General features: G+C 72.2%; 99 protein-coding genes and 2 pseudogenes (2 of these 101 only partly in view). 49 read left to right on the forward strand and 52 right to left on the reverse strand.

What is annotated here, in order from left to right; all coding sequences use genetic code 11:
* The 5 genes from ABZY12_RS03815 to ABZY12_RS03835 form a co-directional block, all read right to left on the reverse strand.
* On the reverse strand, positions 1–897 hold the 5' portion of the coding sequence (locus tag ABZY12_RS03815) for a glycoside hydrolase family 38 C-terminal domain-containing protein (protein WP_356886762.1). It extends 2,160 nt beyond the left edge of the window; 897 of the gene's 3,057 nt are visible here — the first part of the coding sequence; it begins with the start codon at positions 895–897; its stop codon lies off the left edge, out of view.
* 29 nt (positions 898–926) lie between these two features.
* A complete protein-coding gene (locus ABZY12_RS03820; protein WP_356886764.1) occupies positions 927–2,216 on the reverse strand; it encodes a glycosyl hydrolase in 1,290 nt (429 codons plus the stop codon).
* Between the two features lie 28 nt (positions 2,217–2,244).
* Positions 2,245–3,087 (reverse strand): carbohydrate ABC transporter permease, encoded by an 843-nt coding sequence (locus ABZY12_RS03825; RefSeq protein ID WP_356886766.1) that lies wholly within the window; start codon positions 3,085–3,087, stop codon positions 2,245–2,247.
* 2 nt (positions 3,088–3,089) lie between these two features.
* Complete coding sequence (locus ABZY12_RS03830; RefSeq protein ID WP_356886768.1) at positions 3,090–3,962, reverse strand: sugar ABC transporter permease; 873 nt, start codon at positions 3,960–3,962, stop codon at positions 3,090–3,092.
* A 67-nt stretch (positions 3,963–4,029) separates the two neighbouring features.
* Entirely contained in the window at positions 4,030–5,313 is a 1,284-nt protein-coding gene (locus ABZY12_RS03835; protein WP_356886770.1) for a sugar ABC transporter substrate-binding protein, read from the reverse strand.
* A 135-nt stretch (positions 5,314–5,448) separates the two neighbouring features.
* Between ABZY12_RS03835 and ABZY12_RS03840 the strand changes: the two genes are divergently transcribed.
* Positions 5,449–6,468: a LacI family DNA-binding transcriptional regulator gene (locus ABZY12_RS03840; protein WP_356886772.1), complete on the forward strand. Its 1,020-nt coding sequence runs from the start codon at positions 5,449–5,451 to the stop codon at positions 6,466–6,468.
* 615 nt (positions 6,469–7,083) lie between these two features.
* Positions 7,084–9,240 carry a discoidin domain-containing protein gene (locus ABZY12_RS03845; RefSeq protein WP_356886986.1) on the forward strand — a complete coding sequence of 719 codons (2,157 nt, stop codon included), beginning with the start codon at positions 7,084–7,086 and terminating at the stop codon, positions 9,238–9,240.
* 285 nt (positions 9,241–9,525) lie between these two features.
* Here the strand turns inward: ABZY12_RS03845 and ABZY12_RS03850 are convergent, their stop codons facing one another.
* Both ABZY12_RS03850 and ABZY12_RS03855 read right to left on the reverse strand, forming a co-directional pair.
* Positions 9,526–9,978, reverse strand: a complete 453-nt coding sequence (locus ABZY12_RS03850; RefSeq protein ID WP_356886774.1) for an SRPBCC family protein — start codon at positions 9,976–9,978, stop codon at positions 9,526–9,528.
* Between the two features lie 75 nt (positions 9,979–10,053).
* Positions 10,054–10,206, reverse strand: coding sequence for a hypothetical protein (locus ABZY12_RS03855; protein WP_356886776.1), 153 nt, complete (start codon positions 10,204–10,206; stop codon positions 10,054–10,056).
* Positions 10,207–10,939: 733 nt separating this feature from the next.
* On the opposite strand from ABZY12_RS03855, the gene ABZY12_RS03860 reads away from it, so the two are divergent.
* On the forward strand, positions 10,940–15,025 hold the full coding sequence (locus tag ABZY12_RS03860; protein ID WP_356886988.1) for a bifunctional nitrate reductase/sulfite reductase flavoprotein subunit alpha: 4,086 nt from the start codon (positions 10,940–10,942) through the stop codon (positions 15,023–15,025).
* Positions 15,026–15,053: 28 nt separating this feature from the next.
* Here the strand turns inward: ABZY12_RS03860 and ABZY12_RS03865 are convergent, their stop codons facing one another.
* The 5 genes from ABZY12_RS03865 to ABZY12_RS03885 form a co-directional block, all read right to left on the reverse strand.
* Entirely contained in the window at positions 15,054–16,988 is a 1,935-nt protein-coding gene (locus ABZY12_RS03865; RefSeq protein ID WP_356886778.1) for an ABC transporter permease, read from the reverse strand.
* Positions 16,989–17,029: 41 nt separating this feature from the next.
* Complete coding sequence (gene modA, locus ABZY12_RS03870; RefSeq protein ID WP_356886780.1) at positions 17,030–17,842, reverse strand: molybdate ABC transporter substrate-binding protein; 813 nt, start codon at positions 17,840–17,842, stop codon at positions 17,030–17,032.
* Between the two features lie 30 nt (positions 17,843–17,872).
* A complete protein-coding gene (locus ABZY12_RS03875; RefSeq protein ID WP_356886782.1) occupies positions 17,873–18,268 on the reverse strand; it encodes a helix-turn-helix transcriptional regulator in 396 nt (131 codons plus the stop codon).
* Between the two features lie 99 nt (positions 18,269–18,367).
* Positions 18,368–19,198: an SGNH/GDSL hydrolase family protein gene (locus ABZY12_RS03880; RefSeq protein WP_356886784.1), complete on the reverse strand. Its 831-nt coding sequence runs from the start codon at positions 19,196–19,198 to the stop codon at positions 18,368–18,370.
* Positions 19,199–19,265: 67 nt separating this feature from the next.
* Positions 19,266–19,748 carry an Lrp/AsnC family transcriptional regulator gene (locus ABZY12_RS03885; protein ID WP_356886786.1) on the reverse strand — a complete coding sequence of 161 codons (483 nt, stop codon included), beginning with the start codon at positions 19,746–19,748 and terminating at the stop codon, positions 19,266–19,268.
* A 300-nt stretch (positions 19,749–20,048) separates the two neighbouring features.
* Between ABZY12_RS03885 and ABZY12_RS03890 the strand changes: the two genes are divergently transcribed.
* Positions 20,049–21,560, forward strand: coding sequence for an FUSC family protein (locus ABZY12_RS03890; RefSeq protein WP_356886990.1), 1,512 nt, complete (start codon positions 20,049–20,051; stop codon positions 21,558–21,560).
* A gap of 163 nt (positions 21,561–21,723) precedes the next feature.
* Positions 21,724–22,773: a lactonase family protein gene (locus ABZY12_RS03895; RefSeq protein ID WP_356886992.1), complete on the forward strand. Its 1,050-nt coding sequence runs from the start codon at positions 21,724–21,726 to the stop codon at positions 22,771–22,773.
* Between the two features lie 105 nt (positions 22,774–22,878).
* On the opposite strand, the gene ABZY12_RS03900 is transcribed toward ABZY12_RS03895, so the two are convergent.
* The 5 genes from ABZY12_RS03900 to ABZY12_RS03920 form a co-directional block, all read right to left on the reverse strand.
* Complete coding sequence (locus tag ABZY12_RS03900; RefSeq protein ID WP_356886788.1) at positions 22,879–23,802, reverse strand: hypothetical protein; 924 nt, start codon at positions 23,800–23,802, stop codon at positions 22,879–22,881.
* An 87-nt stretch (positions 23,803–23,889) separates the two neighbouring features.
* Positions 23,890–24,864 (reverse strand): BadF/BadG/BcrA/BcrD ATPase family protein, encoded by a 975-nt coding sequence (locus ABZY12_RS03905; protein WP_356886790.1) that lies wholly within the window; start codon positions 24,862–24,864, stop codon positions 23,890–23,892.
* A gap of 16 nt (positions 24,865–24,880) precedes the next feature.
* A complete protein-coding gene (locus tag ABZY12_RS03910) occupies positions 24,881–25,558 on the reverse strand; it encodes a uracil-DNA glycosylase (RefSeq protein ID WP_356886792.1) in 678 nt (225 codons plus the stop codon).
* 49 nt (positions 25,559–25,607) lie between these two features.
* Positions 25,608–26,693: an exo-alpha-sialidase gene (locus tag ABZY12_RS03915; protein WP_356886794.1), complete on the reverse strand. Its 1,086-nt coding sequence runs from the start codon at positions 26,691–26,693 to the stop codon at positions 25,608–25,610.
* Positions 26,694–26,836: 143 nt separating this feature from the next.
* On the reverse strand, positions 26,837–27,919 hold the full coding sequence (locus ABZY12_RS03920) for an NADH:flavin oxidoreductase/NADH oxidase (RefSeq protein WP_356886796.1): 1,083 nt from the start codon (positions 27,917–27,919) through the stop codon (positions 26,837–26,839).
* Positions 27,920–28,041: 122 nt separating this feature from the next.
* Between ABZY12_RS03920 and ABZY12_RS03925 the strand changes: the two genes are divergently transcribed.
* Positions 28,042–28,404 (forward strand): helix-turn-helix transcriptional regulator, encoded by a 363-nt coding sequence (locus ABZY12_RS03925; protein ID WP_356886798.1) that lies wholly within the window; start codon positions 28,042–28,044, stop codon positions 28,402–28,404.
* 20 nt (positions 28,405–28,424) lie between these two features.
* Here ABZY12_RS03925 and ABZY12_RS03930 read toward each other — a convergent pair whose 3' ends face one another.
* A complete protein-coding gene (locus ABZY12_RS03930; RefSeq protein ID WP_356886800.1) occupies positions 28,425–29,783 on the reverse strand; it encodes an FAD-dependent oxidoreductase in 1,359 nt (452 codons plus the stop codon).
* Between the two features lie 116 nt (positions 29,784–29,899).
* The gene (locus tag ABZY12_RS03935; protein WP_356886802.1) at positions 29,900–30,547 is read right to left on the reverse strand and encodes a DUF305 domain-containing protein; all 648 of its coding nucleotides are present in this window, start codon (positions 30,545–30,547) and stop codon (positions 29,900–29,902) included.
* Positions 30,548–30,752: 205 nt separating this feature from the next.
* Between ABZY12_RS03935 and ABZY12_RS03940 the strand changes: the two genes are divergently transcribed.
* A complete protein-coding gene (locus ABZY12_RS03940) occupies positions 30,753–32,276 on the forward strand; it encodes a hypothetical protein (protein ID WP_356886804.1) in 1,524 nt (507 codons plus the stop codon).
* Here ABZY12_RS03940 and ABZY12_RS03945 read toward each other — a convergent pair.
* The 4 genes from ABZY12_RS03945 to ABZY12_RS03960 all read right to left on the reverse strand — a co-directional run bounded on the left by ABZY12_RS03945 (position 32,249) and on the right by ABZY12_RS03960 (position 35,340).
* Entirely contained in the window at positions 32,249–32,926 is a 678-nt protein-coding gene (locus ABZY12_RS03945) for a helix-turn-helix domain-containing protein (protein WP_356886806.1), read from the reverse strand. The genes ABZY12_RS03940 and ABZY12_RS03945 overlap by 28 nt on opposite strands.
* A gap of 129 nt (positions 32,927–33,055) precedes the next feature.
* Complete coding sequence (locus tag ABZY12_RS03950) at positions 33,056–33,733, reverse strand: phosphatase PAP2 family protein (RefSeq protein WP_356886808.1); 678 nt, start codon at positions 33,731–33,733, stop codon at positions 33,056–33,058.
* 42 nt (positions 33,734–33,775) lie between these two features.
* A complete protein-coding gene (locus ABZY12_RS03955) occupies positions 33,776–34,711 on the reverse strand; it encodes a M56 family metallopeptidase (protein ID WP_356886810.1) in 936 nt (311 codons plus the stop codon).
* A gap of 71 nt (positions 34,712–34,782) precedes the next feature.
* On the reverse strand, positions 34,783–35,340 hold the full coding sequence (locus tag ABZY12_RS03960; RefSeq protein ID WP_356886812.1) for a DUF5134 domain-containing protein: 558 nt from the start codon (positions 35,338–35,340) through the stop codon (positions 34,783–34,785).
* A 175-nt stretch (positions 35,341–35,515) separates the two neighbouring features.
* Here ABZY12_RS03960 and ABZY12_RS03965 point away from each other — a divergent pair, with 175 nt between their 5' ends.
* The gene (locus tag ABZY12_RS03965; protein WP_356886814.1) at positions 35,516–36,067 is read left to right on the forward strand and encodes a GNAT family N-acetyltransferase; all 552 of its coding nucleotides are present in this window, start codon (positions 35,516–35,518) and stop codon (positions 36,065–36,067) included.
* Between the two features lie 81 nt (positions 36,068–36,148).
* Here the strand turns inward: ABZY12_RS03965 and ABZY12_RS03970 are convergent, their stop codons facing one another.
* The gene (locus ABZY12_RS03970) at positions 36,149–36,832 is read right to left on the reverse strand and encodes a glycerophosphodiester phosphodiesterase family protein (protein WP_356886816.1); all 684 of its coding nucleotides are present in this window, start codon (positions 36,830–36,832) and stop codon (positions 36,149–36,151) included.
* Between the two features lie 312 nt (positions 36,833–37,144).
* On the opposite strand from ABZY12_RS03970, the gene ABZY12_RS03975 reads away from it, so the two are divergent.
* From ABZY12_RS03975 to ABZY12_RS03995, 5 genes are all read left to right on the forward strand, one after another.
* Positions 37,145–38,551 carry a DUF6421 family protein gene (locus ABZY12_RS03975; protein WP_356886818.1) on the forward strand — a complete coding sequence of 469 codons (1,407 nt, stop codon included), beginning with the start codon at positions 37,145–37,147 and terminating at the stop codon, positions 38,549–38,551.
* Between the two features lie 26 nt (positions 38,552–38,577).
* Positions 38,578–39,330 (forward strand): SDR family NAD(P)-dependent oxidoreductase, encoded by a 753-nt coding sequence (locus tag ABZY12_RS03980; RefSeq protein WP_356886994.1) that lies wholly within the window; start codon positions 38,578–38,580, stop codon positions 39,328–39,330.
* Between the two features lie 8 nt (positions 39,331–39,338).
* Positions 39,339–40,406 carry a low specificity L-threonine aldolase gene (locus ABZY12_RS03985; protein ID WP_356886996.1) on the forward strand — a complete coding sequence of 356 codons (1,068 nt, stop codon included), beginning with the start codon at positions 39,339–39,341 and terminating at the stop codon, positions 40,404–40,406.
* A 77-nt stretch (positions 40,407–40,483) separates the two neighbouring features.
* Positions 40,484–41,083 (forward strand): transglutaminase family protein, encoded by a 600-nt coding sequence (locus tag ABZY12_RS03990; protein ID WP_356886820.1) that lies wholly within the window; start codon positions 40,484–40,486, stop codon positions 41,081–41,083.
* Positions 41,084–41,096: 13 nt separating this feature from the next.
* Complete coding sequence (locus tag ABZY12_RS03995; protein WP_356886822.1) at positions 41,097–41,789, forward strand: phenylalanine--tRNA ligase beta subunit-related protein; 693 nt, start codon at positions 41,097–41,099, stop codon at positions 41,787–41,789.
* Positions 41,790–41,816: 27 nt separating this feature from the next.
* On the opposite strand, the gene ABZY12_RS04000 is transcribed toward ABZY12_RS03995, so the two are convergent.
* Positions 41,817–42,539, reverse strand: a complete 723-nt coding sequence (locus ABZY12_RS04000) for a lysophospholipid acyltransferase family protein (RefSeq protein WP_356886824.1) — start codon at positions 42,537–42,539, stop codon at positions 41,817–41,819.
* 236 nt (positions 42,540–42,775) lie between these two features.
* Between ABZY12_RS04000 and ABZY12_RS04005 the strand changes: the two genes are divergently transcribed.
* The 6 genes from ABZY12_RS04005 to ABZY12_RS04030 all read left to right on the forward strand — a co-directional run bounded on the left by ABZY12_RS04005 (position 42,776) and on the right by ABZY12_RS04030 (position 49,248).
* Positions 42,776–43,096, forward strand: a complete 321-nt coding sequence (locus ABZY12_RS04005; protein ID WP_356886826.1) for a thioredoxin family protein — start codon at positions 42,776–42,778, stop codon at positions 43,094–43,096.
* 197 nt (positions 43,097–43,293) lie between these two features.
* On the forward strand, positions 43,294–43,809 hold the full coding sequence (locus ABZY12_RS04010) for a flavin reductase family protein (protein ID WP_356886829.1): 516 nt from the start codon (positions 43,294–43,296) through the stop codon (positions 43,807–43,809).
* 189 nt (positions 43,810–43,998) lie between these two features.
* Positions 43,999–44,784, forward strand: coding sequence for an electron transfer flavoprotein subunit beta/FixA family protein (locus ABZY12_RS04015; RefSeq protein WP_356886831.1), 786 nt, complete (start codon positions 43,999–44,001; stop codon positions 44,782–44,784).
* Between the two features lie 105 nt (positions 44,785–44,889).
* Positions 44,890–45,852, forward strand: a complete 963-nt coding sequence (locus ABZY12_RS04020; RefSeq protein WP_356886833.1) for an electron transfer flavoprotein subunit alpha/FixB family protein — start codon at positions 44,890–44,892, stop codon at positions 45,850–45,852.
* A 153-nt stretch (positions 45,853–46,005) separates the two neighbouring features.
* Positions 46,006–47,295: an aldolase/citrate lyase family protein gene (locus ABZY12_RS04025; RefSeq protein WP_356886835.1), complete on the forward strand. Its 1,290-nt coding sequence runs from the start codon at positions 46,006–46,008 to the stop codon at positions 47,293–47,295.
* Positions 47,296–47,379: 84 nt separating this feature from the next.
* Positions 47,380–49,248, forward strand: coding sequence for a protein kinase (locus ABZY12_RS04030; protein ID WP_356886837.1), 1,869 nt, complete (start codon positions 47,380–47,382; stop codon positions 49,246–49,248).
* Positions 49,249–49,273: 25 nt separating this feature from the next.
* On the opposite strand, the gene ABZY12_RS04035 is transcribed toward ABZY12_RS04030, so the two are convergent.
* Complete coding sequence (locus ABZY12_RS04035; protein WP_356886998.1) at positions 49,274–50,254, reverse strand: LacI family DNA-binding transcriptional regulator; 981 nt, start codon at positions 50,252–50,254, stop codon at positions 49,274–49,276.
* A 200-nt stretch (positions 50,255–50,454) separates the two neighbouring features.
* On the opposite strand from ABZY12_RS04035, the gene ABZY12_RS04040 reads away from it, so the two are divergent.
* On the forward strand, positions 50,455–51,420 hold the full coding sequence (locus tag ABZY12_RS04040) for an ROK family protein (RefSeq protein ID WP_356886839.1): 966 nt from the start codon (positions 50,455–50,457) through the stop codon (positions 51,418–51,420).
* A gap of 82 nt (positions 51,421–51,502) precedes the next feature.
* Here ABZY12_RS04040 and ABZY12_RS04045 read toward each other — a convergent pair whose 3' ends face one another.
* Complete coding sequence (locus ABZY12_RS04045) at positions 51,503–51,733, reverse strand: hypothetical protein (protein WP_356886841.1); 231 nt, start codon at positions 51,731–51,733, stop codon at positions 51,503–51,505.
* Between the two features lie 215 nt (positions 51,734–51,948).
* Here ABZY12_RS04045 and ABZY12_RS04050 point away from each other — a divergent pair, with 215 nt between their 5' ends.
* A complete protein-coding gene (locus tag ABZY12_RS04050; RefSeq protein ID WP_356887000.1) occupies positions 51,949–52,992 on the forward strand; it encodes an NUDIX domain-containing protein in 1,044 nt (347 codons plus the stop codon).
* A 9-nt stretch (positions 52,993–53,001) separates the two neighbouring features.
* On the opposite strand, the gene ABZY12_RS04055 is transcribed toward ABZY12_RS04050, so the two are convergent.
* Both ABZY12_RS04055 and ABZY12_RS04060 read right to left on the reverse strand, forming a co-directional pair.
* The gene (locus ABZY12_RS04055) at positions 53,002–53,682 is read right to left on the reverse strand and encodes an MBL fold metallo-hydrolase (protein WP_356886843.1); all 681 of its coding nucleotides are present in this window, start codon (positions 53,680–53,682) and stop codon (positions 53,002–53,004) included.
* A 104-nt stretch (positions 53,683–53,786) separates the two neighbouring features.
* Positions 53,787–55,151 carry a dipeptidase gene (locus tag ABZY12_RS04060; RefSeq protein WP_356886845.1) on the reverse strand — a complete coding sequence of 455 codons (1,365 nt, stop codon included), beginning with the start codon at positions 55,149–55,151 and terminating at the stop codon, positions 53,787–53,789.
* 310 nt (positions 55,152–55,461) lie between these two features.
* On the opposite strand from ABZY12_RS04060, the gene ABZY12_RS04065 reads away from it, so the two are divergent.
* The 3 genes from ABZY12_RS04065 to ABZY12_RS04075 all read left to right on the forward strand — a co-directional run bounded on the left by ABZY12_RS04065 (position 55,462) and on the right by ABZY12_RS04075 (position 59,055).
* Complete coding sequence (locus ABZY12_RS04065; protein WP_356887004.1) at positions 55,462–56,814, forward strand: geranylgeranyl reductase family protein; 1,353 nt, start codon at positions 55,462–55,464, stop codon at positions 56,812–56,814.
* 280 nt (positions 56,815–57,094) lie between these two features.
* Positions 57,095–58,393 carry a sensor histidine kinase gene (locus ABZY12_RS04070; RefSeq protein WP_356886847.1) on the forward strand — a complete coding sequence of 433 codons (1,299 nt, stop codon included), beginning with the start codon at positions 57,095–57,097 and terminating at the stop codon, positions 58,391–58,393.
* Positions 58,390–59,055 carry a response regulator transcription factor gene (locus ABZY12_RS04075; RefSeq protein ID WP_356886849.1) on the forward strand — a complete coding sequence of 222 codons (666 nt, stop codon included), beginning with the start codon at positions 58,390–58,392 and terminating at the stop codon, positions 59,053–59,055. The genes ABZY12_RS04070 and ABZY12_RS04075 overlap by 4 nt, the downstream gene beginning before the upstream one ends.
* Before the next feature lie 97 nt (positions 59,056–59,152).
* On the opposite strand, the gene ABZY12_RS04080 is transcribed toward ABZY12_RS04075, so the two are convergent.
* The gene (locus ABZY12_RS04080; protein ID WP_356887006.1) at positions 59,153–59,899 is read right to left on the reverse strand and encodes a maleylpyruvate isomerase family mycothiol-dependent enzyme; all 747 of its coding nucleotides are present in this window, start codon (positions 59,897–59,899) and stop codon (positions 59,153–59,155) included.
* Between the two features lie 159 nt (positions 59,900–60,058).
* Entirely contained in the window at positions 60,059–61,279 is a 1,221-nt protein-coding gene (locus ABZY12_RS04085) for an MFS transporter (protein ID WP_356886851.1), read from the reverse strand.
* A 250-nt stretch (positions 61,280–61,529) separates the two neighbouring features.
* Here ABZY12_RS04085 and ABZY12_RS04090 point away from each other — a divergent pair, with 250 nt between their 5' ends.
* On the forward strand, positions 61,530–62,447 hold the full coding sequence (locus ABZY12_RS04090) for a hypothetical protein (protein ID WP_356886853.1): 918 nt from the start codon (positions 61,530–61,532) through the stop codon (positions 62,445–62,447).
* Positions 62,448–62,595: 148 nt separating this feature from the next.
* Here the strand turns inward: ABZY12_RS04090 and ABZY12_RS04095 are convergent, their stop codons facing one another.
* Positions 62,596–63,489 carry an NAD(P)-binding domain-containing protein gene (locus tag ABZY12_RS04095; RefSeq protein ID WP_356886855.1) on the reverse strand — a complete coding sequence of 298 codons (894 nt, stop codon included), beginning with the start codon at positions 63,487–63,489 and terminating at the stop codon, positions 62,596–62,598.
* Positions 63,490–63,833: 344 nt separating this feature from the next.
* On the opposite strand from ABZY12_RS04095, the pseudogene ABZY12_RS04100 reads away from it, so the two are divergent.
* A pseudogene (locus ABZY12_RS04100) lies at positions 63,834–65,220 on the forward strand (NF041680 family putative transposase).
* Between the two features lie 9 nt (positions 65,221–65,229).
* Here the strand turns inward: ABZY12_RS04100 and ABZY12_RS04105 are convergent.
* Positions 65,230–65,883, reverse strand: coding sequence for an endonuclease (locus ABZY12_RS04105; RefSeq protein WP_356886857.1), 654 nt, complete (start codon positions 65,881–65,883; stop codon positions 65,230–65,232).
* 103 nt (positions 65,884–65,986) lie between these two features.
* Here ABZY12_RS04105 and ABZY12_RS04110 point away from each other — a divergent pair, with 103 nt between their 5' ends.
* Both ABZY12_RS04110 and ABZY12_RS04115 read left to right on the forward strand, forming a co-directional pair.
* Positions 65,987–67,213 carry an ROK family protein gene (locus tag ABZY12_RS04110; RefSeq protein ID WP_356886859.1) on the forward strand — a complete coding sequence of 409 codons (1,227 nt, stop codon included), beginning with the start codon at positions 65,987–65,989 and terminating at the stop codon, positions 67,211–67,213.
* An 83-nt stretch (positions 67,214–67,296) separates the two neighbouring features.
* Positions 67,297–68,061, forward strand: coding sequence for a class I SAM-dependent methyltransferase (locus tag ABZY12_RS04115; RefSeq protein ID WP_356886861.1), 765 nt, complete (start codon positions 67,297–67,299; stop codon positions 68,059–68,061).
* Between the two features lie 69 nt (positions 68,062–68,130).
* Here the strand turns inward: ABZY12_RS04115 and ABZY12_RS04120 are convergent, their stop codons facing one another.
* Positions 68,131–68,721 carry a DUF4865 family protein gene (locus ABZY12_RS04120; protein ID WP_356886863.1) on the reverse strand — a complete coding sequence of 197 codons (591 nt, stop codon included), beginning with the start codon at positions 68,719–68,721 and terminating at the stop codon, positions 68,131–68,133.
* A 20-nt stretch (positions 68,722–68,741) separates the two neighbouring features.
* Positions 68,742–69,320: a TetR/AcrR family transcriptional regulator gene (locus tag ABZY12_RS04125; protein WP_356886865.1), complete on the reverse strand. Its 579-nt coding sequence runs from the start codon at positions 69,318–69,320 to the stop codon at positions 68,742–68,744.
* A 155-nt stretch (positions 69,321–69,475) separates the two neighbouring features.
* On the opposite strand from ABZY12_RS04125, the gene ABZY12_RS04130 reads away from it, so the two are divergent.
* Positions 69,476–69,757 (forward strand): SHOCT domain-containing protein, encoded by a 282-nt coding sequence (locus ABZY12_RS04130; RefSeq protein WP_356886867.1) that lies wholly within the window; start codon positions 69,476–69,478, stop codon positions 69,755–69,757.
* Positions 69,758–69,835: 78 nt separating this feature from the next.
* On the opposite strand, the gene ABZY12_RS04135 is transcribed toward ABZY12_RS04130, so the two are convergent.
* Complete coding sequence (locus ABZY12_RS04135; protein ID WP_356886869.1) at positions 69,836–70,438, reverse strand: ATP-binding protein; 603 nt, start codon at positions 70,436–70,438, stop codon at positions 69,836–69,838.
* A 241-nt stretch (positions 70,439–70,679) separates the two neighbouring features.
* The gene (locus ABZY12_RS04140) at positions 70,680–70,985 is read right to left on the reverse strand and encodes a hypothetical protein (RefSeq protein ID WP_356886871.1); all 306 of its coding nucleotides are present in this window, start codon (positions 70,983–70,985) and stop codon (positions 70,680–70,682) included.
* A gap of 179 nt (positions 70,986–71,164) precedes the next feature.
* On the opposite strand from ABZY12_RS04140, the gene ABZY12_RS04145 reads away from it, so the two are divergent.
* Entirely contained in the window at positions 71,165–72,307 is a 1,143-nt protein-coding gene (locus ABZY12_RS04145; protein ID WP_356886873.1) for a PLP-dependent cysteine synthase family protein, read from the forward strand.
* Here ABZY12_RS04145 and ABZY12_RS04150 read toward each other — a convergent pair.
* Genes ABZY12_RS04150 through ABZY12_RS04160 form a run of 3 tightly spaced genes read right to left on the reverse strand, consistent with a single transcriptional unit; the run spans position 72,267 to position 74,140 of the window.
* Positions 72,267–72,767, reverse strand: coding sequence for an SRPBCC family protein (locus ABZY12_RS04150; RefSeq protein ID WP_356886875.1), 501 nt, complete (start codon positions 72,765–72,767; stop codon positions 72,267–72,269). The genes ABZY12_RS04145 and ABZY12_RS04150 overlap by 41 nt on opposite strands.
* A gap of 56 nt (positions 72,768–72,823) precedes the next feature.
* A complete protein-coding gene (locus ABZY12_RS04155; RefSeq protein ID WP_356886877.1) occupies positions 72,824–73,270 on the reverse strand; it encodes an SRPBCC family protein in 447 nt (148 codons plus the stop codon).
* Positions 73,271–73,312: 42 nt separating this feature from the next.
* On the reverse strand, positions 73,313–74,140 hold the full coding sequence (locus ABZY12_RS04160; protein WP_356886879.1) for a DeoR/GlpR family DNA-binding transcription regulator: 828 nt from the start codon (positions 74,138–74,140) through the stop codon (positions 73,313–73,315).
* 136 nt (positions 74,141–74,276) lie between these two features.
* Between ABZY12_RS04160 and ABZY12_RS04165 the strand changes: the two genes are divergently transcribed.
* A complete protein-coding gene (locus ABZY12_RS04165) occupies positions 74,277–76,760 on the forward strand; it encodes a hypothetical protein (RefSeq protein WP_356886881.1) in 2,484 nt (827 codons plus the stop codon).
* On the opposite strand, the gene ABZY12_RS04170 is transcribed toward ABZY12_RS04165, so the two are convergent.
* The 5 genes from ABZY12_RS04170 to ABZY12_RS04190 form a co-directional block, all read right to left on the reverse strand.
* The gene (locus tag ABZY12_RS04170; protein ID WP_356886883.1) at positions 76,730–79,141 is read right to left on the reverse strand and encodes a right-handed parallel beta-helix repeat-containing protein; all 2,412 of its coding nucleotides are present in this window, start codon (positions 79,139–79,141) and stop codon (positions 76,730–76,732) included. The genes ABZY12_RS04165 and ABZY12_RS04170 overlap by 31 nt on opposite strands.
* Before the next feature lie 82 nt (positions 79,142–79,223).
* Positions 79,224–79,832: a hypothetical protein gene (locus ABZY12_RS04175; RefSeq protein WP_356886885.1), complete on the reverse strand. Its 609-nt coding sequence runs from the start codon at positions 79,830–79,832 to the stop codon at positions 79,224–79,226.
* A 114-nt stretch (positions 79,833–79,946) separates the two neighbouring features.
* Positions 79,947–80,771, reverse strand: coding sequence for an MOSC N-terminal beta barrel domain-containing protein (locus ABZY12_RS04180; RefSeq protein WP_356886887.1), 825 nt, complete (start codon positions 80,769–80,771; stop codon positions 79,947–79,949).
* Between the two features lie 37 nt (positions 80,772–80,808).
* Positions 80,809–81,282, reverse strand: coding sequence for a DUF6643 family protein (locus ABZY12_RS04185; RefSeq protein ID WP_356886889.1), 474 nt, complete (start codon positions 81,280–81,282; stop codon positions 80,809–80,811).
* Between the two features lie 443 nt (positions 81,283–81,725).
* Entirely contained in the window at positions 81,726–82,913 is a 1,188-nt protein-coding gene (locus ABZY12_RS04190; protein WP_356886891.1) for a glycosyltransferase, read from the reverse strand.
* Between the two features lie 58 nt (positions 82,914–82,971).
* Here ABZY12_RS04190 and ABZY12_RS04195 point away from each other — a divergent pair, with 58 nt between their 5' ends.
* Positions 82,972–83,757 (forward strand): aspartate/glutamate racemase family protein, encoded by a 786-nt coding sequence (locus ABZY12_RS04195; protein ID WP_356886893.1) that lies wholly within the window; start codon positions 82,972–82,974, stop codon positions 83,755–83,757.
* Positions 83,758–83,817: 60 nt separating this feature from the next.
* Positions 83,818–84,354, forward strand: a pseudogene (locus tag ABZY12_RS04200) (hypothetical protein); the annotation flags it as partial.
* A 275-nt stretch (positions 84,355–84,629) separates the two neighbouring features.
* Here ABZY12_RS04200 and ABZY12_RS04205 read toward each other — a convergent pair.
* Positions 84,630–85,667, reverse strand: a complete 1,038-nt coding sequence (locus tag ABZY12_RS04205) for an O-antigen ligase family protein (RefSeq protein ID WP_356886895.1) — start codon at positions 85,665–85,667, stop codon at positions 84,630–84,632.
* Between the two features lie 181 nt (positions 85,668–85,848).
* On the opposite strand from ABZY12_RS04205, the gene lnt reads away from it, so the two are divergent.
* From lnt to ABZY12_RS04225, 4 genes are all read left to right on the forward strand, one after another.
* Positions 85,849–87,450: an apolipoprotein N-acyltransferase gene (gene lnt, locus ABZY12_RS04210; RefSeq protein ID WP_356887008.1), complete on the forward strand. Its 1,602-nt coding sequence runs from the start codon at positions 85,849–85,851 to the stop codon at positions 87,448–87,450.
* A 23-nt stretch (positions 87,451–87,473) separates the two neighbouring features.
* Complete coding sequence (locus tag ABZY12_RS04215) at positions 87,474–87,956, forward strand: NUDIX domain-containing protein (protein ID WP_356886897.1); 483 nt, start codon at positions 87,474–87,476, stop codon at positions 87,954–87,956.
* 124 nt (positions 87,957–88,080) lie between these two features.
* Entirely contained in the window at positions 88,081–88,893 is an 813-nt protein-coding gene (locus tag ABZY12_RS04220; protein WP_356887010.1) for a 3-hydroxybutyrate dehydrogenase, read from the forward strand.
* A gap of 66 nt (positions 88,894–88,959) precedes the next feature.
* Positions 88,960–90,849: a GAF domain-containing protein gene (locus ABZY12_RS04225; protein ID WP_356886899.1), complete on the forward strand. Its 1,890-nt coding sequence runs from the start codon at positions 88,960–88,962 to the stop codon at positions 90,847–90,849.
* Between the two features lie 28 nt (positions 90,850–90,877).
* Here ABZY12_RS04225 and ABZY12_RS04230 read toward each other — a convergent pair whose 3' ends face one another.
* The 5 genes from ABZY12_RS04230 to ABZY12_RS04250 all read right to left on the reverse strand — a co-directional run bounded on the left by ABZY12_RS04230 (position 90,878) and on the right by ABZY12_RS04250 (position 96,978).
* Entirely contained in the window at positions 90,878–92,614 is a 1,737-nt protein-coding gene (locus tag ABZY12_RS04230) for a trehalase family glycosidase (RefSeq protein WP_356886901.1), read from the reverse strand.
* 95 nt (positions 92,615–92,709) lie between these two features.
* Positions 92,710–93,534, reverse strand: coding sequence for a carbohydrate ABC transporter permease (locus ABZY12_RS04235; RefSeq protein WP_356886903.1), 825 nt, complete (start codon positions 93,532–93,534; stop codon positions 92,710–92,712).
* The gene (locus tag ABZY12_RS04240; RefSeq protein ID WP_356886905.1) at positions 93,534–94,502 is read right to left on the reverse strand and encodes a sugar ABC transporter permease; all 969 of its coding nucleotides are present in this window, start codon (positions 94,500–94,502) and stop codon (positions 93,534–93,536) included. Before ABZY12_RS04240 ends, ABZY12_RS04235 begins: the two co-directional genes overlap by 1 nt.
* 20 nt (positions 94,503–94,522) lie before the next feature.
* Positions 94,523–95,770: an extracellular solute-binding protein gene (locus ABZY12_RS04245; protein WP_356886907.1), complete on the reverse strand. Its 1,248-nt coding sequence runs from the start codon at positions 95,768–95,770 to the stop codon at positions 94,523–94,525.
* 161 nt (positions 95,771–95,931) lie between these two features.
* Complete coding sequence (locus ABZY12_RS04250; protein ID WP_356886909.1) at positions 95,932–96,978, reverse strand: LacI family DNA-binding transcriptional regulator; 1,047 nt, start codon at positions 96,976–96,978, stop codon at positions 95,932–95,934.
* Positions 96,979–97,474: 496 nt separating this feature from the next.
* Between ABZY12_RS04250 and ABZY12_RS04255 the strand changes: the two genes are divergently transcribed.
* The 10 genes from ABZY12_RS04255 (at position 97,475) to ABZY12_RS04300 (ending at position 113,325) form a co-directional block, all read left to right on the forward strand.
* Complete coding sequence (locus ABZY12_RS04255; protein WP_356886911.1) at positions 97,475–101,131, forward strand: LamG-like jellyroll fold domain-containing protein; 3,657 nt, start codon at positions 97,475–97,477, stop codon at positions 101,129–101,131.
* 392 nt (positions 101,132–101,523) lie between these two features.
* Positions 101,524–103,524, forward strand: a complete 2,001-nt coding sequence (locus ABZY12_RS04260) for a VWA domain-containing protein (protein WP_356886913.1) — start codon at positions 101,524–101,526, stop codon at positions 103,522–103,524.
* A gap of 414 nt (positions 103,525–103,938) precedes the next feature.
* Entirely contained in the window at positions 103,939–105,306 is a 1,368-nt protein-coding gene (locus ABZY12_RS04265) for an MFS transporter (RefSeq protein ID WP_356886915.1), read from the forward strand.
* A gap of 163 nt (positions 105,307–105,469) precedes the next feature.
* On the forward strand, positions 105,470–105,616 hold the full coding sequence (locus tag ABZY12_RS04270) for a hypothetical protein (protein ID WP_356886917.1): 147 nt from the start codon (positions 105,470–105,472) through the stop codon (positions 105,614–105,616).
* 35 nt (positions 105,617–105,651) lie between these two features.
* Positions 105,652–106,059: a DUF3662 domain-containing protein gene (locus ABZY12_RS04275; RefSeq protein WP_356886919.1), complete on the forward strand. Its 408-nt coding sequence runs from the start codon at positions 105,652–105,654 to the stop codon at positions 106,057–106,059.
* A 425-nt stretch (positions 106,060–106,484) separates the two neighbouring features.
* Positions 106,485–107,861: a globin domain-containing protein gene (locus ABZY12_RS04280; protein WP_356887012.1), complete on the forward strand. Its 1,377-nt coding sequence runs from the start codon at positions 106,485–106,487 to the stop codon at positions 107,859–107,861.
* Between the two features lie 35 nt (positions 107,862–107,896).
* Entirely contained in the window at positions 107,897–108,658 is a 762-nt protein-coding gene (locus ABZY12_RS04285) for a pyridoxamine 5'-phosphate oxidase family protein (protein ID WP_356887014.1), read from the forward strand.
* Positions 108,659–108,980: 322 nt separating this feature from the next.
* Positions 108,981–109,184 (forward strand): cold-shock protein, encoded by a 204-nt coding sequence (locus tag ABZY12_RS04290; protein ID WP_030689787.1) that lies wholly within the window; start codon positions 108,981–108,983, stop codon positions 109,182–109,184.
* A gap of 206 nt (positions 109,185–109,390) precedes the next feature.
* Complete coding sequence (locus ABZY12_RS04295) at positions 109,391–110,830, forward strand: DEAD/DEAH box helicase (RefSeq protein WP_356886921.1); 1,440 nt, start codon at positions 109,391–109,393, stop codon at positions 110,828–110,830.
* Between the two features lie 431 nt (positions 110,831–111,261).
* Complete coding sequence (locus tag ABZY12_RS04300; RefSeq protein ID WP_356886923.1) at positions 111,262–113,325, forward strand: phosphocholine-specific phospholipase C; 2,064 nt, start codon at positions 111,262–111,264, stop codon at positions 113,323–113,325.
* 33 nt (positions 113,326–113,358) lie between these two features.
* Here ABZY12_RS04300 and ABZY12_RS04305 read toward each other — a convergent pair whose 3' ends face one another.
* A complete protein-coding gene (locus ABZY12_RS04305) occupies positions 113,359–114,159 on the reverse strand; it encodes a DeoR/GlpR family DNA-binding transcription regulator (RefSeq protein ID WP_356886925.1) in 801 nt (266 codons plus the stop codon).
* 150 nt (positions 114,160–114,309) lie between these two features.
* Between ABZY12_RS04305 and ABZY12_RS04310 the strand changes: the two genes are divergently transcribed.
* Together ABZY12_RS04310 and ABZY12_RS04315 are read left to right on the forward strand one after the other, a co-directional pair.
* Positions 114,310–115,269 (forward strand): sugar isomerase, encoded by a 960-nt coding sequence (locus ABZY12_RS04310; protein ID WP_356886927.1) that lies wholly within the window; start codon positions 114,310–114,312, stop codon positions 115,267–115,269.
* A protein-coding gene (locus ABZY12_RS04315) for a class II fructose-bisphosphate aldolase (protein ID WP_356886929.1) crosses the window boundary here: on the forward strand, positions 115,269–115,343 show its 5' portion. It continues 780 nt past the right edge of the window; the window shows 75 of its 855 coding nt (coding positions 1–75); the start codon lies at positions 115,269–115,271; its stop codon lies beyond the right edge, outside the window. The genes ABZY12_RS04310 and ABZY12_RS04315 overlap by 1 nt, the downstream gene beginning before the upstream one ends.

Consider the following 115,343-nt stretch of genomic DNA (forward strand, 5'->3'; position numbering starts at 1 on the left):
CATCGTGTAGACGAAGTCCGGCTCGTCCTCCAGGAGCGCCGTCATGTTGGCGGTGGTCCGCGCCACCTTCCGTACCGTCTCGCGCAGCGGCCACAGCCAGGCCGAGTCGATGTGGGCATGGCCCACCGCGCTGATCCGGTGCGCCGACGGCTCGGCGGGCGAGGCGAGGACGTCCGCGAGCCGCTCCCTGGCGGCGGCGGCCGTGCCGTTCACGTCCTGGAGGTCGATCGCGTCCAGGGCCCGCTCGACGGCCCGCAGGATGTCCCAGCGGCGGGCCCCCTCCACCGGAAGCTCCGCCATCAGCTCGCCGAGGACCTCCAGATCCATCACGAGCTGCCACACCGTCTCGTCGAAGACCGCCAGATCCATCCGCGCCAGGCGGTACTGCGGGGTGTCGCCGGCCGTCTCCTTGTCACCCAACTCGGTCGGCAGGAAGGGGTGGTAGTCCAGGATCACCGGGTTGGACGCCGCCTCCACATGCAGCAGCACCTCCTCGCCACCGGCCGCCGGTGCGGCGATCCGTACCCACTGGTTGCGGGGGTTGAGCCCCTTCACCGGAGAGCCGTCGGGGCGGTAGACGAGCCCCTCGCACTGGAAGCCGGGCATGTTCGCGTCGAAGCCGAGGTCGATCAGGGCCTCGACGGTCCGGCCCGCCCAGGCCGCCGGCACCGTGCCCGACACGGTGAGCCAGCTCGTACCCCAGGGCGCGCCCCAGACGTCGCCCACGGCGATCGGCGTCCGCGGGGCGGCGAGCCCCTCGGCCACCGGCACCGGTTCGTCGGGCGCGGTCCAGATCCCGACCTGGAGCGGCACCGACTCCGGATGGATCGCCGGCCGGACGCGCTCGTCGAGGACGCGCTTGAGGCGGGACTCGATCAGGCTGCGGTCGTCGTGCATGGCAGTCGCTCCCTCACGTGGAAAGGTGGTCAGGCCCGGACGACGTCGTCGACCGTGACCGTCTCGGTGATGCCGCGTCCGATGAGATGGTCGTGGTCCGCGGCGTGCGAGGCCAGCACGACCGTCGGCCTGGCACCGTCGGCGGCCAGGCGCATGAACGCCTCGAAGAACACCCCGCCCGGCGCGCAGGCCGAACGTTCGGGGGCCTCGTCGGGGAGGTCGAGGACCAGCGCCGTCGTACGCGGCCGGGGCCGGTGGTCGCGTGTCCGCAGCTCGGCCACCATCCGCGCGAGCGCCCGCCCGGCCGGCTTCACCTCACGTCCGGTGGTCAACAGGCCCAGGCTGTACTCGAGTTCGGGGAAGTCGGCGAGCGATCGGTCCACATCGTGGGAACACCACCAGGTGACGCCCCACAGATCCGGACAGTCGAGCGCGGCGGCGACCGTCGTACGGGTGAAGTCCGCGGCCCGCTCGGCGGCGATGTGCGGGGCGGGTGCGCCCACCTCCTGCAGCCAGACCGGCCGGTCCGGGTCCTCGGCCCAGGCCTTGGACAGCTCGATCATGTACGCGGCGTGCTGACCGGTCGCGAAGGAGTCGGGGCCGTAGCGCTGCGCGGTGCCGTTGAAGACCCACGAGTGCACGGCGGTCGCGGCGCCGAGCCGGGCGGCGTGGGCCGGTGTGAAGGGATGGCCGTCGAGATACCAGGCGGCGTCGTAGGCGGCGTGCAGATGCGTGCGGCCCGGGGCGCCCTCCTCGCACGCCGCCAGCATCCGGCGCAGCCAGCTCTCCGCCTGGCCGGGGGTGATCCGGTCCGGATCGGGATGCGGGTCGCCGGAGAACTGGTTGATCTCGTTGCCCAGCGTCATGCCCAGGAAGCCCGGCCGGTCCGCGAGCGCCGAGGCGAGAGCGCGCAGATAGGCGGCCTGTCCGTCGAGCACCTCGGGGTCGGTGAAGATGTTCCGCCGATGCCAGGTGACGGTCCAGGAGGGCTGGAAGTCGAAGCTGGAGAGGTGACCCTGGAGTCCGTCGACGGCGACGTCGAGGCCGCGCTCGGCCGCCGCGTCGACCAGCCGCACCAGCTGCTCGACCGCGCGCGGGCGGATCAGGGTCCGGTTCGGCTGGAAGACGGGCCAGAGCGGGAACGCCCGGATGTGGTCCATGCCGAGAGCGGCGATCGAGTCCAGGTCGGCCCGGACGGCGTCGAGGTCGAAGTCGAGCCAGTGGTGGAACCAGCCTTCGCTGGGCGTGTAGTTGACGCCGAAGCGCGGGACGGCGGCCCGGTGGCCGGGTCCGGCGGGGTTGCCCTGAGGGGTGGTCATGGGTGCGTCGGATCCTTCCTGAGTGGGGTCATCCCTTGACCGCGCCCTCCTCGACGCCCTTGAAGAAGAACCGCTGGAGCGCGGCGAAGACGGCGACGATCGGCAGGAAGGCGATCATGGTGCCGGCGGCGATCAGCCGGGGGTTGGCGGAGAACGTGCCGTTGAGGTACTGCAGTCCCACTGTGAGGGTGTAACGGCCGGGGTCGTTGAGGACGATCAGAGGCCAGAGGAAGTCGTCCCAGGCGCCGATGAACGTGAAGATCACGACGACGCTGAGCATGCCCCGTACGTTCGGCAGCCCCACATGGATCAGCCGCTGCCAGACGGTGGCGCCGTCGACCAGGGCGGCCGCGTCGAGATCGGGCGGGATCGCCTGGAACGCGGTGTACATCAGAAGCACGTTGAGCATCGCGATGGCACCGGGCAGGGCGACGCCGAGCAGTGTGTCGGTCAGACCGAGGCTGCGGATGGTCACGTACTGCGAGACGATCGTGACCTCGCCGGGCAGGACGAGCGTGGCCAGGAAGAGGCCGAGGACCAGCCGCACGCCCCGGAAACGCAGCCGGGACAGCGCGAAACCGGCGAGGGTGGCGCCCACCACGTTGCCGACCACCGCGACGGCCGCCACCACCAGGGAGTTCGCCGCGTAGGTCCACACCGGGATGGTGTCGGCCACCTTGCCGTAGTTGGCGAAGGTCGGGTCCTGGGGGAGGAAGTCGGGCGTACGGGAGAAGACGTCCTCGCCGGGGCCCTTGAGGGAGGTCGACAGCTGCCACAGGAACGGCCCGACGGTGAGCAGCAGGACCAGCGCGAGCAGGGCGTAGCGCACCGCCTTCTCGGCCGGCGAGGGGGTGTTGAAGCTCCGGGCCACGGTCAGACCCCCTTCCGGTTCAGCCGCGCGAGGAGCAGCATCGGGCCGACGGTGATCGCGAAGAGCAGCAGACTGAGGGCGGAGGCGTAGCCGATGTGACCGGTGAAGCCTCGGCTGTACATCTGGATGAGCATGACCACCGACATGTCGCGGCCGCCCGGGCCGCCGGTGCCGTCGGACAGGACGTACAGCTCGGAGAAGACCCGCAGGGCGGACACCGAGATCAGTACGGAGACCAGCATCATGGCGGGGCGTACGCCGGGCAGGGTGACGTGCCAGAAGCGGCGGACGGCCGACGCACCGTCGACGGCGGCCGCCTCGTGCAGCTCGCGGCCGACGTTCCCGAGCGCGGACAGATAGATGACCATGTAGTAGCCCAGGCCCTTCCACACGGTGAGGCCGATCGCGCTGAACAGCAGCAGCCAGCGGTCGGTGAGGAAGGAGACCGGCCGGTCCGCCAGGCCGAGCTGTCCGAGCAGACCGTTGAGCAGGCCGCGCTCGTCGAGGACCCAGCCCCAGATCAGCGCGACCACGACGGCGGAGGCGACGACCGGGGTGTAGAACGCGGTACGGAAGAAGGTGATGCCGGGCAGCTTCTTCGCCACGAGCAGGGCGAGGAGGAGGGGCAGCAGGGTGAGCAGCGGCAGACAGACGAGCAGATAGACGATGCTGTTGATCAGCGCGTCGATCAACTGCTCGTCGTTCAGGGCACGTTCGTAGTTGTCGAGCCCGGTGAAGTGTCCGCCGCCGAGCGGCTTGGCGTTGGTGAACGACAGGATCACCGTGTTGACCGCGGGCCACAGGTTGAAGACGGCGAGCCAGACCACGGCCGGCCCGGCGAGCAGCCACGGGGTGAACCAGCGCCGGTGCGTCATGGGTGCGGGCCTTCCTGGCAGGGAGCGGCCGTGCGGACGGCGGGCCCGTCCGCACGGGGGCCGGTTCTCAGTCCTTCAGCATCTGGTTGCAGCGGGCGACCGCCGTGTCCAGCGCCTCCTTGGAGCCGGCCTGGCCGTTCAGGGCGAGCGCGATCTGCTGGTTGACGACCGTCTTGATCGCGTCGTTGGCCTGCACGGGCTCCAGCATCCGGGCGCCGGCGAGCGAGGTGAAGGCGGTGACCTTGGCGTCACCCGCGTTGGTTCCGTCGCTCCTGCTGAAGAAGGCGTCGCCGGACGAGGCCTTCGTCGAGGGGAAGATGCTGGTGAGGTGGGCGAAGGCGGCCTGGTTCTCGGCGTTGGTCACCCAACGGGCGAGCGCCAGGGCGGTGGCCCGGTTCTTCGTGGTCTTCGCGACCGACAGGCCCTGGACGTACAGCGGGGGGGTGCCCATGGCGGGGGAGGAGACCACCTTCGGGGCGAGGCTCGGGTTGTCGGTCGCCAGGGACGTGATGTAGTTGGCGCCGGCGGTGGTCCAGGCGGCGGTCCCGGAGTTGAACAGCTTGGTGTTCCCGGCGTAGGTCTCGGTCAGCACGTCCTGGGGGAGCAGCCCCTCCTTGAACGCCGCGCGGTACTTGTCGAGCAGCGCGGCGGCCTCGGGGGTGTTGAAGGTGAAGCTCTTGCCGTCGTCGGACATGAGCTTCACCCCGGCGTTGGCGAAGTCCATCAGTCCGGGCTTGCGGCTCATCAGGTACACCGAGCCGTCGGACTTCCGCTTGACGGTCCTGGCCGCGTTGATCAGCTGGTCCAGGTCGGCCGGGGGCTTCTTCGGGTCCAGGCCGTAGCGGGTGAACAGCTCGGAGTTCCAGTAGTTGACGTCGGTGTTGAGGTACCAGGGGTAGCCGTAGACGCCGGTGTGCCCGGCGAAGCGGTAGGCGTCGATGCCGCCTTCGACGTAGTCGGCCGCCAGCTTCGGGTCCGCCGCGGCCACGTCGAGCAGCATGCTCCGCTTCGCCAGCGGCAGGGCGAAGTCCGGCGGCAGATTGACCACGTCGGGGAGGCTCCCGCCGGCCGCCTGGCTGAGCACCTTCTCGGAGTAGCCCTCGCCGGGCTGGTCGAGCCACTCGACCTGGACACCGGGGTGCTTCTTCTCGAAGGCGTCGATCACGCCCTCCATGTACGCGGTGAACTTCGGCTTCAGGGCCCACGTCTGGAGTGAGACCTTGCCCTTCACCTCGCCGCCGCCGGCCGCGTCCCCGCCGTCGGTGCCGCTCGGGTCGCCGAGGCCGCAGCCCGCCAGCGTCGCCGCCGCGACCGCGGCCACGGCCATCCGTATCCAGTGGCTTCTACGCATCTGAAAGGTCTCCCGGTCTGTTCTGACGGAGGGAAGCAGCGCTACTAAACCGGTCTAGCGATGGGGGACTATGCTCCGGCTAGACTCCGCTGTCAAGGGAGTGCGAAGGACGCGCGTGGACGGAAGGGGCGCTGCGTGGGCAGACCGACGATCGCCGACATCGCCCGGCGGGCCGGCGTGTCCAAGGGCGCGGTGTCGTTCGCGCTGAACGGACGGCCGGGGGTCAGCGAGGCGACCAGGGAGCGGATCCTGCGCGTCGCCGAGGAGATGAACTGGCGCCCGCACAGCGCCGCACGCGCGCTGGGCGGGGCGCGGGCCGGAGCGGTCGGGCTGGTCATCGCCAGACCGGCCCGGACCATCGGTCTGGAACCGTTCTTCAGCCAGCTGTTGAGCGGTCTGCAGGCCGGACTCTCGACGCGCGGTACGGCGCTGCAGCTCCTGGTCGTCGAGGACACGGCCGCCGAGATCGACGTGTACCGCCGCTGGACCTCCGAACACCGGGTCGACGGCTTCGTCCTGGTCGATCTCCAGGTGCGCGACCCCCGGATCCCCGTCCTCGAGGAGCTCGGCGTCCCCGCGATGGTGATCGGCGGGCCCGGCCGGCACGGCCGGCTGCCCAGCGTCTGGGCGGACGACCGCGAGGCGATGGTGTCGATCGTCGACTACCTCGCCGCGCTCGGCCACCGCCGGATCGCCCACCTCGCCGGACTCCCGGCCTTCCAGCACACCCAGCGCCGCATCCGCGCCGTCCGGGACAGCGCCCGCCGCCTCGGTCTCACCGAGGCCGTGTCACTGCCGACGGACTTCAGCGACGCCGAGGGCGCGGCCGCCACCCGGGCGCTGCTCGCCCGGCCCCAGCGGCCCACGGCGATCATCTACGACAGCGACGTGATGGCGGTCGCCGGACTCGGGGTGGCCACCGAGATGGGCGTGGCGGTGCCGGGCGAGCTGTCGATCGTGTCCTTCGACGACTCCGCGCTCGCCCGGATCGTCCATCCCTCGCTCACCGCGCTGTCCCGCGACACCTTCGCGCTGGGCGAGCAGGTCGCGCGGGCGCTCCTCGCGGTCGTCGACGACCCGGCGGACGTGGGCGACATCAAGAACCCCACGCCGCGGCTCACGGTCCGCGAGAGCACGGCGCCACCGGCCTCTTGACCCGGTCAACTAAAGCCGTTTAGCCTCCCGGGGCGAGACGGCCGGTTCCACGCGGAGATCGCGCACGCCTCGCCGGGTGCGGAACGGCCGACCGGACCGGCCCAGGCAGGACCGGGCGGCTCGGCCGGTCACGGCCGCGACCGACGGTCGGCCGGGCCGTCTCGGAGTCTCGGGCCGACCGGGCCTCGGCCGAGGCCCGACCGATCAGGGCCCCGGCCGGCCGAGCGCCGACACGGCACAGCCACGCACCACGTGCATCGCGTCATTCGCGTCATCCGCACCACCAGTACCTCCAGCACGCCCAGCACCCCCACCCTCCCGCTGGACCGGAGCATCGGATGAGACGACACCTTCCCCTCCTGCTGTGCGCGGCGCTGATCGCCGCCCTGCTCGGCCTCACCCCCTTGACCCCCTTCACGCCCCAGGCACGCGCCGCGGTGCAGGCCGCGGGCGACCAGCCCTACGCCTCGTACTGGCACCCGAACACCCTCCTGAACTGGGACCCGGCCACCGACCCCGACGCGCGGTTCAACCGCTCCCGCGTCCCCTTGCCGGCCGCGCGTCTCCGACCCCGCCCTGAAGGCCAACGCCAACGCCCGCCCGGGCGAGGGGAAGATCGCCTCCCTCGTCTCCTTCGGCCCCACCTCGAACAACCCCTCCCAGGGCTCGGACAACCCCCACTACTACGCCTTCGGCCACTGGCAGTACATCGACAAGCTGGTCTTCTGGGGCGGCTCCGCCGGTGAGGGCCTGATCCTGGCCCCGAACGCGACCGTCATCGACGCCGCCCACCGCAACGGCGTCAAGGTCTACGGCACCGTGTTCTTCCCGCCCACCGCCTACGGCGGCCAGATCCAGTGGGTCCGGGACTTCGCCCAGAAGTCGGGCGGCAGGTACCCGGTCGCCGACAAGCTCGCGCAGGTCGCCCAGTACTACGGCTTCGACGGCTGGTTCATCAACCAGGAGACCGCGGGCGGTGACGCCGCCCTGGCGACCGAACTGCGCGAGGAGATGCGCTACGCCCGCGGCCTCGGCCCTGTCGAGTTCATGTGGTACGACGCGATGACCGAGTCGGGCGCGGTGAGCTGGCAGGACGCCCTCACCTCCGCCAACGACTCCTTCCTCCAGGAAGGAACGCGGCGCACCTCCGACTCGATGTTCCTCGACTTCGGCTGGAGCGCCTCGGGCCTCGACTCCTCCCGTACCCTCGCCCGGAGCCTCGGCCGCAGTGAGTACGAGCTGTTCTCCGGCATCGACACCGAGGCGAACGGCTACAACACCTCCGTCCCCTGGGGCTCGGTCTTCCCCGCCGGGAAGCCGCACGTCACCTCCCTCGGCATCTACCGCCCCGAGTGGACCCACACCTCCTCCGCCGGCCGGGCCGACTCCCACGCCCGCGAGGCGCGTTACTGGGTCGGAGCCAACGGCGACCCGTCCGACACCACCACGACCTCCGCCTGGAAGGGCCTCGCCCACTACGTCCCCGAGTCGTCCGCCGTCACCGCCAAACCGTTCGTCACCTCCTTCGGCGCCGGGCAGGGCGACTTCTTCCACTCGGCGGGCGTACGGGTCTCGTCGTCCGGGTGGAACAACCTCTCGCTCCAGGACGTGCCGCCCACCTACCGCTGGCTGGTCAGCTCCACGGGGACCCGCCTCACTCCGTCGATCGACTTCACCGACGCCTACGAGGGTGGCTCCTCGCTGCGTCTGACCGGCACCCTCGACGCCGTCAACACCGTCCGGCTGTACCAGACGAGGCTTCCGGTCGCCGCCGACACCAAGCTGTCCATGGTCGTCAAGACCCCCACCGCGGGCCCCACCCGCCTTCAGGCCGCCGTCTCCTTCACCGACGCGCCGACCACCTTCACCACGCTCGACCTCGGCTCCACCGCCACCACCGGCTGGGAGCGCAAGACCCTCGACCTGTCCGCCCACAACGGCCGGACCATCGCCCAGATCGGCCTGCGGGTCTCCGGCTCCGTCCCCTCCTACGACGTGAGGGTGGGCCAGATCGCCGTCTACGACGGGACGGTGGACCGCACGGCGGCCCCGACCGGTGTCACCGTGCTCGGCACCACCGACGTCAGCCCCACCCGGAAGTCACTGCGGCTGTCCTGGACGGCTCCGGCGTCCGCGGCCGGCTCCGTGCACCACTACGAGGTGTTCCGGCGCAACGCCGACGGCACCCGCACCTTCCTCGGCGGCACGCCGAACGACGCCTACTTCGTCTCCCGGCTCGACCGGGTGGGGTCGGAGAGCGCGACCACGCTCGACATCGAGGCCGTCTCCACCGAGTACGGTCGCTCGCCCGCCGCCACGACCACCGTCGCCTGGTCGAGCGCCACCGACGCGAATCTCGCGCTGAACCGCCCCGCCACCGCGTCCGGCCAGTGCAACGCCGCCGAGACCCCGGCCAAGGCGGTCAACGGCAGCGTCTCCGGTGGCAACGCCGACAAGTGGTGCACGACGACGACCGCCAAGTGGCTGGAGGCCGACCTCGGCTCGCCCCGTACCCTCAACCGCTTCGTGGTGCGGCACGCGGGCGCCGGCGGTGAGGACACCGCCTGGAACACCCGCGACTTCACGATCAAGGTCCGGGGTTCCACCGCCGACCCCTGGGTCACCGCCGCCACCGTCACCGGCAACACCGCGGCGACCACCACCCATCCGGTGACCCTCACGGCCCGCCACATCCGTCTGGAGATCACCCGGCCGACCCAGACCGGAGACGCCGCCGCACGAATCTACGAGTTCGAGGCCTGGGGGTCTTGACGTAGGGCGAATACGGAGGAAAATTCCTAATACACCAGAAAACCAGAGCGAGCCGCACTCGACGGTGAAGACGTTCACCGTCCCGCGTGACCCACTCGCTGGCTCTGGCCAGGCCCCCGGTAGAACTCCCGGGCTCCGAGCTTTCGGCGACGGCCGAGAACCCGGAGCGACGGTGACGGACTACCGGGGACTGTCTTGTCCGGGCCTTGTCCGGGCAGCCCTGTCCGGGCGGGGCTCGGTGGCCCTCTCCGGTGGCGGCTCACGGTGGCGTGCGTCGCCCTGACGTCAGGGCGTGACGCCGCGTTCGAGAATGACCTTGAGGGTCTCCTCGTCCTTCGGGATCTCCTTCCGGGCCTGCGGCCGGACCATGAGGGGGACGAGGACCTTCCCGATGCCCTGACCCTCGAAGTCGACGGCGAGCGTCACGCGGGAGCGCTCGCCGGTGCCGAGCGGCTCGATCGTGCCCTGGACATCGCCCCGTACCGGTCCGTCGATGCCGTGCACGTGCCAGTACCGCGGCGGATCGAGCTCGACGACCTGCATCGTGGTGGTGAACTCGCGCCGCCCGAGCCGCCGCGTCACCGCGACCTTCGAACCGACCGCGATGGGCGCCTCGCTGATCCGGCGGACCGAGACCGCGCTCTCCTGCCACTCCGGCAGATGCGTGGGGTCGGTGACGTAGGAGAAGACCTCCGCGGGGCTACGGGAAATGTCGATGGTTTCCTTGATGGCAGACATTTCGCCCTCTTTACGTTGTTCATCGTCACTTCACACGAATCGTCCCACGGGCGGGGACGCCCCGCCAGGGAGCCGTCAGGCCCGCCGCGCCCGGTGGAGATCACGGATCAGCGCGATCTCGGCCCCGTGGTGCGGCAGCTCCCGGTTGACCCACCAGACGCTGTCCACGAACGGATCCTCCGGGTCGCTGCCGTGCGGATACGTGCTGTGCCCCACCGTGTCGAGCACCGTGTCGTCCGTCGCGAGCAGGGCCTCCCGCCAGGCGCGCGCCGGCCTCGAAGGCCGCGATCGCCGTGGTCTGCGTCGCCGCGACTCTCGTAGTCGTCGCGGGTCAGCCGGTGGCTGTCCGCGGTGTGGTCCGCCCGTAGCGCCGGCAGTTCGCTGAGGTGGCACAGCCGCCAGGCGATGGTCGTGAACGGCGGCGGCGCGGGGTGCGGCGCGGGAGCCGTGTCCCGGCCCCACTCACCGACACCGGTCAAGGCCGTCGCGCGCGGCCCCGCCCCCTCCGCACGGCGGCGCACGGACCAGCACCCCGGGACCGGCTCCCAGAGGTACTCCTCGTCCGTCAGCGGAACCACCTCGACGTCCGTGCCGTTGCCGCTGTCCACGAACGGCCCGGCCATCCGCCGCGTCAGCCGCTCCCGCGCGAAGTCGAACTGGTCGAGCAGGGGGGCCGGCCGGGGCGGTACGTCCATGGAGAACCCCAGGTCGCGTGGACGGGGCGGTCCGTACCCTGACACACTCACCCCCACCCACAGCCGAATTTCCCCGCCCTCACGGGGCGGAGCGGGATGCTCACACACGGCCCGGCACTTGTGTGTGACCAGCGTTACCGATCATGATCGGCCCGGTTGACACGGATGTAACGGGCGTTGCCTACCGTCGGGGTCCGACCGGTTCCACAGAGAGGCCCTCGGTGACGAAACACCCCACGCCGACCCCGCGGGCCGACGCCGCCCAGGTGCGGACCGTCTGCTCCTACTGCGGTGTCGGCTGCGGCATGCTCCTCGACATCGCCACGGGCCCCGACGGCCGACGCCGCGTCCTCAAGGCGACCGGCGACAAGGACCACCCCGCCAACGCCGGACGGCTCTGCACCAAGGGCGCCACCACGGCCGACATGCTCGCCGCACCCGGCCGGCTGACCACCGCGCTGGTCCGCGGCAGCCGCGACGCCGCGCCCGTCCCCACCGACACCGACCGCGCCCTGGCCGACACCGCCCGCCGGCTGCGGGCCATCGTCGACGAGCACGGCCCCGACGCCGTCGCGCTCTACGTCTCCGGCCAGATGAGCCTGGAGGCGCAGTACCTCGCCAACAAGCTCGCCAAGGGATTCCTCGGCACGAACCAGATCGAGTCCAACTCCCGGCTGTGCATGGCGAGCGCCGGCACCGGCTACAAACTGTCCCTCGGCGCCGACGGCCCGCCCGGCTCCTACGACGACTTCGACAAGGCCGACGTCTTCCTCGTCATCGGCTCCAACATGGCCGACTGCCACCCCGTCCTCTTCCTGCGGATGATGGAGCGCGTCAAGGCGGGGGCGAAGCTCATCGTCGTCGACCCCCGCCGCACCGCCACCGCCGACAAGGCCGACCTCTTCCTGCGGATCAGGCCGGGCACCGACCTCGCCCTCCTCAACGGCCTGCTGCACCTGCTGTACGAGAACGGGCACACCGACCCCGCCTTCATCGCCGCGCACACCGAGGGCTGGGAGGCGATGCCCGCCTTCCTCGCCGGCTATCCGCCCGCCACCGTCGCCGAGATCACCGGCATACCCGAGCAGGACATCCGCACCGCCGCCGCCTGGATCGGCGCGGCGGGGGAGTGGACCAGCTGCTGGACCATGGGCCTCAACCAGTCCACCCACGGCACGTGGAACACCAACGCCCTGATCAACCTCCATCTGGCCACCGGAGCGATCTGCCGACCCGGCTCGGGCCCCTTCTCCCTGACCGGCCAGCCCAACGCCATGGGCGGCCGCGAGATGGGCTACATGGGCCCCGGCCTCCCCGGCCAGCGCTCGGTGCTCGTCGCCGAGGACCGGGCTTTCGTCGAGGAGCTCTGGGACCTCACCCCCGGAGCGCTCCGCGAGGACGGCTCGGGCCGGGGCACGGTCGACCTCTTCCGACGGATGGCGGACGGTGAGATCAAGGCCTGCTGGATCATCTGCACCAACCCGGTCGCCTCCGTCGCCAACCGGCGTACCGTCGTCGACGGACTGCGCGCCGCCGAACTGGTCATCACCCAGGACGCGTTCGCCGACACCGAGACCAACGCGTACGCCGATGTGATCCTGCCGGCCGCCCTGTGGACCGAGACGGAGGGCGTACTGATCAACAGCGAGCGCACCCTCACCCTCGCCCGGCCGGCCGCCGACCCGCCCGGCGAAGCCCTCGCCGACTGGCGGATCATCGCCCGCATCGCCCAGGCGATGGGGTACGAGAAGGCGTTCGCCCACGACACCGCCGAAGAGGTCTTCGAGGAGATCAAGCTCGCCCGGAATCCGAAGACCGGCTACGACCTCGGCGGGGTGACCTACGAGCGGTTGCGCGCGACCCCCGTGCAGTGGCCCGCCGCGACCACGGACGGCCCCGCCCGCAACCCGATCCGGTACGTCGACGGCGAGGGCGCCGGCCCCGTCTTCCCCACGCCGAGCGGCCGGGCCGTCTTCCACGCCCGGCCGCACATCGACGCGGCCGAGATGCCCGACGACGACTATCCGTTCGTCCTCAACACCGGTCGCCTCCAGCACCAGTGGCACACCCTCACCAAGACCGGCAGGGTCGACAGGCTCAGCAAGCTCAACCCCGCGCCCTTCGTCGAGGTGCACCCCGAGGACGCCGCGCGGCTCGGCATCGCGGAAGGCGACCGGGTCGCGATCGTCTCCCGACGCGGCAGGGCCGTGCTCCCGGCCGTCGTCACGGACCGGGTCGCGCCGGGCTGCTGCTTCGCGCCGTTCCACTGGAACGACCTGTACGGCGAGGAGCTGAGCGTCAACGCGGTCACCAGCGACGCCGTCGACCCCCTGTCCTTCCAGCCCGAGCTGAAGGTCTGCGCCGTCGCCCTGTCGAAGGCCCCCGCCTCCGAGGCGGACCCGGAGGCCGTCGCGTCCGCGACGGATCCGAAAGCCACCGCGTCCGAGGCGGAGCGGGCGATCACCACGACCGTGACACCGAGCGCCGTCCTGCCGGCCGGACCCGCCACCGCCCTCGGCCTCGCTCCCGCCCCGCCGCCCGTCCTGTCCGAACGGGAGCGGCGGTACCTCGTCGGCTTCCTGGCCGGCCTGGAATCGGGTGCACCGGGCGTCCCCGTCCTTCCTCCCGGCGCGCCGTTCAGCGAGGAGCACACCCAGTGGGTGAACGGCGTCCTCGCCGGTCTGTACTCCCGTACGCCGGACAGCGCGGTCACCGGCGCGTCCGCCGCGCCCGAGGCGGCCCGGGAGGTCGTCGTGCTGTGGGCCTCGCAGACCGGCAACGCCGAGGAGTTCGCCGCCGCCACCGCCGAACGGCTCACCGCGGCCGGACACCGTGCCGCTCTCGCCGGCATGGACGAGGCCGACCTCCGCGCCCTGCCGCCCACCGCCGATCTGCTGCTGATCACCAGCACGTTCGGAGACGGGGACGCGCCCGACAACGGCTCCGGGTTCTGGGACGCGCTCGCCGCCCACGACACCCCGCGCCTCGACGGGCGACGGTACGCCGTCCTCGCCTTCGGGGACTCCTCCTACGCCGACTTCTGCGGGCACGGCCGGCGCCTGGACCGGCGCCTGGACGAACTCGGAGCCGTACGCCTGGCACCGCGGACCGACTGTGAACCGGATTACGGACCCTCCGCCCACGCCTGGCTCGACCAGGTCCTCACCGGCCTCACCGGAGAGTCGGCGGTCCCCGCCCCCGCGTCCGCCCCCACCGCGGGCGCCCGCCGCCCCGGGCCGGCCACCGTGCTCGCCCGGCTCACCGGCAACCGGCTGCTGAGCCTGCCCGGCGCGGGCAAGGAGATACGGCGGTTCACCTTCGACACGAGCGAGAGCGAGACCCCGCTCCTCCACGAAGCCGGAGACGCCCTCGGCGTCCAGCCCGTCAACTGCCCTGAGCTGGTGGCCGAATGGCTGGCCGTCACCGGCCTGGACGCCGCCGAGCCCGTCGAACTCCCCGGCCTGGACGCCGTACCGCTCGGCGAGGCCCTGCACCGCCACCTCGACATCACGCGCCTGACCCCCGCTCTCCTCGGCTTCGTCAGCGAGCGGACCGGAGACCGGGACCTGAGACGACTCCTCCGCCCCGACAACAAGGACGGGCTCGCCCAGTGGTCCTGGGGCCGGCAGGCCGTCGACGTGATCGCCGAGCACCCCGTCCGCGCCGGCGCGCAGGAGTGGGCCGACGTGCTGGGGCGCCTCCAGCCCCGGCTGTACTCGATCTCCTCCAGCCCGCTCACCGACCCCCACCGGGTGTCCGTCACCGTCTCCGTCGTCCGGTACGACAACCGTCACGGCCGTCCCCGCAAGGGCGTCTGCTCGCCCTTCCTCGCCGACGCGGAACCCGGCGCCACGGTCCCGGTCTTCGTCCGCGCCGCCCCGCACTTCCGGCCTCCGGCGGACCCCTCGACACCGATGGTGATGGTGGGCCCCGGCACCGGAGTGGCCCCGTTCCTCGGTTTCCTCGAAGAGCGCCGCGCCCTCGGCCACCGGGCTCCCAACTGGCTGTTCTTCGGCGAACAGCACCGCGCCACCGACTTCCTCTACGAGGAGGAGCTCGCCGCCCTGCTCGCCGACGGCACCCTGGACCGCCTGGACACCGCCTTCTCGCGGGACCAGCGCGCCAAGGTCTACGTCCAGGACCGGATGCGGGAGCACGGCGCCCAGCTGTGGTCCTGGCTCCGCTCGGGCGCCCACTTCTACGTCTGCGGCGACGCGGCGCGGATGGCCAAGGACGTCGACCGGGCCCTGCGCGACATCGCCGTCGCGCACGGCGGCCTCGACGAGGAGGCCGCGGCGGTGTACGTCAAGCAGCTGGCCGCCGACAAGCGGTACGTCCGGGACGTCTACTGAGCCGCCGACGTGTCGGCCGGCGCGGGGCTCACAGGGCCACCAGGGTCACTTCGGTCGCCTTGACGCCCGTCCAGACGGACACGCCGTCGGCCAGGCCGAGCTCGGCGACGGCCTGCGGGGTGATCTCCGCGACGAGCGACGGCACCCGCTCGGACGTGATCAGCACCCGCAGCCTGCTGCCGCTCGCCGTGATCTCCCGTACGGTGCCCGGCCAGACGTTACGGGGGCTGCCGCCGGGCTTCTCACGGTGTACGGAGACGGCCTCTGGCGCGATGATCGCGAGGGCGTCTGTCCCGCGGGGCAGCGGCTCGGCGGCGACCAGGCTGCCCCCGTCCGCGAGTGCGAGCCCGTCGGCGGTGGCCGTGCCGGGCCAGGCGTTGCGGCCGAGCAGCCTGGCCACCCACGGGGACCGGGGATGGCGGGAGACCTCGGCGGGGGAGGCGTCCTGCAGGGTGCGGCCGTCCTCGAGGACCAGCACCCGGTCGGCGAGCGAGACCGCCTCCACGGGATCGTGGGTGACGATCAGACAGACACCTCCGAAGCCGGCCAGATGGGTCCGCAGGGTGTGCCGCACATGGGCCCGGGTGGTCTGGTCGAGCGCGGCGAGCGGCTCGTCGAGGAGCAACAGCCGGGGGCGGGCGGCGAGCGCCCGGGCGAGGGCGACCCGCTGCGCCTGACCGCCGGAGAGCTGGGCGGGACGGCGGTGCGCGAGGTGGCCGACGCCGAGGCGGTCGAGCCAGACCTGTGCGTCGCGCCGGGCCGCGGCGCGCGGCACACCATGGGCGCGCAGGCCGTAGGCGGTGTTGGCGAGGGCGGACAGGTGCGGGAAGAGGGCGCCGTCCTGGGGCACCCAGGCCACCTGGCGGCGGTGCGGGGGCAGATCGGTGACGTCGTCCCCGCCGAGGCTGAGTGCGGCACGGGCCCGCGGCGTGAGGCCCAACAGGGCCCGCAGCAGGGTCGTCTTCCCGGCGCCGTTGGGGCCGACGACGGCGATCGTGGTGCCGGGCTCGGCCTCCAGGGCAAGCTGGGTGAACCCGGTGACCTCGGCGTGCAGCGCCCAGCGCTCCGCGGGACGCACGACGGGGGAGGCGCCGACGTCCGGAGCCGGCTCCGCGGCGGCCGGCCCGGGGGCGGCGGGCGCCGGCCGGGCCTCCGGGGCGCCACCGTTCCACCGGCCGCGCAGCGCGATCAGTACCGCCATCGCGATGGCGAGCAGCAGCAGGGAGACCGAGGTCGCCGCCGCCGGCTCCTCCTGGAGCAGCAGATACACCTGGAGCGGCAAGGTCTGGGTGGTGCCGGGCAGGTTCCCCGCGAAGGTGATGGTGGCGCCGAACTCCCCGAGCGCCCGCGCCCAGGTCAGAGCGGCGCCCGCGACCAGACCGGGGGTGACCATCGGCAGCGTCACGGTGAGGAAGACCCGGAGCGGCGAGGCTCCGAGGGAGGCGGCCGTCTCCTCGTACCGCGGCCGCAGCCCGCCCAGCGCCCCCTCCAGGCTGATCACCAGGAACGGCATGGCGACGAAGGTCGCCGCGACGACCGCTCCCGAGGTGTGGAAGGGCAGCGTGACGCCGAAGGTGCTCTCCAGCCAGGGGCCGAGCAGCCCGCGGCGGCCGAAGGCGAGCAGCAGCGCCACCCCGCCGACGGTCGGCGGCAGGACCATCGGGAGCAGGACGAGGGAGCGGACGATCGCCTTGCCGCGGAACGGCACGCGGGCCAGCAGCCAGGCCAGGGGGACGCCGAGCAGCAGCGAGAGGCCCAGGGCCCAGAACGAGACGATCAGCGACAGTCGCAGCGCCTGGACGGTGCCGGGACCGGTCAGATGGCCGGCCAGCTCGCCCCACTCCGTGCGGGCGAGGACGCCGATCAGCGGCAGCAGCAGGAACGCGACGGCCAGCAGCGCGGGCAGGGCGAGGGCGATCGGGGTGCGGGGGCGGCCGGGTGCGCGGCGGCGGAGACGTGTCATCGCTGTTCCGGGGCTTTCGTCGTGCCTTCCTCGGGTTCTTCCTAAGGCTTCTGGAAGCCCGCGTCCTGAAGGATCTTCTGCGCCTCGGGCGTGCTCAGCCAGGCCACGAACGCCGCAGCGGCCGCGGCGTTCCGCGAGCTCTTCAGGGTGGCGGCCGGGTAGGAGGCGATCGCGTTGCGGTCGTCGGGGATCTCGACGGCGTCGACCTCGTCGGCGGCGCTCGCCGCGTCGGTGCGGTAGACGAGACCGGCGTCGGCCTCGCCCAGTGCGACCTTGCTCAGGACGGACCGGACGCTCGGCTCCTGCGAGACGGGCCGGACCGGGATCTTCTGGGCGTCGAGGATCTGCCGGCTGTAGCGGCCCGCCGGGACTTCGGGTGCGGCGAGCACGACCTTCAGCCGCGGGTCACCGAGGTCCTTCAGCTCGTCGACCTTCTTCGGGTTTCCCGCGCCCGTGGCGATGACCAGCCGGTTCCTGGCGATGACGGTCGGCGTGCCGGTGTCCTCTCGCAGCCCGTCCATCGTCCGGGTGTCGGCGGTGACCAGTGCGTCGGCGGGAGCGCCCTGCCGGACCTGGGCGGCCAGCTCCTGCGAACCGGCGAAGGAGAAGGACACCTTCGTGCCCGGGTGGGTCTTCTCATAGGCCGCGCCGGCGGTCTTGAACACATCCGTGAGTGAGGCGGCGGCCAGCACCGTCAGACCGGCCGCGGGCGCGCCCGCGGAGGAGCCCGTGGCCTTCGAGCCACTGTTCGTACCGCTGCCGCCGTCGCCGCAGGCCGTCAAGGAGACGAGCAGTCCGGCCGTCAGGACGGCGGAAGCGGCCCGACGGCCGGGGGAGAGGGGGTTCGAGACCATGGGCAGGGGCTCCTTGGATGCGGGCCGCGTTCAGGCGCGGTCGATGTGCACGCTGGTCGACTTCACGCGGGCGGTGGCCTGCATGCCGACCTCCAGGCCCAGTTCCTCCACGGCCTCGCGTGTGAGGAGTGAGACGAGCCGGTGCGGACCCGCCTGGATCTCGACCTGGGCGGCCACATCGCCGAGCTTGACGGCGGTGACGATGCCGGGGAAGGCGTTGCGCGCCGAGGTGTACGAGTCCTCCTCGTCCCCCTGCGCGCTCTGTGCGATCTCGACGGAGAACGCCGCGAGGTCACGGCCGTCGATCAGGCGGCGGCCGCTCTCGTCGCGATGGGTCGCGACCCGTCCGGCATCCGCCCAGCGGCGCGCGGTGTCGGGACTGACGCCCAGCAGACGCGCCGCCTGCCCGATGGTGTAGGACTGCATGTGCGCCACGTTAGGCGTCTGAGACTCTCATCTGCAATCGAGCCAGCGCCATTTCATAGCATCCGCGGCTCGGCCTGGAGGAAGCACCAAGAGGGCCGGTCAGGGTGTCGCGGAAGCGTCGACCGCCGTCGGCGGGGAGACGGGCAGCAGATGCGGACGCTTCGCGACCCGCCCGTCGCCGGAGGAGCGGCCGCGCAGACGGCGGCCGAGCCAGGGGCCGAGGAAGGCGGCGGCCCAGCGCAGTTCGGCCGCCACGGCGCGCGCGCCGGTCGGGGCGGGGGCGTTCGGCGCGGGCAGCGGCAGGGACCAGGAGGCGTCGGCTCCGGGGAGCGCGAGGGCGTGGGCGATCGCGGCGGCGATCCGCTCATGACCCAAGGGGCTCGCGTGCAGCCGGTCCGGGCTCCAGATCCGGGGGTCGGCGACCACGGTGTGGCCCGCGGTGTCGGCGACGACCACACCGTGGCGGGCGGCCGCGGCGCGGATCAGGCGGTTCAGCTCCTCGATCCGGGGCCTCAAGGGCCGGGCGAGCGGCGTCAGCTCGGCCATGTCCGGGAAGGTCACCGTCGCGACCCGCGCCCCGGCGGCGGTGAGCGCGGCGAACATCGCCTCCAGGTGCCCGGCCGCCTCCGCCGCGTCGAAGCGGGGCCTCAGCAGGTCGTTCACCCCGGCCACGACGGTGGCCAGGTCGGGGCGGAGATCGAGGGCGGGGCCGAGCTGCTCCGCCCTCACCTGTCCGGCGAGCCGTCCACGTACCGCCAGATTGGCGTACCGCACCGCGGGGTCGACGGCCGCGAGCCGCTCGGCCAGCCGGTCGGCGAAACCGCGCGTACCGACCAGGTCGTCCCCGTCGCCCAGCCCCTCCGTCTGGCTGTCGCCCAGGGCGACATAGCGGAGGCAGGACGGACGTGACGGGGCGTCGGCGTGCGGCATGAGCCCACCCTAGGGACAATGGCGCGACTATTCAACAAATTGACTAGCGAAGTGCTCCCGCCGCTGCTCAGTCGTCGCGGGCCGACGCCCGCCCCACCGCCTCCACCAGCGGCAACAGCCGGTGCGGAACCCGCTCGCGCAGCGCCATCTCCGTACGGGTGCGGACCACGCCCGGCAGCCGGATCAGCCGCTGGATCACGTCCTCCAGATGACCGTTGTCCCGAGCCACCACGCGCGTCAGCAGATCCCCGCCGCCCGTGATCGAGAACGCCTCCACGATCTCCGGTACGGCGGCGAGCGCGTCCCCGACCTCGTCGAGATGCCCCTGGGTCACCTCGATGTGGACGAAGGCGAGCACCGGATGGCCGAGCGCCGCGGGGGAGAGGACCGGACCCGTCGCGGTGATCACGCCGTCCCGCTCCAGTCGGTCGATACGGGCCTGCACCGTGCCCCGGGCCACCCCGAGGATCCGCGCGTACTCGCGCACGCTGGTGCGCGGCCGCTCGATCAGCAGCCGCAGGATGCGGGTGTCGAGCTCGTCCACCGCCATGGTCCGTTGGCCTCCTCCTGGCTGGTTTCTACCCGCGATGACTGTACCAATGGCCCACCGTCGACCGGTTGAGTTGAGCCAGCGGCGGCCAGGTGTTTTCCTTCGGAAGAGTACGAACAGACGGCGCCGCGCACGCGCCGGACCGGCGACGCGGCCGGTACCGGACCCGCGGCGCCTTTCCCATGCCCGGCGGCCGCCACAAGCAGGCCGGGGCACGAGAGCATGCGAAGAGGGTGTGTGTACGGCAGCGGGGGCGGAACGACCGTCGTGAAGAAGGGCCGGGCGGCATGCCGCCGGCTGATCCGGCATGTGTTCGTGGCACCGGACCCGGGCCGGGTCCGGCTGCGGGTCTCCTCGCGCGCCGTGCTCGGCGTCGGCCTCGCCGTCGCCGCGGCCGAACTCGCCGGACTCTCCCTCACCGCCTCCATCACCGGCGGTCTCGCCGCGCTGCTCGCGCTCTTCACCGTCGGCGATCCCACCGTCCGCCGCCAGGCCGTCACCACGGCCCTGCTGCCCGCCATCGGCTTCCCCGTCCTCGCGCTGGCCACCGTGCTGCACGGTGCGCCGCTCCTGCGGGACGCCGCCTGGCTGTTCGTCGTCCTCGCCGGTGTCTACGCACGCCGCTGGGGTCCGCGCGGTCACGCACTCGGCATCTTCGCCTTCATGATGTTCTTCGTCACCCAGTTCCTGCACGCGCTGCCCGCGCAACTGCCGGAGCTGTTCGCGGCGGTGGCGCTCGCCCTCGTCGTCTGCGGCGCGGTCCGCTTCGTGGCCTGGTGCATCGAGCGGCGCGTCCCGCCGCCCGCCGCGCCCGCCCCGCTGCCGGGCAGCGGTCTCGCCCGGCCCACCACCCGGCAGGCCGTCCAGGCCACCGTCGCCTGCGCCGTCGCGCTCGCCGCCGGACAGTTCATCTCGCACGAGCGCTGGTACTGGGCCGTCGGCACCGCCTGGTGGATCTTCGTCAACACCGCCTCGCGCGGCGAGACCCTCGTCCGCGGCTTCCGCCGGGTCGTCGGTACGGTCACCGGCATCGCCGCCGGATTCCTCATCGCCGTCCCGCTGGCCGGTGCCCCCGCGCCGACGGCCGCCCTGGTCGCCGTCTGCGTCTTCGGCATTTTCTACACCGCGCCGCTCTCGTACAGCTGGATGATGTTCTTCGTCACCGTCATGGCGGGCCTGCTCTACGGCCTGCTCGGCGTGCTGCACCCCGGGCTGCTGCTGCTCCGCTTCGAGGAGACGGCCGTCGGCGCGCTCGGCGCGGCCGTCGGCGTCGTCCTGCTGCCCGTCACCACCCACGCGGCCACCAACGCCTGGATCGAGCGGGCCGTCACCTGCGTGCACGACTGCACCACCGCCGCGGCCCGGCGCCTGGCCGGCGACCCGGAGGCCGACCCGGCGCCGCTCGTCGCCGAGCTGGAGCTGCTGCTCGGCCGGGTACGGCTCTCGCTCGCGCCGCTCGTCCACCCGCTCAGCCCGCTGCGCGCCCGCAAGGCCCGCGCCCTCCGTGTGCTCGCCCTGCTCGACGACTGCGCCCGGGAGATCAAGGGACTCACGGCGGTCGCCGCCGACCCGGACGCCTCCCACGACGCACGGCTGGCCGCCGCGGCCTGGCGGGTCGAGTCGGCCGTGCACGCGCTGGTCCGGCCGGCCCGCCCCGCCCGACCGGCGGTGGCGGACGCCGGCGCGCTCCCGCTCCACCACCCCGGCGCCGAGGCCGCCCTCGGCCATCTGTACGGCCTGGAGCGGGCCCTCGTCGACCTGGCCGCCCCTCTGCGTACGGCACCGAACGCGCCCCTCGTCCCCGCGGCCTGAATGTCGCTCCTTCCGATGATCCCCGTTGGTCTAGACCGCCTGCTACCGTCGGCCGGGACTACGGCCGCTCAACCGTGACCGGCCGGCGGACAGGGGAGGCGCCGTGCGCGACGCGGAGGCGGGTCGGACCGAAGAGCGGGACGGGGAGCCGGGCGGCGAGCGTGTGACGGTTCGGGGCGGCCCTCAGGGCCGCCCTCGCGCGTTCATCGGGTCCTTCACCTCGGCGGGCGGCCGAGGCGTCCTCGCGGCCGACGTGGACGCCGCCACGGGCGCTCTGACCATCACCGGGGCGAGTGGCACCGTCGCCGACCCGTCCTTCCTCACTCTCGCCGGAACGACCCTCTACGCCGTCTCGGAGACCGAGGAGGGCGCCGCGGCCGCCTTCGACGTCAGCGGAGCCGCGCCCCGCCCGCTCGGCGCTCCCACGGCCGTACACGGCGCGGCGCCCACCCATCTCTGCGTCGCCGACGGGCATCTCCTGACGGCGAACTACACCTCGGGCAGCGTCACCGTCCTGCCCCTCGCCGAGGACGGCTCACTCCGCCCGGCCGCCGGCCTCGCGCGGCACGAAGGCTCCGGACCTGTCACGGGCCGACAGGACGCCCCGCACGCCCACCAGGTGCTGCCCGATCCCAGCGGGCGCTGGGTGACCGCCGTGGACCTCGGCACCGACTCGGTGCGCGTCTACGCCCTCGACGCCGCGACGGGCGCCCTGCGGCCGCACGGGGAGACCGCCCTGCGGCCCGGCACCGGCCCCCGACACCTGGCCTTCCACCCCGCAGGCACGCACGCGTACGTCCTGAACGAGTTGGAGCCGACCCTCACCGTCTGCCGCTGGGACGCCCACGCCGGAGCCCTCCAGCCGCTCGGCGAGACCCCCGTGCTGCCCGAGGGCGCCACCGAGCCCGGCTACCCCTCCGGGGTCGTCGTGGCCCCCGACGGACGCTTCCTCTGGGCCGCGGTGCGCGGCGACGACTCCCTCGCCGTCCTCGCCCTCGACGAGAGCGGCGACAAGGCCGAGCTCGTCACCACCGTGCCCTGCGGCGGCCACTGGCCCCGCGCCCTCACGCTCGACCCGTCCGGGCGGCGTCTCTACGCGGCGAACGAGCGCTCCGGGGACGTCACCTGGTTCGACATCGACGCGGAGACCGGCGTTCCGCGCCGTGCGGGCGCCGTCGAGGCCCCCGCGGCCTCCTGCGTGGTCTTCGGCTGAACCGCCCCACCACGCACGGGAGGGCCCGCACCGGACATCTCCGGTGCGGGCCCTCCCGTACCGCTTGTCGGGCCGCGCGCATCCCACCGGACGCGGCGCGCCGGATCAGAGGGCAGGGGCGCCCTGCGCCTGCTGCGGGGCGATGCCGAGTACGGCCGTGTACTGCGAGAGCACCAGCTTGCCTATGGCCGGGTACGCGCCGAGCGGCTCGGCGGCGGCGCAGCCGGCCTCCTTCGCGGCGGCGTCGAGCAGACCCTCGGCCAGCTCCGGACCGATCAGGTACGGCGCGAGCGCCAGCTGCTCCGAGCCGGAGGCGCGCAGCTGCTCCGCGACCGCGGTGATCGAGCCCTCCTGGTCCAGCGCGGCGGCGATCACGGGGACGGCCAGACGCGCGGCGAGCAGCATGCCGGTGATGCCGGCGGCCTGGACCGCCTCCTCGCCGCCGACCGTGGCGAGCACGATGCCGTCGGCGGCCGTGGCGACCGTGAAGAGCCGGGCGCGGTCGGCACGGGCCAGACCGGCCTCCGACAGACGCACGTGCAGGGCCTCGGCGAGCAGCGGGTGCGGGCCGAGGACGTCGGTCAGCTCGGCCAGGTTGCCGCTGTCCATCACGGCCTGGCGGATCTGGCGCATCAGGGCGCTGTCCGGGCCCGCGAGCAGCGGAACCACGACGGCGGCCGGGCCCTCGGGGGCGCTGACCTCGCGACCGGCGGCCAAGGCCAGCTCGTACCGCTCGGTGCGCAGCGCGGCCGCCCGCGAAAGGACCGTCGCGAGGGTGGGGTACTCGGCGTCGTCACCGTCCAGGTAGCCGATCGCGGCCTCCAGGCCGGGCAGCTCGGAACGGGCGATGCTCACGACCTCTTCGGCCAGCGAGCGTATGGCGGCCGACGGCGCGCCGGGGACGGCGAGAACGAGTGCGGGAGCGCCCTCGGGCGCCGCCGCGGGTTCTGGGCGACGGTGCCGTCCGGTCTGGCGGGGTCGCGGCATTCGTACAGGCAGGCCGGAAGCAGGCCCAGTGGGGGAGCTCATGCGCCCGCATGCTACTGGTTTCGCCCGCCGCGCACTGCGGTGAGGTGCGGTCGAGCGTTATCTGCCCCTGTATGTCCGAACCACGGTTCAGCCGACGAGATGGAGCATCCGGGGCTCGCGGGGCAGCCGCAGCGAACCGGAGGCGAGGGCCGAGGCGAGGGTGACGGCGCCGTCGAGCGGATCCCCGGCGGCGGCCACGGTTCGCGCGTCCGGCAGCCGCTCCGCGAGCTCCTCACCCAGCGGTACGAGGAGGGGGTCGCCCAGCTTGAACAGGCCACCCGTCAAGGCCACATCGCACGGCCCGTCGTCGGGGCGGACCGCCGCCGCCGCCTCGGCGATGTCGGCGGCTGCCCGGGCGAGGATCTCCGCCGCCACCGGGTCGCCGTCCGCGGCACCGCGAGCGACGTCGGGCGCGAAGGAGGCCAGCACGGCGGGCCGGTCGGTACGCGGGTAGAGCGCGCCCGGCAGGCCGGCGGCCGGACCGAACCGCGCCTCGGCACGGGCGAGCAGCGCGCCCGAGCCACCGCGGCGACCGTCGAAGGCGCGCATCGCCGCCTCCAGACCCGCTCGGCCGATCCACGCACCGCTGCCGCAGTCGCCCAGCAGATGACCCCAGCCGTCGGCCCTGCGCCAGGAGGTGAGATCCGTGCCGAGCGCGATCAGGCCCGTGCCGCCCGCGACGACCACCCCCGGGCGCTGGCCGATCGCTCCCGCGTACGCGGTGACGGCATCGGCCGCGAGCGCCAGCTTCCGTACCCCGAGAGCCTGTTCCAGGGCGCCGGGGAGCACGGCCCGCAGTTCGTCGCCGAGCGTCGCCATCCCGGCGGCCCCGATCGCCACGGCGGCCACGGAGCCGGCGGTTCCGGCCCGCCGCAGCATCGCCTCGGCGGCGGGCAGCAGCTGCTCCAGGAGGTGGGCGGCGTCGATCCCGCCCGGCCCGGTCCGGACCGGTTCGCGTGAGGAGACCGTCTCAGCGACGCGGCCGTCCGCGGCGTCCGCCAGGGCGATCCGCAGCCCCGAGCCGCCCGAGTCGACGCCGAGGACCCGGCCGCCGGTCGTCACGGACGTCGCCGGTTCGTCACGGCAGCCGCCAGTCGACCTCCTGCGCCCCCTGGCGCAGAAGGAGTTCGTTGGTGCGGCTGAACGGGCGGGAGCCGAAGAAACCCCGGTCCGCGGACATGGGCGAGGGGTGCGAGGACTCGATGGCCGGCAGGTTGCCGAGCAGCGGACGCAGATTGCGCGCGTCACGTCCCCACAGCACGGAGACGAGCGGCTTGCCCCGGGCGGCCAGCGCCTTGATGGCCTGCTCGGTCACCGCCTCCCACCCCTTGTCCCGGTGCGCCCCCGGCTTGCGCGGGGCCGTGGTGAGCGCCCGGTTGAGCAGCAGCACCCCCTGGCGGGTCCAGGGCGTCAGATCACCGTTCGAGGGGCGCGGAAGTCCCAGGTCGGTGTTCATCTCCCGGAAGATGTTCTCCAGGCTGGGCGGCAGCGGCCGCACGTCCGGCGCCACGGAGAAGCTCAGGCCCACCGCGTGCCCCGGCGTCGGGTAGGGGTCCTGTCCGACGATCAGGACCCTCACCTCGTCGAAGGGCTGTTGGAAGGCCCGGAGGACATTGGCTCCGGACGGCAGGTAGGTGCGCCCAGCGGCGATCTCCTGTCTCAGGAAGTCGCCCATGGAGGCGATGCGTTCGGCCACGGGCGCGAGCGCGTGCGCCCATCCCGGCTCGACGATCTCATTCAACGGTCGTGCTGCCACGACCGTCACTCTACTGGCGCAGTGCCCCGGCCCTCACCGGATCGGCAGCTCAGTCGATCACCGCCGCCCGCACGCACAGCACGTCAGGCAGGTGCTCGGCCAGCAGCCGCCAGCTGTCCCCGTCGTCCGCGCTGCCGTACACCTCGCCGTTGCGGTTGCCGAAATAGACACCGGTCGGGTCCCCGCCGTCCGTGCACATCGCGTCCCGCAGCACGGTGCCGTAGTGGTCGCCCTCGGGAAGTCCGTCGGTGAGCGCCTCCCAGCTGCCGCCGGCATCGCTCGTGCGGTAGACACGGCAGCGGCGTTCGGCGGGCACGCGGTCGCTGTCGGCGTTGATCGGGAAGACATAGGCCACATCGGCCCGATGGGGGTGGGCGGCGACCGTGAAGCCGAAGTCGGACGGCAGCCCGGCCCCGATGTCGATCCACTTCGCGCCCGCGTCGTCGCTGCGGTACACCCCCCAGTGGTTCTGCAGATACAGCCGGTCCAGGTTGCCCGCGTCCTGCGCGATCTTGTGCACGCACTGGCCGAACTCGGGGTTCGGATCGGGCAGGAACACCGCCGACACGCCCTGGTTGGACGGCGCCCAGCCGGCCCCGCCGTCCAGGGAGCGGAACACCCCCGCCGCCGACACGGCGACCGTCACGGCGTCCGGGTCGCGCCGGTCGGTCACGACGGTGTGCACGGCCTCACCGCCGCCGCCCGGCTCCCACCGGGAGCGCGTCGGGTGCTCCCACAGCGGGCGCACCAGCTCGAACGACTCGCCGCCGTCGGTGGACTTGAACAGCGCGGCGGGCTCCGTCCCGGCGTAGACGACGTCCGGGGAGTGGGCGGGCGCCGGGTGCAGCTGCCAGACCCGTTCCAGGGAAACCCCCGTGTCCTGCGGGAACTTGACCGCGGGCCGGGGCGGTTCGGTCCAGGTCGCTCCGAGGTCGTCGGAGTGGAACACCGAGGGACCCCAGTGCTCGCTGACCCCGCCGACCAGCAGGCGGGGAGTGCCGCGGCGGGTGTCGATGCCGATCGAATAGACGGCCTGCGCGTTGAAGCGGGGTTCGTCGAACTCCCACCGCCCCGCGCGCCTGTGGCCGATGAACAGACCCTTGCGGGTGCCTACGGTGAGTACTACGTCGGGCATGGCCGACACCTCCAGGACGCCGTTGTCGCGGATAGGGGCAAGTCTGCACCCGACCACTGACAGTGGCCCCTGGAAAAGGCGTCGTCCCAGGTCGGAGGCGTGTTCCGGGTCGACGCGAGGAGACCCGGCAAGCCCCGACCGGTTCAGATGGCCCAGGCGTACGGCGCCGGCGCGTGCGTCTCGGCGCCGAGCTCGCGCGCGGCCCGCCGGGCCCAGGAGGCGTCGCGCAGCAGCTCGCGCCCGAGCAGCACGGCGTCCGCCTCCCCGTTGGCGACGATCTTCTCGGCCTGCGCGCTCTCCGTGATCATGCCCACGGCGGCGACCGGGAGCCCCGTCTCGGCCCTCACCCGGGCCGCGAACGGCACCTGATAGCCGGGGCCGACGGGGATGTCGGCCGGGCCGCCGTTGCCGCCGCTGGAGACGTCGAGGAGGTCGACACCGTGCTCGCGCAGCAGGGCCGCGAGGCGGACGGTCTCGTCGACGGTCCAGCCCTGCTCCCCGAGCCAGTCCGTGGCGGAGATCCGGAAGAAGACGGGCAGCTCCTCGGGCCACACGGCCCGTACGGCGTCGACCACTTCGAGGGCGAGGCGGGTGCGGTTCTCGAAGGAGCCGCCGTAGGCGTCGGTGCGGCGGTTGCTGTGCGGGGAGAGGAACTCGCCGATGAGATAGCCGTGCGCGCCGTGCACCTCGAGGATCTGGAACCCGGCGGCGAGAGCGCGGCGGGCCGCGTCGGCGAACTGGCCGACGATCTCCTCGATCCCCTCGGTCGTCAGCTCGGTCGGCACGGTGTAGCCCTCGGCGAACGCGACGGGGCTCGGCCCGACCGGCTGCCATCCGTGTTCGCCCTCGCCGACCGGACCGCGTCCCTGCCAGGGGCGCCTGGTGGACGCCTTGCGGCCGGCGTGACCGATCTGGATGCCGGGCACGGTGCCGTGCTCCTTCAGGAAGCCGGCGATCCTGCCCAACGCCTCGGCCTGCGTGTCGTTCCAGATGCCGAGGTCGGCGGGGCTGATCCGGCCCTCGGGGGAGACGGCCGTCGCCTCGACGAGGATCAGGCCCGTACCGCCGGTGGCGCGGGAGGCGTAGTGCGCGAAGTGCCAGTCGTTCGCGACGCCCGCCTTCGGGCCGGCCGCCTCTGCCGAGTACTGGTCCATCGGCGCCATCCAGACGCGGTTGGGGATGGTCAGCGACCGGAGGGTGAGGGGCTCGAAGAGGGCGGCGCTCATGGAGGACTCCGTTTCAGGGGGCCTGACGGGATGCTCGTACGGTACCCATCGTAGTACGGCATCTGTCAAACTACGAGAGCCGTCGTACAATGGTCGCGTACCCCGGATGAAGTGGAGCCGCCGTGACGACCGCGACCAACGCTCGCGTCCTCGAACACCCCGCGCGGGACGAGATCCGCCTGGAGGGGGTGCTGCACGCGCTGTCGGACGCGGTGAGGCTGCGGATCGTCCGCGAGATGGCCCGCGAGGGGACGGCGCTGAGCTGCTCGTACTTCGACCTTCCGGTGACCAAGTCGACGACGACGCACCACTTCCGGGTGCTGCGCGAGAGCGGCGTCATCCAGCAGATCTACCGCGGCACGGCCAAGCTGAACGGCCTGCGCCGCGACGACCTGGACGCCCTCTTCCCCGGCCTCCTCGACAGCGTCCTCGCGGCGGCGGGGAACCAGGAACTCCGCCTGGCAGGTGCGACCCGCACACCCTGAGAGCCAGGTCGTGTCCGCCCCTAGGAGGCGGTGTGGCGGCCCATGGCCGCGTCGCGCAGGCCCGCCCAGTCCGCGATCTTCACCCGGCCCCGGCCGAGCGAGCGGCCCAGGGCGGACTCGGCGCTCTCGATGGCCAGCCAACCGGGCCACGCGACCGGCTCGTGGCCCAGCTCGCGCAGGGCCGCCGGCGGGTCGGCCGCCACCGTCCGCCCGGCGAGCTCCGCCGCGTCGGCCAGCAGTGACGCCACCGTCTCCTTCGCGCAGGGGCGATTGGTGCCGATGACGCCCGTGGGCCCGCGCTTGATCCAGCCCGCGACGTACTCACCCGGGGACGGCGCACCGTCCCGCAGGACCCGGCCCGCCTCGTGCGGAACCGTTCCCCGGGCCTCGTCGAAGGGCAGCCCGGGCAGCGCGACCCCCTTGTAGCCGACGGCCCGCAGCACCAACTGGGCCTCGATCTCCTCGAACCGGCCCGTGCCCCGCACGCCTCCGGCGCCGTCAGGCTCGGTCCGCTCGAAGCGGACCGCCGCCACCCGCCCGCCCTCGCCGAGGAGCTCCACCGGACGCAGGAAGAACCGCAGCGTGATGGAGCGCTCGCCCTCCGGACCGGGCCGCGCCGCCGCCCACCCCCGTACCACCTCCACGTTCCGCCGGTTCACGGCGGCCAGCCCGGACGGGTCCGCGAACGACGGATCCAGCGCCAGGTCCGCGGGCTCCACCCGCACCCGGGCCCCGGGCAGCGCGCCCAGCTCCCGCAGCTCCTTGGTGGTGAACTTGGCCTGCCCGGGGCCCCGGCGGCCCACCATGTGCACCTCGCGCACCCGGCTGGCCTCCAGCGCCGAGAGCGCCCGCTGCGGCACGTCCGTCGGGCGCAGCTCGTCCGGGCCGCGCGCCAGGATCCGGGCGACGTCCACCGCCACGTTCCCGACCCCGATCACCACCGCCGAGCGCCCGCCGAGCCCGAAGCCGTCGGCCACGGCGTCGGGGTGCGCGCTGTACCAGGCGACGAAGTCCGTCGCCGAGAAGCTGCCGGCCAGATCCTCGCCCGGAACCCCGAGCCGCCGGTCCCGGGCCGCGCCGACGCAGTACACGACGGCGTGGTAGAGCTCGAGCAGACGGGCCGGAGTCAGACCGTGCGCGCCGACCTCGACATTGCCGAGGAAGCCGATCCGTTCGTCCTCCAGGACGGCCCGAAGGTTCTGCTGCAGCGATTTGATCTTCTCGTGGTCCGGCGCGACGCCGTAGCGCACCAGGCCGTACGGACAGGGCAGCCGGTCCAGGACGTCGACCCGGACGCCGGGCACCACCGACTGCTGGACCAGCGCCTGGGCGGTGTAGACCCCGCTGGGCCCGGAACCGACGACAGCGACACGAAGCACGGCCGTACTCCTTCCCGCCGCGGGGATTCCCGCCGAGAGGCTTCCAGCATGGCACCGACAGGCCCCCGCGCGGGAGGGCCGTGCGGGGGACGGTGGCCCGCATCGCCGCCGCCCCGCTACATCGACCGCATCCGGTTGATCTCCGCCGTCTGCTGCGCGATCACGTCACTGGCCATCTCCTCGACCAGAACGTTGTTCCCCTCGCCCAGCACCTGTGCCGCCATCGTCACCGCCCCCTCGTGGTGGGTGATCATCAGCTTGAGGAACAGCTCGTCGAACGCCTTGCCCTTGGCGTTCCTCAGCTCCGCCAGTTGCGCCTCGGTCGCCATCCCCGGCATCGAGTGATGGTCGTGGGCACCCTGCGAGCGCGGCCCACCGTTGTTTTTCAGCCAACCTTCCATCGCGCCGATCTCCGGCTGCTGGGCCGCGGCGATACGCTCCGCCACCTTCCTGACCTGAGTCGACTCCGCCCGCTGCGGGGCGAGCGCGGTCATCGTCAGCGCCTGCCGGTGGTGCACGATCATCATCTGCGTATAGGTGAAGTCCGCGGCGTTGGGCTTGTCGTCCGGCAGCAGCCGGGCCGCCTCCTCCGGCGATATCCGCCGCGCCTCCTCGCCCGGCTTGCCTGGCGCCACCACCGCCGGGCCCGAGGAGCCCTTGCTCCGGGGGGTCTCCCCTCCCGACCCCGACTCGCAGCCGGCCAGCGCCCATACGGTCACGGCGCCGAGCGCGACGACGACGACTCCACGGATACGGCGGTTCAACAAAACGACCTCCAGGGGGACTTCCACGGGGTTTCCAGGAAGGGAGCGGCCAAGGGGCGAGGAGCGTTCCTAGGTCGTGTCCTCGGGTCGCTGATCAAAAACCTTGATGACGTCTGTGTTGCCATCTGTTGAGATGTGCACGCTAAGGACGATACTGCCGAGGTCCATCGACCGTTCGACTCGAACGGATACAAGGGAGGACGGAGTGACTTCGTTGCGTACCACGCGTACTCCGCGCACACGGATCAGAGGTCTGGGTGTGGCCACCGCCGCGGCCGGACTGCTGGTCGGCCTGCTCGCGACCGGCCCCGCGGCCGCCACACCCGACCCGGGCGACGCCCCGGTGCGGGGCACCGTCTCCTCGGAGCAGGCCGCCGAGGCGCGGTCCGCCATCCAGAGCGGCGAGATACCCGGTGTGGACGAGATCGTCCACACCGACAACATCAAGCACCTGGTGAACATCCCCAAGGACGCGCTCAAGGGCACCAACTCCGACCTGGCGTTCCAGGGCAAGTACGCCTTCGCCGGCAACTACGACGGCTTCCGGATCTTCGACATCAGCAACCCGGCCGCCCCCAAGACCGTCGCCCAGGTGCTCTGCCCCGGTTCCCAGAACGACATCTCCGTCTCCGGCGACCTGCTCTTCCTCTCCACCGACTCCTCCCGCAGCGACAACTCCTGTGCCAGCACCAGCCAGCCGGCCACGGAGAAGTCCTCGTGGGAGGGCATGAAGATCTTCGACATCAGCGACATCGCCAACCCGAAGTACGTCGCCGCCGTCGAGACCGCCTGCGGCTCGCACACCCACACGCTGGTGCCCGAGCGCAGGAACGTGTACGTCTACGTCTCCTCGTACTCGCCCAACGCCGCGTTCCCGGACTGCCAGCCGCCGCACGACGGCATCACGGTCATCAAGGTGCCCCGCAAGGCGCCCGAGAAGGCCGCGATCACCGGCTTCCCCGTCCTCTTCCCGGGCGAGGGTCCGGACGGCGGTGGCAACCCCGGTGGTCCGACCAACCCGGGAGTCTCCAAGACCACCGGCTGCCACGACATCACCGTGCTGCCTTCGAAGGACCTCGCGGCCGGTGCCTGCATGGGTGACGGCATCCTGTTCGACATCAAGGACCCCGAGCGCCCCAAGGTGATCGACCAGGTCCAGGACAACGTCAACTTCGCGTTCTGGCACTCGGCGACCTTCAACCAGAAGGCGAACAAGGTCGTCTTCACCGACGAGCTCGGCGGCGGCGGCGCCGCCACCTGCAACGCGGCCGTCGGCCCCAACCGGGGCGCCAACGGCATCTACGACATCGTCGGCAAGGGCGGCGAGCGCGACCTCGTCTTCCGCAGCTACTACAAGATCCCGCGCCACCAGGCGGACACCGAGAACTGTGTCGCCCACAACGGCTCGCTGATCCCGGTCAAGGGCAAGGACCTCATGGTCCAGGCGTGGTACCAGGGCGGCGTCTCCGTCTGGGACTTCACCGACTCCCGCAAGCCGAGGGAGATCGCGTACTTCGAGCGCGGTCCCATCTCCGCCACGACGTTCGCCGGCGGCGGCTCCTGGTCGGCGTACTACTACAACGGCCACATCTACTCGAACGACATGGTCAAGGGCTTCGACGTGCTGAAGCTCGACGACCGCCGCACCGACCCCGCGAAGCGGGTCCGGATGGACGAACTCAACGTCCAGACGCAGCCGGACTACTTCGACGACTTCGCCGACGACTGACGCGGCACCCGGGCCGGTAATCCGGACCGGACCGCTCGCATGCCGTCGGGTGGACCCCCGCCCGGCGGCATGCCCATGTCCCAGTCGAGCCCGTACCGCTGGAACAGCTCCGCCCGCAGCCTCGCCACCGGCATCGGCGCACCCGGCAGCAGCACCGCCACGACCGCGCCCATCAACAGGGCCCGCAGCAGCGGATACTCCGTGTCCACGTCCGGGGAGCCGTACCGCGTCACCGTGTCCCGCAGCAGGAACGCGAGCCGCTGCTGCTCCGGGCACTGCACGAACCCCTCGGCCTGGAGGATGCCCGCCATGTGCGTCCGCATCAGGACCGGACGGCTCACGGCCAGGCCCAGGATCGCGTCGATCGCCCGTGCCAGCCTCTCCCGCCCGTCCTCCGTGCGCGGCTCGCGCTCCAGCGCCTCTTCCAGGGTCAGATGCATCAGCCGGTGCACCGCGGACTGCAGCAGCTGCCGCTTTCCCGGGAAGTAGTACGAGATCAGCCCGCGCGCCGAGCCGGCCCGCTCGGCGATGTCGGCCAGCGTCGTGGCTTCGTAACCACGCTCCGAGACCAGTTCGACGGTGGCTTGCAGAAGCCGTTCGCGAGAACGCCTCCGAAGCTCTTCATTGACCGATGCGCTACGCGGGGACATGCTGGACTCCTGCGTTGACTGGCTCGCGGCCAATATACTCAGCGCATCCTGCTGTCGCGCCTTCGTGCCTGGTCAGCGGGTTTGCCGTCTGTTCTGGGCGACGCGGGGGATCGTCCAGGACAGGCGGCTTCAGTGCGTTTCTCCCATTCTCCTCCGATCGCTCCCGAGGCCACCCTCTCCGCCCCGGTTCCCGCCGCTCCGGCGGTACGTGATGATCGCCACAGCGACCAGGCTCCAGCCGAGCAGCCAGCCGGCCACCACGTCCGACGTCCAGTGCACCCCCAGATAGACCCGGGTCCAGCCCACGCCGAGCACCGACACCACGGCCACCACGGTGAGGACGCTCCAGCCCCGCCAGGTCGCGCGCCAGTGCAGCGCGAGCACCCAGAGCAGCAGCCCGCAGCTCACGGTCGCCGTCAGCGCGTGCCCCGAGGGGAACGCCGCGTACTGCGCCGAGTCGACGGGATCCGGCCAACTCGGCCGCTCCCGGCCGAGCGCCGCCTTCACCCCCTGCTGGACCCCCGCCGCCACCAGGCTCGTCCCCGCGAGCCACAGCGCCGGCCGGCGCTCGCGTCGCCACCAGAGCGTCACCACGGCGGCGGCGATCAGCGCGCGCATCGTCCACGGGTCCCACACCCAGTCGGTGAGAATTCGGTTGAGCCGGGTGAAGCCGGGCTCGGCGACGGCGCTTTCGTGCAGCGCCTCCGAGACCGACCGGTCCAGAGAGAGCAACGGCGGCCACCCGGCGGCCACCAGAACGAGCAGCAGCAGGGCCAGGGCACCGGAGACGACGGCGGAGGAGCGCATGAGACGATCTTCCCCGACTTCCCCGGTCTACTCCCGCGCCGGCTAACCGAGTACCTTCAACGCCGGGACGAACGCCACCAGGACGGGCACCACGGGCACGAACGCCGCCGCCGCGGTCAGCCGCAGCCGTCGCCCCGCCGTGAGCCGCGGAGCGGCCGTCAGAAGCCGGTTCACCCGGTGCGGCAGATCGGCGTCCGGCGCCTGGCCGGGCCCGAACACCCCGCGCTCCTCGTTGAGTTCCACCAGCGCGAGCGCGATCGTCAGCCGCCCGAAGCGCCGCGAGGCCACGTCGTCGGCGGCCAGCTCCACCAGCCGGTGCATCTGGTCGCGGAAGGCCGCGAAGACGGGGATCCCCGGGAAGCCGCCGGCCAAAGCGGCCGAGCAGTGCAGCAGCCAGTCGTGGCGGGCCCGGGCGTGTCCCTGCTCGTGCGCGAGGACGGCGTCCAGCTGCCGCCCCTTCAGCCTGCGCAGCGCGGCCGTCGTGATGACCAGCTGAGGCGCGGCCCCCGGCAGCCACCAGGCGTCCGCGCGCTCACCCTCCAGGACCACCAGCCGCTCGCCGCCCGGCTCCTCGCCCGGCAAGAGCGGGGAGCGGACCAGCAGTTCACGGCGGCGCTGCCGACGCCGGGCCCGCGCCCGGCGGATCTCCCGGCCCAGCATCGCCCCCGTCCACAGCCCGCCACAGGCCAGGACCACGGCGAGCACCGCCGACCAGGGCCGGTGGGTGCCCAGTTCGTACGCCTCGAGCACCCCGTGCGGGGCGGGAGCGAAGATCTGTCCCCGTACCACCTGCCAGGCGGCCGCCGCGCTGAACGTCATCGACAGGGCGAAGCTCACCAGGACCGCCGCCACCACGCACTGCCACACCCACAGCGCGACCACGGGCTCGCGTTCCGCCCAGTCGGACCGCGACAGCAGTCGCGGGGCCACGACGGCGGTCAGGAGGCCGAGCGCGAGCAGCGCGAGGGAGACCAACATGGCGTCAGCCTATGAGTGCGGTGCTACCCGGGGGTATGACCTCGCACGGCAAGTGACGTACGCCACGGGTTTCACAGCGCCACGAGCATCGCCAGCATCGCCAGTGCCATCGACAGCCGGCAGACGCGCGTGAACTCGGGCCGTGCGTCCCCTCCGGGCGGCGGACCGGCGCCCGGCACCCCCACCGGGACGAGCCGCGCTCCGGAACGCAGCACGTACACCGCGAAGTACGCGAGGAGCACCCCCGTCAGGAGCGGTATGCCCCCGCCGCCGTGACCCCCGTGCGCTCCCTGCGCCGGGGCCGCCATCGCCACCGCCATGTAGACCATGGCGGAGGAGCCCACCAGGTGGTGCAGATGATGTCCGCCGCGCCGTACCCCGGACAGCGCGCCCAGCGCCGCCGCGCCGAACACCACCGCGTAGACCGCCCAGCTCCAGACCGGCGGCGAGAGCACCGCCGCGGGCAGCGCCATCGCCGCCATCCCGAAGCCCATCACGGCCTCGCCCGCCGCCGCCCTGCGCTCCGCACCGGCGCAGCCGCGCGTCCGCAGCAGGCAGTAGACCCCGCTCGCCCCGCACAACACGACCGACAGCCACGCCGGCCACCCCGAGAACCCCGGTCCGTGCACGGCACACCTCCCCCTCCGACGGTGCCGCTCGGTCCCCACCTGCATGCCCGTCCCCGCGGGGTCACACGCGAGCGCAGAGGCGCGCGAGGGTGTACGAGGGGGGCGCGCCGCCCGCGTTAGGCTCGGGGCGATCGCCTCCACCGATCGTCAGCGCCCCGAGGGGAGACCGAACACCATGGACACCGCCGCGCCCCAGGACACCGGCCGGATCACCTACCGCGACGCGGTCGAGGACGACGTGCCGGCGCTCGTGCCGCTCGTCGAGTCGGCCTACCGGGGCGACTCCAGCCGGGCCGGCTGGACGACGGAGGCGGACATCCTGCGGGGGCAGCGCACCGACGCGGAAGGCGTGCGCGCCGTCATCACCACCCCGGGCAGCCGGCTGATGGTGGTCGAGCGGGACGGTGAGGTCGTCGCCTGCTGCCAGCTCGAACAGCGCGGTGAGGTGGCCTACTTCGGCATGTTCGCCGTCCGCCCCGAGCTCCAGGGAGCAGGTCTCGGCCGCCGGATCATCGCCGAGGCGGAGCGCCGGGTGCGCGAGATCTGGGGCGCGCGGGAGATGCACATGACGGTGATCTCGGTGCGGGAGGAACTCATCGCCTGGTACGAGCGGCGCGGCTACCGCCGTACGGGAGAGATGACGCCGTTCCCGTACGGCGACGAGCGCTTCGGTCTGCCGCAGCGCGACGACCTCCAGTTCGAGCTCCTGGTCAAGCCGTTGGTCTGAGTCAAGCCGTTGGTCTGAGTCAAGCCGTCGGTCCGAGTCGGGCCGTCGGTCCGGGGCGGGCCCCTGGTCCGGGCCGGACCGTCACGCGGTGAAGCGGCCGGTGCGGCGGATCTCGGGATGGTCGGTCGTCGCGCCGTCCAGGTTCAGGGCCCGGGCCAGCCGCAGGTGGTCCTGGGTGTTCACCACCCAGCCGATGACCCGCAGCCCCTCTCGGTGGGCCCGCTCCACGGTCTCCAGGGTGAGGTGCCGGATGTTGAGCACGAGGGCGCCGGCCCCGACCGCCTTCGCCCGGTCCACCACGTCCGCACCCCAGCGGTCCGCGACGAGCGCGGTACGGACCCCGGGGACCAGCCGGGAGATCTCCGCGAGGGCCTCGTCGTGGAAGGAGAGGACCTCCACCCGGCCGGCCAGGTCGCGGCGCAGCATCACCTCGGCGAGGGCCTTGGCCGCCGCCACGTCCTTGATCTCGGCCTGGAGCGGGGAGCTCACCGCGTCCAGGACCTCCTCGAAGACGGGCACACGCTCCCCGTCGCCGGCGTCCAGCTCGCGCAACTCGGCGAGGGTCAGCTCGGCGATCGGCCCGCTGCCGTCCGTGGTCCGGTCGACGTCGGCGTCGTGCATGACGACGAGGGCGCCGTCCTTGCTCAGATGCAGATCCAGCTCGATGGCGTCCATGCCGGCCTGCTCGGCGCGGACGAAGGAGCGCAGGGTGTTCTCGGGTTCGACGCCCATGACTCCGCGATGACCGATGGTGAGGAAACTCAAGATCTTCTCGCTTCCGTCGATGTCCGGGCCCGGGTCCCTCCGGTCTCCCCGGTGGTGGCGCAGCCTAATCGCTGGGACCGAAGAGGGAAGCGCACGCGCGGGGGGCGTGGGAACGCGCCGTTCCGAGGTCCTCGCCGCAGAGGGCCCGGTGCGGAGCCAGGCGGTGGATGCGAGCGCCTCAGCCCGTCCTGACAGGAAAATTCACGGTGACCATAGGGGTGGCGCAGGATAATTTCCCTTGCTCCTCTTGTGGGAAGGAACCGCGAATGGATACGGTGTCTTGACGCTAGGTTCTCCTGTGGAGGAAGTGGAATGACGGAAATTCTTGTGCAGGACGTGATCGGTGGGGGGATATCCACCTCTGACCCGGTGATCCACCACCCTGCCTGGCCCGAGCTCAAGAATGCCGTGGAGCAGATCCGTCCCTGGCAGAGCAAGGACGGGTCGATCGACTTCGCCGCCGAGGGCGCGCCGTCCCGCGCGCTCGCCGAGGCCACGATCGACCGGATCGTGACCGCGGTGGAGCAGCTCTCCCCGCTGCTTCCGCACGACGCCGCGTACCACCGCGCCGTCGTCGCCGACCTGCGCAAGTGGGCCGCGGGCGGCTTCGAGGTCCCCGACTTCCTGGACTCCCTGCTGGCCTTCCAGCCGGCCGCCGACCGCGTGGACGGGCTCCAGCACCTGGCGCTCTTCCCGATGTACACGCAGAACGGCAACCCGGACCGCAACCTCGAAGCCGTCGTGCTGCGCATGGTCTGGCCGGAGTGGCTCTCCGAGCTGGAGCGCACCCGCTACGACAACCCGCTCTTCTGCGGCATCACCTTCGAGGACTTCACCGCCGGTTACGACACCAACTCGGCCGTCCTCTTCCCGGAGACCATCGCCGTGCGCGAGGCCCCCGAGCGCTTCAGCTGGGGCGGCATCTTCTGCGACCGCGAGGCCGCCCGCTTCCGCAAGGTCACCGAGGCCGCCGTCGACATCCTGGGCATCGACCTGCCCGAGGACATCGCCGCCATGGTCCACGACCAGAAGCGCTGCGAGTCCGCCTTCGTGCTGTGGGACATGGTCCACGACCGCACCCACAGCCACGGCGACCTGCCGTTCGACCCCTTCATGATCAAGCAGCGCCAGCCGTTCTGGATGTACGGTCTGGAGGAGCTGCGCTGCGACCTCACCGCCTTCAAGGAGGCCGTGAAGCTGGACGCCGAGGGCAACCCCCACGGCCGCGACGTGCAGTACGCCGTCCTCTTCGACCGGATGTTCCGTTTCCCGGTCTCCGGCGACCGCGACCGCAACTACGACGGCCTGGGCGGCCAGCTCCTCTTCGCGTACCTCCACAAGCACGACGTGGTGCGCTGGACCGACAACACGCTCAGGATCGACTGGGAGCGTGCCCCCGAGGTCACCAACCAGCTCTGCGCCGAGATCGAGAAGCTGTACCGCGACGGCATCGACCGCCCCAAGCTGGTCCACTGGTTCAAGGCGTACGAACTCGTCTCCACCTACCTCGCCCCGCACCCCGGCTCGCGCTGGGCCAAGGGCCCCGACGCCCTCGACCTGACGCAGCCGCCGCGCAAGCTCGTCGACGACGTGCTTCCGGACGAGTTTCCGCTCAGCATGTTCTATGAGGCCCTTTCCAAGAAGCTCAAGGGCGTGATCGCGTCCACCAAGGGCATCACCGCCGCGAACGCTTCGCGGGCCGAGCAGGCTGCCGCGTGAACTCAGTCACGGAGGAGGCGACGACCATGAACGGGAACGGCGGATCGCTGGAGGGTGCCGTCATCGCGGTCGCGGGAGCGGCGGGCCCCGCGGGGCGGGCCGCGCTGATGCGGCTCGCCGAAGCCGGTGCCATCGTCGTCGCCTCCGACGCCGATCCCGCCCGCCTGGCCGAGGCGGTCGACGCCGCCCGGTACGCGCACGGCGGCGCCACCGTCGTCGGGGACACCGTCGACCTCCTGGACGTCGGCGCGGCGCGCGAGTGGGCCGACAAGACCGAGAAGGAGTTCGGCCGGATCGACGGCCTCGTGCACCTCGTCGGCGGCTGGCGCGGCAGCGCCTCCTTCGCCGAGACCGACCTCGCCGACTGGGGCTTCCTGGAGAAGCTGCTGATCCGCACCGTCCAGTCCACCTCGCTCGCCTTCCACGACCCGCTGCTGCGCAGCGACCGTGGCCGCTATGTGCTCATCAGCGCTGCGGGCGCCTCCCAGCCCACCGCCGGCAACGCGGCCTACGCCGCCGCCAAGGCCGCGGCCGAGGCGTGGACCCTGGCGCTGGGGGACGCCTTCCGCAAGGCGGGGGGCGATGACGGTCCCAAGGCGGCGGCTGCCATCCTGGTGATCAAGGCACTGGTGCACGACGCCATGCGCGCCGAGCGCCCGAATGCGAAGTTCGCGGGCTTCACCGACGTCAAGGATCTGGCCGACGAGATCGCCGGTGTCTGGGACCGGCCCGCACAGGAAGTGAATGGACAGCGTCTGTGGCTGACCCCCAAGCCGTGACATCGGCGATGCCCCCCAGGACCGACGCGAGTCGTCACCACGACCCGTCGGTCCGGGGTTTCGCGAGCGACAACTACGCCGGAGCGCACCCCGAGGTGCTCGCCGCGATCGCGCTCGCCAACGGCGGTCATCAGATCGCCTACGGCGAGGACGACTACACCGAGCACCTCCAGCGGATCATGCACAGCCACTTCGGCCCCACCGCGGAAGCCTTCCCGGTCTTCAACGGCACGGGTGCGAACGTCACCGCCCTGCAGGCGCTGACCGACCGTTGGGGCGCCGTGATCTGCGCCGAGTCCGCCCACATCAACGTGGACGAGGGCGGTGCGCCCGAGCGCATGGGCGGCCTCAAGCTGCTCACCGTGCCCACCCCGGACGGCAAGCTCACGCCCGAGCTCATCGACCGGCAGGCATGGGGCTGGGAGGACGAGCACCGGGCCATGCCGCAGGTCGTCTCGATCACCCAGAACACCGAGCTCGGCACGGTCTACACCGTGGAAGAGATCCGGGCCATCGTGGAGCACGCCCACGCCAAGGGCATGAAGGTCCACCTCGACGGTGCCCGGATAGCCAACGCCGCCGCGTCGCTGGACGTCCCCATGCGGGCGTTCACCAACGCGGTGGGCGTGGACGTCCTCTCGTACGGCGGGACCAAGAACGGCATGCTGTTCGGCGAGGCCGTGGTGGTCCTCAACCCGGACGCCGTGAGCCACATGAAGCATCTGCGCAAGCTGTCCATGCAGCTCGCGTCCAAGATGCGGTTCGTGTCGGTGCAGCTGGAGGCGCTGCTCGCCAAGGACCTGTGGCTGCGCAACGCCCGCCACGCCAACGCCATGGCGCAGCGGCTCGCGGCCGGTGTGCGGGGGGTCGACGGCGTGGAGATCCTCTACCCCGTCCAGGCCAACGCGGTCTTCGCGCGGCTCCCGCACGAGGTGAGCACCCGGCTGCAGAAGCGCTTCCGCTTCTACTTCTGGGACGAGGCGGCCGGCGACGTGCGCTGGATGTGCTCCTTCGACACCACGGAGGACGACGTCGACGCGTTCCTCCAGGCGCTGAAGGAAGAGATGGCGCGCTAGCCGCGCAGTGCGCATAGGTATACGGCCGACCGGAAATCGATTGACTCCGGTCGGCCGTCTTTCTACGCTCCGGGCGCATGGAACTCATCCAGCGGGAACCGGAACTCTCGGCCTACCTCGCCGTCGACGCGGCCATCGATCATGAGCACCCCGTGGTGCGGGAGGTCGCGGCCCGGCTGCGCGCCGAACACCCCGACGCATACGCATACGCCAAGGCCGCCTTCGAGTTCGTTCGGGACGCCATCCCGCACTCGTCCGACTCCGGTGACCCGAGGGTCACCTGGCGCGCCTCCGACGTGCTCGCGCGGGGAACGGGCATCTGCCACGCCAAGGCGCACGCGCTCGCCGCGCTGCTCCGCGCCGAGGGGATCCCCGCCGCGCTCTGTTATCAGCGGCTCACCGACGACGACGGGTCGAACCCGATCGTCCACGGGCTGATCGCCGTCCGGCTCCCCGACGAGGCGGCGTGGGCGAGGCAGGATCCCCGGGGGAACAAGCCCGGCGTCGACGCCCAGTTCTCCCTGGGTGCGGAACGGCTGGCATGGCCCGTCCGACCGGAGTGCAGTGAAGTGGATTATCCGGTGCTCTATGCTGAACCGCATCCGGCCGTCCTGAGCGCGCTGCACTCCGCTCGCGACCGGCCGCACCTCACGCGGACCCTTCCGACGGAACTCTGACGCAAGGACGACGATGCCCCTCACCCTCACCGTGGCCGACGAGGTACGTGCCCTCGTCCCCGGCTTCACCCACCTCGCCGTGGAGGCCCACGGTCTCGTCAACGGGCCGAGCGACGAGGCCAGTTCGGCCCTGCTCGACGACGCGGCGCGACGCCTCGCGGAGCGGATCGCCGGGGGCACCCCGGACAAGGACCCGCACATCGCGGCCTGGCGCGCGGCGTACTCGGCGTTCGGGGCCAAGCCGTCCCGCACCCGCAACTCCGCCGAGGCGCTCGCCAAGCGCGCGCTCGCGGACGGCGGCCTGCCCCGGATCAACCGGCTCGTCGACGCCTACAACGCGATCAGCGTCGCCCATCTCATCCCGGTGGGCGGCGAGGACCTGGACAAGATCCAGGGCGAGATGCGGCTCGTACGGGCCACCGGTGACGAGCCGTTCGTGACCATGGCCGGCGGCGAGGAGACCGTGGAGCACCCGGAGCCGGGCGAGATCGTCTGGCGCGACGAGGCGGGTGTCACCTGCCGGCGCTGGAACTGGCGCCAGGGACCGCGCACCCGGATCGAGGACGGCACGGTCAACGCGATCTTCCTGCTGGAGTCGCTGGCCCCGATGACCGTCGCGGAGCTCACGGCGGCGGGCACGGAGCTCGCCGAGTCGCTCGAGAAGCTGAGCCCTGGGGCGCGGATCACGGTCCGCACCCCGGCGTGACCTCGCGGCGAAGCGCCGGCCGACCGGTCAGCCGGCTTCCTTGACCTGAGCCGGAGTCGGAGCCGTGCCCCCGAGGTGCGCGGGCACCCACCAGGTGTCGCCCGCGTCCTTGGGGCGTACGGGATAGGCGCGCTGCGCGGCCTCCAGGAGCTCCTGGACGCGGTCGCGCAGCCGTCGGGTGATCGCGCCCGCGTACTGGTCCGCCGGAGCCTCCATCGGCTCGCCGACCCGGATCGTCACCGGGATGTGGCTGCGCTTGAAGTTGCGGGGACGGCCCTTGGTCCAGATCCGCTGCGTGCCCCACAGGGCCATGGGGATCAGCGGAACCCCGGCCTCCTGCGCGAGCCGCGCGGCACCCGACTTGAAGCTCTTGAGCGTGAACGACTGCGAGATGGTCGCCTCGGGGAAGACCCCGATGATCTCGCCGGCCCTCAGGGACTCCAGCGCGTGCTGGTACGCGTGCTCGCCCTGGGAGCGGTCCACCGGGATGTGCTTCATGCCGCGCATCAGCGGGCCGGACACCTTGTGCCGGAACACCGAGTCCTTGGCCATGAAACGCACCAGACGCTTCTGCGGCAGCGCGGCCAGGCCCGTGAAGATGAAGTCCAGATAGCTGATGTGGTTGCTCACGAGCACCGCGCCACCCGTGCGCGGGATGTGCTCCGAACCCTGAGTGTCGATCTTGAGGTCCAGCGCCTTGAACAGGGTGAGTGCGGCGCCGATGACCGGCCGATAGACGAGTTCTGCCATCTGAGAGGAACCCCTTCTTCATTCGGTGCCTGGGGAGGGTTCTCCCGGCGGAAGTTACGCGGCCGTAGGTTTTCGGCTTTGGGCAGATCGTGCCCCATGCGGCCGCCGGTGACCAGTCCTGACGGCTTCGCACGGGGAGATTCTCGTCACGCCTGCCCGCTGTGGCGGGAATCGAACCGTGCCGTGGGACGCTGCACGGAGCGGAACGAGGCGGCGAGCAGAGCGGGAGAACGGACATGAGCGGGCAGCCGGAGGTGCTGGGCGTCGAGGCGCTGGGCGCCCCGCTGGGGGAGCGGGCCACCCTCGTGCAGTTCTCGACGGCGTTCTGCCAGCCCTGCCGTGCCACCCGGCGGACCCTCTCCGAGGTCGCGGAGATGATCGAGGGCGTGGGGCATGTGGAGATCGACGCCGAGGAGCGGCTCGACCTCGTGCGCGCGATGGAGATCGTACGGACCCCCACGGTGCTCGTCCTCGACCGCGCCGGGCGGATCGTCGTCCGGGCCTCCGGACAGCCCCGCCGGGCCGATGTCATCGCCGCGCTCGGCCGGGCCGTCTGACGCGGTGACACATCTCCCACATCCCGGGACGAGCTTGACTGCACCCGCCGACGATCGTCAGGCTGACGGGATGCCCCCAGAACTCCTTCTCCATGGGCGGGTCCACGTGGACCTGGCCCGCGACGCGAGCGCGCGCTGTCCGGGTGTCTGACACCCCACGGACCCCTTTCACGACGCCCCCGCAGAAGGACAGTTCCATGACGGTTTCGCCCGAGCTCCGCACCGTGCGCGCTCCCCGGCAGGCCTCTCCCGATCTCCTCCGTTCCGTCTTCCGGCAGCACGCCGCCGGTGTCGCGGTCATCACCGCCGGCGGGGACCGCCCCGTCGGCTTCACCGCCACCTCCCTCAGCTCCGTCGCCGCGGAGCCTCCCCTGATCTCCTTCGGCGTGGGCACCTCCTCCTCCAGCTGGCCGGTGATCGCCGAGGCGGAGCACGTCGGCGTCCACATACTCGGCGAGCACCAGCGGGAACTGGCCGAGACGTTCGCGCGCAGCGGCGCCGACCGGTTCGGCGATCCCACGCGCTGGAGCGTGGGCCCCGAGGGGGTCCCGGTCCTCGACGGCGTCCTCGCCTGGCTGGTCTGCCGGGTGGTGGCCAGGGTCCCGGCCGGCGACCACCGGATCGTGATGGCCCAGGCGGTCGCCGGAGACCCCGCCGGAGCGGGCCGGCCGCTGCTCTACCACCAGGGCCGCTTCACCGCCCTGCGCGACTGAGAGTTCCGCGCGCCGCGCGTTGCTAAGGTCACACACCTGAGCGCTTGCTTACTGGTAACGAACTGGGTGTACTGACGAGTAATATTTCGGCCGGGGCCCAAGCCGCCCCAACCGGAAACCCGCCCTTCAGGCGCCTATGCTGCGAGCAACAAGGCAGCCCAGTTATGACGATGCAGTAGGAGAGCCGGCGTGAGCTTGAGGATCGTTGTCTGTGTGAAGTACGTGCCCGACGCCACCGGCGACCGGCACTTCGCCGATGACCTGACCGTCGACCGCGACGACGTCGACGGCCTGCTGTCGGAGCTCGACGAGTACGCGGTCGAGCAGGCGCTGCAGATCGCCGAAGAGGCGGACGACGCCGAGGTCACCGTCCTCACGGTCGGCCCCGAGGACGCCAAGGACGCGCTGCGCAAGGCGTTGTCCATGGGCGCCGACAAGGCCGTCCACGTCGAGGACGACGACCTGCACGGCACCGACGTCATGGGCACCTCGCTGGTGCTCGCGAAGGCGATCGAGAAGACCGGCTACGACATCGTCATCGCCGGTATGGCCTCCACCGACGGCACCATGGGTGTCCTCCCGGCCATCCTCGCCGAGCGCCTGGGCGTCCCGCAGGTCACGCTGCTGTCCGAGGTCAAGGTCGAGGACGGCGTCGTGAAGGGCCGCCGTGACGGCGACACCGCGTCGGAGCAGCTGGAGGCGTCCCTCCCGGCCGTCGTGTCGGTGACGGACCAGTCGGGCGAGGCCCGCTACCCGTCCTTCAAGGGCATCATGGCCGCCAAGAAGAAGCCGGTGGAGTCCCTGGACCTCTCCGACCTCGAGATCGAGGCCGAGGAAGTGGGTCTGGAGGGCGCCTGGACCGCGGTCGACTCGGCGGCGGAGCGTCCGGCCCGCACGGCCGGCACGATCGTCAAGGACGAGGGCGAGGGCGGCAAGCAGCTGGCCGAGTTCCTCGCGAGCCAGAAGTTCATCTAGCCGCTGGGGGTCCGGGGGTCGCCCCCCGGGTCGACACACGGCATCCAAGGGCTCGCGCGAGCCGATCAGTCCGCCCCCTTTTCGTTCGCAGGAGATTGAATCCCCATGGCTGAGATTCTCGTCTACGTCGACCACGTCGACGGCGCCGTCCGCAAGCCCACCCTGGAGCTGCTGACGCTGGCCCGCCGCCTCGGCGAGCCCGTCGCCGTCGCGCTGGGCGCCGGCGCCGAGGCCACCGCCCCGGCCCTCGCCGAGCACGGCGCCACCCGCGTCCTGACCGCCGATGCCCCCGAGTTCGCCGAGTACCTCGTCGTACCGAAGGTGGACGCGCTGCAGGCCGCCTACGAGGCGGTGTCCCCGGCCGCCGTGCTCGTCCCGTCCTCCGCCGAGGGCAAGGAGATCGCCGCCCGCCTCGCGGTCCGCATCGGCTCCGGCATCATCACCGACGCCGTCGACCTCGAGGCCGGCGACGAGGGCCCGGTCGCGACGCAGTCCGCGTTCGCGGCCTCCTTCACCACCAAGTCCCGCGTCTCCAAGGGCACCCCGGTCATCACGGTCAAGCCGAACTCGGCCCCCGTGGAGGCCGCCCCGGCCGCCGGCGCCGTCGAGGCCCTCGCGGTCTCCTTCGGCGCGCTGGCCACCGGCACCAAGGTCACCGCGCGCACCCCGCGCGAGTCCACCGGCCGTCCGGAGCTGACCGAGGCCGCGATCGTCGTCTCCGGCGGCCGTGGCGTCAACGGCGCCGAGAACTTCGCGATCATCGAGGCGCTCGCCGACTCGCTCGGTGCGGCCGTCGGTGCCTCGCGCGCGGCCGTCGACGCCGGCTGGTACCCGCACTCCAACCAGGTCGGCCAGACCGGCAAGTCGGTCTCGCCGCAGCTGTACATCGCGTCCGGCATCTCCGGCGCGATCCAGCACCGCGCGGGTATGCAGACGTCGAAGACGATCGTCGCGATCAACAAGGACGCCGAGGCCCCGATCTTCGACCTCGTCGACTACGGCGTCGTCGGCGACCTCTTCGAGGTCGTCCCGCAGCTGACCGAGGAGGTCAAGTCCCGCAAGGGCTGACCTGCGGTTCTGTACGGTCCGGGGGCCGCGTGGTGATGATCACCGCGCGGCCCCCGGCCGTTTCGGACAACCATTGACTCAGGTCCCGACGGGCTACTAACTTCGCTATACGGATTGTTGATTCCGTGAAGCGGAAAAGAGAAGGGTGTGGGAATGGGTCAGCAGGAGAAGGTCGCCACGAGCCTCGCGGGCGCGGTCAGCGAGGGCATCAGCGCCTCCCTCGCCGCCGTGGACGCCGAGCTGGACCGCCGCTACCCGGGAGACCCCGGCACCCGCCAGCCCGTCCACACCGTCTACGTCCCCGGCAACGTCTTCGACGCCGGAACCATCCGCTCCTGGGGCGACCAGGCCCTCGCCGCCCTCGACGAGCACGCTGCCGACGCCCGCTCCTTCGCCGCCGTCCTCGGCCTCCCCGACGCGCTCGCCGAGGACGTGTACGGCCGCGTACGGGCCAAGCTGGAGCGCGAGCCGATCGAGGACCTCCGCGTCGACTTCGAGGACGGATACGCGGGCAAGGACGAGGATCAGGATGCGGCACGCGCCGCCCGGCTGATCTCGGAGGCGTACGAGAACGGCACCGCCGCCCCCTACATGGGCATCCGGATGAAGTGCATGGAGGCCGCCGTACGCGACCGCGGCATCCGCACCACCGACATCTTCCTCACCGGCCTCATGGAGAACGGCGGCCTCCCCGACGGTCTCGTCCTCACGCTGCCCAAGGTGACCTACCCCGAGCAGGTCTCCGCCTTCGTGCGCCTCCTGGAGGCCTTCGAGAAGGCCCACGGCCTGGACGCCGGCCGTCTCGGCTTCGAGATCCAGATCGAGACCAGCCAGTCCATCCTCGCCGCCGACGGCACCGCCGCCGTGGCCCGCATGATCGACGCCGCCGAGGGCCGCGCCACCGGACTGCACTACGGCACCTTCGACTACAGCGCCTGCCTCGGCGTCTCCGCCGCCTACCAGGCCAGCGACCACCCGGCCGCCGACCACGCCAAGGCGATCATGCAGGTCGCCGCCGCCGGCACCGGCGTACGGGTCTCCGACGGCTCCACCAACGTCCTGCCCGTCGGCTCCACCGAGCACGTCCACGAGGCCTGGCGCCTGCACTACGGCCTCACCCGCCGTGCCCTCGCCCGCGCCTACTACCAGGGCTGGGACATGCACCCGGGCCACATCCCCACCCGCTACGCCGCTGTCTTCGCCTTCTACCGCGAGGGCTTCGAGGCCGCCGCCAAGCGCCTGTCCGCCTACGCCAACCACGCGGGCGGCGACGTCATGGACGAGCCCGCCACCGCCAAGGCCCTCGGTTCGTACCTGCTGCGCGGCATCGACTGCGGAGCCCTGGACACCGCCGAGGTCGACGCCCTCACCGGTCTGACCCGCGCCGACCTCGACCGCTTCGCCGCACCGCGCCGCGGCGACCTGACCGGCACCGCCCCGTAACCGCACCGAGCCACCGCTCGGAGGCCGCCCCCGAGCCCCGTACTCTGTACGCGTTCCACACAGCCGACAGAGAACGGGGCATCGGTGTCTTCGGGGGAGAACGAGCGGCTCGCCGGCCGCTTCCGAGTCGTACGCCAACTGGGCAGGGGCGGCATGGGCGTCGTCTGGCGCGCCGTCGACGAGGTCCTCGGCCGCGAGGTGGCCGTCAAGGAACTGCGGGCCTACAACGACTCGTCGGGGCCGGAACTGGCCGATCTGCGCCTGCGGATGCAGCGCGAGGCCCGTGCGGCGGCCCGTGTGCGGCACCCCGGGGTCATCGCCGTCCACGATGTGACCGACCATCAGGGCCGCCCCGTCATCGTCATGGAGCTCGTCGACGGACCCTCGCTCGACGACGTCCTGAGCGAGCGCGGCGTCCTGGACCCGAGGGAGGCCGCCCGGATCGGTGCCGCCGTCCTGGAGGCGCTGGCGGCCGCGCACGAGGTCGGTGTGCTCCACCGCGATGTGAAGCCCGGCAACGTCCTCCTCGACCGGAGCGGGCGGGTCGTCCTGACCGACTTCGGGATCGCCGCCATGGACGACCCGGGCGACGGCTCGGCCACCCGTCTCACCCGCAGCGGCGAGATCGTCGGCTCGCTGGACTACCTGGCCCCGGAGCGCGCCCAGGGACAGCAGCCGGGACCCGCCTCCGACGTCTGGGCGCTGGGCGCCACGCTCTACGCGGCCGTGGAGGGCTCCTCCCCGTTCCGCCGCACGTCCACCTGGTCGACGCTGAACGCCATCGTCGTGGAGCCCCTGCCTGAGCCGCGCCACGCCGGCCCCCTCGGGCCGGTGCTGCGTCAGCTGATGGACAAGGACCCGGCACGGCGCCCCGACGCCAGGTCGGCGGCTCGCCTCCTCGGCGCCGTGGCCCGGGGCGGCGACGCCGGCCCGGTCGCGCCGTCCGCCTCCGCCGGTGCCGTCACGCCGTACGGGATTCCGGGGGCCGCGCCCGTGCCGACCGAACCGAACGCGGTCCCGCACCGCCCCGAGGGCTTCGGCCCCGCGACCGGGCGCCCCGAGGGCTTCGGCCCCGCGGTGCCGCCCGCCGCCGAGGGATTCGCCCCCGCGCCCGCCCACGCCGAGGGCTTCGGCCCCGCGGCGTCCCCGGTGACGCCCTCCTCCACCGCACCGGCCGGCGGGTTCCCGTCGGCCGGGTACACCCCGGCCGGGCCGCCGAACCCGACCGCCGCCGCGCCGCAGCAACAGCCCGCACCCAAGCGGTCCATGGCGCTGGTCGCCGCGGCCGTCGCCGCCGTTCTGCTGGCGGGCGGCGGCGTGACCTACGCCCTCGTCGGGCAGGGTGACGGCAAGGGGCAGGAGCGACTGGCCGGAGACCAGACGTCGCCCAACAGCCCCGGGGCGGACCCCGGTCGTGCCCTCGACCCGGGCGGCGTGGGTTCGGCGAACGCGTCCACCGCCCCCTCGAAAGCGGGCGCGACGGACTCCGCTTCGCCGTCCCCGTCGAGGGTGTCGAAGCCGCCCCTGCCCGGTTCCGGCGGCGGCGGTACGGACGGCGGAGGCACCACCACCGGCGGAAGCGCCTCCGGAGGCGGTACGGCGAGCGGAGGCAGTGGGACGACCGGGGGCACGGCCACGACGAGCGGCGGCGGGCAGGCCACGCAGCCCGCGCCGGCCTGTCACTCCCGGGGCGCGGGGAAGTACGACTGCCAGGTGTGGCGCACGGCGACGTCGTACAGCCACTCGGGAGCCGAGATGGGCATCCTGAACGCCGGTACCAACTACTTCTACTGCCAGAGCGATCTGGGGCGGCGTGAGACGCACGGCGAGTGGACCAACGTCTGGTGGGCCAGGACGGACGACGACAGCGGCAACACCGACGTGTACGTCAACGTCGTGAACCTCAAGGGCGGCGACAACGACCAGCCGGTGCCGGGCCTCCCGGTCTGCTGAGCGGCCGACGCCGGCGGCCCAGGGCCTACGACGGCGGCGCGATCTCGCCCGATCCCCGGGGTATCAGCGTCGTCTCCAGGACCACCCGGGCCGGTGCCTCGTCGGCGCCGTCCAGACGGCGGAAGAGGCGTTCCGCCGCCGTACGGCCCAGCGCCGCCGCGTCCTGGGCGATGACGGTGATGCCGAGCAGGTCGGCCAGCTCGATGTCGTCGAACCCCACCAGGGCCACCGGGTGCCGGCGGCCGGCGAGCGCGCGCACCGCCGTGACCGTGACGCGGTTGTTCCCGGCGAAGACCGCGGTGACCGGCTCCGGGCCCGACACCATCGCCGTCACCGCGTCCCGTACCCGCTCCGGGTCCGTCGGCCCCAGCGAGACCCAGGAGTCCTCGATCGCCAGACCCGCGTCCTCCATCGCCGCGCGGTAGCCGCGCAGCCGCTCGGTCGCGGTGTGGATGCGGGGCTGGTCGCCGATGAAGCCGATCCGGCGGTGGCCGTGGGCGATCAGATGGGCGACTCCGGCCCGCGCGCCGCCGAAGCTGTCCGAGAGGACCGTGTCGGCGTCGATCCGGCCCGCCGGGCGGTCGACGAAGACGGTCGCGACCCCCGCCTTCATCTCCGGTTCCAGATAACGGTGGTCGGAGCCGGCCGGAATGACGATGAGCCCATCGACCCGGCGGGCGCAGAGCGCCAGCGCCAACTCCCGCTCCCGGTCGGGGTCCTCCGCGCTGGAACCGTTGATGAGCAGCGCCCCGTGGGCACGGGCGACCTCCTCGACGGCACGGCTGAGCGGGCCGTAGAAGGGGTCGGCCAGATCCTCCAAGACCAGCCCGACCGAGGCGGTGCGGCCCTTGCGCAGGACGCGTGCGCTGTCGTTGCGGCGGAAGCCGAGGGAGTCGATGGCCTCCTGGACCCGCCGCTCGGTGTCGGGAGTGACCCCCGCCTCGCCGTTGACCACCCGCGAGACCGTCTTGAGTCCGACACCGGCCCGGGCCGCGACATCCTTCATCGTGGGCCGATTGCCGTAAAGGTGTTCGGGGCGGCGGGCGTTGTCGGCCACGGTGCGCAGATCCTCTGTCTCGTCGGGCGGCTCGGCGGATGCCGTCGTGATGTTGTCGAGCATAGGCCCTGGACAACGTTGTCAGAGGAGAGGAGACTGTAGGTCACACCCATTACCGCCCTCGCCTGCCCTCCGGGAGACCCCGCGCCATGCAAACCGACCTCGTCGCCGGCCTCGTCGTCGCCCTGGACATCGGCGGTACCAAGATCGCGGGCGCGCTGGTGGACGGCGGCGGCCGGATCCTCGTACGGGCGCAGCGGCCGACCCCTGCGCGGGAGAACGGCGAGACGGTGATGCGCGCGGTCGAGGAGGTGCTCGCCGAGCTGGCGGGCTCGCCCCTGTGGGACGCGGCGCACGCGGTGGGCATCGGCAGCGCCGGCCCGGTGGACGCCTCCGCCGGCACCGTCAGCCCGGTCAACGTCCCCGGCTGGCGCGGCTTTCCGCTGGTGGAGCGGGTACGCCGGGTGGCCGGCGGCCGCCCCGTCACCCTCGTCGGCGACGGAGTCGCCATGACGGCGGCCGAACACTGGCAGGGCGCGGCCCGCGGTCATGACAACGCGCTGTGTCTGGTCGTCTCCACGGGCGTCGGTGGGGGACTGGTGCTCGGCGGGCGGGTGCACTCGGGTCCCACCGGAAACGCCGGCCACATCGGCCACATCAGCGTGGATCTGGACGGCGACCTCTGCGCCTGCGGCGGACGCGGCTGCGTGGAGCGGATCGCCAGCGGGCCCCATATCGCGCGCCGCGCCCTGGAGAACGGCTGGCGCCCCGGGCCCGACGGTGACACCTCGGCCGCCGCGGTGGCCGCCGCGGCGCGGACCGGTGACCCGGTCGCCGTGGCCTCCTTCGAACGCGCCGCGCAGGCGCTCGCGGCCGGAATCGCCGCCACCGCCACGCTGGTCGAGATCGACATCGCCGTCATCGGTGGGGGAGTGGCGGGGGCCGGAGAGGTCCTCTTCGCCCCGCTGCGCCGCAGCCTGCGCTCCTACGCCACGCTGTCCTTCGTCCGCGACCTCGTGGTCGCTCCCGCCCTCACGGGCACGGACGCCGGCCTCCTCGGCGCGGCCGCGGCGGCGGTCCCCGCCCCTCGGAACGGAGCACCGGTCCCGGGCTGACCGGGCCGGCGCGCGATGGCGCCCACCGGTACGGCGATGGGGCGGAACGTCCACGTCCATGCCAGTGGCCGCTGACGGGCGGTCAGCCGCAGCTCTGTACCGATGCCGATGCCCGTGCCGACACCCTCGCTCCGGCCGGCTTCGCCGGCCGAGCCGTCCGCTGTTCCACGATCACCAGGAACGCGTCGGCCTCCAGGTCCATGACCACCTTCGCCGGGAGCCCCTCGTCCCGGCGCGCGCTGGCGAACTCCTCGGCCGGCCAGCTGCCCCGCGGCCCTCCCGCGGGAAACTTCTCCAATACCGTTCGCTTCATCTCGCCACCCCTTGCCTCACCCGTCCAACGACAGTTCGCCTCGAAATGTCACACATCGGCCCGTACGCGCGTTCGTTCCGTGAGGCGTCCTGTACTCCGCGTACCCCCACCCGGCAGACTCAGGCCCCCGTGACGACCGGATCACCCGGTTTCCCACGGCGGTTTCCGTGGCAGGGTGTTGCGGGCAAGCCACTGAGGGCTACCGAAGAGGGGGAATCGTGATCGTCTGGATCAACGGTGCGTTCGGCGCGGGGAAGTCGAGCACCGCGCGCGAGTTGGTCGATCTGATCCCGAACAGCACCCTGTACGACCCCGAACTCATCGGCGGCGCGATGAACTGTCTGCTGCCGCAGAAACGACTCGCCGAGGTCGACGACTTCCAGGACCTGCGGATCTGGCGCCGACTGGTCGTCGACACCGCCGCCGCTCTGCTCGCCGAGGTCGGCGGAGTGCTCGTCGTCCCCATGACCCTGCTGCGGCAGGAGTACCGCGACGAGATATTCGGCGGTCTCGCCGCCCGCCGGATCGAGGTGCTGCACGTTCTGCTCGCCCCCGACGAAACGATCCTGCGCGAGCGGATCACCACCCGCACACCCGACGACTCCGACCCCGAAACCCTCGAACGCGTCCGCCGGTGGTCCCTCGACCACATCGAGCCCTACCAGGCCGCCCGGGCCGACTGGCTCGCCGCCGACGCCCACACCGTCGACACCTCGGCCCTCACCCCCGCCGAGGCGGCCGCCGCCGTCGCCGAAGCCCTCCACACCGGCGCCGCCGGTTCCTGCGGCATCGTCCAGACGCCCGAGCCGACCGGTGAGACGCTGGCCGCCGGTGTCCTGCTCTTCGACGAACGGGACCGCGTCCTGCTCGTCGACCCCACCTACAAACCCGGCTGGGAGTTCCCCGGCGGCGTCGTCGAACCCGGCGAGCCGCCCGCCCGCGCCGGCATGCGCGAGGTGGCCGAGGAGATCGGGCTCCAACTCGACGCCGTACCCCGTCTGCTGCTCGTCGACTGGGAACGTCCCCAGCCTCCCGGCTACGGCGGCCTGCGGCTCCTCTTCGACGGGGGCCGGCTGCCCGCCGCCCGGGCCGACCACCTTCTGCTCCCCGGCGCCGAGCTGCGCGGCTGGCGCTTCGTCACCGAGGAGGAGGCCGCCGACCTTCTCCCGCCCGTCCGCTACCGGCGCCTGCGGTGGGCCCTGCGCGCCCGCGAACGCGGCACCGTACTGAACCTCGAGGCCGGCGTGCCCGTCGGCTGAACCGTCGGCCTATCCCAGCGCCGCCGACAGCTGCCGCGCCGCGTCCGCAGTCACCGGATCCCCGTGGCCGCAGCAGATCACCGAGGGCCGCAGTTCCGCCAGCCGCCGCATCGAGGCCATCGCACGCTCGCGGTCCACATGGAAGACGCCGAACGACACCCCCCGCACCGATGCCACCGTGTCCCCGGTGAACAGCACGCCGTGGCGCGGCACATGGACCGCGAGCGAGCCGTCCGTGTGCCCCGGGGTGTGCACCACCACGGCCCCGCCGCCGAAGTCCAGCACGTCTCCGTCCTCGAGCTCCCGGTCGACCCGGGTGGGCGGCGCCTCGGGCACGGTGAGGCCGTGCTCGTAGAGGGGGACCTCCCAGTCGAGCAACACCGGCTCGGGGATGGGGGCCTCGCCCCGGATCACCGGGGCGTCCAGGCGGTGGGCCAGGATCTCCGCTCCGTACCGGTCCGCGAGCTCCCCGGCCGACCCGACATGGTCCCGATGGCAGTGCGTGAGCACGATCCGGCGCAGCCGGGCGGGATCCAGCCCCGCTTCCCGTAGCGCCGCTTCCATCTCGTCGGCCGAGCCCGCCCACCCGGCGTCGATCAGCGTGGACTCCTCCCCGTCGCGCCACAGATACGCCTGGCCGATGGAGAAGCGGAGCATGTGCAGCCGTGGGGTGATCTCGATGAGGTCCATACGGCGAACGTACGCAGCCGCGCACGTCCGCCGTACGCCTCTACGCTCTCGGCGAGTTCGCCGAACGCTGAAGGCGACGCCCCAGGGGTGTCATCGCCCCCGGCTCAGACCTGCTTCGAGCGCGCGTAGTTGACCAGGAAGTGCGCCTCCGCCACCGAGAGCCGCTCCAGCTCCTCCGGCGACACCGACTCGTTCACCGCGTGGATCTGCGCCTCCGGCTCGCTCAGACCGATCAGCAGGATCTCCGCCTTCGGGTAGAGCGCGGCGAGCGTGTTGCACAGCGGGATCGAGCCGCCCATGCCCGACGCCTGCATCTCCTCACCCGGGTAGGCGATCCGCATCGCCTCGGCCATCGACGTGTACGCCGGGCTGGTCACGTCCGCGCTGAACGCCTGGCCCTGGCCGACCTGCTCGAAGCTCACCCGGGCGTTCCACGGCACCCGCTTCTTGATGTGGGCGAAGAGCAGCTGGGTCGCCTCGGCGGCGTCCTGGCCCGGCGGCACCCGCAGGCTGATCTGCGCGCGGGCGGTCGACGGGATCGAAGGGGTCGCGCCGGCGACCGGGTGGCAGTCGATGCCGATGACGGTGACGGCCGGACGCGCCCAGATGCGGTCCGCGACCGTGCCGTGGCCCGGCAGACCGACACCGTCCAGGACCCTGGCGTCCTTGCGGAAGTCCTCCTCCGGGTACTGCAGGCCCTCCCACACCGCGTCGGCCGGCAGCCCGTCGATGACCGTGGAGCCGTCCTCGGCCCGCAGGGTGTCCAGTACGCGGATCAGGGCGGCCAGCGCGTCGGGCGCCGCCCCGCCGAACTGGCCGGAGTGCAGGTTGCCTTCGAGCGTGTCGATCCGGACCCGGATCATCGTCATACCGCGCAGGGTCGCGGTCACCGTCGGCAGGCCGACTCGGAAGTTGCCGGTGTCACCGATCACGATCGCGTCGGCGGACAGCAACTCGGGGTGCGCCTCGGCGTACCGCTCCAGGCCGCCCGTGCCCTGCTCCTCGGAACCCTCCACGATCACCTTGACCGTGACGGGCACCCCGCCGTTCGCCTTGAGCGCGCGCAGCGCCAGCAGGTGCATGATGAAGCCGCCCTTGCAGTCGGCCGCGCCACGCCCGTACCAGCGCCCGTTCCGCTCCGTCAGCTGGAACGGCGGGCTCAGCCACGCCGACTCGTCGAGCTTCGGCTGCACGTCGTAGTGCGCGTAGAGCAGGACGGTCGGGGCCCCGACCGGGCCGGGCAGCACGCCGTACACCGACTGGGAACCGTCGGGGGTGTCGAGCAGCGCCACCTCCTGGAAGTCCTCCGCGCGCAGTGCGTCGGCCACCCACTCGGCGGCGCCCTCGCACTCGCTCCGCGGCGCCACGGCCTCGTCCGCCACCGACTCGAAGGCCACCAGCTCCGCGAGCTCCGTCTTGGCGCGGGGCATCAGGCCGGCGACGGTCTCGGCGATCGGATTCGTGGTCATGGGCACGCTCCTGGTGGGTGCGACGTTGTGAATGACGTCGCCGTATGTGGGTTGTACGGCGAACGTACGGCCGATCCTACGGCGCGGGCCGCCGGAGGCCGCGCCGTAGGATGCCGTACAGAGCACGGACCACCGGTCGGATCAGGAGCAGAAGCACATCGTGAGCAGCGAGAACGCAGACGCCGGAGCGGCAGAGTCTGAAGCGGCGGAGGCCGCCCGGGAGACGCGCACCGGGGCCGGGGCCCCGGAGGCGTCGGCCGGTACCGAGGCCCAGGAGACGTCGGCCGGTACGGAGGCCGGGGCGGAGGCGCTGTTCCCGGAGGGCTCCGCGACCGTCTGGGACGTGGTCGTCGTCGGGGCGGGCCCCGCCGGAGCGTCCGCGGCCTACGCGGCGGCCGTCGCCGGCCGCCGGGTGCTGCTTCTGGAGAAGGCGGAACTGCCCCGCTACAAGACCTGTGGCGGCGGCATCATCGGGCCCTCGCGCGACGCGCTGCCGCCCGGCTTCGAACTGCCCCTGCAGGACCGGGTGTACGCCGTCACCTTCTCCCACAACGGACGCTTCGCCCGCACCCGCCGCTCGCGCCGGATGCTCTTCGGGCTCATCAACCGGCCGGAGTTCGACGCCGGACTGGTCGAGCAGGCGCAGAAGGCGGGCGCCGAGCTGCGTACCGGTGCCACCGTCTCGCGCGTCGAGCAGCACGGGCCGGCGGTCCCGGACCGGCGGACGGTCGCCGTGGTCCTCGCCGACGGAGAGACGATCCTCGCGCGGGCGGTCGTCGGCGCGGACGGCAGCGCCGGCCGGATAGGAGCGCACGTCGGGGTCAAGCTGGACCAGGTGGACCTCGGCCTGGAGGCGGAGATCCCGGTTCCGGAGTCGGTGGCCGAGGACTGGAAGGGGCGGATCCTCATCGACTGGGGACCGATGCCCGGCAGCTACGGCTGGGTGTTCCCCAAGGGCGACACGCTCACCGTCGGCGTCATCTCGGCGCGCGGTGAGGGCGCGGCGACCAAGCGGTATCTGGAGGACTTCGTCGCACGGCTCGGTCTGGCGGGCTTCGAACCGGCGATCTCGTCCGGTCATCTCACGCGCTGCCGGAGCGACGACTCGCCGCTGTCGCGCGGTCGCGTCCTGGTGTGCGGCGACGCGGCGGGCCTGCTGGAGCCGTGGACCCGTGAGGGCATCTCGTTCGCGCTGCGCTCAGGGCGGCTCGCGGGGGAGTGGGCGGTACGGATCGCCGAGGCGAACGACGCCGTCGACGCCCGCCGCCAGGCGCTGAACTACGCCTTCGCCATCAAGGCGGGCCTCGGCGTGGAGATGGCGGTCGGCCGGCGGATGCTGGCGCTGTTCGAGCGCCGGCCGGGCCTGCTGCACGCGGCGATCACCGGTCTGCGGCCGGCGTGGAACGCCTTCACGGACATCACCCGCGGCTCGACCACGCTCGCCGGGTTCGTCCGTTCGAACGGGCTGGCGCGACGGGCGCTCGACCTCCTCGACCGCCGGATGGCGGCGACGGGCGGTGCGGCCGACAGGGGCGTGACGGCCCGCGCCGAGGACGGCGGCCGGAACGCCGTTCGGCGGGACGGGAGCGCGGCGGGGGCGCCGGAGCCCACCGCCGCCGAGGGACCGGGAAGCGCCGACCCGACGGCACCCGAAACGCCCTGAGAGATCACTTCCCGCGTCGGTCCCGAACCGCGCGCCCGGGCGGGGGCGGTGGGCCCGCGGCGGGCATTGTCGCCGCACGGGCCGGGCGCGCCCTCGCCACCGAGGCCGCCGCCCTACCGCACGTCACGAACGCCGACGCCCGCCTCCACCGCCGCATCGGCCCGGGCGAGGAACCACCGCCGCCGACGCGGACACCGGACGGCGTACTCCGGCGGGAGTACGTGTGATCACCACGCTCGGCTGACGCCCCTGCGGCCCGCCCGCGTCTAGCGTGGCGGACATGGACGCAGATCGGACACACGGCCACGGCGGTCCACCCCGTGCACGCCGCGCGCAGGGCGGACCGCCGTGGTCGCGCGGTCCCGAGGGCGGACCGCCGTGGTCGCGCCGCGCGCAGGGCGGACCGCGGTGGGCGCTCCGGTGGGCGGACCGCGAGCCCGGCACCGGGCTGCCCTGGCGGTCCACCCTGCTTCTCGCCGTCTTCGTGACCGTCGGCTCCGGCTTCGCCGCGCGAAGCCAGCCGGACCGGGAGTCCCTGGACGCGCTGGGGCGCGCGCTGCTGCTCCTCGGCTCGGCGCTCCTCCTGCTGCGGCACCGCCACCCCGTTCCGGTCGTCCTCGGCGTGGCGGCCACCACGCTCGGCTACTTCGCCGCCGGCTACCCCTACGGCCCGGTCTTCCTCACCGTCGCGGTCGCCTGTTTCGCCGCGATCGTGCACGGCCACCGGCGCGCGGCCTGGTGGGCGCTCGGTTCGCTCTGGCTGGGGCACCTGCTGCTCGCCCACTGGCTCTACCGCCATCTCCCGCCGGACGGCGACCCGCCCGGGCCCTGGACGCAGGAACTCCCCGTCGCCGCCTTCGTGGTCGCCATCCTCGCCGCCTCCGAACTGGCCCGGGTCCGCCGCGAGCAGTGGGCCCAGCAACGTGCCGAACGGGCCGCGGCCGAGAAACGCAGGGCGGACGAGGAACGGCTGCGGATCGCCCGCGAACTGCACGACGTCCTCGCCCACTCGATCTCCGTGATCAACGTCCAGGCCGGGGTCGGCCTGGCTCTCCTCGACAGCGACCCCGAGCAGGCCCGTACCGCGCTCACCACCATCAAGGCGGCGAGCAAGGAGGCCCTGGGGGAGGTGCGGCAGGTGCTCGCCACCCTGCGCGCGCCGGGAGAAGCGCCCCGTACGCCCGCCCCCGGACTCGACCGGCTCCCGGAGCTGGTCGAGCAGGCCGGGTCCGCCGGCCTCACCGTGGAGACCGTGATCGAGGGGGAGCCGGTCGCGCTGCCGCCCGGAACCGACCTCGCGGCCTTCCGGATCGTCCAGGAGGCGCTGACCAACGTGGTCCGGCACTCCGGATCCCGTACCGCCCGGGTCGTGATCGGCCACCGCCCCGGCATCCTGGAGCTCCGCGTCGACGACGAAGGACCGGCCACCGCCACCGACGCGGGCGGCAGCGGCCACGGACTCGCCGGGATGCGGGAGCGGGCCGCGGCGCTCGGTGGCACGATCGAGGCGGGCACCCGGCCGGACGGCGGCTTCCGGGTGCGCGCCGTCCTCCCCGCCCGGCCCGAGGAGACCCCGTGATCCGTGTCCTGCTCGCCGACGACCAGTCGCTGGTACGGGCCGGCTTCCGGGCGCTCCTGGACGCTCAGCCGGACATCGAGGTGGCGGGGGAGGCGGCGGACGGCGCGGAGGCCGTGGCCCGGGTGCGCGAACTGCGCCCCGACGTCGTCCTGATGGACATCCGGATGCCGAGGCTCGACGGCCTCGCCGCCACGCGCGCGATCACCGGCGACGAGGAACTCGGCGCGGTGAAGGTGGTCATGCTGACCACCTTCGAGCTCGACGAGTACGTCTTCGAGGCCATCCGCTCCGGTGCCTCCGGCTTCCTGGTCAAGGACACCGAACCGGCGGAGCTGTTGCGGGCCGTCCGCGCGGTCGTGGACGGGGACGCGCTGCTGTCGCCTGGGGTGACGCGCCGGCTCATCGAGGAGTTCGCGGCCCGTTCCAAGGCCCCGGCGTCCGGGCGCGAACTCGGTCGGCTCACCGAGCGGGAGCGGGAGGTGATGGCTCTGGTCGGCATCGGTCTGTCGAACGAGGAGATCGCCCGACGGCTCGTCGTCAGCCCGTTGACCGCCAAGACCCATGTGAGCCGCGCGATGGTGAAACTGGGGGCGCGGGACCGGGCCCAACTGGTCGTGCTGGCCTACGAGTCGGGCCTGGTGCGCCCGGGCTGGCTGGGCTGAGCGGCCTTACGGGAACGGCTGACGGGGAAGGGGTACGCCCGTGGACCGGCCGTAACCCCGCACCAGGTTGTCACTCGCGGTCCGGCGCCGGGCGAGCCTATGACCAGGTGATGCCGGAGTTCTCCCGCCACAGCCGGGCGAGCGAGGCGTCGCCGGTGACGGACACGGCCGAGTCGGGAAGCCGGTTCCAGAGCGTCAGATAGAGGCGGCCGGCGGGCCCGCTCAGCTCGCAGTCCGCCGGGCCGTCGGTGGTCCGTTCGGTGCGCGGCGCCCCCTGCGACAGGTGCGTCGTCCATACGTCATCGGTGTCCGTCGTCCGGACCCGCAGGGTGCGGGGCTCCGGCGTCCGCACCCGGCTCCGGTCGCGGGCGTGGAAACCCCGCAGCAGCTCGTCGATCCCGTCCACGGCGACGATCGGGTCCACCGGTCCCGGCCGCCCCTCGAGCGACGCCGATTCGGCGTCCGCGCGGTGGACCGTCGTCTCGTGGGCCTGCCGGCGGGCCCAGAAGGCGAGCGGGGAGGGCGCGGGCAGGAAGGTCCAGCACTCCAGGTCCGCGGGCGCGGCCCGCAGAGCGGCGACGAGGTCCGCGTGCCCCGCGCGGTAGTGGGCGACCAGTGCGTCGCCGTCGAGATCGGGCTCGCCGCCGTCGGGGTGGTAGGAGGTGTGCCCCTCGGCGACGAAGGTGGTCGCCCAGCGGTGCACCATCGTCGTGTGCCGCAGAAGATCGCGCACCCGCCACCCCGGGCAGGTCGCGACCTCGGCGTCCGGACCCGCTTCGGCGGCGGCGTCGGCCAGGGAGCGGCCCGCCGCGTCGAGGGCCTCGATGTGCTCAGCGACCTTCATGATCTCCATACGTCGGAATTCTGCCAGTCGCCAGAGCCGGTCGGCGACTGTTTCACGCCTTCACGCCTTCACGCCTTCACGCCTTCACGCCTTCGCGCCGACCGGGCCGTCCGCGACCGGCGCGGCACGAGTACGGCTGCCGGACTCGCCGCCGGGCGGTCAACTCGCCTCGGGCGCCCGCGCGTTCCGGGCCGCGTAACCGATCACCGCGGCGCCCGCCGCGAGTGCGGCGACGGTGGTGAGGGCGACCGGGAGCGAGAACCAGTCGGCGAGGAAGCCGATGGACGGCGGGCCCAGGAGCATGCCGCCGTAGCCGAGGGTGGAGGCGGTGGCGACACCGCTCGGACCGGCCAGCGCGCCCGCGCGGGCCACCGCGACCGGGAAGATGTTGGCCAGACCGAGGCCGGTGACGGCGAAGCCCAGCAGGGCGGCCCAGACACTGGGGGCGAGCGCGCCGAGCAGCATGCCGGCGGCGGCCGTGGCACCGCCCGCGACCAGCGTGCGGGTCTGGCCGAGGCGTTCGAGGAGCGCGGTGCCCGAGAGCCGTCCGGCCGTCATCGTCAGCGCGAAGACGGAGTAGCCGGCGGCCGCCACACCCGGGTGCGCGTGAAGGTCCTGCTCCAGGTGCAGGGCGCCCCAGTCGGCCAGGGCGCCTTCCCCGTACGCGGTGCACAGCGCGATGACCCCGAACACGACGACGAGCCCGCGCGAACCGGTCTTGCTCCGCGGCCGGTCGGCGGCGCGGTCCTCCTCCGGCGGGGCGGGGGAGGGCGTACGGAGCAGGACGGGGCCGGCGAGGGCCGTCAGGAGCAGGCCGACGACCGTGAGGCCGAAGAGATGCGTCGCGGGGGAGAGGCTTCCGGCGACGAGTCCGCCCAGTCCCGCGCCGAGCATGCCGCCGAGGCTGAAGGCGGCGTGGAAGCTGGGCATCACGGGGCGGCGCAGGGCGGCGACGAGATCGACGGCCGCACTGTTCATGGCGACGTTGATGCCGCCGTACGCCGCGCCGAAGAGGAGCAGGACGAGACCGAGGGAGAGCGGGGAGCCGGTCAGGGCGGGCAGGGCGATCGAGAGGGAGAGCAGGACGGCCGTGAGGACGGTGACGGCATGGCTGCCGTAACGCCGACACAGGCGTCCGGTCAGCGTCATCGTCACCACGGCGCCGGCGGAGACGCCGAGCAGCGCGAGTCCGAGGTCGCTGGCGGTGGCGCCCGTCTGCTGCTTGATGGCCGGGATCCGGACCACCCAGCCGGCGAAGAGGAAGCCGTCGAGGGCGAAGAAGAGGGTCAAGGCGGAGCGGAGGCGGGACAGGGAGCGATCGGCGGTGTTTCCGCCGGGACCCCCCGGTACGGCCGTCCTTACTTTGTTTAGTAGCGGCACAAACTCAGGATAGGGGTGCGACGGCGCGCTTTTCAACCGGGGAGTCCGCGCGGACTGCCCGGAGGGGAGGGGGCGCGATCGCCGCTCAAGGACCAATCCGTCCCTGATCCACCGGACAGGCCCAGGTGCTGTCGTCAAACCCCGGCGAACGCCAGGGCTGGTAGAGCTGTCGCAGCAGCAGCAGCAGCAGCAGCAGTTGCGGCGCGGTCCCGGGAGGTCTGCAGTCAGAGGCGTGTGTCAGAGTCTGCGCATGCTCGCGATCGTGGTGAAGACGGAGAACTGGGAGCGGCACGTTCGTGTGTCCGCCGAGGAGCTGGCAGGGCTGGTCCGGCGGATCGGCGGCGACGGTGACCGGTTCCTGGTGGTCCAGCGGATACCCGACCTGCCCGACGTCTTCGCCCAGGTGTGGCACGAGGCCGATGGTGACTACACGCTGGAGTACCGCGACGGTGCCGCTGACCGGCACTTCCAGGCGATGGTCGACGGGCCCGAGGTCGTGATCGCGGCGATGACCGGCTGGGCCCGTCAGGAGGCCGGATGGGACGGTGGTTCGGCGTGGTCGCTGCTGGACATGGGCCCCGCTCGCGAGGTGCCGCCGCTCGACCTCGACGAAGACGAGCGCACGGAGTTGGAGAAGCGCGTCCGCGAGGTGTTGGTCGGCGGCTACACCTCCCGCGCCGGACTCGCCGAGCTCGCTGAGGACTACCTGGTCACCAACGACCGCCGGCCCGTCTCGCGCGAGCAGGCACAGGCGCTGGCCGACCGACTATGGCTGGAGCGGGTCGCGGAGCAGGTCGAGTGGCAGGGCGAGACCGACCCTGAGCGGCTGACCCGCGCGTTTACCGTCCTGCAGGATGCCGGGATCACCGCCCGCGAGAACTTCACCTGTTGCCGTAGCTGCGGCCAGTCCGAGATCGGCGGCGAAGGCGGACCCGACGCCCGCGGCTTCGTCTACTTCCACACCCAGTGCACAGACTCCGCCGCAGCCGGCCACGGACTGATGCTCCTCTACGGCGGCTTCGACGGCTCGTCCGAGACCACTGCAGCCATCGGCCACGAGGTCGTGGCCGCACTCGAAGCAGTCGGCCTCCACGCCGAGTGGGACCACGACCCCGCCCAGGCCATCACCATCACCCCCCTGGACTGGCGCCGCCGCCTGGTCGGCTAGGGACTGACCGTCAAAGATCACGCCCGCATGAGGAACAGCCCCTTACGTTGTCGTTTAACCACCAGCAACCGCGTCCTGTGAGCGCGCATATGTCGTCAACTGGGAGCAACCGCGCCTACGTTCAGCAGACAGCGCCGTCCACCCGTACTCAATGCTTCCTGAAGTGCTCGATCAGACGCGAGTAGCTGTCATTGGCATGGCCGTCTTCCACGGCCTTGTTCACGAGGCCGAGGGTGTAGCCGGGGAATTCGACGTCGATGTTCCGCGCCCCGCTCTCGCGGACCAGGTCCTCGACCGAGGGCCGGTGGTGCTGGAGCGCTCCGTACTGCGTCGCGTACTCACCACGGTCGACCTCGTCGGCGATCACCGGGAAGGACGCCAGTAGTGCGGCAACGGATGGGCCAGCGTCGTCCAGGAACCGCTTCACCTCGATGCCCTCGCTGGACAGCAGAGCGGCCGCGTGCAGGAATCCGTTGAGCGTGCCCCACATAGTGCCGTGCACGGCCATTCCGTACAGGGCCGGCACGCCAGCGTCGGCCGAGATCAGCGTTCCCCGGCCACCGATGAGCTGGAGCGTTGGACGAAAGTGGTTGAACACGGCCTCGGAACCGCCATAGAAGATCACCGTCTCCGCTCCCCCGATGCCCGGAGCGATCGTCATGATCTGCCCATGGAGATACTGCGCGCCCTGGTCCCTGACCCACTCGGCCACGGCCCTGGCCTCTGCGGATGTCCCATCCGTGAGGTTGAGCACGGAGCGGCCGGAAAGCGCGTCGCGCGACGATTCCAGAACCGCGCGGGCCGTCGCATTGCCCTTCACACTGACCACCACAAGAGGACTGGCGGCAACGGCGTCGCGGACAGTTGCGGACCGCTCAGCCCTCCTGGCGACCAGAGGGTCGGCCTTCTCCGGCGTACGGTTCCACACCGTGGTCGGGTGCCCGCCATCCAGGAATGCGCCGGCGAGTGCGAAGCCCATCTCGCCCAAACCGATCACGGTCACGGCCAGCTGGGCATCGGTTCGTTCTGAGGCAGTGTTCATCAAAGTCGCTCTCTCCTCGGTTGCAGTGCTCCAGCCCATCCAGGGCCGCCACTGGTGCTGCGCGAAACGTCACGCTAGAACCTGAACCGAAGTTGAGGTCAAGGGGGATCTCAGGCCGTGCGCTCACCGGCGGGGGCTTGATTGGTCCGGCGTCGAACGGGGCTCGAACTTGATCGGCGTTTTCGCGTTCAGCGGACACGTAGGCGGCCTTCGTCTGATCCTGTGCTCCGTCACAGAGGCATGGGAACAGCACGAAGGCCGTGGTCGTGAGTTTTGTGCATCAGAGCGCCCTGCGGGATGCGTTCGCGGAAGTGTCACACTTCCGGTCGGAGCTGTACGCGTGCATGACCGCGCGGGGCGACGCGTTGTTCGAGTTGTACGACGCGCTGTTGTGCACGGACGGGCCGGTACGCACGCTGGTCGATCTCGCGCTCGCGCCCGAGCACCGCCGCGGCCACGGAGCTCTGTAACGGCGGGCTCAACCGAGGCAGGATCGATGTTGCCCGACTGCGTCGCGCCCTGTCCGGGATGCCGCTGCCGAGGGCGGCGGACGGCCGGCTGGTGCTGGCGGTGGATGTCTCGCCGTGGCTGCGGCCGGACGCCAACACCTGTGCTGACCGGGCCTTTTGCCACACATTCGGCCGGGGTGAAGGCAAGCGCCAGATGGTGCCCGGCTGGCCGTACTCGGTGGTGGCCGCGCTGGAGACCGGCCGCACCTGCTGGACGGCGGTGCTGGACGCCGTCCGCCTGGAGCCCGGCGCCGATGTCGCCGCGGTGACCACCGTCCAGATCCGCGAAGTGGTCGAGCGGCTGGTCGCCGCCGGCCAGTGGAAGCCGGGTGACCCGGAAGTCCTGGTCGTGCTGGACGCCGGATACGACGCCCCGCGCATCGCCCACCTGCTGTCCGGACTGCCCGTCGAGATCCTCGGCCGACTCCGGTCCGACCGCGTGATGCGACGGCCGACACCACTGCGGGTCTACGACCCCAAGGGAGGTCGGCCACCCAAGCACGGCGGCGAGTTCGTCTTCGGCGACCCCGGCACCTGGGGCACCGAGCAGGCCGTGACGACCACGAAGACCCGACTCTATGGGAAGGCGACAGCGCAGGCGTGGGACCGGCTGCACCCCAGATTGACCCGGCGGGCGGCCCGGCTTGACCACGACGGGCCGCTGCCCCTCATCGCGGGCACCGTCGTCCGGCTGGTCGTGGAGAAGCTGCCCAGTGGCGGGGTCAACAAGCCGGTATGGCTGTGGTGGTCGGGCACCGGCGCCACCCCCGACGACGTGGACCGCTGCTGGCAGTCGTTCCTGCGTCGCTTCGACGTGGAGCACACGTTCCGCCTGTTCAAGCAGACGCTCGGCTGGACCAAGCCCCGGCTTCGCAGCTCGGAAGCGGCCGACCGGTGGACCTGGCTGGTGATCGCCGCCTCTGCCCAGCTCCGGCTCGCCCGACCATTGGCCACGGACCTGCGGCGCCCCTGGGAGAAGCCGGCCGCGCCGAACAAACTGACACCAGCCCGCGTCCGCAGAGGGTTCAGAAACCTGCACGCGAAGACCGGTTCCCCAGCCGGTGCACCGAAACCGTCCCGGCCCGGGCCCGGTCGGCCACTTGGTTCGAAGGACCGCCGCCCGGCCACCCGTCATGACGTGGGCAGAGTCCTTGCCACCGGCGAGGCGTTAAGCCGTCCCGCCCACCACAAGGTGGGCACGAAACCGCGTCGAACTGGATGAATGACAAGCTTAGGCAGCCACCCGAGGGGTGTCCTTGGTGTCCCGCTCCAGGGAGACCCGTACCAGGGCCGCCGCCAGTGCCGGGAGGTCCTTGCGGGGCACCAGCTCCGCCAGGGCGTCGCGGTCGGTGGGGAGGTGGGCGCGGCGGGCGCCCTCCAGTGCGCGGTCATCCAGGAAGGGGCCCACTTCCGGCCAGATTCCCTGCACCTCGCGCAGGAAGATGTCCGCACCGGCCGGACCGATTCCCGGCATCTCCCGAAGAGCCGCGCGCAGCGCGTCCACGTCGCCGTCCGCCCCGGCTCGCATCCGGCGCAGATCGCCGCCGTACTTCTCCAGGACCAGCTCGGCCTCCTCGCCCAGCTGGGTCGCCGTCCGCTCGTCGTAGCGCCGGTAACCGCCCTCGCCGAGCGCGTCCACCCGCTCCTGCCAGGTCGCGTCCCGCATCCGCCGCGGACTGCGCATCCCCGCCTCGAACAGCGCCCGCGCCGCCGCGACCGCCGTCGCCGCCCGGATGCGGGCGCTCAGCAGATGGGTCAGGACGAGGAGCTGGTACAGCGGCTGCGGTGTGTCCTTCAGATGGACGCCCGCCTCGTCGGCGTACGTCCGGCCGGTCTCGTCCTCCAGCAGGGCCCGCACGCGTGTCGTCGCCTCGGAGCGTGCCATGACGCCTCCCGTACACCGCTCGCACCGCTCGTTTCGCCGCGCCGTTACCCGCTCGGCCACCGCCGAAACCGGGCCGCTGCCCGATCATGGGAGACTCGCCACCATGAACGGCAAGGCGACGACGGCCAGGACACGGCTGGACAGGGGGCGCGGCGCGCTCGGGCCCGCACTCGAACTGGTGCACACGGGCCGCGCGCCCACCCGCGCCGTCCTGACCGCCGAACTCGGAGTCACCCGGGCCACCGCCGGGGCCGTCGCCGCCGAGCTGGAGGCGCTCGGACTCATCCGGGTCGACTCCAACCCCGGCGCCGCCGCCGGCTCCCAGGGGCGTCCCTCGCACCGCCTCGCCGTCGCCGACAAGGGGCCCGTCGCCCTCGCCGCCCAGGTCCACTCCGACGGCTTCCGGGCCGCGCTCGTCGCGCTCGGCGGCACCATCGTCGCCACCGCCCCCGGCTGTGTCACCGTCTCCGCCGATCCCGCCCAGGTGCTCGGCGCCGTCGTCGACGCGGGCGCCGCCCTGCTCCGCGAGAGCGGGCGCCGCTGTGTGGGGGCCGGCCTCGCCGCGCCCTCCGCCGTCGCCGAGCCCGAGGGCACCGCCCTCAACCCGCTCCATCTCGCCTGGCCGGCCGGCGCGCCGGTCCGGGAGATCTTCGCCGAACGCGTCCGCGCCGCCGGGATCGAGGGCCCCGCCTTCACCGGCAACGACGTCAACCTCGCCGCCCTCGCCGAGCACCGCCACGGCGCCGGCCGCGGTGCCAGGGATCTGCTCTGCGTGGCCACCGGCCACCGGGGCGTCGGTGGCGCGCTCGTCCTCGACGGCCGTCTGCACACCGGCAGTTCGGGCCTCGCCCTCGAAGTGGGGCACCTCACGGTCAACCCCGAGGGCCGCCCCTGCCACTGCGGCAGCCGGGGCTGTCTGGACGTCGAGACCGACCCGCTCGCCTTCCTCACGGTCGCGGGGCGCGCGCCGGGGCCGGAGGTGTCGCTGCTCCAGCAGGCGCGCGATCTGCTCCGTACCAGGCCCGACGACCCGGGCGTGCGGGCCGCGACCGAGGAGCTGATCGACCGTCTGGGCCTGGGCCTCGCCGGCCTGGTGAACATCCTCAACCCGGACCGGATCATTCTCGGCGGTCTGCACCGCGAGCTGCTCGACGCCGACCCCGAGCGGCTGCGGGCGGTCGTGGCCGACCGCAGTCTGTGGGGCCGCAGCGGCGGCGTACCGATCCTTCCCTGCACTCTCGACCACAACAGCCTGGTCGGGGCGGCGGAGCTGGCCTGGCAGCCGGTCCTCGACGACCCGCTGGCGGCTCTCGGCAGACCCGAGGAGTAGGGGGCGTTCCGGGCCGCTCTCCCTGGCCGGCGGACCGGTGAAAATCACGGGCGGAGAGGCGAGACTGGAACTACCGTCCGACCATGACCGAAACCGATCTTCCTCCACGCCTCGGCAGCCTCACCTTCCACGGTCCGCTCTCCGAGACGAGAGCCACCCGCATGATCGAGCGGCTCGCCGCGTCCGAGCCCGCCACCGTGCTCGACATCGGCTGCGGCTGGGGTGAACTCCTGATGCGTGTCCTCGAGGCCGCGCCCGGCGCGACCGGCGTCGGCCTCGACATCAACGCCGAGGACCTGGCCAGGGGCCGCGTGCTCGCCGAGGAGCGCGGGCTCGCCGACCGCGTGGAGTTCGTCGAGGAGTCGGCGCGTGGCACCACCCGGGGCCCCGTCGACGCGATCCTCTGCCTCGGTTCGAGTCAGGCACTCTGCGACCCCGAGTTGCCGCACGACCCGGCCGCCGCGCTGCGCGAGCTGCGCCCCCTGGTCAGGCCCGGCGGGCGGGTGGTACTGGGCGAGGGGTTCTGGGAGCGTACGCCGACGGACGAGGAGCTCGCCGGGATGTGGCCGGGCGCCCACTCCGGGGACCACCTCCCGCTCGCCGGGCTTGTGGACCTGGCGATCCATGCGGGCTTCCGGCCCGCCTGGATCGAGACGGCGAGCCGCGAGGAATGGGAGGAGTTCGAGTCGGCCTACCGCCACGACACCGAGCTCTGGCTGGCCGCCCACCCGGACCACCCCCTCGCCGCCGAGACCCGCGACCGCGTCGACCGCCAGCGCTCCGCCTGGCTGGCCGGCTACCGCACCGTGCTCGGCATCGCGTACCTGACCCTGGTCCCGGTCGGCTGACGCTCGGCGGTGGCGTAGCTGACCCTGGTCCAGGTCGGCTGACGCTCGGCGTGGCGGGCGGACCACTGCTCACCGACAGGGCGTGGCCCCCAGGTTCGCCCGCTCCGGTGCCGAGAGGCGCAGCACCTGGAACCGCTCGCCCGCCTCAGCGGGCACGTCCGTCCCGCTCCCCGCCCACAGGGTGAAGCGCAGCAGCTCCCAGTGGCGCGGGTCCACGGCCAGCGCGCTCGCCACCACGCCCTCGGCCTTCGCCTCCCGCGCGTGGAGAGCGAGCGCCTCCGTCACGGCCTCCGCGGGTGCGACGTCCCCCGGCATGGGAAGTCGGCGGCGGGTCGCGGTCCGCGGCGCGGCCGTGGACGCCGGGCCCTCCTCGTACGCGAGTCCCACCCAGTGCCGCACCACTGGCCTGCCGAAGTCGTTCACGATGCCCTGGAAACCCGGGCCCCAGAGGAAGGAGTTCATACCCTCGGGAGTGACCCAGAGGTAGAACGGCGCGTACGCGTTCACCGGCGAGCCGTCCTCGCGCTCGCGCAGCAGATACGCCTTGAGGCCGAGGCCCGGGAAGTCGTCGAGCAGGTGCCCGCGGGTCGCGACCCGCTTGCGGATGATCTCCATGTCGTAGTCGGCGGGCAGAGTGATCTCGTACTGCATGGCGTGCAACGGGGCGGTCTCCGGTTCTCTCAGGCGGTACGGGGAGCCAGCAGGGCGAGCAGGCCGCGGACGGCCGTGTCGAAGGCGCTGGAGGAGCCCGACGCGCGGGCCAGCACATAGCCACCCTGCACCGTCGCCACGATCGCGGCCGCGAGCTCGGCCGGATCCGCCGGTCCGGCCAACTCGCCCTTCTCCAGGCCCTCCTGGACGACTCCGGCGAGCCGGTCGCGCAGCCAGTCGAGGGTCTCGTCGACCGGGGCGCGCAACTCCTCGCTCGCCACCACGTCCGGGTCCATGGTCAGCCGCCCGACCGGGCAGCCTCTCAAGACGTCGCGCTCGCGCAGCAGATACGCCTCCAGGCGGGCGTACGCCGTGCCCTCGGTGGCCAGGGCGGCCTCGGCCGCCGCCCGCATCTCCTCTGCGGTGCGCCGGATCGCGGCGAGCGCCAGATCGGGCTTGCCCGCGAAGTGGTGGTACATGCTGCCCTGCCCGGCCCCGGCGGCCTGCTGGATCGCCTTGGGGCTCGTGCCGACGTAGCCGCGCTCCCAGAGGAGCTCCCGGGTGGCCTCGATCAGTCGCTCGGACGTACTCATGGCAGCAGTGTACATACCAGTAGGTACAGCCGCCGTGCTCCGCCCGTACTCCGCCCGTCGTACAGGCGGAGCCGCCGGCGGTACGACGACCCGGACCCCTCCCCGAGCGACCCTCGAACCATTCGAACCATCGACCTGACATCGATGGACGTAGGAGGAGCTGATCGATCATGAACACACTCGCCCACACGGGTCCCGGCCCCTGGGTCCTGTTCTTCCCCCTCGTCTGGGCGGCGGTCGTTCTCGCCGCGGTCGCCGTCCTGCGCCGCACCGGATGGCGCGGACGCCGCGGTCCCGGCCCCCGTCCGGCCTATGACGAGCAGTCCCCGATCGCGCTCCTCGGCCACCGTTTCGCGGCCGGTGAGATCGACGAGGACGAGTACTGGCGGCGACTGACCGTTCTGGAGGAGCAGTTCGGCCGCGCCGCCGGACCGAGGAGGAAGGCGGCGTGACCAGGCGGCCCCATCCGGCCCGGCGCCCACGCGGCGCCGGGCCGGTGGGCGGCCGGGTGGGCGGCCGGGTGGCGCCGGTCAGCCCGCGAGGGCCGATCGGGCGACGACGGGTGCGCGCACCGGCTCCGCCGGGGTGCCGAACGGGACGCCCTCCAGAGTCGTGCCATGGGCACCGTGGAAGCGGCTCTGACCGGCGAAGGGGCCGTCGGTGGTCGCGCCGTAGACGGCGTGGGAGCGGGACGGGATCGCCACGGCCGGCGTCGGCGCCGGCAGCGTGAACCACACGACCTTCCCCGTCTCGCCGTGCGGGCGGATGCCCCAGCTCTCGCTGACCGCCTCGATGATGGCCAGACCGCGGCCCGAGGTGGCGAACTGATCGACGTCGTCGGGGTTCCTCGACCCCGCCGTCACGTCGACGCACGGTATCCGCGGATCGTTGTCGCGGACCGAGACCGTGAGACGGTCGAGCAGCAGCTCGATCTCGACGGTGCACATCTTGTCCGGCTGTGCGTGCCGGTGAACATTGGTCAGCAGCTCGGTGACTCCGAGCGCCGCATGGTCGATCAAGGCATCGAGATGCCAGTAGCGCAGATGCGCCGATACGATTCTGCGGACCTGACCGATCCGCGACGGCAGGGCCTGGAGCTCCACCGTGCAGTGCCTGCTTGGCTCGCTGATCACGGCTGCGACTCCCCGAAGTAGGTCCGGAAGAAGACGAAGGATCGGATCTTTCATGCGCTGTGCACAGCGGCGGCGGGCTGGATCACACCGATCACAGCGATCACAGCGTCACCGCCGGTAAACCCTCGGTGAGGTGGTTACAGCGTGAACCAGTGGTGACCGCCCCGCAACTCGCGGCGATGCCCCGCTGGTCAGCGACGCCTCACCGGCACTTCACCCGCCCGTCCCCGCGGGCCCTTCCTCACCGGCCCTTGGACGCCCTCTTCAGCGCCTCCAGGAAACGGCCCGGCCCGGACGCGCGGTCCTGCGGGCCGTCCATGGTCAGGCGGTAGCGGGTCCCGTTCACCTTCGCCACCGTCTCGTCCGGCTTCGCGAACCACGGCCGGCCCGCACGGACCGCGTTCACCGGCGCGCTGTCGATCTCGCTGCCGTAACTGGTCAGCAGCGACAGCCGGCCGTCCTCGATCCGGACCTCGCCCGCCCGGGTCAACGACCGGGGCCACCGCTCGATCCGTACGCCCGTGGCAGTGAACTCGGGCTCCGCCATGTCACTCCGCCCCCTTCGCACCGGTTGTTCCCTCCAGTGTGCCGGGCCGGCGGCGGGCGCACCAGGGGCCCTCCTGCAAGCGAGTCCTATGGACCCCCAAAGCGAACGTTTGCGCAGGTGAGCGGGTTATCGTCGGCAGTGGGAACCGTGTGGGGACCGAGGAGAGGGACGAGGGACGCATGAGCACCACGGAGAACACCGTGCCGGACGCCGCACCGGGCGCCGCCGCCACCATCGACGTCGACCGGAGCGACCCGGCGTACCGAGCCTGGCTCAAGGAGGCCGTCCGCAAGGTGCAGGCCGACGCCAACCGCTCCGCCGACACTCACCTGCTGCGCTTCCCGCTCCCGGAGAAGTGGGGCATCGACCTCTACCTCAAGGACGAATCGACCCACCCCACCGGCAGCCTCAAGCACCGTCTCGCCCGTTCGCTCTTCCTCTACGGCCTGTGCAACGGATGGATCCGGCCCGACAAGCCCGTCATCGAGGCCTCCAGCGGCTCGACGGCCGTCTCCGAGGCGTACTTCGCCAAGCTGATCGGCGTGCCCTTCATCGCCGTGATGCCCCGCACCACAAGCCCGGAGAAGTGCCGGCTGATCGAATTCCACGGCGGCCGCTGCCACTTCGTCGACGACTCGCGCAGGATGTACGAGGAGTCCGCCGCCCTCGCCGAGCGGACCGGCGGGCACTACATGGACCAGTTCACCTACGCCGAGCGGGCCACCGACTGGCGCGGCAACAACAACATCGCCGAATCGATGTACCAGCAACTCAGGTTGGAGCGATACCCCGAGCCCGCCTGGATCGTCGCCACCGCCGGCACCGGCGGCACCTCCGCCACCATCGCCCGCTACGTGCACTACATGCAGCACGACACCCGGATCTGCGTCGCCGACCCGGAGAACTCCTGCTTCTTCGACGGCTGGACCCACAACGACCCGCTGGCGACGGCCGATTGCGGCTCGCGTATCGAGGGCATCGGCCGGCCCCGTATGGAGCCCAGCTTCGTGCCCGGCGCCATCGACCGGATGATGAAGGTCCCCGACGCGGCCAGCGTCGCCGCCGTCCGCGCCTTGGAAACCGCGATCGGCCGCAAGGCCGGAGGGTCCACCGGAACCGGACTGTGGAGCGCCCTGAAGATCGTCGCCGAAATGGTCGAACGCGGCAGCACCGGCAGCGTCGTGACCCTGATCTGCGACCCGGGCGACCGCTATCTCGACAAGTACTACTCCGACGCCTGGCTGGCCGACCAGGGTCTGGACATCGCGCCCTACGCGGCCGCTATCGACCGGTTCCTGGCGACGGGTGTCTGGCCGGAGTGAGCCGCCGGTCCAGACGGCGCATCGCGTCCCGGAAGGAGCGGCCCACGCCCGGGCGGGCCAGCCGCATCGCGAACAGGTAGGGGGCGGGGCCGTCCACGGCCATCGTCCAGCGGACCCGCGTGCCCGGCCCGACGGGGGAGAGGACCCATTCCTCCACCATGGCGCGTACGGCCGGCGCGTTGGTCTCGTCGACCCGGTAGGCGTACCGCGTATCCGGGTCGGCGGCCATGACCGTCTCCTGGAAGCGGACCCCGCCGCGCAGCCGGACCGTACGGCCCGCGCCGCCGCCGGTCGGGGCCGCGGAGACGACAGCGGGGAACCAGGAGGGCCAGCTGCCGGCCTCCTCCGCCAGCGAGCGGTAGACCGCGGTCGGGGGCGCCGCCAATGCGGCCGTGAACGCCAGGCGCAGCGGCGCGGACGAGGCGAAGTCGAGTTCCACGAGCCGGAGTCGGCGTGCCATGGACCGTTCCTTCCAAGGGCCGGGGCTGAGGTCCGCACACCATAGCTGGCGGTCCGTCAGATGCCCAGGAGTCCGTCCATGGCACGGCCGAACAACCGCCTCCCCGCGAGAGCCAGTACGGGATCCAGAGCGCGGGGCACCCCGCGTACCCGCAGCTCCTCCGTCCACACCGCCCGGGATCCGCCGCAGGGCCCGGCGTACACCTCGATCCGTGCCCGGCCGAGCACCAGGCGGCCGCGCTTCTCCAGCAGGCACACCCCGGGCCGCTCCTCATGTCCCGGCTCGGGCGGCTCCCAGCGCACGACCTCCATCGGATCGTCGAAGGCCAGCCTTCCGACCCCCGTGCGCGCCACGAACCGGGTCCCCGGACCCGTGGGGCCGGACGTCAGCACCCGGACCCGGGTCAGCGGCACCCGGGCGCCGTGGGCAGCCCAGTCGGTGAGCCGCCGCCACGCCTCGGCGGCCGGCAGGGCCGTCGTGCGTTCGATCCGGAAGACGCTCACCCGCTCACCCGCTCACCCGCTCACCCGCTCCCGCGCCCCCACTCACTCCTGGTCCTCGCCCGCCACCACCAGGCCCGGCAGATGCTCGGTCATCTCCGCCCGGACCCGGGGCGAGAGCCCGCGATCCGTCACGAGCGTGTCCACCTCGTCGAGCCCGGCGAACGAACTGAGGCCCACCGTCCCCCACTTGGTGTGGTCGGCGACCACCACCACCCGGCGGGCCGAGCGCATCAGCAACCGGTTCGTCTCGGCCTCCGCCAGATTCGGCGTCGACAGACCCGCCTCCACCGAGATCCCGTGCACCCCGAGGAACAGCACATCGAAGTGGAGCGAGCGGATCGCCTGGTCGGCGACAGGGCCCACGAGCGCGTCCGACGGCGTGCGCACCCCGCCCGTCAGCACCACCGTCGCCGCGCCGGGACGCGCCTCGCCCGTGGAGCCGGCGCGGTGCGCCGCGTGGAACACATCGGCGACCCGGACGGAGTTGGTCACCACCGTCAGATCCCGCACGTCCAGCAGATGTCCCGCCAGCGCGAACGTGGTCGTACCACCCGACAGGGCGATCGCCGCACCGGGCGGCACCATCCGCGCCGCCGTCCGGGCGATCTCGTCCTTCGCACCCGACTCGAGGACGGACTTGGCCTCGAACCCCGGCTCGTGCGTACTCGCCTCGACCACGGGCACCGCACCGCCGTGCACCTTCTCCACGACACCCTGCCGGGCCAGCGCGTCCAGGTCCCGGCGGACCGTCATGTCCGAGACGTTGAGCCGTCGTGTCAGCTCGTTGACCCGGACACCGCCGCGGCGCCGGACCTCGTCCAGAATGAGGGCGCGCCGCTGCTCCGCGAGGAGATTCTGATGGTCGCTCACCGCCGGGGCCGATCCTTCCGAAGGGGACAGGGGGAAATGGTGACGGATTACGTGAGAGGTCCTGCGCAGCCGCACGGCCTTCCGCGATCCTGTTGCCTGCCGACGAATCCTCCCATCCAGAGAGCGAGTCACCGAAGTGTCCCCTGCCACACCCGTCCCGCAGAGCGGTGGCGCGGCGCTCGAACTCCTCGTCCACGGCGTCGGCGGAGCCACGCCGCAGGACATGCTGGAGGACCCGCGTACGGTACGGGTCACCGGAGACACGACCGCCGCCATGCACCGGCGCGCCGACGACCTGGACGCGGAGGACCACCCCGAGCGTTACGCCGAACGACCGGTCCCGGAGGCGTACTGCTGGTCCAACCTCACCTCCGGCAACGGCGCCCGCGCCCTGTGGCTGCTGCTCCTGCCCTTCATGGTGGCCAACCTCGCCCACTGGATGCGCCCGCCCGCCCGCGGCCGGGCCGGCCTCGTCCGGACGTACGGCGTCCTGGTGCGGCTCGTCGCGCTCACCCTCACCGTGCTGCTCACCGCCGCCGCCTGTGAGGTCGCGCTCGATCTGACGGCCTGGCAGTGCGCGGGCGTCGCGAGCTGCGCGGAGGACCGCTCCTGGCTGGGGTTCCTCTCCGCCGAGCGCGGCGGCTGGTGGTCCCAGCCGGGCCGCCGGCTCGCGCTGGCCGCGGTGGTCCCGGCGGCCCTGGTGGGCCTGCTCTGGTACCTCTCCAACCGGACCTGGAGCGCGTACGAGGCGCAGCGACCGCCCGCCGGGTACGACGACGCCCCCGAGACGCCCGCCGAGACGCACGGCACGGCCGTGGCCGAGGTCCCGCTCGCGCCCCAGCCGGACGCCGACTCCTCCGAGGACGAGCTCGCCACCATCGATCCCGCCGAGGCCGACGCGGCGACCGGCGCCGAACCCCCGCCCCGGTTCCGTCCCGCCCTCGGGCGCCCCGGCTTCTGGTACGGCCGCCGGGCCGTCGCGCGGCTCCGCGCCGCCCATACGGCCGCCGGCCTCCTGACCGTGGCCGCCGCCCTCGACGGCGCCGCCGCCCGGTACGACCGCGAGGCGGCCTTCTCCCTCAGGGAGCCGCTCGGATGGGCGCTCCAGGCCGCCTGCGTCGTCTTCGCGGCCGTCATCCTCTGGGTGGTATGCCGCCGCGGCCGCAGCGAGAAGCGACTCGACCTGCGGATCGAACGCGCCCTCGTCACCTGGCTGCCCAGCGCCGCCCTCGTCCTGCTGCTGCTCTCCGTCCTGTACGCCGGATGGTCCCGCCCCGCGTGGCGGTCCGCCGGCACCCTGCCCGGGGACATGACCTTCGGTGTCCTGACGCTGGCCCAGGGCGGGCTCGTCGTCGCCCTCGGGTTCGTCGCCCTCCTGCTGCACCGGCCCCACCGCCACCCGCGCACCGCCATGTTCGGACTCGGCGGGCCCGCCGTCGCCATGCTCGCCTGCGCCCTCGCGGGGGTGATGACCGGCGGAGTCGCCCAGCGCGTCGCCGACTGGCTGGACGGGCCCGCAACCCCCGGCATGGGGGAGGGGCCGCTCATCGGCCCGCCCGTGCTGCTGAGCTGGCAGGCGTCCGTCATCCCCGTTCTGCTGTTGATGCTGCTCGCGCCCGGCGCCTTCCTCGTCCTCCGGACCGCGCGCACTGCCCGCCGCCTCCGGTCGGTCGTCGAGACCGACTACGGCACGGAGGACCCGGACCCCGTCCGTACCGGAACGATCGCCTCGGGCCGGGCCCGCGCCGGTCTCACCGACGCCGCGCCCGCCCTCGTCGGCATCGTCTCCGGCGCCACGCTGCTGCTCGGCGCCCTCTCCGTGGCGGGCGCCTGGGCCAGCGAGAACGTCCCCGGCCGCGCCTTCGACGGAGCCCACCCCGCGATCGAGTCCGCCGCCGACACCGCCCAGGCCCTCGGCTCCTGGATGATCGGCTTCGGATTCATACTGTTCGTCACCTGGGGTCGCCGCGCCTACAAGGACCGCTCCGCCCGCCGTACCATCGGCATCCTCTGGGACGTGGGCACCTTCTGGCCGCGCGCCGCACACCCCTTCGCCCCGCCGTGCTACGCCGAACGGGCCGTTCCCGACCTGACCTGGCGCATGCGCTCCTGGACCCGGCACACCGGCGGCCGGCTCGTCATCTCGGGCCACTCCCAGGGCAGTGTCCTCGCCGCGGCCGCCGTCTGGCAGCTTCCGCCCGCCACGCGAAAGCGCGTCGCGCTCCTCACCTACGGCTCCCCGCTGGAGCGTCTCTACGGCCGCTGGTTCCCTGCCTACTTCGGCCCCGACGCCCTGCGCGGACTGCATCGCACGGTGCACTGCTGGAGCAATCTCTACCGCTCCACCGACCCCATCGGCGGCCCGGTCCGGGTGCCCGCCGAAGGCGACAAGCCCGCCGTCGACTGCCCCGCCCTGCTCGACCCGATCGTGTACGGCCGCACGCACGCGCACCCGTTGCCCGAACCGATCCTCGGCCACTCCGACTACCAGGCCGACCCGGCGTTCGCCGCCGAACGCACCGGGCTCCTCGACCGGTTGCCGCCCGCCCTGCCCCGCCAGCGGACCGACGACGCCGACGAGGTGGTACGTCAGGGGAGTTCGGGCAGATCCTCCGGATAGAGCAGGGTCAGGTCGTCCGTGCTCGCCTCGGCGAGCCCGGCGACCCGGCCGGCGTGCCGCTCCACCATGGACTCGAACGTCTGGCGCGCCGTACGGCCGTTGCCGAACGCCGGCCCCTTGGGCAGCTCGGAGAAGTACTTCCGCAGGGCCTCGTCCGTACCCGGCGCGAGCCGGTACTCGTGCTCGTCGGCCTGCTGCTCCACGATCCGCACCAGCTCGTCCGGGACGTAGTCGCTGAAGGTGATGGTCCGTGAGAAGCGGGACGCCACCCCGGGGTTGACGGTCAGGAACCGCTCCATCTCCGCGGTGTAGCCGGCGACGATCACCACCACGGCGTCGCGGTGGTCCTCCATCAGCTTCACCAGCGTGTCGATCGCCTCCCGCCCGAAGTCCCGCCCCGAGTCCTCCGGGGACAGCGCGTACGCCTCGTCGACGAAGAGGACCCCGCCGCGCGCCCGGTCGAACGCCTCCTGAGTCCGGATCGCGGTCGAGCCGATGTGCTCGCCGACCAGGTCCACCCGCGACACCTCGACCAGATGACCGCGCTCGAGGACGCCGAGGGAGGCCAGGATCTCGCCGTACAGCCGTGCCACGGTCGTCTTGCCCGTGCCGGGGTTGCCGGTGAAGACCAGATGGCGGCGGACCGAGGCCGCCTTCAGACCCGCCTCCTGCCGCCTGCGGCCCACCTCGATCATGTTGGTGAGCGTCCGGACCTCGTGCTTGACGCTCTCCAGGCCCACCAGCGCGTCCAGTTCACCGAGGACGTCATGGGAGGACCGCGCGGCGACCGGGGCCGGTTCGGCGGCCGGCACGGGCGGGGAGTCGGCGGGGGAGCGCGGCGCCGGAACCGTGCCGAGCAGCCCCGCGGACCGCGTCGCCGTGAGCACGGCGCGCGGATCCGGGGCCGGCCGCACCCCGCTCTCGTCGCTCGTGCAGTCCTCCGCGACCGGGCCGTCCTCGGGCAGGTCGTACCCGCCGCGCGCGCACCGTTCCGTACGGCAGGTGCGCAGGGTCGTACGGCAGCCGTCCATCACATGGAAGCCGTAACCCCCGCTGCCGGTCACCCGGCAGCCGTGGAACGTGCCCCGCCCCTCGGCCGAGACGTAGAACCCGGCTTCGGCGGGCGAGGTCACCACGCACCGGTCGATCGTAGGGTCGGCGCCCTTGGTGACGATCACCCCGGTCTGCACGGCGTCGATCGTGCAGCCGGCCAGCGTGCCACCGCTGCCGTGGTCGCGGAACCAGGCGCCCGTGGACGCCTCCCGGATCCGGCAGTCGTCGAGTTGGGCGGTCGCCCCGTCGCTCACCGAGACGGCCGTGTTCCGCACCTGCGACAGATCGCTGTCGACGACATCGGCGCGTGAGCCCCGGTCGAGGACGAACAGCGCGTCCGGCACGTCGTGAACCCGGCACGAGTCGAGCACGGCCGTCGCCCCGTCGCTGACCCAGACCGCCGGATAGTCGCCCGTACTGTCGTGGATCTCGCACTGGTTGGCGTCCACCCGGGTACCCGGGTCCCACACGGAGAGGCCGTTGCGTCCGAAGCGGCGCACGGTGGAGCGGGTCAGCGTCAGGACGGAGCGGGAGCGCAGATCGACGGCGTTCTCGGGGATGTCGTGGATGTCGCAGTCGGACAGGGTCAGGACCGCGTCCGTGTCCAGCGTGATGCCGTCGGCCGAGGTGCGGTGCACGGAGGAGTCGGAGAGATGGACGGTGGCCCGCGCCGCGATCTGCAGGCCGGCGCCCTTGACCTCGTACACCTCGCAGCCGATGCCCTCCAGGCCGCTGCCCTCACCGTTGACGGTGATTCCGGCGCCCGAGGCGTGATGAACTCGGCAGCGCTCGAGCCGCGGATGCGCGCCCCCGCGCACGGAGATGCCGGACTGGCCCGCCGAGACGACCTCGCACTCCTCGAACACCCCGCCCGCGCCGTCCAGTACGGCGATGCCGACCCCGGCCGGATTGTCGACGGTGCAGCGCCGGACCGTGGGCCTGGCGGCGCCGCGGATCTCGATCCCGGCGGCCGAGCGGGTCACGACGCGCAGGTCGAGCAGCTCGGGTGTGCCGTCCTCGACCAACAGCGCGGGTGCGGCCGCGTCCTGGCCCTCGATGTGCAGGTCCTGCACGGTCGCCGAGGCGCGGACGGTGAGCGGCACGCCGTCCGCGGGCGCGATCCGGACCGATCCGATCCCGCCCTCCGGTCCGCGCAGGGTGACGGCCCGTCGGATGACGAGGTTCTCGCGGTACGTGCCGGGGGCGACGGTGAGGACGTCGCCGTCCCCGGCGGCCTCCAGGGCCGCGGCGAGGGAGGCGTACTCACCTGTGCGCCTCCGCCACCGGGATGTGCCGGTGTGCGTCACCTGGACCGTGCCCTGTGCCATGGGTGTGCTCTGCCCCCGCCTCATGCGTCGCCGCTGATCCGATGCCCCACCGTAGCGCGCGCGGCGAGGCCGGGTTGACGAGTCAGCTGCCCGCGTCCGTACGTCCCCAGTCGGGGCCGGCCTTGGCCCAGGCGCGGTCGAGCCGTTCGTACCGCCGGTGCAGGAGACGTCGTACGATCCCTCGCCTCGCGGCCTCGATGAACACCGCGGCCAGGGCGGCGGCGAGCAGTCCGACGACGACCGCGTGGGCACGGGCCGTCTCCCACCGCATCGGCGGGGCCACGGGTCGCCCGCTCCGGTCGGTCCACAGTCGGAAGGTGTCGCCGGGGTCGGAGAGTTGCCGCCGCACGGCCACCGTTCCCGTTCTGGACGCGCCGTCGGGCGCCGTCCAGCGGGCGACGACGGCCCGGCGGAGCTGTGGTTCGCCGACCGACTCCGGATTCCGCGGGCCGGCCGTGGGGGCGTCGGCGAGCCGCAGCACCTGCGCCGTCGTCTGCTGCCGCTGCTGATGCTGGGCCCGGACCGCGCTCCGCAGGGAGGCGTCGGTCCGGGCGCCGGAGATCCAGCCGGCCGCGGGTACGGCGAGCGCGAGCAGGACGACGGCCGCCAACGCGACCCATGCCTCGATCAGGTCCGTGGTGCGGCACAGGGGATTGTGCCTCCAGCGCCAGACTCCGGTGGCCGCTCGCACGCCTCGCACCCCCCTCGTTCTCGTCGCTCTCCCAACGAGTCTGCCCCGGAGGCGGGTTCCCCGCCCGTCGGGACCGGAAGTGCGGCGCGCCGCCCGCGCTCGGCGGGCGGGGGATCAGTCGAGGATCTCGACCTCGTCGCCGACCCGGATCGTGCCCGTGTGCTCGGGCACCAGGTTCTGGCCGAAGATCAGCCGGCTGCCGTCCTTGCGGTGCCGGGCGAGGGTCCGCAGCGGCTCCTTGCCGCGCTCGGCGGTCCCCTGGTCGGTGGTGGTCACGACGCACCGGCCGCAGGACTTGGCGACCCGGAAGGTGACCTCGCCGAGGGAGAGCCGGGTCCAGCCGTCCTCGGCCCAGGGCGCGGTGCCGTCCACGACCACGTTCGGCCGGAAACGGTTCATGGGCAGGGGACCCTCGTCGGCGTGATCCCCCTGGGCGATCAGCGAGTTGAGGGCGTCGAGGGAGGACGTCGTGGTGACCAGGAGCGGATAGCCGTCCGCGAAGCTGACCGTCTCGCCCGGCAGCGCGTACTCCGGGTCGATCGGACGACGGTGCGCGGGGTCGTCCATGTGCACGAGCCGGACCTCGGTCTCCAGGTACGCGCTGAACCACGCGTCCGCCGCGGGATCGGCCGGGACCGCTTCCACGGGAGTCTCGAAGACCTCCACCCGGATCGTGGACGACGGCCGTGGCACCTCGATCGTCAGCGGCTCGCGGCCGGGCGCGGACACCCTGATGTCACCGCCCGGCAGCGGTTCGGCCGAGGCCAACGCCATGCGTGGATGACGGCGTTGGGTCACGACCTTGCCCGAGGCGTCCACGACGGTCCAGCGGCGGTCGCCGGCCAGTCCCCATGGCTGGACCTCCGCCTCGGCGGGCGCGACCCCGCGCATCGCCTTGACCGGGTGGACATGGACGGAGCGCACGACAGGATTCGGCATACCGTCATCCTGCCAGCCGCCCCGGACACCGCGCCGGTCAGTACCCCCCGCCCTGGTACGGCCGGTTGTACGGGTCGTCGTACGCGGCGGGCGCCGGGGCGGGCCGTGTGGCCGCCGGGCGCATCGCCTCGTACCCCGTGCTCACCGGGCGCTGCGGTTGCTGGTGCTGGACGCCCGGGTAGCCGCGCGGACCGGCCGGCTGCTGCGGGATGTAGGGCGCGGGAGCGTGCTGCAGCGGCACCGGGGCCATCTGCTGCGCGGGCTGGGGATAGCCGTAGGAACCGCCGCCGCCGTAGGACGGCGTGGGGTGGCTGGGTGCCGCCGGGAGGGCGGGCAGAGCCGCGGGCAGCGCCGGCAGGTAACTGTTACCGGTGTCGTACGCGGAAGGCACTCGGATCGGAGCGATCTGAGGCGTGCCCCGCTCCGCGACCAGGGAGTCGTAGATCGGGGTGTCGGGGAACGACGGCGCGGTGTAGTAACCGCCGCCGTAGGTGGAGCGGGGGGAGGTCATGGCACATAAGTTAAGCCCACGATGTGCTGGTTGGGGAGACCGATAAGAGGGTTGTTTGACGGGTTCTGAGGGACCGTCGATCCACAATGCGAGCGAACGCGACAAATACGGTCGCCCGAGGGAACGTGGATCTTGAAAAGCCGAGCTGGGGAGGGGTTACCGGCGGGTCGCCCATCGTGCGTCCGGCATGCCCGGCATGAAGTCCGCGTAAAGAAATCCTGACGTCCCGGCGGTCATGATCGGAACGAGCATGTCCATGCTTAAAAGGAGACCTTACTTCCGCGCGCCCGCGCGGAGTGCGCGGGGAATTGGCGCGGCGTTCAGATGCCGGTGCGCCGGAAGTACGCTTCGTTGCTACTCCTCGTGTCGGAGAAATCGCGCTCCGGGGCGGATGTCGTTTCCGGGACCGTCCGGAACGCCCCTCGGCTCCCCGCGCCGACGCCTTATCGGTCGGGTGCCGCCTCCGGGCGGGCGTACACGCGCCCCTTCCAGGCCGCGCCCCGGCCGCGGTAGTGCCGCACCGCCGAATCCACCGTCATCAGGAGGTAGAGCAGCGCGGTGAACGGAAGCGTCGGGGCGAGCCAGAGGGGCTGGCGGTAGTAGCGGAGCATCGGAAGGTACGTTCCGGCCATCACCGCCCAGGCGAGCCCGCCCGCCGCGCCCGCCACCGCGTCGCCGGCGAACGCCCCGGCCGCCACCGCGACCGGGGGAGCGAGGTAGACCACCGCGAGCCCGGCCACCGTGCCGGCCAGCACGACCGGGTTGTGCCGCAGTTGGGCGTACGCGCTGCGCGACACCATCCGCCACAGGTCGGCGAGGCGGGGATACGGCCGGACGCTGTCGACCCGCTCCGCGAGCCCCAGCCAGATCCGCCCGCCGGCCCGGCGCACCGCCCGGGCCAGCGACACGTCGTCGATCACCGCCTGCCGGATCGCCTCGGGGACCCGGGCCCGCTCGGCGGCCTCCGTCCGCAGCAGCACACAGCCGCCCGCCGCCGCCGTCGCGCGGGGGCGGCGACCGTTGATCCACCGGAAGGGGTACAGCTGGGCGAAGAAGTAGACGAAGGCCGGGACGACCAGACGCTCCCACCCGCTCGCCACCCGCAGCCGGGCCATCTGGGAGACCAGGTCGAGACCGTTCGCCGTCGCCGAGGTCACCAGCAGGCGCAGGCTGTCGGGCTCGTGCGCGATGTCCGCGTCCGTCAGGAGCAGGAATTCCGGTTCCCGCGCGCGTGCCAGCGCCGTCCCGTGGCGCAACGCCCAGAGCTTCCCGGTCCAGCCGGCCGCGGGCTCGCCCGGTGTGACCACGGTCAGCGGCAGCCCGCCGTACCGCCCGGCCAGCTCACGCGCGAGCTTCCCGGTGCCGTCCGTGCTGTTGTCGTCGACGAGCAGCACCTCCGCATCACCCGGATAGTCCTGGGTGAGCAGCGACGGCAGGCTGAGCGGCAGCACCTCCGCCTCGTCCCGCGCCGGTACGACGACGGCGACGCGCGGCCAGTTCCGCGGCTCCGCGCGCGCGTGGGCGGCGTTCGGGGGGAGGCGCTGGTCGGTACGCCAGAAGAACCCCTGTCCCAGCAGCAGCCACCCCCAGGCGGCCAGCGAACCCGTGGCGATCCAGGCAATGGCGCTCATTCGCCGCAGTCTGCCCCAGATCGGCGGGGACGCAAGGGTGGTCGGCTAGGGTGACCGGGTGAAGATCGCGCTCATGGACTCCGGAATCGGCCTGCTCGCGGCAGCGGCCGCGGTTCGCCGCCTGCGGCCGGACGCGGATCTGGTCCTCTCCTCCGACCCCGACGGCCTGCCCTGGGGCCCGCGTACCCCCGAGGACCTCACAGCCCGCGCGCTGGCCGTCGCCCGCGCCGCCGCGGCGCAGCGGCCGGACGCCCTCATCGTCGCCTGCAACACCGCCTCGGTGCACGCCCTGCCCGCCATCCGCGCCGAGCTGGAACCGCGTATCCCGGTGATCGGCACCGTCCCCGCGATCAAGCCGGCCGCCTCGGACGGCGGGAAGATCGCCATCTGGGCGACCCCGGGGACCACCGGCAGCCCGTACCAGCGCGGACTCATCCGCGAGTTCGCCGAGGCGGCCGAGGTCACCGAGGTGCCCTGCCCCGGCCTCGCCGACGCCGTGGAGAACGCCGACGCGGCCGCCGTCGAACGGACCGTCGCGGCCGCCGCGGCCCTCACCCCCCGCGACATCCGGGCCCTGGTGCTCGGCTGCACGCACTACGAACTCGTCGCCGAGCAGATCCGTACGGCGGTTCAGCACTCCGGTCTTCCCCCGGTCGTTTTCCACGGCTCGGCCGGGGCAGTCGCCGCACAGGCGCTGCGCCGGATCGGCGCCGCACCCGCACCCGCCGCGGCCCCCGTGGGTGGTCTGACCGTGATCCACAGCGGCCGGCCCTCCCGGCTCACGGACGCCGCCCTGAGCTACCCGGAAGGCCGTCTGCTCGGAGTCGCCGCCGCGGCCCGCTGACGGGACGACCCCGGTGCGCAGCGGGCGCCGCGCGAGCGGAACGTGAGTAGGCTGCGAGCCATGAGGGACCCCTCTCGTCATCCCCACCACCCCCGGCCACTGGACACCGACGAACCGGTACCGGAGGTGTGGACCGGCCGCGCCACCAACCGCGTCCAGTGGGTGCTGGCCATCGCCGGCGCGCTCTTCGTCGCGGTCGGCATCGCGCTGGCCGTCGACGCGCCGTGGACGCCGGGCATCATCCCGCTGCTCATGTCGGTGATCGGGTGCGTGGCGGCGGGACTGCTGATGATGTTCGGGACGCTCGCGTTCGTCCATGTGGCGGTGAAGGTCGACGACCGGTCGTTGGAGGTCCGCTGCGGCCCCCTCGGTCTGCCGCGCCGCCGGATTCCGCTGTCCCAGGTGGTCGGCGTCGAGGCCGCCCCGGTCACGCCGCGTCACTGGGGTGGCTGGGGGTACCGCTGGCGCCCCGAGAAGGGGACGGGAGTCATCGTCCGCCGGGGCGAGGCCGTGGTCCTGGAGCTTCGTGACGGGCGCGCCTTCACGGTCACGGTGGACGACGCGGAGACCGCAGTCCGCGTCATCCGCGACCGCCTGGGCCGGGCGGAGGGCGCGGCGCGGAACGGGGCGCCACCGCCCACCCCGCCGACGGGAGCCACCCCGCCGACGGCGCCCTCCTCGCCCACGCCGCCGACCGGGCCTCCGGCGCCTCCCGTGCCGCCGACGACGACGGGGCCGACGAGCGCCTGACTCCCCGGTGAACGCCTGAGCCCGTGCGCCTTCGCGTTCCCCAGCCTGGACGTCCGCGCCCGGCTTCGCGGGCTGGAGGTACCTCTGAGCGCGGCTCCGGGGAGAGACCTCACGGACACGACCTACGGCCCGCCGGTGTCGGTCGTGGCCGAGCGAGCGGTGGCGAGGCCGGCCAGAAGCCCGGCGCCCGCCGTGACGGGGGCGAAGCTCAGCGCGTTGCCGACGGTGGCCAGGACGGCGAGGCCCGTCAGCGTGGCGCCCGCCGTCAGGACCACGGCGTTCGTCCGCGGCGAGAGCCACAGGCCCCACAGCAGCCAGCCGTAGGCCGCGCCGAGCAGGACGACGCCCGGCACCCCCTGCTCCGCCGCCTGCTGGAGCGGCGCCGAATGCGGTGTGCCGTCGGCGGCGAACGTCTCCCAGGACGTCGCGCTGAGCGCGCCGAAGCGGTCCGGTCCGGCCCCAAGGAGCGGGTTCTCCTCGGCCAGCGCCACAGCGTCCCGCCACAGCAACACCCGGTGGCTGGTCAGCCCGTCCTCCGCGAAGACCGTCAGCCCCTCGGGCAGCGCCTCCTCCGCCACCGCCCAGGAAGCACCGACGACCAGGCCCGTCACCAGGGCGAGCCCCGCGAGCCCCAGGCCCCGGCGCCGTGTCCGTACCGTGGCGAGCGAACAGAGCAGGACGCCCAGCGCCGCCACGCACCCCACCACCGAGCCCAGCGCCAACGCCACCCCCGCCACCGCCGCCGCGAGCAACCGCGGCAGCAGCCGCCCGTACGCCGAACCGGCCGCCGCGGCCGCGCAGCAGGCGGCCCCGGACGCCAGCACGAGCAGCGCCGCGGCCGCTCCCGCATGCCCCGGTGGTACGGAGGCGGCCGGGGCGGCGCCGGGAACTCCCGGCCCTGAGGCGAGCGCGAGGCCGAGCGCGGCGAGCGAAGCCGTCGCCGCGGCGGCGACGGGAAGCAGCGTGCCGAAGATCCGGCCGCAGGCGTATCCGGCGGAGACCGCGAGGACGGCGAGAAGGATCCCCTCGGGGCGCGCCTCGCGCCCGGCGGCGCTCAGGAGCGACCACGCCGCGCAGGCGCCGAGGACCAGCACGCCGGCGACATCCGGTGTCCGGCCGCGCTCGCCCGAGGCCCCGCGCTCAGCCGCAGGTGCAGCCATCCCCGTCGACCCCCCGATCAGCCTGGCCGACACCGTAACGGGGTGGGCGGGGTTTGTGGAGGGACAGCGCGAGAACGTGGCGGCGGGAGTGGGGGAGCACCCCTTCGTACGCGAGGAGAGGTCTGGACCGGACGCCGTCGGCCTGCGGACCGCGCCGTAGACTCCGCATGTGAGCACCACCATCGCGCCCGTCGACGCCTCCGGCCCCACCGCCGCCTCCGAGACGGGGGCGGGCCGCCGGCTCCGGCGCCTCGTGCGGCCGGGCGCCGCCGCCCTGTCCGGGATCCTGCTCTTCCTGAGCTTCCCGCCCCGCCCGCTGTGGTGGCTCGCGCTGCCCGCCTTCGCACTGCTCGGCTGGACCTTGCGGGGGCGCCGCCCGCGCGCGGGATTCGGTCTGGGCTACCTCGCCGGGCTCGGCTTCCTGCTGCCGCTGCTGATCTGGACCGGCGCCGAGGTCGGACGGTTCCCGTGGATCGCGCTCGCCGCGGTGGAGGCGCTGTTCGTCGCCGCCGCCGGCCTGGGCATCGCGGTCGTCTCCCGGCTGCCCGCCTGGCCGGTGTTCGCCGCGGCGGTGTGGATCCTGGCCGAGGCGGCACGCGCGCGTGTCCCGTTCGGCGGCTTTCCCTGGGGCAAGATCGCCTTCGGGCAGGCGGACGGCGTCTTCCTGCCGCTCGCTGCCCTCGGCGGCACCCCCGTACTCGGATTCGCCGTGGCGCTCTGCGGTTTCGGACTGTACGAAGCGGTCCGGCAGGTCCGCGCCTACCGGGCGACCGGCACCGTTCCGCGCGGCCCCCTCGCCGCCGCCGTTCTCGCCGTCCTCGTCCCGGCCACCGGCGCCCTGGCCGCGCTGCCCCTGGTCGACGACTCCGCGCAGGACGGCACCGCCACCGTCGCCGCGGTCCAGGGCAACGTGCCGCGCCTCGGCCTCGACTTCAACTCCCAGCGGCGCGCCGTCCTCGACAACCACGCCAACCGCACCAAGGAGCTCGCCGCGGACGTCAAGGCCGGCGAGAAGCCCCGGCCCGACTTCGTCCTGTGGCCGGAGAACTCCTCCGACATCGACCCACTGGCGAATCCCGACGCGAGGGACGTCATCGACGAGGCCGTGAAGGCGATCGGCGTCCCGACGGTGATCGGCGCCGTCCTCACCCCCGACACCGGCAAACTGCGCAACACCCTCATCGAATGGGACCCGGAGGACGGCCCCGTCGCCACGTACGACAAGCGGCATGTCCAGCCCTTCGGCGAGTACATCCCGATGCGGTCCTTCGTGCGCCTGTTCAACAGCAACGTGGACCGGGTGAGCCGCGACTTCGGCCCCGGCGACCAGGTCGGCGTCTTCGACCTCGCGGGGACCCGGGTGGGCCTGGCGACCTGCTACGAGGCGGCCTTCGACTGGGCCGTCCGGGACACCGTCACGCACGGCGCCCAGCTCATCACCGTACCGAGCAACAACGCGACCTTCGGGCGCAGCGAGATGACGTATCAGCAGCTGGCGATGTCGCGCGTGCGGGCGGTCGAGCACAGCCGCTCCGTCGTCGTACCGGTCACCAGCGGCGTCAGTGCGATCATCATGCCGGACGGCAGGATCGTCGCGAAGTCGGCGATGTTCACCCCGGACGTGCTGGTCGAGGAGGTGCCGCTGCGTTCCTCGCTCACGCCGGCCACGCGGATGGGCACCCTGCCGGAGGCGTTCTTGGTGGCGGTCGCGGCCGCCGGTCTCGGCTGGTCCGCGCTGCGGGCCGTCCGCGCCCGCCGGAACTCCCCGGCCGCCGGTTCTTGATCCGTGAGGCTTAGGGTCGGGACATGGGTACTCCTGACTTCATTCGCGACCTGCGGGCCAGCGCCGGCCACCAGTTGCTCTTCCTGCCCGGCGTGAGCGCGGTCGTCTTCGACGACCGCGGGCGGGTGCTGCTCGGCCGGCGGGCCGACAACGGCCTGTGGTCGATCATCGGCGGCATCGTCGAGCCCGGGGAGCAGCCCGCCGACTGCGCGGTGCGCGAGGTGTACGAGGAGACCGCCGTGCGGTGCGAGGCCGAGCGGGTCGTGCTCGTCCAGACGCTGCGCAAGCCCGTCGTCTACCCCAACGGCGACCAGTGCCAGTTCGTGGACATCTCGTTCCGCTGCCGGGCCGTCGGCGGCGAGGCGCGGGTGAACGACGAGGAGTCGACGGACGTCGGCTGGTTCGAGGTGGACAAGCTCCCGGAGATGAAGCGGTTCTCGCACTTCCGGATCGAGCAGGCGCTCGCCGATGAACCCACATGGTTCGACACCATGCCCCAGGGCTGAAGTATGGGTCCAGCGCACATCGGGCGAGGGTGGTGCGCTTCATAAGGTGCGGAGCATGAGCGCCTCCACCCCACCAGGTCCCGCGCCGGCTCAGGTACCGGTCCCCCCGTCCCGCCCGGCACGGATGCCGGCCGCCACGCCGGCCCCCGCACCGAGGCCCGCGCCCGGATCGGTCACGCTCGACCTCGCCGGCCGCACCGCGCTCGTGACCGGCGCGGCCGGCGGCATCGGACGCGCCTGCGCGCTCCGGCTCGCGGCCGCCGGGGCCCGGGTCAGAGCCGTCGACCGGGCCGCCGACGGCCTGGAGGCCCTCGCCCACGAGGCCACCGGCCTGCCCGGCGCGGTCGAACCGCGGCTCCTGGACCTCACCGATCTCGCCGCCGCGGAGGCCGTGGCGGCGGGTGCCGACATCCTGGTGAACAACGCCGGACTGCAACTGGTCCGGCCCATCGAGGAGTTCCCCCCGGACGTCTTCCACACCGTGCTCACCGTCATGCTGGAGGCCCCGTTCCGGCTGATCCGAGGCGCCCTGCCCCATATGTACGGACAGGGCTGGGGCCGGATCGTCAACCTCTCCTCCGTGCACGGTCTGCGCGCCTCTCCGTTCAAGTCCGCCTATGTGGCCGCCAAACACGGTCTCGAAGGACTCTCCAAGACCGCGGCCCTCGAAGGCGCACCCCATGGGGTCACCTCCAACTGCGTCAACCCCGGCTATGTGCGTACCCCCCTGGTCGAGCGGCAGATCGCAGACCAGGCGGCCGCCCACTCCATCCCGCCGGACCGGGTCCTGACCGAGGTGCTGCTCAAGGACTCGGCCCTCAAGCGGCTCATCGAACCGGAGGAGGTCGCCGAGGCGGTGCTCTACCTCTGCACGCCGCAGGCCTCCTTCATCACCGGCACCTCCCTGACGCTCGACGGCGGCTGGACCGCCCACTGACGTTTTCCCCAGGTGGTCGTCCACAGGGCTGGTGCGACCACCCGTACGGCAGGTATCCCTGTGTCCATGTCCCAGGAACAGGTCTCCTACCTGGAGCTCCTCGCACGAGGAGCCGCGGTGGAGGCGTACGACCGGCCCGTGCTGCTCGCCCGTGCGAGCGGCGCGGGCCCGGAGGCGCTGGCCGAGCTCGAACAGGCCAAGCAGCTCGCCCTGCGCGTACGGGCCGAACTGGAAGGGCGGCGGCGCCGCGAGGCCGAGCTCTCCGCCCTCTTCGAGACCGCCCACGACCTCGCGGGGCTCCGCGACCTCGACGCGGTGCTCCGCGCCATCGTCCAGCGCGCTCGCTCCCTCCTCGGCACCGAGGTCGCCTACCTCAGCCTCAACGACCCCGTCGCGGGCGACACGTACATGCGCGTCACCGAAGGCTCGGTGTCCGCGCGTTTCCAGCAGCTCCGGCTCGGCATGGGGGAGGGGCTCGGCGGACTCGTCGCCCAGACCGCCCGCCCCTATGTCACCGACGACTACTTCGACGACCCGCGCTTCCAGCACACCCGCACCATCGACTCCGCCGTCGGCGACGAGGGCCTCGTCGCCATCCTCGGGGTACCGCTGACCCTCGGCAGCCAGGTCATCGGCGTGCTGTTCGCGGCGGACCGGCGCGCACGCGTCTTCGAACGGGAACAGGTCGCCCTGCTCGGCTCCTTCGCCGCGCACGCCGCCGTCGCCATCGACACGGCCAATCTGCTCGCCGAGACCCGCTCCGCCCTCGCCGAGCTGGAACGCGCCAACGACATCATCCGCGAACACAGCGGCGTCATCGAACGCGCCTCGGAGGTCCACGACCGGCTCACCGAGCTCGTGCTGCGCGGCGGCGGAGTCCTCGACGTGGCCGGCGCGGTCTCCGAAGTCCTCGGTGGAACCGTCGAGTTCATCGAGGGCGAGCACGGCACCGCCCCGCTCGCCGGCGGCCACGCGATACGGGACGGCGACCACTGGGTGGCCGCCGTCTCGGCCGGCGGCGAGACCTTCGGCGCACTCGTCCTGCGCGGTCAGCCGGACCTCGACCCGGTCGACCAGCGCACCCTGGAGCGCGCCGCCCTGGTGACCTCCCTGCTGCTGCTCGCCCGCCGCTCGGCGGGCGAGGCCGAACAGCGCGTACGGGGCGAACTGCTCGACGACCTCCTCGACGCCCCCGACCGCGACCGACGCCTGCTGCGCGAGCGCGCCGCCCGCCTCCGCACCGACGTCGACGCGCCCCATGTGGTGCTCGCCGCCCGCATCGACCGGGCGGAAGCCGGGGGCGGGAACGACACCGGCGTACGAGAGAGCGCGGACCGTCAGCGACTCTGGTCGGCCGCCTCCCACCTGGCCGCCACCCGGCACGGCCTCGCCTCCGCGCGCGACGGCGGGACCGTGCTGCTGCTCCCGCTCGGCCCCGGCGAGAGCGCCGCCGAGCTGGCCCGGCAGACCGCGAAGCACCTCGGCGGCGCCCTGCGCGAGCCGGTCACGGTCGGTGCCTCCGCCCCCGTCGAAGCGCCCCTCGCCCGCCCCGGCGAGGTCGCCACCGCGTACGAGGAGGCCCGCCGCTGCCTGGCCGCACTGCGCCTGCTGCACCGCTCGGGACAGGGCGCGGCCGCCGAGGACCTGGGCTTCCTCGGTCTGCTGCTCGCCGACAGCCGGGACATCGAGGGCTTCGTCGAGCGCACGATCGGTCAGGTCCTCGCCTACGACCGGCGCCGGGGCACGGACCTGGTGCGCACGATGGAGGCGTACTTCGCGAGCGGCATGAGCCCCGCGCGTACCAAGGACGACCTCCATGTCCATGTGAACACCGTCGCCCAGCGCATCGAACGGATAGGCCGCCTCCTCGGCCCGGACTGGCAGTCCCCGGCCAGGGCGCTCGAGATCCAGCTGGCACTGCGCCTGCACGCGATGTCGACGGCGGTCACCCTCTGACTCCGCGCCGCCGTCACGGGGCGCGAGATCAGCCGTCGCCGCGGGTCGCGTGTGCCTCGGCCAGGAGGAGGTAGCCGCTGGCGGTCCAGGTGTAGGCGCGGTCCCGCAGTCCCGTTCCGGTCAGGGCGTCGAAGTTCTCGGCGAAGCCGTGGTTCTCGCACAGGGCGCGGAAGCGGGCGCTGATCTCGTCCGCCAGCCGGTGATGACCGGCGCGGCGCAGCCCGTCCTCGACGAGGACCGTGGCGGGAGCCCAGATCGGGCCGCGCCAGTAGCCGTCGGAGAGGTAGTGCGGCGAGGCCGGCAGTTCGGTGGCCAGTCCGTACGGGGTCAGATGGGCCTCGATGCGGGCGGCCAGCACGCCGCTGATCTCATCCGGCAGATGCTCGCCCAGCACGATGGGCATCAGATCGAGGAGGCCCGCACTGTGCCAGGTGTTGCCGCTGTCTACTCCTCGGGCGACGAACCGGTCGCCGCTCCAGAGCTGTTCGAGCATCGCCTTCTGCGTCGCCTCGGCGGCTCGTGACCACCGGCGGGCCTCATCCGGTTTGCGCACGAGCGCGGCCAGTTCGGCGAGTTCACGGAGTTGGAGGACGAGGAAGGCGGCCAGGTCCGCGGTGACGACCACCCGCTCGGGGTCGAAGACGGTGGCGTTGTCCCAGCCGCTGTCGTTGCCGTGCTCGTAGTGGGGCAGTGCGGCGCCGGGGGCACGTCGTGCGGTGAGCCAGAAGTCCGTCCAGCGGGTCAGCCTGTCGTACGTCTCCGCCAGTTCCACCGGGCCGGGAGGCGTGGACAGCCGACGCCGCAGGTGGCCGAACGCCCAGCCGTGGATGGGCGGTTTGACGAAGTTGCGGAGGACCTCCGAGTGGGTGACCGAATCGGGCAGTGCCCCGGTCCCGTCCTGGTGGTCGAAGGGCAAGTGGTACTGGTCCCAGGCCAGTCCGGGCTGTCCGGGCGCCAGGGCCAAGGCGTTGAAGCAGTGGTCCCAGCTCCAGACCTTGTCCATCCAGTGCTTGGACATGAGGACGCCGGGCCGGGTGACGAGACCCGCCGGGTGTACGGTCGCGGACCACACGACGTAGGCGGCGAGTTCGGCGGCAGGGGTGGCGGACGAGCGCCAGGGGGCCACCGTGTCGACAAAGTCCGCGAAGGAGTTGCGCGCTGCTTCGACGACCTTGTCGAAGACCGTCGCCCGGACGTACGCGGGGCGGGCCGTGTCGAGTTCCTCGATCGCGATCTCCCAGGGGCCGTCCGAGTCGGCGGTGACGGTCAGACCGCGATCCCCGCTGCCCAGGGCCTGGCTGCCGAACGTGTCGGCCACCGTGCCGGAGAGCACGGTGACGCGGTAACGGCGACCGGTCTCGTACGAGGTGAACACGTGCGCGTCGGTGGCCGCGTCGTGGAAGAAGTAGGTGCCGCTGAACGGGGTCAGCGTCCGGGCCGCCGCGGAGACGCGCAGCGGCAGCCCCGCGCCGCGCAGGCGCACCGTGTCCGGCGACTCGTAGGCGAGATCGACACGGCCGGCGTCGCCGATCCAGCTCAGCAGGCCCGGAGTCGCCGTCACGCGCGTCTCGGCTCGCCCGCCCGTCGCTGCGTCCAGCGGTACGAGGCTCACCACCGCGTGCATGCCGTTCTGGTGCGAGACGAGGTGGAGGTCCTCGGCCGTGGTCTTCTCCGCCACCACCGGGGAGATGCCGAACCAGGATCCGTAGGTGCTGAACGGAATGTCGTGGACGGAGAAGGCCGGGCCGGATCGGTCGGCGGTCATGTGAGGTCACTCGTTTCTCGGGCAGGGGCGGCCGGCCGTGCCGTCCGGTGGACGGACGACGCGGCCGGGGCGAGGGGCGGGAGCGGTGGAAGGGGTCAGTCCTTGACCGCACCGGCGGTCACGCCGGCGGCGACGTAGCGCTGGGCGAGGACGAGGATGACCGCGGCCGGCAGCGAGGCCACGACCGCGGTGGCCATGATGGCGTTCCACTCCTGGTTGTTGTTTCCGATGTAGTGGTAGACGCCGAGGGTGATCGGCTCGTGCGGGCCGCCGTTGACGAGCGTGCTCGCGAAGACGAAGTCGGACCAGGACCACAGGAACGCGAACAGGGACACCGTGACGAGGGCGTTGCGGCTCATCGGCAGGACGATCGACCAGAAGGTGCGCAGGGGCCCGGCGCCGTCCGTCTTCGCCGCCTGCAGCAGTTCGCCGGGGATGCCGGACATGAACGCGGTGAAGATGAGCACCGCGAAGGGAACGGCCAGGGTGGAGTCGGCGATGATCAGGCCGGGGACGGACTGGAGCAGGCCGAGGCTGAGGTAGATGGCGTAGAAGCCCATCGCCATGATGATGGCGGGGATCATCTGGGCGACCAGGAGTAGGAAGCCGAGGACGCCGCCGCCGCGCGGACGCAGCTTGGCCAGGGCGTAGCCGGCGGGGGCGGACAGGGCCACGGTCAGGGCGACGGTGCCCAGGCCGATGACGAAGCTGGTCCCCAGATAGGGCAACTGCTCGTCGAGGACGGTGCGGTAGCCGGCCAGGGTGCCGTCGGTGGGGAACAGGTCCGGTGGGCTTTTGCGCATGTCCTGGTCGCGGGTGAACGACACGTTCAGCATCCAGTACACCGGGAAGAGCATGATCCCGGTCAGGAAGAGACCGACGACCGTCTTTCCCCACGTACGCCTGCCGTTTCGGCTCATCACAGCGCCTGCTTTCTCTGCACCCGCACGTACACCAGGCCGAAGACCAGGGCGGCGACCACCAACAGGTTGCCGACGGCCGCACCCGGGCCGAAGGCGGGCAGCATGTTGCCGAATCCGAGTTGGTAGGACCAGGTGGCGAAGGTCGTGGACGATTCCGCCGGGCCGCCCTTGGTCATGATCCAGATGATGTCGAAGACCTTGAGCGTGTAGACAAGACCCAGGAGCAGGGTGATCGCGGACACCGGCCGCAGCAGCGGGAAGGTGATGCTCCGGAACCGCCGCCAGGGGCCCGCCCCGTCCAGGGCCGCGGCCTCGTACAGACCGGCCGGGATGGACTGCAGGCCGCTGTACAGCACGACCAGGTTGAACGGGACCCCGATCCAGATGTTCGCGACGATCACCGAGGTCAGCGACCAGGTCGGCGAGGTCAGCCAGTTCACCGGGTCGATACCCACCGCGTGCAGCGCCGCGTTGACGATGCCGGAGTCGCTGTTGAGCATCCACGACCACGTGGAGGCCGACACGATCAGCGGCAGCAGCCAGGGCACGAGGAACAGGGCGCGCAGGGTGGCGGAGAGCCGGAAGTGCTGGTGGAAGAAGACCGCGAGGGCCAGGCCGATGGCGTATTGGAAGGCCAGGCACACGACGGTGAACAGCGCCGTGTGGAGCAGGGCGGGGAGGAAGGTCGGGTCGTCGAAGACGGTCCGGTAGTTCTCCAGGCCCGCGAACGGGGCGTCACCCCGGACGAAGGAACGGACGGTGTAGTCGCGCAGGCTCAGGTCGATGTTTCGGTAGAGCGGATAGGCGTAGAAGAGCGCGAGGTAGAGGGTCACAGGGGCGAGGAAGGCCCAGGCGGCCCACTGGGGGGAGTGGGAGCGGTGACGTGTCCGGGGCGGTGCGACGGGTGCCGCTCCGCCGTGGCCGGGCTCGGCCCGACGGCTCGCCACGTGTGTGGTGTGACTCATCAACAGGACCTGGACTTCGGCTATTCGACGGCGGACTGGGCGGCGGAGAGCGCGTCCTTCGGAGACTTCGAGCCACTGAGCGCGGACTGGACGGCAGACCACAACTGCTCGGAGATCTTCGGGTACGTGGTGCCCAGGTCGTCGCCGGTACGGCCCTTGGCCGCCTTGACCGCCGCCACCCACGGCCTGAGCTCGGGGTCGGCCGCCACCTGCTTGTTCTGTACCTCGGAGGTGGGGGCGACGTAGGAGAGGGTGGTGTCGGTGTCGTACAGGCTCTGGGCGCTGGTCAGACAGGCCGCGAGCTTGTGAGTGGTGGCGTAGCGGCCGGTGTCGCCCTGCACCGGGACGGTGACGAACTCGCCGCCGGTCGGGGCCGCGGCGGCGCCACCGCCGGCGCCTGGGATGGGCAGGACACCGTAGTCGAATCCCGCCCTCTTCGCGCCGGCGAGCTGCCAGGTGCCGTTCTCGGCGAACGCGTAGTCACCGGTCGCGAACTCCTGCCAGCTGGTGGTCTGGGTGTTGTTGAGTACGGAGTTGGGGGCGTAGCCCTCGGTCAGCCAGTCCTTCCACAGGGTCAGCGCGGAGACGGCCTCGGGAGAGTCGAGATCGGTCAGCTTCGCGCCCGAACCCCAGAACCACGGCAGGAATTGGAAGCTGCCCTCCTCCGTGCCGATCGCGGCGAAGGTGATGCCCTTCTTGCCCGCCTTCTCGACCTTCGCCAGCGCCGCCGTCAGGGACGGCCAGTCCTTGACCGAGGCGATGTCCACCCCGGCCTCCTTCAGGATCTTCTTGTTGTAGTAGAGGGCGAGGGTGTTGGCGCCGATCGGAGTGCCGTAGGTCTTGCCTCCCGACCGGCCGGCCTCGAGCAGGTTGGGGTCCACGCCCGAGGTGTCGAGCTTGTTGTCATCGGTGGTCGTGAGGACGCCCGCCTCGGCCAGGGTCGACACCACCGGGTTGTCGACGATGAGGACGTCCGGAGAGTTGTCCTGCTGTGCGGCCAGCAGCGCCTTGTTCGCCAGGTCGCCGGTGTCGAAGCCGGTCCGTTCGACCTTCACGCCCGCCTTGGCGCCGCAGGAGTCCAGCAGCTTGGCCCACGCCGAGCCTTTCGCGAACTGCGGGTAGGGGTCCCAGACGGTGTACGTGCCGTCGTCCGCCGCCTTCGTCCCCGCGCCGCCCGAACCGGAGCCACAGGCGGTGACACCGAGGGTGACAGCCAGGGCGGTCACGGCCGCGGCCTTCAGAGGGCGCTTTCTGGAGGAGCTGTTCATCGCGGGTTCCTTTGTCCGGGGCATGCGGGTGCCGAGGGCGGTGAGCAGGGGGTGAGCGCGGGCATGTCGAACTGCGTGGGTGAGCGGTTCGGGCGTCCGGTGGGGGAAGACGCTCGCGTGGGGTGCGGTGGTGGGGGGGGTGATGCGGTGCGGTGGTGCGGTCAGGGCGTCGTAGGGGGTCCGGCGTCCGCCGGGGGCACGGCGCCGACGGGCCCGGTACTGGCCCGCAGCGAGACGGGTGGCACGAGGAGGTGGTGCCGGGGCGGCACGCCGGGGTCGTCGAGCCGCTCCACCAGGAGGTCGACGGCGAGACGGCCCAGCTCCGCCGCCGGCACGTCCGCCGCGGTGAGCTGCGGGGTCACCGTCTCCGCCCAGCGGGCGGCCACCACGCCGGTGACGGAGAAGTCGCGCGGCACATGGCGGCCGGCCTCTGCCAGCCCGCGGTAGAGGCCGCCGAGCGCGGCCTCGTTCAGCGTGACCAGGGCCGTGGTGGCCGGGTCGTCGTGCAGGATCCGTTCCAGACACCTCTGGCCCGAGGCGGGGTCGTCCCCACAGCAGTACGTCCGGACGGTCAGTCCACGCTCGGCCGCGGCTTTCGTGAAGCCGTCCAGGCCCCGGTGCGCGGACTCGTAGCCGGTCCGCAGCAGTTGCTCGGGACGATTGACGAAGGCCACACGGCGGTGGCCGAGATCCGCCAGATGGTGCACGCAGGCCTCCACCAGCGCGGTGTGGTCGAGCCCCACCCACCAGCCGTCTTCGGGGCGAGCGGTGCGACCGATGGCGACGAAGGGGAAGCCCACCGCGGCCAGATGGTCCACCCGATCGTCCTCCAGCCGGATCTCCATCATGATCGCGCCGTCGACCCGCCGCTCGCCGAGGAGTCGCTGGAAGGAACGATCGCTGTCCATGCCGCTGGGGGACAGCAGCACGTCGTAGTCGTAGGCCGCGGCGGCCTCCACCACGCTGCCGATGAAGTCCAGTTGCATGCCCGTGTAGTGGTTCCCGGCGGGCGGGAAGACCAGCCCGAGGGTGCTGGTCCGTCCGTTGGCGAGGGCGCGTGCGCTGGCACTGGGCCGGTAGCCCAGCTCGTCGACGACCTGCTGGATCTTCCTGCGCGTGTCCTCCGAGACCGGACGCTTGCCGCTCAGGGCGTAGGACACGGTGCTGCGCGAGACACCGGCCCGCCGGGCGATCTCACCGATGTTCACGGCGACTCCTTACTCGAACCGGTTCGACACCATCGAGGGCGACACCTCGGAGGAGGGAAGACCTGCCGGTCGTGCTCCGCGGTGGGGCGAGAGGCGAGGGCCGGTCATCGAACCGGTTCGCGTGAAGTGAAGGTAGGAACTCCCCGAAGGCCTGTCAACACCCTGGACGCACCTCGTCAAAACCCTTCAGGGCGGAGCCATTTGCTCATGACCGAGGGATTGCTGGCCGCGTTCCCCGGTGCTAGCTTCGCCGAACCGGTTCGATGAAGCGATTCTTCCGGCGAGCGACGGGGCAGGAATCCCCGGGCCCGGGCCCGATCCGCACCCTTCCCGCACGGGGAACGCCCTCCCTCCTCCCCGGAGCGCCGCTGACCGAACCGGTTCGACGTACCTCCCCGGACTCTCGCCGACTCTCCGCACGAGAACGGCACATGGACGAGCGGCCGGCCGAGGAGGGCCGACCGGAACCCCTGACTCAGGATTGAGGACGCGATCCATGCCATCCGCTGACGGATCCGCCCGGCGCCGAGGCACGGCCGCCGTGGCCCTGACTCTCGGCGCGGGCCTGCTGGCCCTGCCCGCCGCGCCGGTGCAGGCGGCCGACGCACCCCGGCCCGCCGCCCACTACACCTTCGACCAGGACGACCTCGCCTCCGGCGAGATCACCGACAGTTCGGGCAACGGTCTGACCGCGAGCCTGCTCAACGGATCCACCGCCCAGTCCGTCGAGGGCGCGGCCGGGGGCAAGGCGCTCGCCCTGCCCGGGGGCGCACCCGGCTCCAACGGTGCGTACGTCCGTCTCCCGCGCGAAGTGCTCGGTGACGCTGCCGACTTGACGGTCTCCGCCCGCGTGAAGTGGAGCGGCGACAAGTCGTCCTGGCAGCGGATCTTCGATCTGGGGACCAACACCACCAAGTACCTCTTCGCCACCCCGTACAGCGGCGACGGGACGCTGCGCACCGCCATCACCGCCGGCGGAGGTGAGGCACAGGTCAACGGCTACGCCATGCTCCCCGCGAACGAGTGGCGGACCGTCACCCTCACCCTCGACAGCTCCGCGGGCCGACTCACCACCTACCTCGACGGCGTGGCGGTCTCCTCCACCGCGACCGGCATCAAGGCCGAGGAGATACTGGACAGTTCGGCCACGGCCGCCGGGTACCTCGGCAAGTCGTTCTGGCCGGATCCCCTGTTCAAGGGCGCGATCGACGACTTCACCGTGTGGCACGCGGCGCTCAGCCCCGAGCAGGTGGCAGGCACGGTGGAGACCCCGCCCACCCCCAGGGAGCTCTCACGGACGTCCTTCGAGGTCCGTACGACGACCGGCACCGCCCCCTCCCTGCCCGCCGCCGTCCGCTCCACCTTCTCCGACGGCTACGACCGCGACACCCCGGTCACCTGGGACGCCGTACCGGCCGACGGGTACGCCCGGCCGGGCACGTTCACCGTGGCGGGTACGGCGGCCGGGCGTGCGGTGAAGGCGACCGTCACCGTGGTCCGCGAGGGGCAGCTCACCGTCGACCTCGGCTCGGACACCGGCGCGTTCCACGGCGGCGCCTCCGGCACCCTCTACGGCGTGTACGGACCGGACGTCCCCACCAACAACCTCATGGAGGGCATGGGCCTGCGCACGGTCTCCACAAAGGCACAGGACGGTCCGCAGCACCCCGGCGCCGACGCGCTGGAGGTGGTCAAGCCGCTGGCCGATTCCACCGACGGTGACGTGTACATCTACATGACCGACATCCACCGCGGCTTCCCGTACCAGTGGCCGGGCGACACCCCGGAGGAGAAGCTCAAGCTCTACCGGGAGAAGATCGTCAAGCAGGTCGACCAGGTCCTGAAGCTGCCGAAGGAGTACCAGGACAACGTCGTCTTCGTGCCGTTCAACGAGCCCGAGGGCAACATGTTCGGCACCGGTGAGTGGAGCTACGACAAGGTCAGCTGGCTCGACGACCCGGACGACTACTTCGCCGCCTGGGACGACTTCCACCAGCTCATCAAGAGCAAGATGCCCGAGGCCCGCATCGCCGGCCCCAACACCAGCATCCTCTTCGACCAGGTGAAGGGCTTCCTCACGCACACCCTGGCCGCCGGCACCCTCCCGGACGTCATCACCTGGCACGAGCTGAGCCACCCGGAGGCGGTGCGCGAGAGCGTCGCCACGTACCGGGCGTGGGAGCGGGACCTCTTCAAGGGCACCACCCGCGAGGGCACCCGACTCCCCGTCAACATCAACGAGTACGCGTTCAACTACCACACCTCCGTCCCCGGCCAGATGATCCAGTGGGTGTCCGCGATCGAGGAGTCCAAGGTCGACGCCGACATCGCGTACTGGAACATCGACGGCAATCTCTCCGACTCCGCGGTGCAGTCCAACCGCGGCAACGGCCAGTGGTGGCTGCTGAACTCGTACGCCTCGATGAGCGGGCGCACGGTGAGCGTGGCCCCACCGTTCCCCGGCGAGAACTACACCATGCAGGGCGTCGCCACGCTCGACGAGAAGAAGAGGCAGTCCCGGCTGATCTTCGGCGGCTCCACCGGCAAGGGCCACATCACCTTCGACAACGTCCCGAAGAAGCTCTTCGGCGACCGGGTGCACGCCTGGGTGCGGGAGATCGAGTGGAGCGGCCAGCTGGGAGACTCCCCCGGGCCGCGGCTGCTCGCGGAGAGGGACGTGCGGGTCGGTGACGACGGCACGGTCGTCCTGGACTTCGGCGACGGCGGACTGCCCAAGCTGAAGGAGTCCTCGGCGTACGAGATCGTCCTCAGCCCGGCCGGGAAGGCCACGGGCACACAGGCGCCTTCCACGCGCTGGAAGGCGACGTACGAGGCGGAGGGCGCCGCCCACACCGGCTCCGGTTACTCGAAGAACGGCCCGGAGGGCTCGCCCCGAGACGTGTCGAAGTTCTATACCTCAGGCGGCTACGACGTGGGCGGCCTGCGCACCGGCTCCGACCTCACGCTCGACTTCACCGTGGACGTCCCCGAGGACGGCACGTACGACCTGAGTGTCTTCGCCAACTCCCTCAACACCTTCGACAGGGTGAGGGAACAGGGCCCCACCAACGTCTTCCTGCGCGTCGACGGCGAGGCGGACGGTGAGCAGGAGGTGCACCTGCCGCTCGGCTACAAGTGGGTGGTGTGGGACCACACCGACACCAAGGTGAAGCTCACCAAGGGCAGGCACACCCTCACGCTCGCCGCGAAGAGCGCCGACGGCAAGCGCGCCACCCGGGGCGACGCCATCGTCGACCGTCTCGTCCTCTCCCTTCCCGAGGCCTCGGCCTCCACCCAGGTGCACGAGGGCGAACTGGCCTGGCTGGAGGGCGGGGCGCGTCCCGTCTACGACCTGCCGAAGCGGGTGGCCACCGGCTCGGGTGCGGCCCGGCTCGCCAAGGGCCAGACCGCCACATTCTGGGTCTACTCACCCGCCGACCGCGAGGCCACCCTCAAGGTCGACACCCTCGGCGGCGCGAACGCCCGGCTCGCCGTCAACGGGCACGATGTCCTCCACCTCTCCCCGGGCAGGAACAGCCTGGCGGTCTCCCTCTCGGGAGGCGTCAACAAGGTCACGCTGACTGGAGGTTCGTCCGCCACCCTCGTGGACCGACTCACGGTCACCCCCACGCAGGGCGTTCTCCCGGTGCGTACGTACGAGGCGCAGGACGCCGAGCTCGCGGGCTCGGCCACGCTCACCCCGCTCTCCCTGGCCACCGACAGCACGGCCATCACCGGAATCGGCGGCGAACCCGGAAACGGCAACACCGCGACGTTCACCGTCGACGCCGACCGGGCCGGCCTGTACGCGCTGCGCGTTCGCTACTCCAACCCCGAACAGTCCGAAGCCACCCACTACAACCCGGACCCGCTCGCGCGCCACGCCGACATCACCGTCAACGGCGGCGAGACACGACGTGTCGGCTTCCCGCACAGCTTCCACCGCAACAACTTCTGGGAGCTGACCGTCCCGGTCCGCCTCGAGAAGGGGCAGAACACGATCGCCTTCAGCGCCGAGGAGCTGCCGAACTTCGACGGCACCACTTACGCCTCGGACACCTTCCCCGGCGTGCTGCTCCGCTCCCGCTACGCACCCCTGATCGACCGCATCACGGTCGCGCCGTACGCGCGGGAGGCGCGGGAGGCGCGATGAGGTCATCACCCCCTGCGGCACGGTGACGCGCACGGGGGCCGGGTAACAGAGACGGGATGAGGGACGATGTCCCTCATCCCGTCCGGCAGGGCAGCGGCACGCGGCGGATGTTCTGATGGTCTTCGGGCACTCCCCGCGCGCACTCCGGCTCGCTCGACGCTCCGAGGGCGCACTCCGCGTCCACGGCGCGCGGACCACCACCCGGCACCGACTCTTGTGCCGAGGTCAGAGACGCGTACGCCTGTTTGATCGGTGCAATCTCTTGACGTACCGAGTTCAAGTCGGCACGCTCCGTGCTCGGACAACGGCGGAGTCGGGCACATCGGCGTGCCTGTCTCGCTGCTCCGATTCCTTGGGGGGAATCAATGAACGCGTTATCCACGCGTATGCGCATGCCCTTGCCCATACGGGCGCTCCTGGCCGGACTCGCGGTCCTGGCCCTCGCCCTGACCGGCATAGTCGCCTTGGCGCCCAGCGCCTCGGCCGCACCCGTGCCCGACGCCTCAGCCAGCCCCACGGCCGTCGCCCGGTACGGCACCTCCACCGTGAAGCTGAGACTCGACGGCGAGTCCAGCACTCAGTCGACACCGACCGACCTGGTCCTCGTGCTCGACGAGTCCGGCAGCATCGACGCAACCGAGTGGACCCAGCTGAAGGACTTCGCCAAGAGCGTGGTCAACGGCGTGGCGGCCCACGGGTTGTTCACCAACGGCGGCAGGGTCGGCGTCGTCGGATTCGCCGACGGCGTGACGCCGCCGGTCAGCGCGCTCAGCGGTGACAAGGCCGCCGTCCTGAACGCCATCGACACCAACCCCAAGCAGAACACCGGCACCTGCATCGCTTGTGGCCTGGCCGAGGCCAACGCCGTCATGGGGGCCGACGATCCCGCCCGCAACCAGCTCGTCATCGTCATCACCGACGGTGAGGCGACCAGCGGCAACACCGCCGCCGAGGCCGCCGCCCTGCAGGCCAAGGCCACCGTCTTCGCCGTGGGCGTCGGCGGGGGCATCCAGCAGGCCACCCTGGAGGTCGTCGCCAGCGGACCCGGCGCCGACAACACGTTCTCGGCCGGTGACTTCGGCGATCTCGACACCCTCCTGAAGCAGATCGTGGAGGCCGTCGTCGTGCCCGGCGCCACCCACCCGTCAATCGCCGTCACGCTCGACGCGCCGTGGCAGCTCGTGGCCGGCACGGTGACCGCCAACCTCGCCGGATCGGTCGTGAACAACGTCACCACCGACGGATTCACCTGGTCCCGGGACGATCTCGCGGACGAGGACCTGGAGATCACCTACCAGGTCAAGCACCGCGGCGCCCCCTGCGGGCCGCTGGACGTGAACAAGTCCGTCGTCTACCACGACGACCAGAACGCGTTCGTCACCTTCCCGAAGGTCGTCGTCACCGTCAACTGCCTGCCGCCCGTCGCCGAAGCCGGGCCCGACAAGACCGTCGACGAGGGGTCCGCGGTCATGCTCGACGGTTCCGCCAGCCACGACCCGGACGGCACCGTCGTCTCGTACGCCTGGAGCGGCGCCGATGCGGGGACCGGCACGCTGGCGAACGCCGGCGCGGCGGTGGCCACCTACAACGGTCTCGACGACGGCGGCGACGCCGTGACGCTCACCGTGACGGACGACAACGGTCTGACCGACGACGACTCCACGACCGTGACGGTCAAGAACGTCGCCCCGGACCTCACCCTGACCGCCTGTCCCGTAGACCCCCACGCGGTGAACACCGACGTCTCCATCGCCGGTACGTTCACCGACCCGGGCACCCTCGACACCCACACGATGTCCGTCGCCTGGGGCGACGGCACCACTACCGATGTGCCCGGCGTGAACTCCCCGGTGGGCAGCACGCATCAGTACGCGGCCGCGGGCATCTACGACATCGCCGTCACCGTCACGGACGACGACGGCGGGTCCGACACCCAGCACTGCGGCTTCGTCGTCGTGTACGACCCCAACGGCGGCTTCGTGACCGGCGGCGGCTGGATCAACTCGCCGGCCGGCGCCTACCCGGCCGACCCGGGGGCTACCGGGCGCGCGAACTTCGGCTTCGTGTCGAAGTACAAGAAGGGCGCGACCGTACCCACCGGCAGCACGGAGTTCCAGTTCAAGGCCGGGAACCTCAACTTCCACTCCGCCGACTACCAGTGGCTGGTCGTCGCTGGTGACAAGGCCATCTTCAAGGGCACGGGCACGGTCAACGGCGCCGCCGGGTACTCGTTCATGCTCACCGCAACCGATGGCACGCCGGATACGTTCCGGATGAGGGTGTGGAAGACCGCGGGCGACACCCTCGTCTACGACAACCAGATCGGCTCGGCGCCCGACGCCGACCCGACGACCGCCATCGCGGGCGGGTCGATCAAGATCCACAAGGGCTGACACGCCCCGCCCGGCCGGCGACCCCACCCGTCGCCGGCCGGGCACGGGCGGACGGCGTATCGCAGCGTCGTCATACCGAGTGCGTACCGCCCACTGCTCCCAGCAGGGCGCTGGGCTGACGAGTCGAGAGTCCGTACGGTCCTGCACGCCGCACACGTGTAGCGACCCCCTGACTTTCGCTGCCGCCGGCACGGGAGTCGGCACCGCCCCCTCAGAACGGGGGCGCACCACGCAGATCCGTCCCGGTCAGCGCCTTCCGGCTTCGATTCGCGGGGCTCGCCCAGCCTGACATAGTGGCCGCGCGCACCCCGGCACCCAGAACTATGGTGTCCCGCCACATACGACGGTGACCTGCGTGTTTCTACGGTGTGGCGACACGAACCCGTCCCCGTATCCCGCTCGGAAGTGGTGCACATGGCCGCCGCAACAACCGCTCCCACACCCCCCGGCTCCCTCAAGCGCATCGTCGCCGCCAGCCTCATCGGCACCACCATCGAGTGGTACGACTTCTTCCTCTACGGCTCGGCCGCCGCGCTCGTCTTCAACAAGCTGTTCTTCCCCGAGTCCGACCCGTTGGTCGGGACGCTGCTGTCGTTCCTGACGTACGCGGTCGGGTTCGCCGCGCGGCCGCTGGGTGCGCTGGTCTTCGGGCACTACGGGGACCGGCTCGGGCGCAAGAAGCTGTTGGTGCTGAGTCTGCTGCTGATGGGCGGGGCGACCTTCGCCATCGGTCTGCTGCCGACCCACGCCACCGTCGGCTCGGCCGCGCCGCTGCTGCTCACCGCGCTGCGGCTGGTACAGGGCTTCGCGCTCGGCGGTGAGTGGGGCGGCGCCGTGCTGCTGGTCTCGGAGCACGGGGACGCCAAGCGGCGCGGCTTCTGGGCGTCGTGGCCGCAGACCGGGGCCCCGGCCGGGCAGCTGCTCGCGACCGGAGTGCTGTCCGCGCTGACCGCGCTGCTCTCCGAGTCCGCGTTCGTCTCGTGGGGCTGGCGCATACCGTTCCTGCTCTCCGGTGTGCTGGTGATCGTCGGCCTGTGGATCCGTCTCTCGGTCGACGAGTCGCCCGTCTTCAAGGCGGCGCTCGCCGCCGCCGCGGAACGCAAGGCCGCCGCCGGCGTGGTGGAGAAGATGCCGCTGGTCGCCGTCCTGCGCCACCACTGGCGCGACGTACTCGTCGCCATGGGCGCCCGCATGGCGGAGAACATCAGCTACTACGTGATCACCGCGTTCATCCTCGTCTACGCCACGACCTCGGCGGGCCTGAGCAAGCAGACCGCGCTGAACGCCGTCCTCATCGCCTCCGCCGTCCACTTCGCGGTGATCCCCGCCTGGGGCGCGCTCTCCGACCGGATCGGCCGCCGACCGGTCTATCTCATCGGGGCGGTCGGTGTCGGCGCCTGGATGTTCCCCTTCTTCGCCCTCATCGACTCCGGCAGCTTCGGCGCCCTGCTGCTCGCGGTCACCGTCGGACTGGTCCTGCACGGGGCGATGTACGCGCCGCAGGCCGCGTTCTTCTCCGAGATGTTCGCGACCCGGATGCGCTACTCGGGGGCCTCCATCGGAGCGCAGTTCTCCTCCGTCGCCGCGGGTGCCCCGGCGCCGCTGATCGCGACCGCGCTGCTCGCCGACTACGGCAGCTCGACGCCGATCGCCCTGTACGTGATCGCGGCCGCGCTCCTCACGGTCGTCGCCATCGCCTGCGCCCGCGAGACCCGCAACCTCGACCTCGCCGAGGTCGCGGAGGACGCCCCGGCCACGGCCCCCGTCCGCGCCGACGTCTGATCCGAGCACGTCTGGACGGGCCCCCTTCGCCGCGTCGGTGGAGGGGGCCCGCCGATGCGCTCGGGCCGACTTCAGACCGCGGTCTCCGTGTGGACGACGCGTCTCGTGGCATCGACGGGGCGTCACCGGGTAAGCGGACGGTACACGGCCCGAAGGAGGAGACATGTCCGGATTGATGGCACGTATCAAGCAGTTCACCCGCAGCCCGCAGGGACAGCGGGCGATCGCGTCGGCACGGCGGGCTGCCGCGGACCCGCGCAAGCGCGCTCAGGCCCGCAGCCTGCTCGGCCGGCTTCGCGGGCGGCGGTGACGAAGAGGCGATGACGAGGAGCGGAGGGCAGGCGTATGGCCAGGGGAAGGCTGACCCGGTGGGAGCGATCTCTGGAGCGCTGGCAGAGCGCGCTGCTCTCCAAGGCCCGCGGTCGCGAGCCCGTCGAGCTGCTCGACGCGCTGCGCCGTGAGTGCGACGCCCACGCCGTGGTGTGCAGCGAGCGCAGAGTGGTCGTGCCCAACGCTTACGAGGTGGAGCTGGACGCGAAGGTGCACGAGGAGTTGATGCGTCATGGCGGCGCCGACGTGGGGCAGGCGCTGACGGACGACCTGGCTCGCCACGGCGAGCGGAACGGATATGAGTGGGCGGGGCCGCTCGCCGTACGGGTCACCCCGACGCCGCGCCCGTCCGACGACCCGTACCGCGTGAGCAGCGGTCCCATGCCGCACGTGCGCGCCGACGACTTCCCCGCGGCCGACTGAACGCCCAGGGCGCGGCGGCGTCGGCCGGGGCAGGGCGCCGGTCGACGCCGCCGATCGAGGAGAACCTGTGAAGAATGTGGGGAGCCCGGGATTGGCGTTCCGTCTTTCGGCGGCGGATTCCGCTCAGAGGTGGGGCGGAAGGTCTGTGCCATCCGTTGAACCCATGGGTAACTTCCGGTAATGCCCGGGTTTCTCGGCGATGAGAGTCCGGACAACCGGGACACAAAGGTGGTTTGCGCCGCCGAAGATCCCGTTCATGGATTCGAGCGGGCGGGGTAGGGTCGAGCCCGCGAAGAGCGACCGAAAGACGTTCGAGGCGAGGCAATCCGATGGACGGCAGTAATGGGGGCGGGGGCTGGTTCAGTCCAAGTCCGAGCAGGAAATCGACCGGGACGGCGCAGGGAACTCGGACGGAGGAGGGCCCGATACCCGGAAGCCCCGGTGCCGGCGGAGCCGATGGCCGGATACCCGACGGCCCTGTTCCCGGCCCTCCCAACGGCCCCGTAGCCCGCGGTCCCGTTCCCGGCCGTCCCGGAGGTCCCGCAGCCAACGGCCGCCCTGTGTCCCATGGCCCCGTTCGCGACCCTGGCCCGAGACCCGACGGCCCCGTTCGTGACTCCGGCCCGATACCCGACGGCCCCGTTTCCGACCCTCTCGGCGGCCAGGACGAAGCCGGTTCACCCGAGGCCGTCCTCATTCGCCGCACCATGGCCGAGATCGAGCCGATCGCCGACAAGGTCACGTCCTATTTCTACGCGCTGCTCTTCCTCCAGCACCCGGAACTGCGCGGCCTCTTTCCCGCGGCGATGGACGCCCAGCGCGACCGCCTCTTCAAGGCGCTGCTCACCGCCGCGAGACACGTGGACGACGCCGACACCCTCACCACGTACCTCTCCCACCTCGGGCGCGGGCACCGGAAGTACGGCACCCGCCCGGAGCACTACCCGGCCGTGGGGGAGTGCCTCATCGGAGCCCTCTCCCGCCACGCCACGCAGAGCTGGAGCCCCGAGACGGAGGCCGCCTGGGTCGGCGCCTACACCGCCATCTCCCAGATCATGATCGACGCCGCCGCCGAGGACGAGCTGCGCGCCCCCGCCTGGTGGGAGGCGGAGGTGGTCGCGCACGAGATGCGGACGCCCGACATCGCGGTCGTGACCGTGCGCCCCAACCAGCCGTACCCCTTCCTCGCCGGGCAGTACGCGGCGCTCGAGACGCCGTGGTGGCCGCGCGTCTGGCGGCACTACTCCTTCGCCTCCGCCCCCCGCTCCGACGGGCTGCTCTCCTTCCACGTCAAGGCGGTGCCGGCCGGCTGGGTGTCCAACGCCCTCGTGCACCGCGCCCGCCCGGGTGACGTGATCCGCCTCGGTTCCCCCGCCGGCTCGATGACCGTGGACCACACCACCGACAACGGGCTGTTGTGCGTGGGCGGCGGCACGGGCATCGCGCCCATCAAGGCCCTGATCGAGGACGTGGCCGAGCACGGCCGCCGCCGCCCCGTCCAGGTGTTCTACGGCGCCCGCCGCGACCACGACCTGTACGACATCGACACGATGCTCCGGATGCAGCAGTCCCACCCCTGGCTCTCGGTCCGCCCGGTCGTCGACGACGGCCCCGGTGGCGATCTGTGCGGCCAACTGCCCGAGGCCGTCTGCCAGTACGGCCCGTGGCACACCTACGACGCCTATCTCTCCGGCCCGCCGGCGATGATCCGACGCAGCGTCGACACCCTGGTGGGGATCGGCATCCCCTCCCACCGCATACGGCACGACTCCATCGAGGAACTGGTCGGAGCAAGGAATTGAGCACTTTCGAACAGGCCGGGCAGCAGCAGGCGGCGATGGTACGCACGACACGTCCCGGCAGCGACGGCGAACACCTCGTCCAGCAGCGCATGGGGACGACCGAGCGGGCCGACAAGTTCTACGCCGAGCAGGTCCTCGACCGGCTCAACGCCCGGATGCGGGAGTTCGCCGCCCGGCAGGAGATGTTCTTCCTGGCGACCGCCGACCGGCACGGGGAGTGCGACAACACGTTCCGGGCAGGCCCGCCCGGCTTCCTCCAGGTCCTCGACGAGCTGACCGTCGCCTACCCGGAGTACCGGGGCAACGGCGTGCTCGCCAGCATCGGCAACATCGAGGAGAACCCCCACGTCGGCATCCTGATGGTGGACTTCCTCCGGGACCGCATCGGACTGCACATCAACGGAAGGGCGCGGATCGTCGCCGACGACGTCATGCGCCGGGCGTACCCCGCTCTCGCCGTGGATCCCGTACCCGGCCGCCGCGCCCAGCTGTGGGTGGAGGTCACGGTCGAGGAGGCGTACATCCACTGCGCCAAGCACATCCCGCACCTGCAGAAGGTGCCGGTTCAGGGCGGCAGCCGCGCGTGGGGCACCGACGACTTCAAGCGCAAGGGCGGCGACTTCTTCGGAGCCGGGGCCGAGGCGGCCGAGCGAGGGCCGTTCCTTCCCCCGCCCCGTGCGGACGCGGCGGCGTGGCGCGAGGAGGCGTCGAAGGTGCTGGCGAGGGCCGAGCGGCGCACGGCCACCCCGCGGGACGAAGTGTTCAGCGGCTGGTTCAACAGAAACGTGTCTGTCTGAGTCGCGCGACCGGCGCCCCCCTCGGCGCCCCCGGGCTCCGGGGGCGCCTGGCGGCACCGCACCCGCGGGGTACGGCATGCCGGACCGGCCCGGCGACGCCGTCTCAATTTTCTCGGACGTTCACAATACGCGGGACCCCATTCCGTGCTACAGTCGAAGCAGTTGCAGTTGTGGTTCCCATAAGACTTACAAGTGCCCGAGACGATTTCGCATCGTCGGGCACTTTTGTATTTTCGGTGCTTTTTCCGGACGGGGTAATCATCGCGGCGACGCCGGGATTCGCACAGTGCGGGCCCGGGTAATGCCCCGAAGGAGATATGGCATGGCTACTGGCACCGTGAAGTGGTTCAACTCGGAAAAGGGCTTCGGCTTCATCGAGCAGGAGGGTGGCGGCCCCGACGTCTTCGCCCACTACTCGAACATCGCCACCCAGGGCTTCCGTGAGCTGCAGGAGGGCCAGAAGGTGAGCTTCGACGTCACGCAGGGCCAGAAGGGCCCGCAGGCGGAGAACATCGTTCCCGCCTGACACGCGCGCTGAGGCGTACGACGCAGCTGGGGTCCCCACCGCGAGGTGAGGGCCCCGGCTCGTTCGTTTTTCCACGGTCTGACTCCCGGAGTCGGATCCGCATTCCACCGGGGCCCCTTTTCTCGTAGTGGCCCCGTTCATTCCCCGTGCATTTTGTCCATGGCTGCATCGAATTCCCCGAAACCGCCATGTCGAGGAAGGTGTCCATGAACCGCTCGTCCGCGACGAACCGTCCCTCCGTGAATCGTTCGGCCCGCTCCGACGAGTTCGCGCTCCCGGAGACCCTGACGCCGGCGCTTCCCGCCGCGGCGAGCTTCGGCGACATGGAGCTGCCCACCGCCCTGCTGAACGTGCTCGCGGAGCTCGGTGTCGAGACGCCCTTCCCCATCCAGGCGGCCACCCTGCCGAACGCCCTCGCGGGCCGTGACGTCCTGGGCCGGGCCCGCACCGGATCGGGCAAGACGCTCGCTTTCGGCCTCGCGCTCCTGGCGCGGACGGCCGGGCAGCGGGCAGACGCCAGGAAACCGCTGGCCCTGGTCCTCGTCCCCACGCGCGAACTGGCCCAGCAGGTCACCGAGGCGCTCACCCCCTACGCCGGCGCGCTGAAGCTGAGGCTCGCCACCGTCGTCGGAGGCGTGTCGATCGGGAGGCAGGCGACGGCCCTGCGCGCCGGCGCGGAGGTCCTCGTCGCCACCCCGGGCCGCCTCATGGATCTCGTCGAGCGCAAGGACTGCCGCCTGGACCGGGTGAACGTCACCGTCCTGGACGAGGCCGACCAGATGGCCGACATGGGCTTCATGCCGCAGGTCACCGAACTGCTCGACCAGGTGCGCCCCGACGGTCAGCGGATGCTGTTCTCGGCCACACTCGACCGTAACGTCGACCTCCTGGTGCGCCGCTACCTCCACGACCCGGTGGTCCACTCGGTCGACCCCTCCGCCGGCGCCGTCACCACCATGGACCACCACGTCCTCCAGGTGCACGGAGCCGACAAGTACGCCACCGCCACGGAGATCGCCGCCCGGGACGGGCGCGTGCTCATGTTCCTGGACACCAAGCACGCCGTCGACCAGTTCACCCGGCACCTCCTGGGCAGCGGGGTACGGGCCGCGGCCCTGCACGGCGGCAAGGCCCAGCCGCAGCGCACCCGTACGCTGGAGCGGTTCAAGACCGGCGAGATCACGGTGCTGGTGGCGACGAACGTCGCGGCCCGCGGCATCCACATCGACAGCCTCGACCTCGTCGTCAACGTCGACCCGCCGGCCGACCACAAGGACTATCTGCACCGCGGTGGCCGTACCGCCCGCGCGGGCGAGTCCGGCATCGTCGTCACGCTGGTGACGGCGGGCCAGCGCCGCGACATGGCACGCGTCCTGTCGGAAGCGGGCATCCGCCCCCGGATCACCCAGGTCCGCTCCGGCGAGGCCGAACTGAGCCGCATCACCGGCGCCCAGGCCCCCTCCGGCGTCCCCCTCGGCGGCAACGCACCCGCCACGGACCGCACGAAGCGCGGCGGCGCCGCCTTCCGGGGCATGGGAACCGTCCCCGGGAAGCCCGGTCGCGCCAAGAACGAGTCCCGGCGGGCCGCCGAGGCCCGGCAGACGGCCGAGGCCCGCAAGGCCGCGCGGATCCGCCGCGGCGCGTGAGTCCGGGGGTGTGAGTCCCGACGTAGGCCGGCAGACGGCCGAGGCCCGCAAGGCCGGGCGGATCCGCCGCGGCGCGTGAGCCCGGGGGTGTGAGCCCCGACGTATGAACCCCGATGGCTCCCGGGGCATGAGGCCGATCCGTTCCCCCGGCGGTGAGACCGACCCGCCGCCGGGCCGTTCGGCGTACTCGTAGGTCCCCACGACAGCGGGCATGGACTTCTCGTACGACTCCATGGACTCTTCGTCGCGCCCCGCCACGACCGGCCCGCCCACCCCTACGGTGAATCCGGCCGTGAGGACGCCCCCTTGGTTCCGCGTTCATGACCTGTACCGCGCCCCCACGCGCCGACGACACACCCCGTTCCCTCACCCCGCTGATCTTGGGCTCGCTCGGACCACCGTCCCCCCATCCCGCAGAGGTGCTCGGACCCATGACTGAACTCCATCGGCGCCGCTTCCTCCAGATCGCCGGCGCCACCGCCGGCTTCGCCGCGCTCGGCGGCAGCATCGCCCGGGCCGCCGCCATCCCCGCCGCCCGGACCTCCGGCACACTGGCCGACGTCGAGCACATCGTCGTGCTGATGCAGGAGAACCGCTCCTTCGACCACTACTTCGGCTCGCTCAAGGGCGTCCGCGGCTTCGGCGACCCCCGCCCCGTGACCCTCCCCAGCGGAAAGCCGGTCTGGTACCAGGCGGACGGCAACAAGGAGGTGCTGCCGTACCACCCGACCGCCGACGACCTCGGCATGCAGTTCATCGCGGGCCTCAACCACGACTGGGCCGGCGGCCACAAGGCCTTCAACAACGGCAAGTACGACCAGTGGATCCCCGCCAAGTCCGCGGGAACGATGGCGTACCTCACCCGCGACGACATCCCGTTCCACTACGCGCTCGCCGACGCGTTCACCGTCTGCGACGCGTACCACTGCTCCTTCATCGGCGCCACCGACCCCAACCGCTACTACATGTGGACGGGTTACACCGGGAACGACCGCACCGGCGGTGGCCCGGTGCTCGGCAACGACGAACTCGGCTACGGCTGGACGACGTACCCCGAGCGCCTGGAGCGGGCGGGGGTCTCGTGGAAGATCTACCAGGACATCGGCGACGGCCTTAACGCCGCCGGCCACTGGGGCTGGATCGACGACGCCTACCGCGGCAACTACGGCGACAACTCCCTGCTGTACTTCAACACCTACCGCAACGCCCAGCCCGGGAACCCGCTCTACGACAAGGCTCGCACCGGCACCGACGTCAAGAACGGCGACGGGCTCTTCGACATCCTGCGCGCGGACGTCGCGGCGGACCGGCTGCCGCAGATCTCCTGGATCGCCGCCCCGGAGGCGTTCACCGAGCACCCCAACTGGCCCGCCAACTACGGCGCCTGGTACATCTCGCAGGTTCTCGACGCGCTCACCTCCAACCCCGAGGTGTGGAGCAGGACCGCGCTGTTCATCACGTACGACGAGAACGACGGCTACTTCGACCACGTCGTCCCGCCCTACCCGCCGGCCTCGGCAGCCCAGGGACTGTCCACCGTCGACACCACCCTCGACCACTTCCCCGGCGACTCCCGCTACGCCGCGGGCGTCTACGGCCTCGGCCAGCGCGTCCCGATGATCGTCGTCTCGCCGTGGAGCAAGGGCGGTTACGTCTGCTCCGAGGTCTTCGACCACACCTCGATCATCCGCTTCATGGAGCGGCGCTTCGGGGTCACCGAACCCAACATCTCGCCCTGGCGCAGGGCCATCTGCGGCGACCTGACGTCGGCCTTCGACTTCGGCCTCGAGGACACGAAGCCCGAGGCGCTGCCGGACACCAGCGGCTACCGGCCGCCGGACGGCGACCGGCACCCCAGTTACGTACCGAAGCCGCCCGCCAAGCCGGTTCTGCCTGTGCAGGAGCCTGGCGCCCGCCCCACCAGGGCGCTGCCCTACGACCTCGTCGTCGACGGATCGGCCACGCCGTCGACCGGCCGCTACACGCTCACGTTCGGCGCCGGGGCCAAGGCGGGAGCGTTCTTCCACGTCACCGCGCGAGGCCGCACCGACGGCCCGTGGACCTACACCACCGGGGCGGGCAAGACCCTCTCCGATACTTGGAACAGCGCGTACTCGCAAGGAGTCTACGACCTGACGGTGAGCGGCCCCAACGGATTCCTGCGTACCTTCAAGGGGCCGGGCAAGACCGCGGGGCCGGAAGTGACGGCGCGTCATGACCGGGCCACGGGAAGCTTGTCGCTCACCATGACCAACCCGGGCGCTGTCGACGTCAACCTGACGATCACTCAAGCACGGGCGTACGGCGGTCAGTCGCAGACTTTCAAGGTGGCCAAGGGGGCCACCGTGCGCCACACCATGGATCTGCGGGGCAGCAGGCGCTGGTACGACGTCTCCGTCGTCTCCGACGGTGACAGCGCCTTTCTGCGGCGCTTCGCCGGACACGTCGAGACAGGCGCCACCGGCGTCAGCGACCCCGGGATCGTCACGGGCTGAGCCCGTGACGAGGTGAGGAGTCGGTGCGGCCGGTCACACGGTGATGACCTTCACCCCGGCGTCCGTGAGGTGCCGCATCGACTCCGCCGGGATCGCCGCGTCCGTCACCAGGACGTCCACCCGGTCGAGGCCGCAGATCCGGGCGAAGGCGCGCCGGCCCATCTTGGAGGAGTCGGTGACCACCACGACCCGGCTCGCGTGTTCGGCGAAGAGGCGGCTGATCGCCGCCTCGTCCTCGTGGTGGGCCATGACGCCCAACTCGGGGTCGACGCCGTCGACCCCGAGCACGGCGACGTCGAGCACCACTTCGTCGAGCACACCGGCGGCCAGTGGCCCGACCAGTTCGTAGGTCTGCGGACGGGCCACGCCGCCGGAGACGACGATCTTGATCTGCGGGCGTACCGCCAGTTCACCGGCGATGTTGAGCGCGTTGGTGACCACGGTCAGCGCGGGGGCGGGCGACGCCCCGTGCGTCTCGGCCCGGCCGGTGCCGAAGCGCAGCGCCAGCGCCCGGGCCACCTCGGTCGTCGTGGTGCCGCCGTTGAGTCCCACGACCTCGCCCTCGTGGACGAGGCCGGCCACCGCGGCGGCGATGCGCTGCTTCTCGGAGGCGTGCCGCGACGACTTGTAGCGCAGCGGCAGTTCGTACGAGACCCCCTGCGGCACGGCCCCGCCGCGGGTGCGGACGAGGAGGCGCTGCTCGGCGAGCTCGTCCAGGTCCCGGCGGATCGTGGCGGGGGAGACGGCGAGCGCCGACGCGGCCTCGTCGACCTCCAGCCTTCCGGTGGACGCGAGCAGTTCGAGGAGCGTGTTCCACCGCTCGTGTTTGGACATGATCGCGATTTTAGCGCCGTACGCCACCGGGAGCCCTGGACCGTACGGCTCGGCTCATGGATACTGCGCACCATGTTGTTGCTCGAAGGTGCTCGAAACGTCGAGTCTGTGAGCAAGATCGAGCATCGTTCGTCTGTGAAGGAGCCGTACGTGCCCACCTCGGGACCCTCCCGCACCGCCGCCGAGATCGCTTCCCAGCCCGCCACCTGGCGCCGGGCCGCCGAGACCCTTCCCCGGCACCGCGCGGCCCTGCCCCAGCGGGGAGAGCGCGTCGCCGTCGTGGGCTGCGGCACCTCCTGGTTCATCGCCCAGGCCTACGCACAGCTGCGGGAGACCGGCGGGCACGGCGAGACCGACGCCTTCGCCGCCTCCGAGTTCCCGCTCGGCCGCGGCTACGACCGGATCCTGGCCATCACCCGCTCGGGCACCACCACCGAGGTCCTCGACCTGCTCGGCAAGGTCAAGGGGTCCCTCGCGACCGGCGCGCTCACCGCGGACCCGGCGACGCCCGTGATGGCGGCGGCGGACGCCGTGGCCGTGCTCGACTTCGCCGACGAGGAATCGGTGGTGCAGACCCGTTTCGCCACCACCGCCCTCGCCCTCCTCCGCGCCCACCTGGAGGCCGAGTCCGCCTTGCCCGCCGGTGTCCGTACGGTCCAGGAGGCGGCCCGGGACGCCGAACGGGCCGTCACCGAACCGCTTGCCGACGCGATCACCGAAGCCGAGCAGTTCACCTTCCTCGGCACGGGCTGGACCTACGGCCTGGCCCTCGAAGCCGGTCTCAAGATGCGCGAGGCCGCCGGCGCGTGGACGGAGGCGTACCCGGCGATGGAGTACCGCCACGGGCCGATCAGCATCACCGCACCGGGCCGCGTCGCCTGGGTCCTCGGCCCCGTTCCCGCCGGCCTCGCCGACGACGTGGCCCGCGTCGGCGGCACGCTGGTCGCGGAGTCGGGCGCCGCGCACGGCGACCTCGATCCGCTCGCCGACCTCGTCCGCGCGCAGCGCCTCGCCGTCGCCCTCGCCGAGGCCCAGGGCCAGGACCCGGACCGGCCCCGCAACCTCACCCGCTCCGTCGTGCTGCCCTCCGCGGACGGGGAGAACGGCTGATGCCCCTGACCACCACCGGCGCCGTCGTCCTCGGCGCGCGCGACGGGAACGCCGGAGCCGGCGCGTTCAACGTC

Source organism: Streptomyces sp. NPDC006551, from assembly GCF_040611675.1.
Lineage (GTDB): Bacteria > Actinomycetota > Actinomycetes > Streptomycetales > Streptomycetaceae > Streptomyces.

Excerpts from the sequence above, each read along its gene's own strand:
- ABZY12_RS04170 (WP_356886883.1), bottom strand. The coding sequence starts at position 79,141 with ATGGCACAGGGCACGGTCCAGGTGACGCACACCGGCACATCCCGGTGG.
- ABZY12_RS03955 (WP_356886810.1), bottom strand. The coding sequence starts at position 34,711 with ATGTTGGTCTCCCTCGCGCTGCTCGCGCTCGGCCTCCTGACCGCCGTC.
- ABZY12_RS04230 (WP_356886901.1), bottom strand. The coding sequence starts at position 92,614 with ATGACCGCCGACCGATCCGGCCCGGCCTTCTCCGTCCACGACATTCCG.
- ABZY12_RS03920 (WP_356886796.1), bottom strand. The coding sequence starts at position 27,919 with ATGAGCGCCGCCCTCTTCGAGCCCCTCACCCTCCGGTCGCTGACCATC.
- ABZY12_RS04245 (WP_356886907.1), bottom strand. The coding sequence starts at position 95,770 with ATGAACAGCTCCTCCAGAAAGCGCCCTCTGAAGGCCGCGGCCGTGACC.
- ABZY12_RS04040 (WP_356886839.1), top strand. The coding sequence starts at position 50,455 with ATGCAAACCGACCTCGTCGCCGGCCTCGTCGTCGCCCTGGACATCGGC.
- ABZY12_RS04130 (WP_356886867.1), top strand. The coding sequence starts at position 69,476 with ATGAACACACTCGCCCACACGGGTCCCGGCCCCTGGGTCCTGTTCTTC.
- ABZY12_RS03830 (WP_356886768.1), bottom strand. The coding sequence starts at position 3,962 with ATGACGCACCGGCGCTGGTTCACCCCGTGGCTGCTCGCCGGGCCGGCC.
- ABZY12_RS03880 (WP_356886784.1), bottom strand. The coding sequence starts at position 19,198 with ATGCCGCACGCCGACGCCCCGTCACGTCCGTCCTGCCTCCGCTATGTC.
- ABZY12_RS04020 (WP_356886833.1), top strand. The coding sequence starts at position 44,890 with ATGGCTGAGATTCTCGTCTACGTCGACCACGTCGACGGCGCCGTCCGC.
- ABZY12_RS04295 (WP_356886921.1), top strand. The coding sequence starts at position 109,391 with ATGAACCGCTCGTCCGCGACGAACCGTCCCTCCGTGAATCGTTCGGCC.
- ABZY12_RS04115 (WP_356886861.1), top strand. The coding sequence starts at position 67,297 with ATGACCGAAACCGATCTTCCTCCACGCCTCGGCAGCCTCACCTTCCAC.
- ABZY12_RS03950 (WP_356886808.1), bottom strand. The coding sequence starts at position 33,733 with ATGCGCTCCTCCGCCGTCGTCTCCGGTGCCCTGGCCCTGCTGCTGCTC.
- ABZY12_RS04255 (WP_356886911.1), top strand. The coding sequence starts at position 97,475 with ATGCCATCCGCTGACGGATCCGCCCGGCGCCGAGGCACGGCCGCCGTG.
- ABZY12_RS04290 (WP_030689787.1), top strand. The coding sequence starts at position 108,981 with ATGGCTACTGGCACCGTGAAGTGGTTCAACTCGGAAAAGGGCTTCGGC.
- ABZY12_RS03985 (WP_356886996.1), top strand. The coding sequence starts at position 39,339 with ATGCCCCCCAGGACCGACGCGAGTCGTCACCACGACCCGTCGGTCCGG.
- ABZY12_RS04080 (WP_356887006.1), bottom strand. The coding sequence starts at position 59,899 with ATGAAGGTCGCTGAGCACATCGAGGCCCTCGACGCGGCGGGCCGCTCC.
- ABZY12_RS04270 (WP_356886917.1), top strand. The coding sequence starts at position 105,470 with ATGTCCGGATTGATGGCACGTATCAAGCAGTTCACCCGCAGCCCGCAG.
- ABZY12_RS04140 (WP_356886871.1), bottom strand. The coding sequence starts at position 70,985 with ATGGCGGAGCCCGAGTTCACTGCCACGGGCGTACGGATCGAGCGGTGG.
- ABZY12_RS03850 (WP_356886774.1), bottom strand. The coding sequence starts at position 9,978 with ATGTCTGCCATCAAGGAAACCATCGACATTTCCCGTAGCCCCGCGGAG.
- ABZY12_RS04045 (WP_356886841.1), bottom strand. The coding sequence starts at position 51,733 with ATGAAGCGAACGGTATTGGAGAAGTTTCCCGCGGGAGGGCCGCGGGGC.
- ABZY12_RS04105 (WP_356886857.1), bottom strand. The coding sequence starts at position 65,883 with ATGGCACGCTCCGAGGCGACGACACGCGTGCGGGCCCTGCTGGAGGAC.
- ABZY12_RS04205 (WP_356886895.1), bottom strand. The coding sequence starts at position 85,667 with ATGGCTGCACCTGCGGCTGAGCGCGGGGCCTCGGGCGAGCGCGGCCGG.
- ABZY12_RS03875 (WP_356886782.1), bottom strand. The coding sequence starts at position 18,268 with ATGCAGTCCTACACCATCGGGCAGGCGGCGCGTCTGCTGGGCGTCAGT.
- ABZY12_RS04190 (WP_356886891.1), bottom strand. The coding sequence starts at position 82,913 with ATGAGCGCCATTGCCTGGATCGCCACGGGTTCGCTGGCCGCCTGGGGG.
- ABZY12_RS03995 (WP_356886822.1), top strand. The coding sequence starts at position 41,097 with ATGCCCCTCACCCTCACCGTGGCCGACGAGGTACGTGCCCTCGTCCCC.
- ABZY12_RS04005 (WP_356886826.1), top strand. The coding sequence starts at position 42,776 with ATGAGCGGGCAGCCGGAGGTGCTGGGCGTCGAGGCGCTGGGCGCCCCG.
- ABZY12_RS04150 (WP_356886875.1), bottom strand. The coding sequence starts at position 72,767 with ATGGCACGCCGACTCCGGCTCGTGGAACTCGACTTCGCCTCGTCCGCG.
- ABZY12_RS03965 (WP_356886814.1), top strand. The coding sequence starts at position 35,516 with ATGGACACCGCCGCGCCCCAGGACACCGGCCGGATCACCTACCGCGAC.
- ABZY12_RS04180 (WP_356886887.1), bottom strand. The coding sequence starts at position 80,771 with ATGCCGAATCCTGTCGTGCGCTCCGTCCATGTCCACCCGGTCAAGGCG.
- ABZY12_RS04070 (WP_356886847.1), top strand. The coding sequence starts at position 57,095 with ATGGACGCAGATCGGACACACGGCCACGGCGGTCCACCCCGTGCACGC.
- ABZY12_RS04300 (WP_356886923.1), top strand. The coding sequence starts at position 111,262 with ATGACTGAACTCCATCGGCGCCGCTTCCTCCAGATCGCCGGCGCCACC.
- ABZY12_RS04145 (WP_356886873.1), top strand. The coding sequence starts at position 71,165 with ATGAGCACCACGGAGAACACCGTGCCGGACGCCGCACCGGGCGCCGCC.
- ABZY12_RS04000 (WP_356886824.1), bottom strand. The coding sequence starts at position 42,539 with ATGGCAGAACTCGTCTATCGGCCGGTCATCGGCGCCGCACTCACCCTG.
- modA (WP_356886780.1), bottom strand. The coding sequence starts at position 17,842 with ATGGTCTCGAACCCCCTCTCCCCCGGCCGTCGGGCCGCTTCCGCCGTC.
- ABZY12_RS04285 (WP_356887014.1), top strand. The coding sequence starts at position 107,897 with ATGGTACGCACGACACGTCCCGGCAGCGACGGCGAACACCTCGTCCAG.
- ABZY12_RS04025 (WP_356886835.1), top strand. The coding sequence starts at position 46,006 with ATGGGTCAGCAGGAGAAGGTCGCCACGAGCCTCGCGGGCGCGGTCAGC.
- ABZY12_RS03915 (WP_356886794.1), bottom strand. The coding sequence starts at position 26,693 with ATGCCCGACGTAGTACTCACCGTAGGCACCCGCAAGGGTCTGTTCATC.
- ABZY12_RS04235 (WP_356886903.1), bottom strand. The coding sequence starts at position 93,534 with ATGAGCCGAAACGGCAGGCGTACGTGGGGAAAGACGGTCGTCGGTCTC.
- ABZY12_RS03835 (WP_356886770.1), bottom strand. The coding sequence starts at position 5,313 with ATGCGTAGAAGCCACTGGATACGGATGGCCGTGGCCGCGGTCGCGGCG.
- ABZY12_RS03975 (WP_356886818.1), top strand. The coding sequence starts at position 37,145 with ATGACGGAAATTCTTGTGCAGGACGTGATCGGTGGGGGGATATCCACC.
- ABZY12_RS03900 (WP_356886788.1), bottom strand. The coding sequence starts at position 23,802 with ATGAGCTCCCCCACTGGGCCTGCTTCCGGCCTGCCTGTACGAATGCCG.
- ABZY12_RS03990 (WP_356886820.1), top strand. The coding sequence starts at position 40,484 with ATGGAACTCATCCAGCGGGAACCGGAACTCTCGGCCTACCTCGCCGTC.
- ABZY12_RS04240 (WP_356886905.1), bottom strand. The coding sequence starts at position 94,502 with ATGAGTCACACCACACACGTGGCGAGCCGTCGGGCCGAGCCCGGCCAC.
- ABZY12_RS03820 (WP_356886764.1), bottom strand. The coding sequence starts at position 2,216 with ATGACCACCCCTCAGGGCAACCCCGCCGGACCCGGCCACCGGGCCGCC.
- ABZY12_RS04265 (WP_356886915.1), top strand. The coding sequence starts at position 103,939 with ATGGCCGCCGCAACAACCGCTCCCACACCCCCCGGCTCCCTCAAGCGC.
- ABZY12_RS04035 (WP_356886998.1), bottom strand. The coding sequence starts at position 50,254 with ATGAAGGATGTCGCGGCCCGGGCCGGTGTCGGACTCAAGACGGTCTCG.
- ABZY12_RS04110 (WP_356886859.1), top strand. The coding sequence starts at position 65,987 with ATGAACGGCAAGGCGACGACGGCCAGGACACGGCTGGACAGGGGGCGC.
- ABZY12_RS04055 (WP_356886843.1), bottom strand. The coding sequence starts at position 53,682 with ATGGACCTCATCGAGATCACCCCACGGCTGCACATGCTCCGCTTCTCC.
- ABZY12_RS04225 (WP_356886899.1), top strand. The coding sequence starts at position 88,960 with ATGTCCCAGGAACAGGTCTCCTACCTGGAGCTCCTCGCACGAGGAGCC.
- ABZY12_RS04125 (WP_356886865.1), bottom strand. The coding sequence starts at position 69,320 with ATGTACACTGCTGCCATGAGTACGTCCGAGCGACTGATCGAGGCCACC.
- ABZY12_RS04275 (WP_356886919.1), top strand. The coding sequence starts at position 105,652 with ATGGCCAGGGGAAGGCTGACCCGGTGGGAGCGATCTCTGGAGCGCTGG.
- ABZY12_RS03885 (WP_356886786.1), bottom strand. The coding sequence starts at position 19,748 with ATGGCGGTGGACGAGCTCGACACCCGCATCCTGCGGCTGCTGATCGAG.
- ABZY12_RS04185 (WP_356886889.1), bottom strand. The coding sequence starts at position 81,282 with ATGACCTCCCCCCGCTCCACCTACGGCGGCGGTTACTACACCGCGCCG.
- ABZY12_RS03945 (WP_356886806.1), bottom strand. The coding sequence starts at position 32,926 with ATGTCCCCGCGTAGCGCATCGGTCAATGAAGAGCTTCGGAGGCGTTCT.
- ABZY12_RS04010 (WP_356886829.1), top strand. The coding sequence starts at position 43,294 with ATGACGGTTTCGCCCGAGCTCCGCACCGTGCGCGCTCCCCGGCAGGCC.
- ABZY12_RS04095 (WP_356886855.1), bottom strand. The coding sequence starts at position 63,489 with ATGAACACTGCCTCAGAACGAACCGATGCCCAGCTGGCCGTGACCGTG.
- ABZY12_RS04260 (WP_356886913.1), top strand. The coding sequence starts at position 101,524 with ATGCCCTTGCCCATACGGGCGCTCCTGGCCGGACTCGCGGTCCTGGCC.
- ABZY12_RS04090 (WP_356886853.1), top strand. The coding sequence starts at position 61,530 with ATGCTCGCGATCGTGGTGAAGACGGAGAACTGGGAGCGGCACGTTCGT.
- ABZY12_RS04060 (WP_356886845.1), bottom strand. The coding sequence starts at position 55,151 with ATGACCACGAATCCGATCGCCGAGACCGTCGCCGGCCTGATGCCCCGC.
- ABZY12_RS03865 (WP_356886778.1), bottom strand. The coding sequence starts at position 16,988 with ATGACACGTCTCCGCCGCCGCGCACCCGGCCGCCCCCGCACCCCGATC.
- ABZY12_RS04215 (WP_356886897.1), top strand. The coding sequence starts at position 87,474 with ATGGGTACTCCTGACTTCATTCGCGACCTGCGGGCCAGCGCCGGCCAC.
- ABZY12_RS04305 (WP_356886925.1), bottom strand. The coding sequence starts at position 114,159 with ATGTCCAAACACGAGCGGTGGAACACGCTCCTCGAACTGCTCGCGTCC.
- ABZY12_RS04220 (WP_356887010.1), top strand. The coding sequence starts at position 88,081 with ATGCCGGCCGCCACGCCGGCCCCCGCACCGAGGCCCGCGCCCGGATCG.
- ABZY12_RS03980 (WP_356886994.1), top strand. The coding sequence starts at position 38,578 with ATGAACGGGAACGGCGGATCGCTGGAGGGTGCCGTCATCGCGGTCGCG.